Below are 114,299 nucleotides of genomic sequence, written 5' to 3'. Positions count from 1 at the left end.
CATCGCGACTTACGCGGGTTTCGTCGAACGTCACGCGCGCGATCGGCCGCGTCGCGTCGAGCGTGTCGAGCGGCGTCACCGCAGCGCCGGCTGCGCCGACGGTCATGTCGATCGCGAACAGGCCGACCGACTGCCCTTCGTTCGCGATCCGCGCCGGAACCAGCAGCAGGTCGGCGCGCGCGCCGTCGAGCACTTGTGCTGCGACGCCCGACAACGCGAAGCCAGCCGCGGTTTCTTCCGCGATGAACGGAAGCTGTCGCGCACTGGCCGGTTCGTCGAACGAGTCGCCGAACGATGCGCCGAACGCGTTGTCACCCGGCCCGCCATATGGCCGGCCGACCCGCGCGCCACTTGGCTCGCCGAACGGCCAGTCGAATGGCAGCGCCAGCGTCGCGCTGCACGCGCCTTCGGCGATCTTCGCGAGCCAGCCGGTTGCCAGCGGCGTGTCGCAGCCGGCCAGCGCGGTCGCCGCGAGGCACGCGGTCGAAAAATACGGCACGCACGCGACGCGCCGGCCGAGCTGTTCCATCAGCACCGTCTGCTCGACCGCGCCGAGCCCGAGCCCGCCCGCTGCCTCCGGCAGCGCGAGCGCGTTCCAGCCGAGCTCGCCCGCGAGCGCGGCCCACAACGCGTCGTCGCGGCCGGCCGATTGCTCGAGTGCGCGGCGCACGTCTGCGGACGCGCTGCGTTCCGCGAGCACGTCGGCCGCCGCGTCGCGGATCATCGCCTGTTCGTCGGTGAGCGCCAGATCCATCGGTCAGCTCCCGTACACGCGCTGCGCGGGGCGCGCATCGGCGAGCAACTGGGCGACCGCCGGGCCGACCTCGGCCGCCGCCCAGCGCGCGCCGCGATCGACGCGCGGGCCCGTGCGCCAGCCTTCCGCGACCGCGATCATCCCGCCCGCGACCTCGAACACCTGGCCCGTCACGTCGGCCGACAGCGCGCTGCCGAGCCACACGACCAGCGGCGCGACGTTGGCCGGATCGAAATAGTCGAAGCCGCCGTCCTCGGGCTTCTTCATCATGTCGGCGAACACGCCTTCGGTCATCGACGTGCGCGCGGCCGGCGCGAGCGCGTTCACGCGCACGCCGTAGCGCTGCAGTTCGGCCGCCTGCATCAGCGTGAGCGCGGCGATCCCGGCCTTCGCCGCGCCGTAGTTCGACTGGCCGATCGAGCCTTGCAGCCCGGCGCCCGAACTCGTGTTGACGATCCGCGCGTCGACCGCGTGGCCGGCCTTCGCGGCATCGCGCCACACGCGCGCCAGCACGCTCGACAGGCAGAAGTGGCCGCGCAGGTGCACGCGCATCACGTCGTCCCAGTCCTGCTCGGTCATGCTGGTGAACATCTTGTCGCGGCAGATGCCCGCGTTGTTGACGAGCACGTGCACGTCGCCGAACGCTTCGCGCGCTGCATCGACGATCCGCTGCGCGGTGTCGACCTGCGTGATGTCGTCCGAATTCGCGAGCGCGCGCCCGCCACGTTGTGCGATCTCGTCGCACACGGCCTGTGCGGCGTCGTGCCGGATGTCGTTGACGACGACCGCCGCGCCTTCGGCCGCGAACGCGAGCGCGTATTCGCGCCCGAGCCCGCCGCCCGCGCCGGTGATGACGACGGTGCGTCCGTTACAGATTCCCATGCTCATGCCTCGTGGATCGTGAAAGATGACGCGCTCACAGGCGCTCGATGATCGTGACGTTCGCGAGGCCGCCGCCTTCGCACATCGTCTGCAGCCCGTAGCGGCCGCCCGTGCGTTCCAGCTCGTGCAGCAGCGTCGTCATCAGCCGCGCGCCGGTTGCACCGAGCGGATGGCCGAGCGCGATGCCGCCGCCGTTCGGATTGGTCTTTTCGTGCGGGAAGCGCGTGTCGGCGAGCCAGGCCTGCGCGACCGACGCGAACGCCTCGTTCATCTCGACGACGTCGATCTGCGACCAGTCGAGCCCGCTCTTCGCGAGCGCGGCCTTCGTCGCCGGGATCGGCGCGGTCAGCATCCACAGCGGATCGTCGCCGAGCACGCTCAGGTGATGGATCCGTGCGCGCGGCGTGAGTCCGTAGCGCTTCAGCGCATCCTCCGACACGATCAGCAACGCGGCGGCCGCATCGCAGGTCTGGCTCGCGACGGCGGCCGTCAGCGAGCCGCCCGGCGTGAGCGGGTCGAGCGTCGCCATCTTCTCCAGCGACGTGTCGGGGCGCGGCGTCTCGTCGTGCATCACGCCTTCGAGCGGCACGATTTCCCGCTCGAAATGGCCGGCCTCGATCGCCGCGACCGCGCGACGGTGGCTTTCGAGCGCGTAACGCTCCATCGCGTCACGCGACAGGTTCCAGTGATCGGCGATCCGCTGCGCGGCGACGAACTGCGACACCGGCGCGTCGCCGAAGCGCGCGCGCCAGCCGGCGCTGCCCGAGAACGGATCGGTGAAGCCGAGCGGTGCCGCGCAGGTCATCGCGGACGAGATCGGGATCTGCGTCATCGTCTGCACGCCGCCCGCGACGACGACGTCCTGCACGCCGCTCATCACGGCCTGCGCGGCGAAGTGCACGGCCTGCTGCGACGAGCCGCACTGGCGGTCGACCGTCACGCCCGGCACCTGCAGCGGCAACCCGGCCGCGAGCCAGCAGGTGCGCGCGATGTTGCCCGCGAGCGGGCCGATCGTGTCGACGCAGCCGAACACCACGTCGTCGTATTCGTCGGCCGGAATCGCGTTGCGCTCGACGAGCGTCTTCAGCACGAAGCCGCCGAGGTCCGCCGCATGCACGTGCGCGAGCCCGCCCTTGCGGCGGCCGGTCGGCGTGCGCAGCGCGTCGACGATATAGGCTTGTTTCATTAGTTCGATTCCTCGAGGTCGAAGGTCTGCGCGGGGCCGATCGGCAACGCGTCGCCGAGGATCGCATCAGCCACGCGGGCCTTGTGGAACGCGCTGTCGCCCCAGCTTCCAGACAGCGCCCAGATGCGCTTCATGAAGATCTGCAGGTCGAGCTCCCACGTGTAGCCGATCGCGCCGTGCACCTGCATCGAGTGGCGCGCGGCCAGTTGTGCGGCCGAGGTCGCCGCGAGCTTCGCGTGCGACACGAACACGGCGCGCTGCGGGTGATCGTCGGCGATCGCCTGTGCGGCGCGCGCGACCACCGGCCGCGCGAACTCGTAGCGGATCGCAACATCCGCGAGCAGATGCTTGAGCGCCTGGTACGAGCCGATCGCCTTGCCGAACTGCTTGCGCTGCGCGCTGTAGTCGATCGCGACGTCGAGCACGCGCTGCGTGAGGCCGAGCAATTGCGCGGCAACCGCGAACGCGCCGTGGTCGAGCGCGCGCGCCAGCAGCGGCGCAGCCTCGGCGGCGCCCGCGATGCGCGTGGCCGGCGACGGTTCCCAGTCGAGCGCGAACAGGCGCCGCGACGGGTCGACGCTGTCGACCGCGCGCCACGCGCACTGCGCGGGATCGACGCGGTGCAACTCGCCACGGTGTTCGCACAGGAGCGTCTGCGCGACGTGCACGTCGGCCGCATACGGGTTCACCGGATGCACGAGCGCGACACGCGCGCGCCCTTCGGCGATGTCGCGCAGCAGCGCGTCGCGCCAGTCGCTCGCGGGCAGCCGCGCGAGCACGCCGGCCGACACGAGCGCCGTGTCGAGCAGCGGCTCGGGGCTGCCGAAATAGCCGTAGGTCTGGGCGAGCAGCGCCCATTCCGCTTCGGTCAGGCCGAGCCCGCCGTGCGCCTCAGGCACCGACACGGCGGTCAGCCCCTGCGACGCGAACAGCGCCCAGAGTTCGTCCGAGCGCCCGGTCGGCGTAGCCCAGAGCTCGCGGATCAGCTCGGGCGTCATCTCGGTCATCAGCAGGCGCTTCACGCTGTCCGCGAGCGCTTCCTGGTCTTCATCGAATACGAAATCCATACGATGTCCGTTCTGTGAGGGGGGCCGGCGCCGTTACGCGCGCGGCATGCCGAGCATCCGTTCGGCGACGATGTTGCGCTGGATCTCGTTGGTGCCCGCGTAGATCGTGCCGGCCTGCGCGAACAGGAAACCGTCGAGCCAGTGGCCGAGCGTCGCGTGCTGCGCGGGCGTCTGCGGGACGACCTCGCCGTGCGCGCCGAGGATATCGAGCGCGGTCTGGTGCATGCGCAGGTCGAGCTCCGACCAGAACACCTTGTTGGTGCTCGACTCCGCGCCGATGTGGCCGCCCTTCAGCAACCGGCTCGCGGTCGCGTAGGTCGACAGCGCATACGCCTGCGCGTCCATCCACGCCGATACCACGCGCTCGCGCAGCGTCGGATCGCGATCCGCGCTGTCGCGGTGCGCGAGATACAGGTCGCGCAACGCCTGCGCGGTACGCTGGAAACGCGCGGGCGAACGCAGCATCAGCCCGCGCTCGAAGCCGGCCGTCGCCATCGCGACCTGCCAGCCCGCGCCTTCGGCCGCGAGCCGGTTCTCGACCGGCACGCGCACGTCGTCGAAGAAAATCTCCGCGAAGCCCGTCTGCCCGTTGAGCTGCCGGATCGGCCGCACCGTGATGCCCGGCGCGGACAGCGGCACCATCAGGAACGTGAGCCCGTGGTGGCGCGACGATTCGGGATCGCTGCGGAACAGCCCGAACAGCCAGTCGGCCCATACCGCGCGGGTCGACCAGATCTTCTGGCCGTTCAGCACGTACTCGTCGCCGATGCGGGTCGCCGTCGTGCGGATCGCGGCCATGTCCGAGCCCGCGTTCGGCTCCGACCAGCCCTGCGCCCACACGTGCTCGCCGGCCGCCATCGCGGGCAGGAAGCGCGCCTTCTGCGCGTCGGTACCGAAATCCATCAGCGTCGGGCCGAGCAGGAAGATGCCGTTCTGGTTCACGCGCATCGGCGCGTCCGCGCGCCAGTACTCTTCCTCGAAGATCAGCCACTCGATCAGGTCGCAGCCGCGCCCGCCCAGCTCGCGCGGCCACGTGACCATGCTCCAGCGGCCCGAGTGCAGCGTGCGCTCCCATTCGCGGTGCGCGGCGAAGCCTGCCTCGGTATCGAAGCTCGGCAGCCGCTCGCGCGGCACGTGCGCGGCGAGCCATTCGCGAATTTCCGCGCGGAACGCCTGCTGTTGCGGCGTATAGGTCAGGTTCATGCGCGTGCCTCCTCGGCCGGTGCGTCGAAACGCGCGTCGCGCTTCTCGACGAACGCGGTGCGCGCCTCCGTCGAGTCGTTCGTCATGTACGCCTGCAGCGTGAAGCCCTGCTCCCAGCGGTACTTGTCCTCGAGATCGCCGTCCTCGACACCGTTCAGCGCCTCCTTCGCGAGCCGCACCATCGCCGGGCTCTTGTCCGCGATCTTGCGGGCGATCGCGAGCGCCGCGTCGCGCAGCGCGTCGCGTGCGACGACCTGCTCGACCGCGCCGAGGCGGTACGCTTCGGCCGCGTCGATCATCTCGCCGGTGAAGTACATCGTCCGCACCTTCTGCACGCCGAACAGCCGCTGCAGGTGCGCGCCGCCGCCCATCGCGCCGCGGTCGATCTCGGGCACGCCGAAGCGCGCGCAATCGGCCGCGACGACGATGTCCGCCGCGCCGCAGATACCGATCCCGCCGCCGAGCACGAAACCGTGCACGGCCGCGATCACCGGCTTCGGGTTGCGGTGCACCGCGCGGAACGTCTCGTAGTTGCCTGCGTTGACCGATACGATCCGCTCCGGATGCGCGGCCAGTTCCTTGATGTCGACGCCCGCGCAGAAGCCGCGGCCTTCGCCGCGCACGACGATCACGCGCACGTCGTCGTCCTCGCCGAGCGCGTCGAGCGCGCGGGCGAGCGCGTGCCAGCCCTGCGCGTCGAGCGCGTTCACGGGCGGATGGGCGATCACCAGTTCGGCGATGCCGCCTCCGTCTGCGCGGTCGATCCGGAACGGCATGGCGCCGGCCGGTTGATTGGATGTTGTCATCTTCCCTGCCTCCCTGTGATGTCGTTTATGCGGCCTGCGCCGCTGCCGCGCCGCGCAGCGCGGCCAGTGCGTCGAGCCGCTCGCCGGCTTCCGCGACGATCCGCGCGATCAGCACGTCGCACGATTCGATCGCGCCGATCATCGCCGCCGCCTGGCCGCTCGGCAGCACGCCCTCGTCGGGGCGGCCCTCGACGATCGCGCGCTGGATCAGGAACGGCGCGTTCGCGGCCATCAGCGTCTGGCTCGCCGTGTAGTCGTGCAAGCGCAGCGCCTTGATCGCGAGGCCGAGCATTTCGCTCGTGCGCAGCCCGTTCTGGCGCCGCCACGCTTCGGCCGTCTTCAACGCGAACAGCGTGCGGCGCAGCGGGCCGAAGCGTTCGAGCTTCAGCAGGTACGGGTTGTCGATCATCCGTTGCGGCAGCCCGTCGAGCGCGTCCGACACGCGGATACGCGCCGGGTCGCCAACCGCGACATAACGTTCGAGCGTCTCGCGCGGCACCGGCGATTCGGCACTCATCAGGAAGCGCGTGCCCATCGCGATGCCGGCCGCGCCGTACGCGAGCGCGGCAGCCAGGCCGCGCCCGTCGAAGAAGCCGCCGGCCGCGACGACCGGCACCCGCACCACGTCGAGCACCTTCGGCAGCAGCAGCGTGGTCGGCACCGAGCCCGTGTGGCCGCCGCCTTCCGCGCCCTGCACCGTCACGATGTCGGCGCCGAGTTCGACGGCCTTCGCCGCATGCTTCGGCGCGCCGACGGTCGGCATGCAGACGATGCCGGCATCCTTGAAGCGGCGGATCGTCTTCGCATCGGGCCCGCGGCCGTAGCTGACCGCGCGCAGCCGGTGCTCGATCGCCAGATCGACCACCTGCGCGGCGTTCTTCTGGAACATGTGGAAGTTGATGCCGAACGGCTGGTCCGTCAGCGACTTCACCTTCAGGATCTCGGCCTCGACCTGCTCGGGCTCGAGCGTCGCGCCGGCCAGGAAGCCGAAGCCGCCCGCGTTGGAGGTGGCCGCGACGAGCCGCGCGTCGGCCACCCAGCCCATCGCGGTCTGCACGATCGGGTAGCGGCAGCCGAGCAGGCCGCACAACGGGGTGTGGAGCGGGCTGTGGAGCGGGCCATGAAGCGTCGTGCTCATGCTGCGGCTCCGTTGACGGCGACCGGTGCCGCCGCATCGCCGCGCTCCGCGCCGTTCGGCTGGCGCTGCGAACTGGCCATGCTGCGCGCGTCGTAACCGCCGAGGCGGTCACCGCTGACGAGCTCGTTATGCGCATGCGCGAAGTGATGCCAAGCGAACGCCGCATCCATCGCCGCGCGCTTGCCCTGCAGTTCCTCGACGTGGTTCAGCGCCTGCTTGGTCAGCGTGAGCCCGAGGCGCGGCATCGTCGCGATCTTCGCGGCGATCGCGTAGGTCGCATCGCGCAGCCGCTCGCGCGGCACCACGCGGTTGACCATCCCCATCTGGTACGCGCGCTCGGCCGGCATCCGCTCGCCGAGGAACAGGAATTCCTTCGCGATGCGCGGATTCAGCTCGTACGCATGCGCGAAATACTCCACACCCGGGATCCCCATCCGCACGACCGGATCGGCGAAGAATGCATCCTCCGACGCGACGATCAGGTCGCACACCCACGCGAGCATCAGCCCGCCCGCGATGCACGCGCCCTGCACCATCGCGATCGTCGGCTTCGGCAAGTCGCGCCAGCGCCGGCACATCCCGAGGTACACCTCCTGCTCGCGCGCATAGAGGAATTCGCCGCCTTCCTTGTCGACGTGGTCGTACCACAGCGACGCGCGCTCGAACGATTCGTGGATGTCGCGGCCCGGCGTGCCGATGTCGTGGCCCGCCGAGAAATGCTTGCCGGCGCCCGCGAGCACGATCGCCTTCACCGCGTCGTCGTGCGCCGCGCGCCGGAACGCCGCGTCGAGCGCATACGTCATCTTCGAGTTCTGCGCGTTGTGATACTCGGGGCGGTTCATCGTGATCGTCGCGATGCCGTCCTCGACCGCGTAGTCGACGACACCGTCGCCGAACGTCACCTGGGTCGCTTCCATGTCGGCCTTCATCCCCGGCGCGGCGCCGGATTGTTGCGCACGATCGTCGCGCGCAGGTTGTGCGGATCGAGCGCACGCACGATGCGCAGGTCTTCCGCGTTCGGCGCGGCCGTCGTGCCGAGCTCCGGATGCGCGATCAGCGGAAAGCCCGTCGCGTCCTGCACCTCGTCGAAGCTCACGCCCGGATGCAGCGAGCGCACGCGGATCGCGTGGTCGGGTCCGCCGAAATCCATCACGCACAGGTCGGTGACGATGCTGCGCAGGTCGACGAAGGTCTTCATCCCGGGCAGCCGGCGCGCCGGGTTGTAGCCGACCGTGCACACCATGTCGACTTCGCCCGCGACGAACGTGCGCTTGCCGTGACCGCTGACGAAGAACGAATTCGCATGGTTCGTCGAATTGCCGGGGAAGCCGCGCGCGCCGAGCAGTTGGGTTTTCGGATGCGTGTAGTCGTCGCCGAGCCACGAGATGTTGGCCTGGCCGAAGCGGTCGATCTGCGTCGGCATCACCAGCGCATGGCGGCGGCCATGCCACAGGCAGTCGAACACGCGCTCGTACGTCATCCAGCCGCTCGCCTTCACGCGATAGCCGTCGGGGCGCGGGCCGAGCGGCACCGGCTCCTCGACGAGATACGCTTCGCCGTCGGTCAGCATCAGCCCGTTGTTGTACGCGAGCCGCGCGAGGCCGGCCGCGAGCCGCGGGCCCGTACCGATGCCGGTCGCCAGCACTTCGCCGTCGTCGCGCCAGAGTCGCGCGGACGCGACGATCATCAGTTCCGCGAGGGAATGGTCGAGAGATTCGCTCACAGGCGCTCCTTTACAGAATCGGCAACGGCAGCGTCGTCACATGCGACAGGCCGCCGACGCCTTCGAGGTACCGGCGTTCGTCCTGGCCGACCACGTCGCGCAGGTACGCCGCCGTTTTCGCGTCGTCTTCCGCGCTGGCGCAGTACGCGCGCAGGTGCGGCAGGTCCCAGCCGTAGGCCGGCCCGCACGACGTCGGATGCGCGCCGCCCGGCGCGTGCACGACGCCCGTGACGAGCGAGCGCTCGAACGGGTTGCGGCGCGCGGCGTCGAGGTCTTCGCTCGCGAGCGACGCGCCGGCCGCTTCGACTGTTTCGGCCGACACGTAGCAGCGCTGCGCGGCACGCGCCATCCAGGCATCGAAGAACGGATCGGGGCCGTCGATGCGCGTGTTGCCCATCCGGTCGGCAGCGTTCACGTGCAGCAGCGCGACGTCGAGTTCGATCGCCGGCATCGCCAGCAGCGTCTCGCCGTCGTCGTACGGCGAGCTCACCGTGCGCAGTTGCGGCGCGTGATCGAGCAGCGCGGTGCCGAGGCCGGCACGCGTCGGCAGGAACGGCAGGCGCGCGGCGGCCGCGCGCAGGCCGAGCTGCAGCATCCCTTCGTCGAGTTCGAGCACGTCGATACGGCCCTGTTCACGCGCACGGCGGAAATGCGGTTCGAGCGGGATCACGTCGAGCGACACGAAACCGAACACCACCTTGCGGACCTTGCCCGCCGCGCACAGCAGGCCGACATCGGCGCCGCCGTACGCGACGATCGTCAGGTCCTTCAGGTTCGAGCGCGCGATTTCGCGCACCAGCGCCATCGGCTTGCGCCGCGGCCCCCATCCGCCGATGCCGATCGTCATGCCGTCGGCGAGTTGCGCGACCACGTCGCGCGCGGACATCGTCTTGTCGAGAGGTTTCATCGTCATCGTGCTGGCTTACCGGTATCCGATGCTGAAGTCGTGGCCCCACTGGCTCACCTTGGTGGCCTCGAACACCGCGTGCTTCGACCAGTCGACCGTGAGACCGCCGAAGCCGTATTCGAGATCGAAGCCGCCGGGGGTCTTCATGTAGAAAGAGATCATCTGGTCGTTGCAGTGCCGGCCGAGCGTCGCCGACATCTTCACGTCGTGCGCGCCGACGCGATCCAGCGCGCGGCCGACTTCGTCCATCGAGTCGACTTCGGCCATCACGTGCACGCAGCCCGACGGCACGGCCATCTCGAACAGCGCAAGACTGTGATGGCGTGCGTTGCGGCAGTGCATGAAATGGATGCGTTTTTCGGGTTCGGCCGGATCGGGCGTGAATTTCACGCGATAGATGTCGGACAGCTCGAAGCCGAGCACGCCGCGCACGAATGCGTCGGTCGCGTCGAACTGCGGCGCGGGCAGCACCGCGTGGCCGAGCCCCATGTCGCCGGTGACGAAACGCGCGACGCCCAGCGGCGACACGAAGCGGCGGAAGTCGCAGCGCGCGCCCCAGTACAGCTCGTGGCGGTTACCGGACGGGTCGGTGCACCACGCCATCGCCTGCACGCGGCGCAGCGCGGCTTCGGCGGGCGTCGCGCGGATCGGCTCGGCGCCCGCACGCTGCAGCACCGCAAACGCGGTGTCGAACGCGGCGCCGTCGGGTAGTTCCCAGCCCGACGCGAAATAGCGGTCGGTCGCGCCGGGGACGATCACGTAGCGGAAATCGCGCTCGTCCATCTTCAGGTACAGCGCGCCGTTCGGCGCGTCGAGCGCCTGCATGCCCAGCACGTCTTCCGCGTAGCGGCGCCACGCATCGACGCGCGTCGCCTCGACGACGACATAGCCAAGCGCACGGACATCGATCATGTCGGCCTCCTCCTGGTTCAGAATCCGTTGTTCGTGAAAGGATTCTGGCCGGTCGGGGGTGGTGTTACATCGTCTGTTGGGACGAGAGGCGGAGAGGAAACGGACGGGGGCGGGACGGGCCGCGACGGGGGGCGGCGGGGGGCGGCGGGGGTTGGGTCAGCCGGGGGTTCGGTAGGTTTGTGTGCCGGCATGCGGGTATCGGCTGGACGCGCAACCGACGGCGGCAAAAAGGCGGCCGTCCGGTCCGGACACATCCGCTTCGCGCCACCGTTCCGGTTGAGTTCGTGCGCGGTTTTCGAACCGATTCCCTCGATTGAATCTTGCGGTGTGTATTTGAAACGATGCAAGTTTTAATTCGATTAATGTTTCCGAATTAATTCGAAAAACAACCCCCTTCGACAATCGACCCCCTGAAACCAACCGAACCGCATTCAAATTACAAAAAATAATAACGCTTATCAAATAATGTTATACTATTGAGGTGATTTACAAGATGTATATTTGACTTGCTATTTACTTCACCCAAACAAAAATTCGCATTACATCGGCCGCATTTTTATTGATTTTCACCGACTGCACCGGAGATAGCCCCAATAAATTAAATTGGCGCACGAGTTGCATTCCTACTGGCGAAAAGCATTAAACAATCAGTTAAAACAGAGCCCCACCCACTCCACCGGCTCGATTGTTCGGCAACAACAAAGAGAGTTCATTGGAAGCGCTTTCCACGCAATGTCCTCGCAATTTATTTAATTCGCCCGGCATAATTTTCATGCAAGCTGAGGGGCGCCTCAATGTTCGACAGATATTTCGAATCTCAGAAAACAACTCATAAGTTCGAAAGGAGATTCAAATGAGCAAACTGATCAGTAAAATCGCTGTTGTTGCGTTCGGTTCGTTGATCGCAACCAGCGCGCTGGCCCAGCAGATCAGAACGCAGGGAAGCGTGACGCAGATCACGTTACCCGAGCGCGGTCTCCAAGTGGCCGGAATCGATTTCAAGCACGCTCTGCCGATGCCGCTGCCAAGGCCGCTCGTTGCGCCGCCTGCCATGCTGGATTCACTGATGTACAACGCCAGGCCAGCGCTGGGCGTGCCGGGCTATGCACAAGGCGGCGCTGGAGACGGCACGCAAAGGCCGGTGCAACTGGTCGCGCCAGTCGATTTGAGTCAGTCCGGGGTCCAACCGCAGGAATACGGATCGTCGAATCAGCCGTATACCACTAGCCAGGTGAATGCAAACGGCGACAATACGCAGTATTACTATCCGTTCCGTGCAGCCGGCAAGCTGTTCTTCAACATCGGCTCCGCGACCTATCTGTGCTCTGCCTCCCTGATCAAACCGGGCGTGGTCGTCACGGCCGCGCACTGCGTCGCGAATTTCGGTCAGCGGCAGTTCTACTCGAACTGGGTATTCGTTCCGGCCTACAGTAACGGAACCGCGCCCTATGGCACGTGGAACGGAGCATCCGCCACCGTCATGACGTCCTATTACGACGGCACCGACCCATGCGCTGTCGCCGGCGTCATCTGCCAGGACGACGTGGCCGTGATCGTGCTGTCGCCGCAAGCCGGATCGTATGCGGGCAATCGTGCCGGATGGTATGGCTATGGATGGAACGGCTATAGCTACACCCCGTCAGGACTCGCGCTGATCGACCAGCTCGGCTACCCGGTGGCCTTGGATAGCGGCGTCTACATGGAGCGCAACGAATCGCAAGGTTTCGTGTCCGCCAGCAACTCGAACAACACGATCATCGGATCGCTGATGACCGGGGGTTCGAGCGGCGGCCCGTGGCTCGTCAATCTTGGCATGCCGCCGACACTCAACGGCACGGCCTTCGGCAACGCAGCCTCGCACAATGCCGTGGTCGGCGTGACGAGCTGGGGTTATACGAACTCTGCGGTGAAGCAGCAAGGCGCGTCGCCGTTCACGAGCAGCAACATCGTGACGCTCGTGAATACCGTATGCGGCAGCACGCCGGCAGCGTGTTGAGGGCAGCCTGACGTAACGCGTCGCGCGTGGCATTGCGCTCGTCGTGCCGATTCGGCACCGCCGGTTGACGCTTCACGCGACGCATCCTCTCCACTGCCCAGGGCCAACCCGCGCTCCGATCGAACGCGCGACGCTAGTCGAACGGATTCACCAGCCGGACCCCCGTCTTCGCGAAATCGCCGACGTTACGGGTGACGACCGTCAGGTCGTTGATGAGCGCCGTTGCGGCGATCAGCTTGTCCAGCGCGTGCTCCGGATGCGGGACACGCAGGTGGCCCCACAACTGGCCGACATCGATGTCGATCGGCAGGATGTTAGGCGCATAGTCGGACATGAGCGCGGCCAGCCAGGTATCGAGCGTCGACGCCTGCTGCGAATCGCCGCGGCGGCGGATCATCTCGACGCCGCGGCGCAGCTCGGAGACCGTCACGACGGACAGGTAGAGACTGCTGCCGTCGTTTCGGGCTTCACGGAAGAACGCGCGCACCCCGCCGTTTGCGCGCTTGCCCTTCCTGATTTCGCTGATAACGTTCGTATCAATCAAAAACACGCCTGACCTCGCCGGAATCCTGAACACGTTGGAAATCCGCGTCTTCGCCAACATCGGGCATGCTCATCAGCACTTGCGCAAATGTCCTTCGCTTCGGCCGGCCGAGTGCATCGGCCAGAATGGCCCGATGTTCGGCCTCGGCACTCCTGCCATTTGCCGCAGCCTGCTCGCGCAGGCTCTGAACGATACTGGCATCCACGTTACGCACCAGAAGATTTGCCATAGGTCCCTCCATCCAGGTTGCTATCAATGATAGCGCCATGACGCTGAATTGCAAGCATTGCTATCATCGTCATGAATGGACGGAAGACGGTAGTTGGCGTCGGCGAACGGTAGCGGCCAGAATGAATCCATCCAGCTTCCGTCGCTCGCCCGACACGTCGAACTGCTGTCAGCAAGGTAAGGCGGATCGGAACGACGGAAAGACGGCCGAATGGCTATTCGCCGATGGGCGGCCTGCACAGGCACGCGTAGTCCCGCACGGAGCGGCTTCATTTGCCGTCTCCGGGTCGATCATGCAACGCAGCCTCCACCCGTCCGTCGAGGAATTCGGGATCGCAGGCAACCGTTGTCAAACCCTTGTCGGCAAATATCGGCAATACCCCGGTCGGCACGCACAACAACAACCCACCCGCTCAGAACCGATACGAAACCCCGATCTGCAAGACCGGGTACCACCGATAGCGCGACATCACCCGCCGCAGTTCGTCCAGCCCGCTCGCGACCAGGATCTGGCTCTTCGCCGGTCCGGCCGCGGCCGCCAGCTCCGGCGACAGCGAGTACGAACATCTCGGTATCCCGTATGCGACGCCGACGTCGGCGACGAATCCCCACCCCTTCGACGCCGGCCGATGCCCGTAGCCGATCCCCGCATACGGCATCACGGTCGGATAGCGCGCGTCCGCGACCGCATACATCCCCGGCAACGCCGGAAAGCGTTTGCCGCCGAACACGTAAGTACCGTTGGTCGGCACCGATACGCCGTGGAGCTCGTCGTCGTTGAAGCGCAGCCCGATCGTCGCGCGGAAGCCGCTGCCCCGCCACGGAAAGATATCCGCGTACAGGCCGCCCTGGCGCAGCTTCAGGTCGTCCTGATAGCGGTTGCCGGCCACCGTGAAGTCATGCGAAAGATCGATCGCATTGAAATCCGCATGGGCACCCAGCATCGAATTGAAGCTCACGGCCGCACCGATGCCGACGCCCTGCGTGCCGCCCTGCAGGTAGATCTCCTGCGCGTGCGCACTCGCGACGAACGCGACAAACATCACCGCGACCGCTGCCCATTGGTTCACTGTCGTTTTCACGGGCGCTCCCCCGACATGTGCCGGGCGCGCCGCCCTGACGCATGCGGCCTCCGTCGCGATGCGCGGTACGAACCCCGGCACGACACCTTGCAAGCAAGCCTGCTGTTCGACGGACCGGGAACGCGTTGCCGCGTGCGCATGACCGATACGACATGCGCGGCGCATGCGCCGCAACACACGGCGCCCGCGACCCGATCCGATTCCCCGTTTCTATCGATGTCGTTGCATGCCGCCGATGCGCTCATCGTTCTGGCGAAATTCGTTTGCGCCAGCGGCACCGGGTCAACCGCAAAGCGCGTGCCATGCGGCGCAAACCGAAGCGGGAGACGCGTCACCGCCAGGCACTGGCGGTCACACGGGTCGCAATCGAGGGAAATGTTTCAGGAACGTATCCGTATTCGGCGGGCCACGCCGGAATACGCGATTTGATGGTTCGCGCATCGAGATCGCCACGCGTGCCGAACGAGGCCAGACGGCCGTCAGCGCGTGCTGGTCGTCGTTGCGGTCAATCGAGTACGGAGGAATGCGTTGAAGAAGCGTTGCAAAAGTGTCACCTTGCGCGTGGCGTACGCAATACCGATGCGCAATCGTGCGTGACGAGGCAGGGTGAATACCGATGCGTGCGCATCCATCTTGTCCGTGTCACGCGTGGAAGCGATACGCAGGCCGAGGCATATCGGCCTGCGTCGTCGACGGTCTGAAGAAGGGAGAAAGGTGGGTAATGTCTGCGCCCGGAACAACCAACACGCAAGCGCGGTCGCCCGAACGTGCTGTTCGGCACCCCGCTACAACCCGTAGCCCCCCGACACATTCAACTGCTGCCCCGTCACGTAATCCGCCCGGTCCGACGCCAAAAACACCGCCGCCCGCCCGACGTCGTGCGCCTTCCCCCAACGCTTGAGCGCGAGCATCTTCTGCGTCTCGTCGATCCACGCCTGGTCGAACTGCCCCTGTTCGAGCAGCACCGGAAACATCCCGGCCTCGATCACGCCGACCAGGATCGAATTCGCGCGAATGTTGTACCGCCCCTCCTCGCGCGCAAGCCCCTTGACCAGCGCTTCGTTCGCCGCCTTCGGCGCGACCGACAGCCCGTCGCGATCGGGCCAGCGCAGATGCCCGGCCGAACCGAGCGTCACGAACGATCCGCCGCCCGACGCACGGAAGTGCGGCAGCGCGGCTTTCGCCGCGACGAAGAAACCGATCGTCTCGACCTCGATCGCGCGGCGCCAGTCGTCGTGCGTCATGTCGCCGATATGGCGCTGGTTCACGAACGGCCCGGCCGCCCAGACGACCGTATGCACGCGGCCATGCACGTCGATCGCGGCCGAGAGCGCGGCGTCGACCTGCGCGGGATCGGTGACGTCCACGCAATGCGTGGTGGCCGCCACACCTTCGCCGCGAATGTCGCGTGCGACGCGCTCGGCCACGTCGGCCTTGCTGCGGTAGCCCACCGCGACCGGCACGCCGGCGCGCGCAAACTCGAGCGCAACGCCCTGCCCGATCCCGCCGCTGCCGCCGAACACCAGCACCGCGCCCTGCGGAAATCCGTTGTCGTTCATGTGTTCATCCCGTTCGTGTGTCGCAACGGCGCTCAGGCCGCCGCCTCGGTCCCCGCGCGAAGCCGGTACTTGAGCACCTTCCCCGCCGCGCTCGTCGGCAGTTGCTCGACGAACGTGAAATGCCGCGGCACCTTGTAGTTCGCCATGTTGCGACGCGCCCAGTCGTTCAGCTCGTCGGCGTCGGTGTGCGCGCCCGGCCGCAGCACGACATACGCGTGCCCGACCTCGCCGAGCCGCGTATCGGGCACGCCGACCAGCGCGACCTGCGCGATCGCAGGATGCGCGACGAGCAGCCGCTCGATCTCCGCCGGATAGCAGTTGAAGCCGCCGACGATGAACATGTCCTTGATGCGGTCGGTGATCTTCAGGTTGCCGTTCGCATCGACGCAGCCGAGGTCGCCCGTATGCAGCCAACCATCCGCATCGACGGTCTCGCGCGTCGCGTCCGGCTGGTTGAAATAGCCGCGCATCACGTTGTAGCCGCGCACCCAGATCTCGCCGGTCTCGTCCGGCCCGAGCGGCTCGCCGCCCGGCCCCGCGATGCGCAACTCGACGTCCGGCATCGGCCGGCCCGACGTACAGGCGACGGTCTGCGCATCGTCGCCGTGCCTGCACAGCGTCGCGAAGCCGCACGATTCGGTCAGCCCGTAGCCGGTCAGCACCGTTTCGAAGCCGAGTTCCGCGCGCATCCGCTCGATCAGGCTCGGCGCGATCGCCGCCGCGCCCGTCACCGCGATTCGCAGCGACGACAGGTCGCGCGTCGCGCGATCGGGCGCGTCGAGCAGCGCGTAGTACAACGTCGGCGGGCCGGGCAGTACCGACACGCGATCGTCGGCGATACGCCGCAGCACGTCGGCCGGCTGGAACACGAGATGCGGCAGCACGGTCGCGCCGCTCGACAGCGCGGCAAGCCAGCCGGCCTTGTAGCCGAACGTGTGGAAGAACGGATTGACGATCAGGTAGCGGTCGTCGTGGCGCACGCCCGCGATCGTCGCCCACGCCTGCGCGGCGCGCAGGTTCTGGCCGTGCGCGGTCATCACGCCCTTCGCGCGGCCCGTCGTGCCGGACGTGAACATCAGGTCCATCACGGTGTCGGGCGTGACCTGTGCCTCGCGCTCGCGCACCGCGGCCAGCGGCACCGCCGCGCCCCGTGCGAGGAAGGCATTCCAGGTCTCGTCGCGCGCGCCGGAGGGCGGCTCGCCGTCGAACACGACGACGCGCTCGAGCGTCGCCGGCCGGTGCGGCGCAAGCATTGCCGGATAGGATTCGCCGAGGAAGGTGCCGCAGCAGAACAGCAGCCGCGCGCCGCCGTCGTGCAGGATGCCGCCGACCTCCATCCCCTTCATCCGCGTATTGACCGGCACGAGGATCGCGCCGACGGTGTGGATCGCGAGCGCCGCGACGATCCATTGCGGCAGGTTCGGCGCCCAGACCGCGATGCGGTCGCCGGCCTCGATGCCGCTCGCGAGCAGTGCGCGGGCCGCGTCGACGCGTGCCGCGTCGAGTTCCGCGTAGGTCAGCCGGCCGTGCTCCGACTCGATCGCCGGATGCGCGCCGTGGCGCGCGGCAGCCCGTGCGATCAGCGCGGGTGTGGTCAGGATTTCATTGTCCATCGTCATAGGCGTCAGGGTTGCCGTGCGCGCCGCCGGCGCGGCACGGCTCAATCGGGAAACACCACGCGCAGCGCGTCGCTGGCGGGTCGCGCGCGACAGGCGAGCGTCCAGCCGGCCGCGATCTCGTCGTCGTCGAGCACATGGTTGCTGTCGAGCGCGACCTCGCCGCGCTCGATCCGGCACATGCAGGCGCCGCATTGCCCCATCCGGCAGGAATTCGGCGCCGGCACGCCCGCGCGCAGCATCGCGTCGAGCAGCGTTTCGCCGGGCGCGCTGTCGAATGCGAACGCGTCGCCGTCGAGCACCGTCTCGATCGCCGCGCCGTCGCCGGACACCGCCGTTGCCGCGGCCGACGCCGCGGTATCGGCCTGCGCCGGCGCATCGGGCAGCGACGCGAACCGCTCGACATGCACGCGTGCACGCGGCAACCCGAGGCCGAGCATCGCGGCCAGCGCGTTCTCCATGAATATCGCGGGCCCGCAGATGAACGTCTCCTGCTGGCTGAACGGCCGCGCGAGCTCTTCGAGATGGCGCTGCTGCGGGATGCCCTGCACGCTGTCGAGCCAGTGGATCACGCGCACGCGGCCCGGATGCCGTTGCGCGAGCTGCTGCAGCTCGTCGCGGAAGATCACCGAGCGTTCGTCGCGGTTCGCATAGATCAGCGTCAGCATCCCGCGCCCATGCACGAGCGCCGATTTCAGGATCGACAACACGGGCGTGATGCCGCTGCCGCCCGCGAACAGCAGCAGGTCGCCGTCGAGCGCGCGCGGCGTGAACACGCCGGCCGGCGGCAGCACGTCGAGCGCGTCGCCCGCATGCACGCGGTCGCACAGCCAGTTCGAAGCGCGGCCGTCGCGCACGCGCTTGACGGTGATCTTCGGCGCGGCGTCGATGCCCGGCGCGCTCGACAGCGAATAGCAGCGCGCGACGGTCGCGTCCGCGCACGGCACGTTCAGCGTCAGGAACTGCCCGGGCCGGTACGCGAATGCGTCACGCAATGCCGCGGGTACGTCGAATACGAACGAGCACGCGTCGTCGCTTTCGGAAATCACTTCGGCAACGGTCAGCCGGTGGAAGCGCGAATCGCTCATGGCCGGCTCCTCATGCTGTGCCGGCGGCATGGCTGGCACCCTCGCCGCGCCCGGCTTCGCGCCCGGCAACGACCAGCGCCGCGTTCGACGCCAGCGCCGGCGCGACGCACGCGAACGCGTTCAGCACATGCGATGCCGCACCGCCGAGCGCGCGCACGATCTCGCGCGCGGCCGATGCGCCGGCATCGCGCCGGGCACCGTCGACGTTCACGGTGTTGCCGTTCAGTCTGCGTGTCATGGATCGTCTCTTGCGGATGCTGGAAAACCCGTGCGGCCGTCACGCGGCCACGCGGTTCGCGGGCGCGCCGGGCGTCGTGTAGGCGCCGTCGAGATAAACGAGCGGATCGACGTCGCCGCTCATCAGCACCTCGCGGATGCGCCCGATGAACACCGTATGCGTGCCGTATTCGAAGCGGCCGTCCTGCTCGCACACGAGGCTCGCCTGCGAGTCGCGCAGATACGGCACGCCGTGCGGCGACGTGTGCCAGTCGCCGGTCGTGAAGCGCGCTTCGCCCTTCAGGCGGCCGCTGCAGTCGATCGCGATGCCTTCGTGGCGCGCCGACAGCACGTTCACGCAGAACGGCGCGCCCGCATCGAGCGGCGGATACAGCGACGCGGTGCGGTTGATGCAGATCAGCAGCGAAGGCGGATCGGTCGACAGCGAATCGACCGCCGTCGCGGACATCGAGTAGCGCCGGCCGTCGTGCGCGCTGCTGATGACCGTGACGGAGCGCGCGATGCGGCGCATCGCGAGCAGCATGTCGGTGCGCAGCGGATGGGTGGTGAGATCGCTCATGGTCGTGCTCCGTCAAGTTCAATCCTGATTGGCCGGACCGGCCGGCCGCCGTCGTCGACCGCCTGCGCGGCCAGGTGGTCGGCGGCGATGAAACCGAAAGTCATCGCCGGGCCGAGCGTCGAGCCCGCGCCGGGGTAGCTCGCGCCCATCATCGATGCGCTGGTGTTGCCGATCGCATAGAGGCCGTCGATCGGCTCGCCGTCGGCGCGCAGCACGCGGGCCAGTGCGTCGGTGACGAGCCCGCCCTTCGTGCCGATGTCGCCCGCGTCGATCCGCACCGCATAGAACGGCGCCTGGTCGACCGGCCCGAGGCACGGGTTCGGCTGGTTCTGCGGATCGCCGTAGTACGTGTCGAATGCGTTGTCGCCCTTGCCGAACGCTTCGTCGATGCCGGTGACCGCGTAACGCGCCATGTCGCGCAGCGTGTCGCGCAGGCCTGCCGCGTCGACGCCGATCCGCGCCGCGAGCGCGTCGATCGTGTCGGCCTTCACGAGCACGTCGCGAAACGCTTCCGGAATCCGCGCATCGGGCATCATCGACGCCGGCATGATCGGCCCGCACGGATACTTGCGGCGAAAGCGCGCGTCGAACACCATCCACGCCGGCACGCTCGCGCCGGTGCGCGCATGGTCGCGATACATCGCCGGCACGAATTCGGAATACGGCGCGGCCTCGTTGACGAAGCGCTTGCCGAGACGGTTGACGATCACGCAGCCCGGCAGGTTGCGTTCGACGAACAGCGCGCGCTGCTTCTCCTCGCCCGCGACGCCGACCGTCGGCGCGCCCCACACGTGCTCCATCAGCGCCAGTGCGCCGCCGAGCCGCTGGCCTTCGGCGATCCCGTCGCCGGTATTGGACGGCGGCGTCGCGCTCCACTGCGCCTGCGTCGGCTGCGGCAGGTAGCGCTCGCGCATCGGCTGGTTGCGCTCGAAGCCGCCCGCGCCGAGGATCACGCCGCGCCGCGCGGCGATCGTCACGGGCTGCCCGAAGCGCTGCGCGCGCACGCCCGTCACGCGGCCGTCCGCATCGAGCAGGTCGCGCATCGGCGTGTCGAGCCACACCGGTACGTTGCGGTCGAGCAGCGCGCGGCGCAGCCCGCCGATCAGCGCGTTGCCGAGCGTCAGGCGCCGGTCGCGCCGCGTACGGCGACGCATGCCGATATCGAGCCAGTAGCGGCCGAACTGCGCGAGCGCGAGCTTCATGAAGCCGGGCCCGCGCGAGAACAGCGTGTGCGCCTCCTTCGACGTCACCGCCACGCGCCCGCCGATCAGCGTGCCGGGCGACGGCGGCCGCAGCCGGTCGAACTCGTCGCCGAGCAGCCCGCCGTCGAACGGCAGCGGATCGAGTGCGCGATAGCCCGGCATCGCACCCGGCAGCTTCTGGAAATAGTCCGCGTACTTCGGCAGCGACTGGTAACGCACGGGCGTCTTCGATTCCAGGTAGCGCAGCATCTCCGGCGCCTGGTCGAGATACGCGTCGAGCTTGTCGGGCGTCGACGCGCCGGCCACGCACGCGTCGATGTAGCGGCGCGCGGCCTCGCGCGAATCGGTCGCGCCGAGCTCGGCGATATGGTGGTTGCACGGCACCCAGATGCCGCCGCCCGACACGGCCGACGTGCCGCCGTACAGCGCCGTCTTCTCGATCACGACGACGGACAGGCCGCGGTCGGCCGCGCGGCACGCCGCGAGCAGCGCGCCCGCGCCCGAACCGACGACCACGACGTCGAACACGTATTGCTGTGCTTGCGTGTCGTTCATCGCGGCCTCGTCAGATGAAGAAGTCGGTGTTCTCGCGGCCGAGCATCACGGCGCCGAGGTTCTGGCCGAAGCGGTCCACGTTGTTCGCGTAGTGCGCGCGGGCCGCGTGCAGGTCGAGGAAGCGGCGCACCAGCGGATTGCGGTGATAGATGCCGTTGCCGCCCGCGTAGCGCAGCAGCGCGTTCGCGGCCTGCGCGCAGCGCTCGGCGACCTGCGCGGACTGGTAACGGAAATGCACGCGGCGCTCGATCGACACGGCCGGGCCGCCGGTGACCGACGCCATCAGCTCGGCGAAATTGCGCTTGAGCAGCACCTTCATCTCGTCGATCGCGACGGCCGCGTTCGCGCATGCGTTCTGCGCGCCCGGATCGTCGGTCGTCTTCGCGCCGCTGTTCGCGGACACGCGCGTCGCCGCGTAGCCGGTGAAATCGTCGAGCGCGCCCTGCAACGCGCCGATGCACGACGTGCACACCGCGCGCACGAAGATCTGCGCGAACGGCAGCCTGAACAGCGGCGCGTCGTTGACGGCGAGGCCGGGGCTCGTGCCCATCATCCCGTCGATCGCCTTGTGCGTGCGGTACGCGGGCACGAACACGTCGTCGACGACGATGTCGTGGCTGCCCGTCGCGCGCAGGCCGAGCACGTCCCAGTCCTGCTGGATCCGGTAGTCGGATTTCGGCAGCAGGAAGGTCCGGTATTCGGGCGGCTGTCCGGCTTCGGCCGGCGGCACCAGCGCGCCGAGGAACACCCATTCGCACAGTTCGCTGCCGCTCGAGAACTTCCAGTGGCCCGACAGGCGGAAGCCGCCATCGACCGGCGTCACGCGACCGACCGGCATGTAGGTCGACGCGATCAGCGTCGCCGGGTCGTTGCCCCACACGTCCTGCTGCGCGCGTTCGTCGAACAGCGCGAGCTGCCAGTTGTGCACGCCGACGACGCCGTACACCCACGCGGTCGACATGCAGCCGCGCGCGAGCGCCATCTGGATGTCGAAGAAGGTTTGCGGATCGAGCTCGTAGCCGCCGTAGCGCTTCGGCTGCAGCACCTTGAAGAAGCCGGCCGCCTGCATGTCGGCGATCGTCTCGGCCGGGATGCGGCCCTGCGCTTCCGCCTGCGCGGCGCGGCCGGCCAGCGTCGGCGCCAGTGCCTCGGCCCGGGCGATCAGCGAGGCGGCCAGTGCGTTCGAATCGTTGTCGCGATGCACGAATGTCTCCTGTGAAACGGGGCGTGCGCCGTGGCGCCTGCCCCGCTCTCGTTCATGGTTGTTCTGCGCGGCCTGGCCGCGGGCGATGCTCGCCACCGTCGATGGTCGGCGTCGCGCGGCCGCGCCGCATCGTCCGAAGGGACGACGGGCGCGGCCCGGCCCGCCTTACGCGCAGGCGCGCTCCTTCTCCTTGTTGAAGAACGGGATCACGTGCTCGCCGATGTTGCGGATCGTCTCCATCTGCGCTTCGTGCGGCACCGTGCCCATCTGGCACAGGAACAGCACTTCGTCGACGCCCGCTTCCTGCAGGCGGCCGACATAGCCGATGCAGTCGTCCACCGTGCCGTACGCGTGATTCGGGTTCATCATCGCGAGCGCCGGGTCGGCGAAGTTCACGACGACTTCCTCCGACGCGAAGCGCGAGCGGATCACCATCTCGCCGGTATCGGCCTGCACCAGGTCGTCGCCCCACTTCGCCGGGTCCGGACGCTCGCCGCCCGTGTACCAGTACGCGAGCGATTCCATGAAGTAACGCTGGCCGCGGATGCCGATCTTGCGGGCGGCCTGGCCGTCGGCCATCACGACCGTCGGGCACAGCGCCGCGAGGTGCTGGGTCGGGCGGAAGCCGACCTGGTCTTCCGGCTTGCGGTTCGCCCACGCTTCGCGGTACACCGCGTTCTTCTTCGCGACTTCGTCCGGGCCGCCGAAACCGAGCACGAGCGCGCCCATCCCGCGCTGGCCGGCGCGCAGCAGCGCGTCGGTGTTCGTGCACGCGAGGTACATCGGCGGATGCGGATCCTGGAACGGCTTCGGGTGGATCGGGCGCTTCGGGATCTTGATGTACGTGCCGTCGTGCTCGATCTCGTCCTGCACGAACATCTTCGGCACGAGGTACATCGATTCGTCGATCATCGGCTGCAGTTCGTTGAGGTCGTAGCCGAACGCGCCGGCTTCCTGCTGGCTGCCGCCCTTGCCGACGCCGAAATGCACGCGGCCGCCCGACAGGATGTCGAGCAGCGCGACGCGCTCGGCGACCTTGATCGGGTGATTCATCGCCGGCGGCAGGCACACGACGCCATGGCCGAGGCCGATGCGCGTCGTGCGGCCGGCCAGGTACGCAAGGAAGGTTTCCGGCGCGCTCATGTGCGCATAGTTGGTCAGCGACGTGTGCTCCACGCACCAGATCGTGTCGAAGCCGACCTGCTCGGCGAGCAGCGCCTGTTCGACCGTCTCCTTGAACACCCGGTGGTCGCCCTCGCGCGACGCGTCGGTGGTCTGGGCTTCGTAGATGAGGGAAAACTTCATTGCGTGCGTCTCCATGTATGTTGGACGAGTCGGGGTCGTGCGGCCCGCCCGCACGATACGGACGAATAGCGACGGTCCACGAATGGGAGTGTCGGCGCGCTGGCGGGCGCGGACATCGTCTGTTTGGAGTAACGGGATGCCTGCGGGGACAGAGGGGTTTCACGGTCATCCGATCGGACTGCGTGAGCGCGCGAGCGGCGCGCTAGCATCGAGCGGCGGCGCGTTGCACGCCGCCCACATCAAGACAAGGGAGAACCGGGATGAAGGTATCGATGCTGCTGTATCCGGTCGACGACATCGACACGGCGCTGCCGCTGTTCGTCGACGGACTGGGCCTGAACGTGAAGTTCCGCGACGGCGACCGCTATTGCGCGCTCGACGGCGGCCCGCTGACGATCGCGCTGGTCGCCGGCGACGAGCAGATCGTCGAGCGCGCGGCGCTCACGCTGCGCGTCGACGAGGACGACGATCTGTATGCGGCGATGGCGCGCGTCGTGAAGGCCGGCGCGTCGGTGCGCGTGCCCGTGCAGGCCGGGCCGCACGAATATCGCGCGGTGCTGGAGGACAAGAACGGCGCGCTGCTCGTGATTACGCAGAAACGGGCCGCGTGACGATGCACGGCGCGCGTGCAGGATGCGGGCGCATCACGCGTGGCAGGTGCGCTACGCCGGACGGGATCGAGCATCGCGCATTGTCATCGGCATGGCCGATGACAGTCAAAGTCTTCAGGCAGCTTCCCGATGACCGCCGGAATCGGTACCATCGAGCGCTTGAAGACCGGCAGGCGCCGTGCGACCGCGCACCGGCGCCGCCTGCGCCGGGCCTTCGCACCACCATTTCGCCATGTCCCGGGAACCCACACACTCCGCGCTGCTCTGGATCGTCGCCGCTGCATTCTTCATGCAGTCGCTCGACACGACGATCGTCAACACCGCCCTGCCTTCGATCGCGCAAAGCCTGCATGCGTCGCCGCTCGCGATGCAGCCCGTCGTGGTCGCCTACACGCTGATGATGGCGATGCTCACCCCGGCGTCCGGCTGGCTCGCCGACCGGTTCGGCACGCGCCGCGTGTTCTCGGTCGCCATTCTCGTGTTCGTGCTCGCGTCGATCGGCTGCGCGGCATCGCATACGCTCGGCCAGCTCGTCGTCGCACGCGCCGTGCAGGGCATCGGCGGCTCGATGCTGCTGCCGATCGGGCGGCTCGCCGTGCTGCGCCGCGTGCCCGGCGAACAGTACGTCGCGGCGATCGCGTTCGTGTCGATCGCCGGCCAGCTCGGCCCGATCGTCGGGCCGACGCTCGGCGGCTGGCTCACGCAGGCGATTTCGTGGCACTGGGTGTTCATCGTCAACGTGCCGGTCGGCGTGGTCGGCTTCGTCGCCGTGCAGCGCTACCTGCCGCACGACCAGGCGAAACAGCCGCCGCCGTTCGACTTCGTCGGCTGTGCGCTGCTGTCGGTCGCGATGATCGCGCTGTCGCTCGCGATCGACCCGCCGATGCCCGCGCATCGCGCGGCCTGGGCGGCCGGGCTCGCCGTGCTCGGCCTGGCGAGCGCGCTCGCGTACCTGCCGCATGCGCGGTGGCGCGCGCAGCCGCTGTTCCGGCTCGGGCTGTTCCGCGAGCCGAACTTCGGTTCGGGGCTGCTCGGCAACCTGCTGTGCCGGATCGGCACGAGCGCGGTACCGTTCATGCTGCCGCTGCTGATGCAGGTACAACTCGGCTATACGCCGCTGCAATCGGGGCTGATGATGCTGCCGGCCGCGATCGCGGGTGTCATCGCAAAACGCTGGATCGCGCCGCTCGTGAAGCGCTTCGGCTACGCGACATTTCTGGTCGTGAATACGGGGATCGTCGGCTGCGCGATCGCAGGGTTCGCGCTGGTGTCGGCACGGCCCGCGCCGGTGCTGGAGATCGTGCTGCTGATCGTGTTCGGCGCCGCGAACTCGATGCAGTTCGCGGCGATGAACGGCGTGACGCTGAAGGGGCTCTCGCATGCCGACGCCGGCAGCGGCAACAGCCTGTTCACGATGATGCAGATGCTGGCGATGGGGCTCGGCGTGTCGATCGGCGGCGGGCTCGTCAACCTGTTTGCCGCGTGGTGGGGCTCGATGGGGCGCGGGTTCATGCTGTCGTTCGCGTGCATGGGCGCGGTCACGCTGCTGTCGTCCGTCGTGTTCCGGCGAATCGATACGGCCGCGCCGCCGGCCAGCGCGGCGGCGCGATCGTCCGCGTGAGCGCGCCCGTCAGTTCGCCTGGCGGCGCTCGACGACGCGCTTGAGCACCCAGCGGATCGACGAGCCGTCGGCCGGCGGCTGCGCGACGCGGTATTCGTCGACTTCGAGCGTGTACAGGTATCCGGGCTGGTACGCGAAGCCCTCGATGCCCGCATACCACAGGCTCCACGGCTCGCTCGGGCTGCTGCGCACCTGCATGCACTCCATCGGCGCGACACCCGTGCAGCGTGCGGATTGCGGCGCGACATGGACGGTCTTCGTCACGGGCCGGCCATCGGCCGGACGGGCCGCGTTCGGGGCCGTGGCGACCGCGTCGGTCTGGCATCCGGCGAGGAGCGTGCTGCCGGCAATGACGGCCGCGCCGAGCAGCGTTCTGGATTGGCGAATCATCTGATGTTCCTCTGGAAGCGTTGGAGGGGCGTTTAGACGGACAGCGCGGCGGGAAAGTTCACAAATACCTTACAGCAGGCGTTCCGCCACCCTCATTCGTGCGATGTCGCGCGCGCGCCGACACGTTACCGTGTTCCGGTTCAGCCGCGCGCATCGCCGCCGGCGGTCCGCACGTGCACGCCGGGCGCCTCGCGACCCGGCGGCCGCAACAGGAGACAACCCGAATGACCACGGCGCCCCCGGCCCTTCCGCCGCACCTTGCCCAATCGAAACTGACGCTCGAGCAGTTCGACGCGCTGCTCACGAAAATCTACGAAGGCCCGCTGGAAGACGTGCCGTGGGGCGGCGCGCTGGAGCAGATCCGCACGCACCTGCATGCGAATTACGTGACGATGATCCTGCGCTGGCCCGCCAGCGGCCATGCGGGGCTGATGATCAATGCGTCCGAGCACAGTGCGCCACTGCCGGGCGTCGCGTCTTACAACCACTACTATTACGCGCTCGATCCGTTCGTGAACCTGCCGACCGATCGCGTCGTCACCGTCGACGAGCTGCTCGGCATGGGCGCGTGGCGCAACAGCGTCATGTATCGCGAGTTCATGAAACCGCACGATGTCGGCTATCTGATGGGCGCCGACCTGCGCACGCATGACGGCATCGAGTGCCGTTTCCGCGTGTGCCGTCCGCATCGCGGCGACGCGTTCTCGGCGACCGACAAGGCCGCCTGCAACGCGCTGCTGCCGCACCTGAAGCGCGCGGTGCGGCTGCATGCGAAGTTCGGGATGGTCGAATCCGAGCGCACGCTATACGCGAGCACGATCGACCGCATGCTCGTCGGCACCGCGATTCTCGACGAGCGCGGCACGATCATGAAGACCAATTCCGTCGCGGACGAGATCTTCGCCGAATGCGACGGCCTGCGCGTGCGCGGCGGCGCGCTCGAGGCATCGTATCCGCTGGAGGACCGCAAGCTGCAGAAGCTGATCCGCCAGGTGCTCGCGGAACGCGCGGGCGGCGTGCCGTCGGTCGTGCAGGCGATCGCGGTACCGCGCCCGTCCGGCAAGCCGCGGCTCGGCGTGCTGATCCGCGCGGTCCCGTTGAGCGAGTGGTCGGAAGACAATCCGCGCCGGCCCGCATGCGCGGTGTTCATTCGCGATGCCGAGCGCAAGTCGCAGGCGTCGCACGACATCGTGCGCAAGCTGTTCGACCTCACGCCGGCCGAAACCGCGCTGGCGCTCGCGCTCGTCAACGGGCAGACGCTCGAGGAAGCGGCCGACGAGCTCGCGATCAGCAAGAACACCGCGCGCTCGCACCTGCGCGCGATTTTTTCGAAGACCGGCGTCACGCGGCAGGCGACGCTCGTCAGGACGTTGTTGAACAGCGTGCTGTCGCTGGGGTGAGGCGTTCGGTGCATTCGATGCGTTCGGTGCGTCCAGCCGTTCGTTGAGGCGACCCCGCGGTCGCAAGTGCTCAACGCGCTCCCCTATCGCAAGCTACATGAGCGATCGGGAAGCGTGCGAGACTCGCGCGTTGCGTGCACGTCGCGCCCAAACCTCGGGACGTGCTCGCGATACAGGACACGCTTCAGCATCGGGCTCGCTTTACACGACTACTTCGCGCGTTTCGCGTCGTTCGGCAACACGAATTCGACACGTCGGTTCAGCGCACGGCCGTCCGGATTGTCCGCGCCATTCCTGAGCGTATTGGGCGCGACCGGCCTGCTACCCCCGAGCCCCTTGACCGACAAGCGCGCCTTCTTCATGCCGTGCGACGTGAGCCAGTCGGCCACGGCATTCGCACGACGGAGAGACAGCGTCTTGTTGTACGCGGCAGATCCTTTCGAGTCGGTATGCCCCTCGATCACGATCGTCCCGGACGGAGCGGCCGCGGCGAGCCGCAGAATGTCGTCGAGGGTCGGTTCGGCAGACGACCGGATGCTGGCCTTGTCGAAGTCGAACAGGACGTCGCCCAGCATCGACACCCGCACCGTCGCCTTGTCCTCGCGTACGGACAGGCCGTCGTGCCGTGCCGCGAGCCCCGATGCCTTGGCCGACAGATCCGATACGGAGCTGTTCAGATCGGACGAGAGGCCCTTCACGTCCAGGATGGTTGCGTTGAGATCTCGAATGTCTCGATGCGCCGGCGGCGCTTGCGCAAAGGCACTGCCGACGGCGGTCGCCGACAGGATCAGCGCCAGGAGGGATGTGAGCGCTCCGGCCATGGTCAGCGATCGGTAATCTTGATGCCGTCGAGCGCCTCCACGCCCGGAATCGACAACGACACCTTGGTGACGTTCTTCGGCGGGGCGGGAAATCTTCCGTACCATGTGCCCGCGTTCGGCGAATCCTTCGACATGCTAAGAACCAGACGAGGGCTGGCCAGCGGCTGGTTGTTGCTGTCCGTCAGCAGCAAGTGCTTCTTGTTGCCTGCGAGCACGTAGATGCCGTTCTCGTAATCGCTCTTGCTGATCGAGCTATAGAGTACTTCCACCTTGTTTGCGACGAGCGGCTTGAACCGCAGCTTGATCGTCAGGATGTCGCCTTCGCGGATCGCCTCGATCGCCTGCGCTTCGGCTACGCCGCTCGAAACGAGTCCGACAGCCAGCGGAGTAACGGTGGAAGACGCTGCGGACGTCTGAGCCGACGCGGTATCGGCTGGTGCCGCGGTCGCCAGGAGCGCCCCGACGACGGTGCAAACGGTTGCCAAGTTTCTAATTGGTGTCACGGGAACCATCCTTTTTTAAGGTTATCGGTAGCGTGCGTCAATTACGAAACGAGTTCTCTCATTGCCATTCCGGCGCTGGAACCCTGGCTGTGTCTCGGATTTGAATTTATGAATTTGTAGGGAGAATACACGCCTTTCGTAAGGCCCGACAACCGTCGCAGGCATATTCCCGTGGCGCGATCCGTGCGTAAATATTTCCGCCAGGCCGGTGGTTCCTTGAAAAACAAGGTACTGCGCACGGCGTGGACAAGCCCGATGCAGTCTAATCTGCAATGTCGTGCGGGAAAATTGACCGCACTTCGCGCGCAATCTTGGTCAGGCAGGTTTCGAGCGCAGAGATACGCGCCAGCCCCGCGAATGAATGTTCAAAATCAACGGAACGTCAGTGATCAGCGTCAACGGACCCTGGTCCGTTTCAACGTCGAAGCACCGGCGTAGGCCGCACGACGATCGTGTACCATCGGCGCTTCCCGATACGCTTTGTCGCGCTGCCTTCGTCCGCCCGCGCGGCCCGCGCAGCGCCCCCCTTTCGCATGACTTCACCCGTTCCGTCCGGCGCCGCGCTGCGCCCGCTGCCGATCGATACGCTGACCGTGCCGGCCGCGCTCGACGGACGCGCGGGCACCAACCGCTCGGGCAGCGCGCATCCGCAGATCGCGGCGACCAACGATCTCGACGCCGTGCGCGCATGGCTCGCGCGCTTCGTCGATACGCCGACCACGTTCCAGAACTACCGCAAGGAAGCCGAGCGCCTGCTGCTGTGGGCCGTGATCGCGTGCGGCAAGCCGCTGTCGTCGCTCACGCATGAAGATCTCGTCGTCTACCGGCAATTCCTGGTCGCGCCGGCGCCGGCCGATGTGTGGTGCGCGAACGGCGGCCGCAAGCATCCGCGCGGCGACCCGCGCTGGCGGCCGTTCTACGGGCCGCTGTCGGCGGCCAGCCAGCGGCAGGCGCTGGTGATCCTGAACGTGATGTTCTCGTGGCTCGTGCAGGCCGGCTACCTGGCCGGCAATCCGCTCGCGTTGTCGCGGCAGCGGCAGCGCCGTCCCGCGCCGCGCGTCACGCGCCATCTCGGGCAACCGCTGTGGCAGTCGGTCAAGGATGCGATCGCGGCGATGCCGCGCGACGATGCGCGCGCGTGCTTCCATGCGGATCGCGCGCGCTGGCTGTTCACGCTGCTGTATCTCGGCGGGCTGCGCATCACCGAAGCGGCCGACACGACGATGGGCCAGTTCTTCTGCCGGCGCGACGCGAACGGGCATGACCGCTGGTGGCTCGACGTGACGGGCAAAGGCGGCCGGCAGCGGCTCGTACCGGCCACTGACGAGATGATGGCCGAGCTGTCGCGCTACCGGCGCGCGCACGGCCTGCCCGCGCTGCCGTCCGACGGCGAGCCCACGCCGCTCGTGCTGCCGCTCGGCCAGGCGTGCAAGCCGCTCACGCGCGCGGCGCTGCACCGGATCGTGAAGCTGGTATTCCGGCATGCGGCCGAGCGGCTGCGCGCGAACGGCGTAGCCGGCGACGAACAGGCGCGCGTGCTCGACCAGGCGTCCGCGCACTGGCTGCGCCACACCGCGGGCTCGCACATGGCCGACGGCCGCGTCGACCTGCGGCTCGTGCGCGACAACCTCGGCCACGTGTCGCTCACGACGACGAGCCAGTACCTGCACGCGGATGACGACTGGCGGCATAGCGAGACGGAAGAGAAGCACCGGATCGGGTGGTAGGTGCTCCGCGCGCGGCACGAGATGGCGTTTCGCCGATGTCTAAATCGACGCCGGCTTGCGTTTCGCATCGACGCTCAGTGATCGAGTTCGAGCCCGCCCAGGCCACCGTTGCTGCGGCACTTCGCGCGGTCGTTTTCCGCCGGCACGTCGATCTGGCCGCACAGCACGTCGATGCGCTTGCGGTAGCTGTCGATCAGGCACTGCGTCGTCGTGCAGCGGTTGCGCGCCTTGAGCCACACCTTCTGGCTCGCGACGAACCGGTGATACTCGGGTGGATCCTCGACCGGATAGTTCGCGAAATCGTCCACGACCTGCTTGTAATCCGCGTTGAGCGCATCGTCGAGACGCGACAACGCCGGATTGCCGCAGATTTCGCGCTCCACGAACGTGGACGCCTTCGCGCAGTCGAACGACGCGGCCTGCGCGCCGGTCATGCCGGCCGCGACGGCCAGTGCAACAAGCCATGCTTTCATAGGGGTGCCGTACGGAAGGAAACGGCGACCGGGCATCGGCTCGCCGTGACGAACGAACCGGGATTGTCCGCCGTCGGGATCCGGAAGCTTAGGCCAATGCGCATCGCGGTTCAATACGCGGTCCTGATTCCCGGCACCCGCGCCGCGAACCGCGCGGCACGTCACGCCCGATCAGTACACGGCCACCCAGTGCCCGGGCACCCATGCCCAGTGATTGCCGGCCCACCGGTAGTGCCCCTTCGCCCAGCGATAGCCCGGTGCCGGTGGCGGCGGCGCCACTTCGACGAGCGGCGCCGGCTGCGGCGGGCGTACGGGCTCCACCACGCAGGCGGACATCAGCACGGCACTCGCACACGCCAGCACGGCAAGCGAAACGGATCGGATCTTCATCTTCGATTCTCCCTTTTTGTGTAATCGATTGGCGTGGTCGAACGCGGAAACGCACCGCGTCACACTGCCCCGCGAATCAGGCCGGTCATCGGCCGCGTCGCGCCGCTTTCCGCGAATAGCGCGGACGCGGTGCGGCGGGGATCGAGCCGCAGGCTTTCGGCGGCCGCGCCCGAGATCAGCGCATCGAGCGATGCGGTCGGCTTCAGGTCGCGGCCTTCATACAGGTCGCCCGGCCGCAGCCCCGGCCAGTCGGCGATCACGCGGCCGCCCGCGACCGCGCCGCCCGCCAGCATCGCGACCGACGCCTGCCCGTGATCGGTGCCGCCCGTGCCGTTCACCGCGGCCGTGCGGCCGAACTCGGTCGCGACCAGCACCGTGGTCTGCTGCCATGCAGGCCCGAGGCCGTCGCGCAGCGCGGCGAGCATCGTGTCGAGCGCCTTCAGTTGATTCGCGAGTCGCGCGTTCTGCGCACTGTGCGTGTCCCAGCCGCCCGTTTCGATCATCGCGATCCGCGGGCCGTCGTCGCGCGCGAGGAACGTCGCGGCAAGCTTGCCGACGCCCGCCGGATCCTGCCGCGCATGCGCGTCGCCGGCGAGGCCGCGTGCTTCCATCGCCGACTGCCACAACGGGCCGAGCTGCGCGTCGGCCTCGTAAAGCGCCGACACGCGCGCGAGCAGGTCGTCCGGCGCGGCCGGCAAACCGGACGGCGCATACGATGCGGCCTGCACGGTGCCGCGCAACGCGAGCGGCACGGTCGGCGCGAACGCGATCGCGCTTTCGCGCGTCGCCGGCAGCAGCGCGGCGAGCCGGTTCAGCCAGCCGTCCTTCACCTGATATGGCGTGCGGCCACCCGTTTCGAGCACGTTCTGGCCGTCGAAATGCGAACGGTCGCGATACGGCGACGCAATCGCGTGGACGAACAGCGCCTGCCCGTCGCGGTACAACTGCGCGGTCTGCGCGAGCGACGGATGCAGCGCGAACGTGCCGTCGAGCCGCGTCGCGGCCGTCGTATCGATCGCGAGCGCGCCGCGCAGCGACGCATACGCGGAGTCGGCATACGGGACGACGATGTTCAGGCCGTCGGCTGCGCCGCGCTGGATCACGAACACGAAGCGCCGGTCGGTCTCGACGTTCGCGAACACGATCCGCGGCGCGACGAGGATCGCGCCCGCGCCTGCGGCGGCGATGCTGAGGAATTGTCGGCGGGACAGTGCCATGGTCATCTCCGTTGGAAATCGGGCGATACGAGCAGCAGCGCGAGCGACGTGGTCGCGCTTTCCGCGCGCGACAGCGCGGTCGCCGTCGGCGCGCTCATCGAACCGGCGAGCAGCGTGTTGCCGAGCGTGCGCGGATCGAGCCGGTCGCCCGTGCGTGCAGCCAGGCGCTGCGCGATCTCGACGCGGCGCACGAGCGCGTCGGGTGCGGCCCAGCTCGCGGCGACGTCGTCATAGCCGGCCGGCGAGCCCGGCCGCCACACCGGCTGGCCGAGCTGCGCGAGCAGCGGCGCGGCCTTCAGGTCGCCCGTGTCGCGCCAGCCGAGCCCGCGCAACGACGACACGGCCCACTCCCACGGCGTCTTGAACTTGCGGTTGGCCGGCGACCACGCATCGGGCGCATCGACGAGCGCGCGATAGACGGTCGGCAGGTCGCCGCCGCTCGCATCGAACGCGCGGGCCAGCCGGTCGGTCAGCGCGGGCGGCGGATTGTCGGCGACGAAATGACGGGCAAGCTGGAACGCGATGTGCCGGCCCGTCGCATCCGACCGCGCGAGGTCGTGCAGGATCGCGCGCGCCTGCGCCTCTCCCGGCTGGTCGTAGGTCCGCCCCATCACCGTGCGCGTGCCCGGCTCGTGCAGCTTCGGACGGAACACGAACGCGCCGGGCGCGGCATCGCCCGGCTGCGGCCCGTTCCCGCCGGCGATGCTCCAACCCGTCAGCGCGCGTGCGAATTCCGTCACATCGGCTTGCGTGTAGCCCGTGCGCACGCCGAGCGTGTGCAGCTCCATGATTTCGCGCGCGAGGTTCTCGTTGAGCCCGCGCTTCGCTGACGGATTGCGTGCTTGTGCGCGCAGCGCGGCCGGGCTGTCGGGGCCGACCGAGCGCGCCTGGTCGAGAAAGACCTGCATCGCGGGATGCTGTTCGACGGCGACGAGCATGTCCTCGAAGCGGCCGAGCACGTGCGGTCGGATCGCGTCGCGTTCGAACGCGCCCGCGTACGCGGCCACCTGCCCCTTGTCGACCGACACCGCGAAATGGTTCGCCCAGAAATGCACGAGGCGTTCGACGAACGGCGCGGGCGTGTTCAGCGCGCTGTTCAACCGTGCGGCGACGGCGCTGCGATACGCGTCGTAGCCGTCGCGCCGGATCGATTGCGCGGTCGCGCGCTTCGCGGCCACGTCGTCGCCCGTCATCGCGTTGCGCGCGTTCGCGAAGCGCGTCGCGAGCGCAACCGCGTCCGGTTCGCCGGCCCACGCGGCGGGCCGCGCGTCGTAACGGTCGAATTGCGCGACGAGCGCCGCCTTCAGGTCGGCAGGCGGCGCTTCGTCGGCCCGTGCGCCGAGACCGAAGCGGTTCAGCGCGATCGCGGCCGGCGTGGTGTCGTTCGGGTGGTCCATGACGGGCTCTCTTGCGGTGCGTACCCACGTTTAACGCGGGCACGCCGGGAAATCCGTCGCGGGGATGGCAAATATTTTTTGGGATCGGGGAAGCGAGGAACCGGACGACTGGCGGAGGTGGCGCCCAGCAACGGCGTACGACATCGACGCGCAACAGCGGTCCGATTCATCCCGCGCACGCATTGCGCGTGACCGAACGCGAGTGTCGGCGACACGCGTACCGCGTATCGCCCCGCCCGATGTTTACCGACTCGCCGGCGCGTCCTGCTTCTTCTGCAACTTCGGCGGCAAACGCCAGTTGCCGCTGCGCTGCAACCCGTCGACGAACTTCACGCGCTCTTCGGGCGTCAGCGTCGCCGCGAAATCGACGACGCTGCGCTCGACCTGCGCACGCATCGCGGTATCGGCCGCGCGCGTGCGATCCAGTGCGGCGTCGATCGCCGCGCGATCGAGTTGCGGCGCGGCGAGCAGATCCAGCACGGTGATCCGGCCGTCGCGCCCTTCCCGCGCGAAATCGCGGCCGTTCTTGCGCGCAGCCTTCAGCGCGTCGGCAAACTCGCGCTGTCGCGCATCGGGCAATTCGTCCGCCGCGAAACGCAACGCGGTGCGCTGCGCGGATGCGCCCGCCTCGTGCAGGTCGCGATGCGTCGAGAACCACTGATACGCGCCGCCGCCGATCGCGCCGAGCATGAACACGTTCAGCACGACCGAGCCGACGAGGATGAATTTCCAGCCGCGTTCGCTCATTCATCCCCCCAATCTACGCTCGGGCCACCGAAGGTCGTCGTCAGATAGCCCGGTTCGTGCGACGACGGCGGCACGCTGCCGAGCATCAGCATCGACACGGCCACAGCGCCCGCCAATGCGCCGGCCAGGCCGACGCCCGCGAACGCCGCGCCCGACCACAACACGTTGCCGCGCCGCCGCGCGCGTTGCGGCGCGGGTGCCGTCGCGACGATGCGCTCGACGAGCGCAGGCGCGGGCGGCGGGACCCGGTCGTACGCGAGCCATGCATCGAGGTCGGCGGCATCGTCCAGTGCCAGCAGCGCTTCGCGCGGGTTCGCGTGTGCCCACGCCTCGGCGGCCGCGCGCTCGCCGTCCGGCCAGCGCCGGGCGTCCGAGCCGTAAGCGGCGACGATGGTACGAAATCGTTCGGGTGTCATCGCTTGTCCTCGCTAGGTGGGTCGCCGGCCAGTTGCGCGCGCAGGTTGCGCCTCGCGCGGGCGAGCAGGCTTTCCAGCGCATCGACGGTGATGCCCATCAGGTTGGCCGCTTCCACATTCGACATTTCCTGATAGTACTGGAGCACGAGCGCTTCCCGCTGCCGCGGCGGCAACGCGGCCAACGCCTGCCGCACGCGCGCATCGCGCGAGCGCAGTTCCGCATGCGCGGCCGGCTCCGGCTGGGGGTCCGGCACGTCGGGCAACGTGTCGACGGGCTCCTCGCGCCGGCCGCGCAACCGGTCGTAGCACAGGTTCAGCACGACGCGATGCAGCCACGTATCGAAGCGCGCCTCGCCTTCGCGCCAGCACGGCGCCTGGTTCCAGATTCGCAAGAACGTCTCCTGCGCGACGTCCTCGGCTTCGTTCCGGTCGCCGAGCATGCGCGTCGCCAAGGCGAGCAGCCGCGGCAGCTTGCGCGCGACAAGCACGCGCACGGCCGACGAATCGCGCGCGCCGACGCGCGCGACGAGTTCCGCGTCCGGATCGCGGTCGCCGCGATCGTTCAACGCCGCGTGCTCCGTCGCGCGGCGCGATTGCGCCGCCCTGTGCCGGCAGGTGTGCCCGCCGCCCGGCTGAAGCTCATCGTCGTGCTCTCCTTGCATGCGTCGGGCCATCGCCGCGCGGCGCCACGCCGACCGTTCGGCGGCACCGTGCGCATCGCACGCGGCGTCGCACGCGGCATCGGCCATGTCCGTTTCATCGACATCCGTGTCGCGCGGCATATCGATCCTGTCGGCCGGTCACGCGTCGCCCGGTCGCGCGAGCGTCGGCCGCCGCGCTCAATATACGACGACCGGCGCGGGCCGGTAATACGCCGGACGCGCCGGCACCACGACGCAGCCGGCCAGCACGAAGGCCGCGGCCGCCAGTATCACGATGGTTCGAAAAGGCATGGCTTCGACTCATGACAATGCGTGAAGGATCCGCCGTGCCGGCACGATGTGCCGCACGGCGGCGCGCACATCAGGCCCAGTGCCCCGGCACCCAGCGCCAGGCCGGGCCGCGCGCGGCCCAGTGTCCGGGCACCCAGTGGTAACCGACTCGCACCACTTGCCAGTGGCCCGGAATCCAGACGTAGCGGCCCTGCCGCCAGTGCCAGTGGCCCTGGTCCCACACGTAACCCGCGCGCGGCGCCGGCATCACTTCGACGCGCGGCGGCGGCGGTGCGTAAGGCGCGACGATCACGGCCTGCGCGAATGCGGCGGACACCGCCAGCGCAGCCACGCATCCGGCGGCAAATCGCAATGGAACAGAAAGTTTCATGAAAGACTCCGAAGTAACGGGCATCGACCGGAAGCGGCCGTTCATGCGTTAAACGGAGCGGGCGAGAAAAATCCGTCGCGGCGCCGGCAAATAAATTTCGGGGCGGCCGAGTGCGCTTTGGAGCGGGCCGGACACCGTGCGATGCACTTGCCTGCGTATCGGCCACCGCACACACCGGGTTGCCGTGCTGTCACAACGCGGCAAAACTGCCCTTCGACAATGCGTGTCACCGGGATCCCGCTCGTTTCCGGCCCACGCCCCGGCCGCGCTCGCGCATGGCCGCGCGGTTCCACCCCTCGCGTCCCCATCAACGAAAACTACGACCATGTCGAACCAGGACAATCTCCCTGATCAGCCGAACGAGCCGGCCGCCTCGGTGTCGCGTCGCGGCTTCCTGAAACTGGCCGGCGTATCCGGCCTTGCCACCGCTGCCGGCGGGCTCGCGGCCGCCCGGGCCGCCGCGTCGAATCCGGACGGCACGCCCGAACAGGTCCATCTGACGTGGGGCAACGACCCGACGTCCGAAGTCGTGATCTCGTGGGCGTCGCTCGCGCCGGCCGTCAATCCGCGCGCGCGCATCGTCGCCGACGGCGAGCCGCCGCGCACGGTGCACGGCGTCCAGCGCCTGTACACCGACGGCCTGAACGGCGAAACCGTGTTCGCGTACCACGCGCGCGTGCACGGGCTGAAGCCGGATACGCGCTACCGCTACGAGATCACGGCCGACAACGACAGCAACGCCGCACAGCCGTTCGCCGCGATTTTTTCGACCGCGCCGCGCGGCCGCGCGCCGTTCCGCTTCACGAGCTACGGCGATCTCGCGACGCCGAACGGCGCATGGGTGCTGTCGTCGCCGCAGAGCCGCTTCGCGGTGCAGGCCGTCGAGCAGTTCCAGCCGCTGTTCCACCTGCTGAACGGCGACCTCTGCTACGCGAACCTGAACCCCGCGCACCAGCCCGAGGTGTGGCGCGACTTCGGCAACAACAACCAGACGTCGGCCGCGAATCGCCCGTGGATGCCGTGCCCCGGCAATCACGAGATCGAGTTCAACAACGGTCCGCAGGGGCTCAATTCGTATCTCGCGCGCTATACGCTGCCGGAGAACGGCACGCACTTCCCGGGCCGCTGGTACAGCTTCCGCGTGAGCTCGGTGCTGTTCGTGTCGCTGGACGCCGACGACGTCGTGTACCAGGATGCCGCCGCGTTCGTCGGCGGCCCCGCTCCGCTCGTGCCGGCCGCGAGCACGGGCCGCCCGCCGATCGAGCCCGGCACGTCGTTCTACGTGCGCGGCTACAGCAACGGCGAACAGACGCGCTGGCTCGAACACACGCTGCGTCATGCGGCGCATGACGACGACATCGACTGGATCGTCGTGCAGATGCACCAGGACGCGCTCAGTTCGTCGAAGACGGGCAACGGTTCCGACAAAGGCATTCGCGAGGCGTGGCTGCCGCTGTTCGACCGTTACGGCGTCGACCTCGTGCTGTGCGGCCACGATCACGACTACGAGCGCAGCTACCCGGTGCGCGGTTGCAATCACCGCGCGGGCGTCGACGCGACGACCGGCGAAGTGGTCGAGACGCTGCAGCCGCGTCCGGTCGGCTCGAACGACCCGGACCGCATGAAGTTCGACACGAGCCACGGCACGATCCACCTGATCCTCGGCGGCGGCGGCACCAGCGCACCGCTCGACGTGTACGGCGAAAACCCGTCGACCGGCTTTGCGCGGGCGAAGGTGTTCACGAAGCCGAACCGGCCGGTGCCGGGCACGGCGCCGAACACGTTCGTGCGCCAGCCGGCCGATGCGCTCGAGGATGCGATCTGGTCCGCGCGCCGCGATACGGGCACCGGTTACGGGATCGCGGTGTTCGACCACGACCCGGGCACGCCGGGCGGGCACACGACGATCACGATGCGCTACTACCATGCGCCGGGCGCCGATCAGCACCCGACCGCGCAGTACGATCTGTTCGAGACGATCGAGCTGAGCAAGAAGCGGCACGAGCGGTGATTGGGCCGGCGCCCGCTGCGGCGGGCGCCGGTTGCTTCGCCATCGGGGAACGGGCGTGCCATGGCGCGGGTTGGACTGCCTGCCTCGCACACGGCCCATGAAGATGAGTTTCGAATACCGCATCCACACGACCCCGTCGGCCGACGCATTCGATGCAATCGCGCATGCACTACGGCAAACGCACGGCGACATCGACGTCGATCCCGACAAACGACAGCTTGAAATTCGCGATCACACCGGCGGCTGGCCGATGATCGGCCTGTCGACCGACGAAGACGGGTTCTTCCTGGTTACGCGTCGGGCCGACGCGGGACGCCATGCTCGACTCGATCGGACGCGCATTGTCGGCAATCGGCGCGGCATGGCGCATCGACGACGCATGACCGGCTAACGCGTTCCGCGCACGCGCCTGAATCGCGCCGCACGCACCCGGCTGTTCCCCCGCCAACGTCCGCCGCTCGGTCGCCCCGGCTCCGCCCCTTTAAACTAAGCGTGTCCGGCGTATAGCCGCTTTGCATGGCCGGTTGCGGCCGCCGCCGTGCGTGGCGGCCGCAACCGGATTTTTTCGTTCCCAACTGCAACGCACGCGGGCGGAACCGAATCATCCGAAATTGAATTTGAATGTTGAAACAGGCAGGACGCATGAAGCGCAAGAACAAGAACAAGGCAACGCTCGTCGGGCTCGGCGCGGTGCTCTTGTGGGCCTCGGTGGTTGCCCTCGTTCGCGGGGTCAGCGAAAGTCTCGGTGCGACCGGCGGCGCCGCGATGATCTACACGGTGGCATCGGTGCTTCTGCTGTTTACGATCGGCTTCCCCGATTTGAGCAAGTTCCCTAAAAACTACCTGCTCTGGGGCGGGCTGCTGTTCGCCTCGTACGAGCTGTGCCTGGCGCTGTCGATCGGGTATGCGAGCAACGGCCGGCAGGCGATCGAAGTCGCGATGGTCAACTACCTGTGGCCGAGCCTGACGCTGGTCGCGGCCATCGCGTTCAACAAGCAGCGCGCCAACTTGCTGGTCGTGCCGGGCGTCCTGCTGTCGATGCTCGGCATCTGCTGGCTACTCGGCGGCGACCAGGGTCTCGATCCGGCCGGCATGCTGCGCAACGTCGCGGACAATCCGCCGAGCTATGGCCTCGCCTTCTTCGGCGCGCTGATCTGGGCCGCCTATTGCACGGTGACGGCGCGCATTGCCGACGGCAAGAACGGCGTCACGCCGTTCTTCATGCTGGTCGCCGCGGTGCTCTGGATCAAGTTCGCGATCGAAGGCGGCGGCGGCATGACGTTCAGCCTTCACGCGGTCGTCTATATCGTGCTGGCGGCATCGGCGCTGGGGTTCGGCTATGCGGCGTGGAACACCGGCATCATGCACGGCAACGTGACGGTCATCGTCGGCGCATCGTACTTCACACCGGTGCTCGCCGCCGCGCTCGCGGCGACGCTGCTGCACGCGCCGCTGCCGGTCGAATTCTGGCAAGGCGCATCGATGGTGTGCGGCGGGTCGATCCTGTGCTGGCTCTCGACGCGCAGCCGGCGCAGTGAAAAGCCAGCGCCGGTGCGGGTCGGGAAGGACGCCGAGGGCAATTGCCACGGGTGACGATGCCCCGTGTTTTCGGCGAGCGGCCGGATCGCTAGCGGCCATTCCTCGAACCTTCGGCCGCCGCTCTAGCGTTGCGATTCCAGCGCGATACGCACCGCCAATCCGGCCAGCACGGTGCCCATCAACCAGCGCTGGACCGACGCCCAGACCGGCCTGCCCGCCAGAAAACCCGCGATGGAACCGGCCATGCAGGCGATCAACGCATTAACGCTGACACTCACCGCGATCTGCACGCAGCCGAGCGCCAGCGATTGCGCGAGCACGCTGCCGTGCCCCGGTGAAATGAACTGCGGCAGCAGCGACAGATACATCACCGCGATCTTCGGATTCGCGAGGTTCGTGACGAAACCCATCGTGAAGAGCCTGACGCGGCTGTCGTGCGGCAACTGCCTGACCTGGAACGCGGAGCGGCCGCCCGGCTTGAGCGCCTGCCAGGCCAGGTACGCCAGATAGAGCGCGCCGGAAAAGCGCAATGCGTCGTACGCATACGGCACGGTCAGCACCAGCGCGGTGATGCCGAGCGCCGCGCAAAACATGTAGAAAACGAACCCCAGCGCGACGCCGCCGAGCGACACGAGCCCGGCGCGGCGGCCCTGGCAGATCGAGCGCGAAACCAGGTAGATCATGTTCGGTCCGGGCGTCAGCACCATGCCGAGCGACACGAGTCCGAACGCAAACAGGGTGGGCAAGGCCGGCACGGCAGTCTCCTTCGCGGCAGAGCAGTCTAGTTGATGAGGTTCGAACAATGTATTGCATCTCGACCATCTTCAACATGAATAAACTGCAAGCCGCTCATGAGCGCTTTTCATCGTGCGGGTCGCGGGTTACCTGCCCTTCTTCGCGCGTGTCCGGATCGCTTTCCCGGCCTTGACGCGTTGTGCGTCGACGAGCCTCACGAATGCGTCGGTGACCGCGTTGCCGGCCACATTCCACGACAACCGCACGGAACGATGCAATCTCGGCGACAGTTCCAGCACGCGGCCGCCGAACGGCGTATACGTGAGCGTGATGCGCGGCACGATCGACACGCCCATGCCGGCCTCCGCCATCGAAAGAATGGTGCGCATCTCGACCACGTTGAATGCGGCCCGAAGCGGCGCGCCGCCACGCGCGAAGTAATCCGCGATCAGCGGCCCGCATCCTGCCTTGGAGAAAATGAACGGCGCCGCGGACAACTGTTTTGCCGACACGCTCTTGCGGCCGTCGAACATGCCGTCCGCCGCCACCGCGACAAAGTCCTCGTCGAGCAACGGCAGATTGTGTGCGAACGTCTTCGTGCCGGCCACCACGCCGACGTCGGCGGTACCGTCGTCGATCCACCCTTCGACTTCGCTGTCCGTGCCTTCGAGCAGCACCGCCGACACGCCCTGGTGCATCTCCTTCAACGCCTCGAGCGCGGGGACGACGAACGCCAGCGAGACGCTCGGCAGCGACGCGACCACCAGCTTCCCTTCGAGCTTGCCGCGCGACAGGCTGAACTGCTGGCGCAGCATCTGCGCTTCACGCACCACGCTCTGGACGTACGGCCACAGGCGTTCGCCCGCCGCCGTCAGGACGACCGGCTGCCGGTCACGCCAGAGCAGCTTGACCTGCGTGACGTCCTCCAGCTCGGTCAATGCATGACTGATCGCGGATTGGCTGCGACTGAGTCGGTCGGCCGCGGCCGTGAGCGAACCGAGTTCGACTACGGCCGCCAGTGCCTGCAACTGGGCAAGCGTCATCGGGTCTCCTTGTTCCAGGGTATATATGCCATGCATGAGATGGCCAAACATCATGAATTATATTGAACCGAGCCGACAGTACGACAAATGGCACCGCACTACGCCGTGGACAAGCCAAACGTCCTCAGCACCGCTCGGGTAAGATGCACGCTCGATCCGCCGCGTCGATTGCATGCGCACCGGCCGGCGGTCGAAAATCCATGTGAACCACGCCACCGCGTTGCTCATGCTCGCCGGTATGACCTGCCGGCCTGAATCGGGGCCACGCGCCCGCCGGCCGCACAAAACGCGGTGCGATGCGATCCGACGACCGGTTCAAGCCACACCCAAACGAATGCGTGCAAAACGCACGCGAGCGCAACGGGTTTCATCGACCACGCTCGCTGCCGGACATGCCGCGACATGCCACTCCATGATTCATTTCAATCTGACTGAAGGTGTGCTGGTCTCCAGCCTGCAGGGGCTCACCGCGTTCGATCTGGCCGGCATCGCCGTCGCGCTGCTGCTGGGCGGCATGGCCAAGGGGATCACGGGCATCGGCGTGCCGCTGATCGCGATGCCGATACTCAGCCAGTTCCTGCCGATCCGGCATGCAGTGCTCCTGCTGTCGATGCCGATCATCCTCGGCAACATTCCGCAGGCGCTTGAAGGCGGCCAGGTGCTGGCAACGGCACGGAAGATCGCCGCACCGATCGCGGGCACCGTCATCGGCAATATCGTCGGCGTGGCGATCCTGCTCTCCCTCGATCCGAGGCACGCGCAGGCGGCGTCGGGCGCACTGCTGATCGTTGCCGCGACGCTGATGCTCGCCGCGCCGAAGCTCAACCTGCCGGGCGCGTGGCAAAAGCCCGTCGGTTTCGCGCTCGGGTTCGGCGCGGCGCTGATGGAAAGCATCGCTTCGGTGCCGGGCCCGCTGCTCGCCACCTACCTGATTTCGTCCGGCGCGACCGGGCGCGTGTTCACGAAGCAGATCGCGATCATCCTCGTGGTGTCGATCGTCACGCTGATCACGACGTTCAGCGGCACCTCGCACGCCAGCGGCGCCGACCTGGCCGTCTCGGCGGCGGCCAGCCTGCCGGCCATTGCCGGCATGTGGCTCGTTCGCCCGCTGCGGGACAAGATGTCGCCCAGGATCTTCAGGATGGTCGTCCTGCTGTTCGTGCTCGTCGCGGCATCGCAGATGATCTGGAAATCGGGCGTGTTCAGGCATGGCGGATCGCCTGTCACGCAAATGGACAGCGGGCACGCTGCCAACAAATAGCGGTCGGCGCGCCGCCATCGATCGCGCATGCGTTCTGAAAGCTGCAAAGCGTAGTATTCGCGGGCCCGGCGTATCGCTCCGCCCGACGGCGCGGACGCTACGTGACCGACTTTGCTGTTCGCACGCCGATGCCGACGTCGGCGCTGCTACGTTTTCAGAGGCACGAAATGGAAACCTATGTGTTGCTGGGCTGTGGATTCGGCCTTGGCCTGTTGATCGCCGTCTGGGGAATCTGGTCGCTCAGGTAAGCTGCTCAATTCCGTTCGCCCGCAAGGAATCCGTATGGAGACGGACGGGAAATTGTAGTTTCGGGTTGTTCCTCTTACCCGATTGCTTCGCAGTCCGATTCAACTGACCATCGTCGACACTTCCGCGACGAAAGCGCCGCGCGAACAAGGCAAAATCGGTCACCGGTATCCGTTCCCGCTCGAAAGCCATTGCGACCGTGCTTCGTCGAAGCGCGTGCACTCGGCCTTGAGCCATTCCGAAAAGGCCGCGGTCCGCGGATCGTCGGGATTGCGAGACAGCAGCATGTAGCGCGCCGGCGCGCGCACATGCCTGCCGAACACGTCGACCAGCCGTCCGCTCGCGATCTCGTCATGCACCAGCGCCGCGCGGCCCATCGCCACGCCCTGGTGGTTCAGCGCGGCCGTGATCGCAAGGCTGGAGAAATTGAACTGCGGACCGTCCAGATGCGCGATCCACGTCGGACGGACCTCCTCCAGCCACGTGTGCCACTCCACGAATTCGGGCGCGCCGACCCACGGTGCGGCGTCGTGCAGCAGCACGACGCCATCGAGCGATTCCCCGCTGGCGAACGACGGATGCTGCGCCAGATACGCAGGCGTCGCGACCGGAAACAGCGTTTCGTCGAGGATCGCGTCGGCATGCAGCCGGCTGTATTGCACCGGGTCGTAGCGCACCGCCACATCGATGTCGTCCGTCTCCATCGCCTGCCGGTCCAGCAACTGGAACTCGGCTTTCACGCGCACCGACACGTTCGGCTGTTGCCGGTGAAATTCGGTCAGGCGCGGCATCAGCCATTGCAGCGCAAGCGACGGCAGGCAGCTCACCTGCAGCGGCGCGTTCGGCATGCCGAGCGCCTGAAGCGTGCGATTGATGTCGCCGAACACGCCCGACATTGTCCCGAGCAGGATCGCGCCTTTCTCCGTCAACTTCAGCCCGCGCGCCTGACGAACGAACAGCGGATAGCCGAGCCGGTCCTCCAGGTGCCGGATCTGCTGGCTCACGGCGCTTTGCGTCAGGTTGAACGCCTGTGCCGTCTTCGTGAAGCTCAGCAGTCGGCCGGCGGTTTCAAAGCAGAGCAACGCGCCGAGAATCGAACCGTCCAGTCGCATAGATATAAGTCAGGCTAATGCTTTCATTAGAAATCGGCGCTTTCGCGCCGTCCGCCGGAATCGTAGCATTGCCCGTCATTATTCCGTCAAACGATACCAAGGCCAATCCGTGATCGCCACGCTCCAACCCGCCAATCTATTAGCCGAACTGCAATCTCGTCGCCCGCTGCTGTGGCTGAATCCCCATGCCGGCAGCCCGTTGCCGAAGGACGCGCCGTCGTTCGACGCCATTGCAATGGCGGAAGCGCGGCTGGCGCGCTGCGAGCCGCTGATGGCCGCGCTGTTTCCCGAGCTCGCGGCAACTGCGGGAAGAATCGAGTCTCCATTGATGCCGGCGGATGAATTGCAGCGCGCGCTGTCGCACCCGGCCGACGAGCACGGCGCCTGGTTCATCAAGCGCGACGATGCGTTGCCGATCGCCGGTTCGATCAAGGCGCGCGGCGGCTTTCATGAAGTGCTGGCGCTCGCGGAGTCGATCGCGATCGAACGCGGGCTGCTCGAACCGGCGGGAGATCGGAGGATCCTCGCGTCGGCCGCCGCACGCGCGCTGTTTGCCGCGCACACCGTCATCGTGGGCAGCACCGGCAATCTCGGCTTGAGCATCGGTGTGATGGCCGCCGCGCTCGGGTTCGAATCGGTCGTTCACATGTCGACCGACGCGAAACCATGGAAGAAGGCACGCCTGAGAAAACGCGGCGTTCGCGTGGTCGAGCACGACGGCGATTATGCGCAAGCCGTCGCGGCCGGGCGATCGCAGGCGCGCAATCACCCGCGCTGCCATTTCGTCGACGACGAAGGCTCGCTGATGCTGTTCCTGGGCTATGCCGCAAGCGCCCGGCATCTCGCCGCGCAGCTCGCCGCGTCGGGCCGCGTCGTGGACGCGACGCACCCGCTCTTCGTCCATATCCCGTGCGGTGTCGGCGGTGCGCCGGGCGGCATCGCCTATGGCCTCGATGCGCTGTTCGGCAAGCACGTGCATTGCTTTTTCGCCGAGCCCGTTGCTTCGCCATGCATGCTGGTCCAGCTTGCCGCCGGGGTCGACAAGCCGGTGTCCGTCTACGACGTGGGGCTCGACAACCGGACCGAGGCCGATGGCCTGGCGGTCGCGCAGGCATCGCATCTGGTCAGTCCGCTGATGGCATCCCTGCTGTCCGGCGTCTTCACCGTCAGCGACGGGCAGCTCTACGCGCAGTTGATGGCGGTTCAACGCACTACCGGCGTGGAACTGGAGCCATCGGCCGCCGCTGCCGTCGGCGGGCCCGGCTGGTTGACGCGGTCGTCCGCCGGCCGCGATTACGTGCGACGCCACGCGATCGACATGCGCCGGTCGACGCATGTCATCTGGGCGACCGGCGGCTCGCTCGTTCCGCCGGAAGAACACCGCCGCTTCCAGTCGCATGCGCAAGCGCTCGCCGGCGCCGCGCCCGACGCATGACGCATGACGCATGACGCATGACGCGTTCGGCCCCGCGCCCTGTCCGGTTCCCCAAGACGCGTTAGACTGTCCGGATGGAACAATGCCGTTATTGCCAGAGAATCCGCGATGAATGGGATTGCCACGGGGACGAATGCCGCCGGGCAATCGCAAAGGCGCTGCGCCGGCAGCGCGCGGGCCTGCCGATGGTGCCCGATCGCATCCGCAACGAACTGCCGTCCGGCGCGCCGACCCAGCAGGTGATCGCCGTCCTGTCGCGCCAGCGCCTGCGCGCGCGCCGCGGCAACGAGGAACGCCGGGAGCGCAAGGAAATCGACGACGACGGCGTCTGATCCGGCCGCACCGCGACCCGCCCGCATCATCTCGACTGCCCCCGTTGCCCCCGTCGCCACCAGGCACCCGCCCCGTGCGCGACACCCGCCCGCACCACCGCGCCCTTGCAAATCCGGCAATACCGAATGGGGACAGAAGGCATTTCTCCCGAAATTATTACCTCAGCGGCAACGATCTTTCACTGAAATCCACGTTTACCCTAGGTCAACCGACGCCTACGATGTAATCAACCGCTTACGACATGGTGTCGAACGCGGAAAGCCAAGACAAACATCGGAGGTCATCATGAAATCGCTCGTTTCCGCAGTCGTTGCCGCTGTTGCCCTGTCCGCCTCGTTCGGCGCATTCGCCCAAAGCACCGTGACCCGCGCCCAGGTGCGCGACGAACTGGTCCAGCTCGAAAACGCCGGCTACAAGCCGAGCCAGTCGAGCCCGTACTACCCGGCCGACATCCAGACCGCGCAAGCCCGCGTGCGCGCTGCCAACAATACCGGCTACGGTACGCAACCGGCCGCGACCGTCCAGGGTGGCGCGCCGGCCGCCAAGGTGCAAAGCCCGCGCGACTCGGTCTACTTCGGCCACTAAGGCTGCCGCTGCGCGCCCCGCGCGCAGTCCGCACATGCAACGAGCCCGTCCGCGACGGGCTCGTTGCGTTTGCATCGCGTGTTTTACCGGCCGGCCGTCACCGGCTGCCTCCCGATGCGACGCGGTCGGCCCCGGCATCGTCCGGCGCGGCGGCGCCGCCGACCAGGTCCTGATAGCGCACGCACGCGCACTTCGCGGACGCCTTCGCCGCGTACATCGCCGCATCGGCCTTGACCAGCAGTTCCTCGGCCGATGCGCCGTCGGCCGGATACTCGCTGACGCCGATGCTCGCACCCACGGCCATACGCCGGTCGCCGAACTCCAGTTCCTCGGCCATCACGATCTGGATGCGCGACGCGACATCGTCGATCACCGTCGGTGAACGCACATCCGCAATCAGCACGATGAACTCGTCGCCGCCGAGCCGCGCGACCATGTCGCCGCTGCGCAGCACGAGGCTCAACCGCTTCGCGACCACGACGAGCGTGCGGTCGCCGGCCGAGTGCCCGTGCTGGTCGTTGATCTGCTTGAAGCGGTCGAGATCCACGAACATCACGGCCAGCCCTTCGCGTACCGCCGCCGCATGCCGGATCGCGGCATCGAGATGCTCCATGAACAGCAGGCGGTTCGGCAGCGCGGTCAACGGATCGTGGCCGGCAAGATGCGTAAGCTCCTGCTGCTTCGCGCGCAGCATCGCGACCTGCGTGCGAATCTCGACGCACATGCTGTCGAAACAGCGCGCGAGCACGCCGATCTCGTCTGCGCGCCCGACCGGCAGCCGTTCGGCTGCCGGATCGTCGAACACGTGCGTCGCGGCGCGCGCGAGCATCTGCAGCGGCCGCGTGATCGCGCTCGCGAACAGGATCGCGAGGATCACCGCCAGCAGGCTCGACACGAACACCATCCGGACGATCCGGTCGCCCAGCACGCCGGCCGGCGCCAGCACGTCCGCCAGTGGACGCGCCATCCCGAGTACGACGAAGCGGTTGCCCTCGTCGTGCCCGAACGGCGTGCGCGCGAACGCGAACATCTGCCCCGGCGCGTCGTCGGGCTGCGCAAGGCCATTGAGCGTCACGCTCGCGCGCGCGCCGTCGAACAGCTCGCGCGTGACGGCAAAGCGGTCCTGCATCAGCACGCGCCGGCCGCGATCGAAGCCGAACGTCTGCGACGGATCGGGATGCACGAGGAAATCGCCCCACTCGTTCGCGAGATACACCTCATAGTCTTCCGGCAGGTCGCGTTCGAGCCGGTCGAACACGCGCGACAGCTCGACGTCGACGACGAGCGCACCGACCGTCTGGCCCGACGTGTCGACGACCGGCGTACCCACGCGCAGGATCGGAAGCCCTTCGGCCGCGAGCGAACCGGTCTCGTGATTGATCACGATCGGCGACAGGTAGATATGGCCAGGCGCCGTCGCGAGCGTATCGAATACATAGGAGAACTGTCCTTTCTCCTGGAACGCACTTTCCGGCAGCACGACGATGCCACGCGCGTCGCGATCGACGCGAATGTGTTCGAGCCCGAAATTCCCGCTCGCGATCAGGCGAATCTGCAGGTATTCCGGATGATTTCTCATGAAGCTGTAATACACCTGCTCGAGCCGCATGCGTCGCGCACTGTCCGGATTGTCGCTGCCCGCGACGGGCGCGGACGACGGCAACTGTGCGAGCACGAGTGCATCGTCGGCGACGTCGGACAGCACGGTCGTGAAGCGCTGCCCGAGCAGTTGCGTCGACATCAGCAGGCTGTGCTGCGCTTCCTGCACGAGCATCGCGCGGTTCGCGCGATACGAGTAATAGCCGGTCGTGCCGGACGCGATCACGCCGATGCACGCGAACAGCACCGACAGCTTCGACGTGAGCCCGAGCCGGATCATTTTTCGAACCGCTCCGGCCGGTCGCCCGACACGATGCGGCTCCACAACGATTCGCGCCGCGCGATGTCCTCGACGGGCTGGAGCCACACGAGATGCTGGTGCCCGGTATCGAGCCCGGGCGGCGGCTCGAGCGTGTTCGCGAGCCCCTGGCGCTCGGTCAGCAACGCGCCGATCGCCGGTTCGAGCATGTAGTTGATCCACGCGAACGCAAGCTCGGGACGTTGCGCGCCGCGCGTCACGGCCCAGCAGTCGAGCCATGCAAGCGCGCCTTCGTCCGGAATCACGTAGCCGACGTCCGCTCCGGCGCGACGCAGCAGCTCGACCTGCTGCGTGCCGTAGTTGCCGAACATCAGCGCCGCGTGATGCCGGACGAACAGCGCGGTCGCCTCTTCAGGAAGCGTGTAGTACGTCAGCAGGTTGCGGCGCAGGTCGATCAGCTTGCGCGCGACGTCGAGCGTCTGCGCGAGCGACAGGCGAAACGGATCGCGATAACCGAGCGCCAGCGCCGTGAACGAGAAATTGTGCTGCGCGCTGTTGAAGTCGAGCACCTTGCCGCGGTAGCGCGGATTCCACAGCTCCCGCATCGAGCGCGGCGCGGCCGGTACCTGCTTGCGGTCGTAGATCAGCCCCATCGACGAATACGTGAACGGGATCGCGTAGGTCGCGCCGTCCTGCACGAGCCCGCCGATCGTCGCAAGCTGCCGGAAGTTCGGCAACTGCCGCCGCCGGTTCGGGATGCGCGCCAGGTCGATCGGCGCGAGCAGACGTTCGTGCGCGTAGCGCTGGATCTCGGCCGTGTTCGCGGCCAGCACGTCATACAGCGGCGGCGCCGCGCTGTGCATCCGCGTCCACAGCGCTTCGTCGGAATCGACGAACGTCACTTCGACACGCACATGAAACTGCGCCTCGAATGCGCTGACGACGTCGCGGTCCGCATAGCCGGGCCATGCCAGCACGCGCAGCACGTTGTCGTAAACGGTTTCGGGAGAGTCGGCGAAAGCCGGCAGGCCGGTCGCAAGCAAGCCCAGAGTCAAGATGACGAGCAGCCTGCGCGCGGCGCCGCGGGCGCGCGTACGCGCACCGATTCCCCTGATCAATCGGACCCCGTATGAATCGCCCGGCTGCATTCGACTATCCTTTTTCGAGTCGATGCGATATCACGTAACGAGACCATAAAAAGCACGGGCGCGCAATTGGAAGTAGCCGCACGAGGCAGGCGTCGCGCATGCAGACGGCCACATGCCCGGCACGCCGTCGAGCCGAAATCGATGCGGGCGCAGGAACGCGGCAAGCCGGGCGACGAATGATCAGGAGAAAGCGCGTTGCCGAACGCTGGCCGATTCGAATTTCGATGACGATTGCGAAGACGATGTACCGCATGCGTGCCCGCCTTCGTCGACGCTGATTACGCCAGCCCGCCTCCGTCCGCGGAAACCAGCATCAGCGCCATGCCTGCGTGAACTCCGCGATCACGCGCGACAGGTGCGCGCGCATCGCGTCGCGCGCGCCACCCGCATCGCGCGCCATGATCGCCGCGAAGATCCGCTGATGATCCTCCTGCGAGGCCTCGCGCAGTGCGGTCGAGTGAAAGTGCTCCTCGATCTTGTCCCACAGCGGATCGCTGCGCGCGCAGTCCCACATCGCGGTGACCATGTGCAGCAGCACCGTGTTGCCGGTCGATTCCGCGATCCGCAGGTGGAACTGGCGATCGGCCGCGTCGTACGCGGCCTTGTCGTCCATCTGCTCGCGCATCGTCGTCAGCGAGAAAAACAGACGATCGAGATCGGCATCCTTGCGCTCGGTCGCCGCTAGCGCGGCGACTTCCGCCTCGATCAGCCCGCGCGCGCGCAGCGTCTCGATCGGCCCCGGGCCGCGCGGCACCTCGAACGTCACCGGCCGCGCGGCATCGGCCGCCGACACGTAGATGCCCGAACCGATCCGCACCTCGACGATCCCCTGCACCTCGAGCGCGATGATCGCCTCGCGCACCTGCGTGCGGCTCACGCCGAACTGGTCAGCCAGGCTGCGCTCCGACGGCAGCCGCCCGCCGGCTTCGAACGCGCCGGCGGCCACCATCGCGTGAATCTGACGCGCAAGGCCGATATAGGAGCGGTCCGCGGCATCGGTGTCGCGGCTGGCGGGCAGGCTGGAAAGATCGGTCATGAAAGGCTCGCAACGGGCTGGCCGGCGCCGTCGCGGCGCCGGATCGCCAAAATGGTACACCAATTCCGGCCAGCATCCGGTTCGGCCTGTCGGCCAGCTTGACTGGACGCTCCCGGAAGCTCGCTCCTGCCGATTCAGAACCAGATAACTGGTAAACCACTATCCCGCGTAACTGGCATACCAATCATAATCCGCACACCGACGACGGGCCGGCACGCTGCCGCCCGGTCGCCCGATGCATGAACCGTCAGCCAGGAGCCGCTCCAGTGAAGATGTCTTTCCGTTGGTACGGCGAGTCCGATCCGGTCTCGCTGCAATACATCCGCCAGATCCCGGGCGTCACGCATATCGTGTCCGCGATCTACGACGAACCGGTGGGCGAAGTCTGGCCCGCGCACAAGATCGACGCGCTGAAGGCGACGATCGAACGCGCCGGCCTGCAGTTCGAAGTCGTCGAATCGGTGCCCGTCCACGAGGACATCAAGCTCGGCAAGCCCGGCCGCGACCGCCTGATCGACAACTACCGGCAGACGGTCCGCCATCTGGGCGCGGCCGGCATCCGCGTCATCTGCTACAACTTCATGCCCGTGTTCGACTGGACCCGCACCGAGCTGTCGAAGACGCTCGCCGACGGTTCGACCTGCCTCGCGTTCAGCACCGAATCGGTCGACCGGATCGATCCGAACGACGGCATCGCGCTGCCCGGCTGGGATTCGAGCTACCGGCCCGAACAACTGCAGGCGCTGCTCGCCGACTATCGCGAAGTCGACGAAAACGCGCTGTGGGCGAACCTCGAATACTTCCTGAAGGCGATCATCCCGGTCGCCGAGGAAGCCGGCGTGAAGATGGCGATCCACCCCGACGATCCGCCGCGCCCGATCTTCGGGCTGCCGCGCATCGTGAAGAACCGCGACGATCTCGCACGGATCGTGCGCATCGTCGACACGCCCGCGAACGGGCTGACGCTGTGCTCGGGCTCGCTCGGCGCGGGCCCGCAGAACGATGTCGAAGCGCTCGTGCGCGAGTTCGGCGCGATGGGCCGCATCCACTTCGCGCACATCCGCAACGTGAAGGTCGACGCGAACGGCGATTTCGAGGAAACCGCACACCTGTCGAGCTGCGGCTCGCTCGACATCGCCGCGATCGTGAAGGCGTACCACGACACCGGCTTCACCGGCTACGTGCGCCCCGACCACGGCCGCATGATCTGGGGCGAGACGGGCAAGCCCGGCTACGGCCTCTACGATCGCGCGCTCGGCGCGGTCTACCTGAACGGCCTGTGGGAAGCGCTGGCGAAGTTCGACCGCGCGCCGCAGCACGCCTCTCTGTAACACCCCCATCGAGGCGGCCGGCGCAGCGGATCGCCGGTCGCCCGTCACGACATTCCGCGCGGAGACACCGCATGCCACGCATCCGATGGGCCATGATCCTGATGTGCTTCCTGGCCAACGTCATCAACTTCATCGACCGCGCGAACCTCGCGATCGCCGCGCCCAGCATCCGCGCCGACCTCGGCCTCGACGCGGTCGGCATGGGGCTCGTGCTGAGCGCGTTCTTCTGGACCTACGCGTTCCTGCAACTGCCGGCCGGCTGGTTCATCGACAAGGTCGGCGTGCGCGTGAGCCTCGCGCTCGCCGTCGGCTGGTGGTCGGTGTTCACCGTCGCGACGGGCGCCGCGCGCGGTCTTGCGCAACTGGTCGGCGTGCGGCTGATGCTCGGCGTCGGCGAAGCGGCCGCGATCCCGTCGTTCGCGAAGGTCGCGTTCAACTGGTTCCCGCGCAGCGAACGCGGGCTCGCGAGCAGCATCTTCGACAGCGGCTCGCGCGTCGGCTCCGCGCTGTCGCTGCCGCTCGTCGCGTGGCTGATCTCGATCGTCGGCTGGCGCGGGTCGTTCGTGATCACGGGCGGCATCGGCATCGTGTGGGCGTTGGCGTGGTGGTTCATCTATCGCGACCCGGAACGCTATCGCGCGATCGCGCCGGATGCCGTCGACGCGCTGCTCGCGCAGCGTGCCGCACCGACCGTTGCGGCCGCAACCGACGGCGCGAAGGTGTCGTGGCTCGACCTGTTCCGCTACCGCACCGTGTGGGGCATGATGATCGGACTGTTCTGCCTGAACTTCGCGATCTACTTCTTCATCACGTGGTTCCCGAGCTACCTGCTGCAGTCGCGCGGCTTCTCGCTCGCGTCGCTCGGCACGTGGGGCATGTTGCCCGCGCTGCTCGCGATTCCCGGCGGCTGGCTCGGCGGCTACGTGTCGGACAGCCTGTTCCGGCGCGGCTGGAGCGCGACCGCCGCGCGCAAGACCTGCCTCGTGCTCGGGATGCTGCTGTCGTCGTCGATCGCGTTGTCCGCGTTCGTCGAGAACACGTGGGCGTGCCTCGGGCTGTTCGCCCTCGCGTACACGAGCCTGTCGTTCGCCGGCGCCAACGTGTGGACGCTCGTCGGCGAAATCGCGCCGACGCCCGCGCACGTCGCATCGATCGGCGGCATCCAGAACTTCGCGGGCAATCTCGCGGGCATCTTCATCACGACGTTCACGGGCGTGATGCTGTCGATCACGAAGGGTTCGTTCGTCGTGCCGCTCGCGGTGGCCGGCGTGTTGTGCGTGGTCGGCGCGCTGTCGTACCTGTTCATCGTCGGCAAGGTCGAACCGTTGCCGCCGCTGCGCGGCGGCGCGAACGGGCGGAACGCGGAGCCGAACGCGGCCTGACGCATCGGGACGGCGCGGCACCTTCGCCGCGCCGCCCGCGCTTTCCTTTTCGGGCCGCGCATCGGACAATGACCCGCGCCCGCCGGCGCGGCGCCACTCCGGCCCGCGCGCGGTGACGATGCGCCCCGTCCACGCCGATGAAACGCTACGAAACCCTCGCCCACACGATCGCCGACGACATCCGCAACGGCAACCTCGCGGTCGGCACGCGCCTGCCGTCGCTGCGGCAGATCATCGCGCAGCACGGCGTGAGCCAGTCGACGGTGTTTCGCGCGTACTACCTGCTCGAACAGTGGGGGCTGATCCGTGCGCGCGAACGCTCGGGCTACTACGTCGCGCCGGGCGCAACGCCGGAGCCGAACCCGGCCGCGAAGCGCCGCGCGAGCCGCGCCGGCGCATCGCGCAAGGTCGACATCAGCGACCTCGTGTTCTCCGTCCTCGATGCCGCCACGCAGCCCGGCATCGTGCCGCTCGGTTCCGCGTTCCCGGCGCCGCAACTGTTTCCGCTGCCGCGCCTCGCGAAGTCGCTCGCGCAGGCCACGCGGCTCGTCAGCCCGTGGAGCACGGTGGTCGACCTGCCGCCCGGCAACGAGGCGCTGCGCCAGCAGATCGCGCGGCGCTATCTCGCGACGGGCGTGTCGCAGCCCATCGACGAGATCGTCGTCACGAACGGCGCGCTCGAAGCGCTGAACCTGTGCCTGATGGCCGTCACGCGGCCCGGCGACGTCGTCGCCGTCGAGGCGCCCGGCTTCTATGCGGCGCTGCAGGCGATCGAGCGGCTCGACCTGCGCGCGGTCGAGATTCCCGTCGATCCGCGCACGGGCCTCGATCTCGATGCGCTCGCAACCGCGCTCGACCGGCACGACATCCGCGCGTGCTGGTTCATGACCAATTTCCAGAATCCGACCGGCGTCACGCTGTCCGCGGAAAAAAAGCGCGCGCTCGTCGACATGCTCGCGGCGCGCGAAGTGCCGCTGATCGAGGACGACGTCTACGGCGAACTGCATTTCGGCCCCGACTATCCGCTGCCCGCGCGCGCGTTCGACCAGCACGGCCTCGTGATGCACTGCAGTTCGTTCTCGAAGACGCTCGCGCCCGGCTACCGGATCGGCTGGGCCGCTGCCGGCCGGTTCGCGGAGAAGGTGCAGCGGCTCAAGCTGATGACGACGCTGTCGGCGAGCATTCCCGCGCAGGCCGGCATCGCGAACTATCTCGAGCACGGCGGTTACGACCGCCATCTGCGCAAGCTGCGCGGCGCGCTGCACGCGCAGCTCGACCGGATGGACGACGCGCTGCGGCGCTGGCTGCCGCCCGGCGTCGAGTGGGTGCGGCCCGAAGGCGGGTATTTCCTGTGGCTCGCGTTCCCCGACGCGATCGACGCGATGGAACTGCATCGCGAGGCGATCGCGCGCGGGATCAGCTTCGCGCCGGGGCCGCTGTTTTCGGCCACGCACGGCTTCGAGCGCTGCGTGCGCGTGAACTTCGGCCATCCGTGGAGCCGCGACATCGAACGCGCGATCCGCGTGCTCGGCGAACTGGTCGCGCAGCCGTCGGTGCGCAAGGGCGGTTGAAGCGCGCGCAATGCGCATGAAGCGCACGATGTTCGCTACCGGCGCACGGGCCGCGGCCATGCAGGCAACCCGAGCACGGGTTACATTGCCGGTCTCGCCGCCTTTTTCAAGATTTCGCATGAGCCAACTGCCCTACCTCGATCACGACGCGCTGTTGAAACTGACGGCCGAAGCAGCGCACGTCACGCAGCCTTGCACGTGCACGAAGACCTCGCTCGCCGGATGGACGAGCCTGCCGCTGTCGCTGCAGGACGCGCAACTGACCGAAGTCGCCACGCTCGCGCCGCCCGGCGATGCGGAGCCGACCTATGCGGAATATCATCCGGCGGGTACGCGCTACGCGTCGGACGATGCGCCGATCGCGCTGCGTCATTTCCCGTACAACCGCTGCAACGTCAGCCGCTGCCGCGCGTGCGGCCGCCTGTTCCTGCGTTATCAGGAAGGTGGCGGCTACTTCATCGACCAGCGCATCCGCGCGCTCGATCCGGCGCTCGTGGTCGACGCCGACGCCTAAGACACATCAACCGGCCACGGGCATGCACGGATGCCCGGCCCGCGCCGGCGCCGCGTCCGCCATCTGCTGCGCCCTTTTCGTCCCGATCTGCTGCTTGTCCCGCCGCACCGCGTTCCCTACGCTGTCTTCCGTTGCCCGACATCCGTCGCAACGTCCCTCCGAGCCGTGCGCATGACGCGTCACGGCTCCTCTCGCGTATCACGTCATGTATCGATATACCGATTTCGACCGGGCGCTCGTGCACAGCCGCGCCGCCCAGTTTCGCGACCAGCTCGAACGCTGGCAGCACGGCACGCTGAGCGAGGACGCGTTCCGGCCGCTGCGCCTGCAGAACGGCTGGTATGTGCAACGCCACGCGCCGATGCTGCGCGTCGCCGTGCCGTACGGCGAGCTGTCGAGCGCGCAGCTTCGCGTGCTCGCGCGGATCGCGCGCGACTACGACGTGCCCGACGACGCCACCTACCGCGCCGCGAGCGACGCGCAGGCGCTGCTCGGCACGCTGCGCCTGCCGACTCGCAGCGCGCACTTCACGACGCGCACCAACGTGCAGTTCAACTGGATTCCGCTTGCGAAGGCGGCCGATGTGATGGACCTGCTCGCGACCGTCGACATGCACGGCATCCAGACGAGCGGCAACTGCATCCGCAATATCTCGTGCGACGAGCGCGCGGGCGTCGCGCCGGACGAGATCGCCGATCCGCGCCCGTTCGCCGAAGTGATGCGCCAGTGGACGACGCTGCATCCCGAGTTCGCGTTCCTGCCGCGCAAGTTCAAGATCGCGATCACCGGTGCCGCCGAAGACCGCGCGGCAACCGACTGGCACGACGTCGGGCTGAAGCTCGTGCGCGACGATGCGGGCGAGCTCGGCTTTCGCGTGAGCGTCGGCGGCGGGATGGGCCGCACGCCGATGATCGCAACGCTGCTGCGCGCGTTCCTGCCGTGGCGGCACGTGATGAACTACATCGAGGCGATCGTCCGCGTATACAACCGCTACGGGCGGCGCGACAACAAGTACAAGGCGCGGATCAAGATCCTCGTCAAGACCGAGGGGCAACGCTACATCGACGACGTCGAGGAAGAGTTCCGCCAGATCGTCGACCATGATGGCGGCCCGCACACGATCCCGCAGGCCGAGTTCGATCGCATCGCCGCATCGTTCGTCCCGCCGCGGCTCAAGCCGCGCACGCTCGACCTGCACGACGCGAATGCACGCGCGTCCGCGCAGGCAAGCCGCCATCCGGCGTTCGCACGCTGGCTCGCACGCAATGTCGCCTCGCACCGCGACCCGGCGCTGCGCATCGTCACGCTGTCGTTCAAGCGCCGCCTGCAGGCGCCCGGCGACGCGTCGCCGGACCAGCTCGACGCGCTCGCCGATCTCGCCGACCGCTTCTCGGCCGGCGAGGCGCGCGTCACGCACACGCAGAACGTCGTGCTGCCGTGGGTGCACGTCGACGACCTGTTCCTGCTGTGGGAGAACACGCGCGCGATCGGTCTCGCCAGCGCGAACGTCGGGCTGCTGACCGACATGATCGCGTGTCCGGGCGGCGACTTCTGCGCACTCGCGAACGCGCGCTCGATCCCGATCGCCGACGCGATCGCCGAGCGCTTCCAGGATCTCGACCTGCTGCACGACGTCGGCGACATCGACCTGCACATCAGCGGCTGCATCAACTCGTGCGGCCACCATCACAGCGGCCACCTCGGCATCCTCGGCGTCGACAAGGACGGCGCGGAGTGGTACCAGGTGACGCTCGGCGGGTCGGACGGCTCGACCGCGAGCGGCCCCGCGCGGCCGGGCAAGGTGATCGGCCCGTCGTTCTCGGCGGACGAGATCGTCGATGTCGTCGACGCGATCGTCAACGCATACCTCGATGCGCGGATCGATGCGAACGGCCGCAGCGAACGATTCATCGACACGGTGCGCCGCATCGGCGCGGATCCCTTCAAGGCCGCCGCAAACGACGCACGCCACCAGGCGGAGCACGCATGAAGCAAGCCAGCGACAACGACAGCATGAACGCACGCATCCGGCTGCTGACGCCGGCCGAACACGCCTGCGACACGCAGCAGCACGACGATGCGACGCTGACGATCGGCAACGACGAGGAACTGCCGCCGCTCGCCGCGCGAATCGCGCAGGCTGTGCGCATCGACCTGCGGTTCCCGTCGTTCACCGACGGCCGCGCGTACAGCCAGGCCTACCTGCTGCGCAAGCGCTTCGGCTTCGCCGGCGACTTGCGCGCGACCGGCGACGTATTGATCGACCAGTTGCTGCTGATGGAGCGCACGGGGTTTTCGAGCGCGGTGCTCGGCGACGACACGGACATCGCGGCCGCACGGCGGCAGCTCGACCGGTTTCCGGGCTTCTATCAGCGCGATGCGAGAACGACAACGACAACGCCGGCGCAGGACACGGCGGTGCACGCCGCAAAATGAAACGGGCGGCACGATGGCCGCCCGTACGATGAACCGGAAGCAAACCGGCCGACGCCCGCCGCGAAGCGGGCGCCGGCGTTCAGCGCGCCGCCACCGGCTTGCCGAACGCGCCGAGGATCTTCTTCTCGAGCGCGATGTAGTCGCGGCCGAAGTGGTGATCGCCCTGCGTCTTGATCACGTCGGCGCCCGTGTTCACGAGCGCCGGGCACATCGTGTCCTTCTCTTCCGCGCCATAGAAGCACTGTACGAGCTGCGGCGGCACCTTCGCCAGTTCCGGCGCGACCTTCAGCGCCTTGTCGCTCGCGGGCATGCCGAGCCAGCCCGTCACGCGGATCTGGAAATCGGCGGAAGGCGCGAAGCCGAGCAGCGACATCACCGCAACCTTGTCGCGCAGGTCGGCCGGCAGCCGGTTGTACGCGAACGGCATCACGTCGGCGCCGAACGAGTAACCGACCAGCGCGACGCGGTTCGCATGCCAGCGCGCCATGTACGTGCGCATCACGCGCGCGAGATCGCGGCTCACCTGTGCGGGCGGTTTCTCGCTCCAGAAATAGCGCAGGCTGTCGATACCAACTACCGACACGCCGTCGCGCTGCAGCGCCTCGGCGATCGTCTTGTCGAGATCGCGCCAGCCGCCGTCGCCCGAGATCACGATCGCGAGCCGGTCGCTGCCGCCCTTGGCCGGCAGCTCGACGAGCGGCAGGTCCGACACGTCGAGTTCGTCGCCGCTGCTACTGCTGTCGCGCAGGTGCGACGCGACGAGCGACACGAGCTTCGTGGTGTCGCCCGCGGCAGCCGTTTCGACGAAGCCCGGCATCGCGCGGCGCACGATCGTCGGATCGGGCGGGCACGGCTTGAAGCGCGGATCGAGCTTCGCGACCGGAGCGACCGACACGACGCCGGCGATCGTGTTCTCCGGCGCCATCGACAGGATCTGCTTCGCGATCGCACCGCCCTGACCCACGCCCGCGACGATCGGCGTGAAATAGCGCGACGACTGCGCGAGGCGTTCGAGCTGGTGGCTGACCGCCTCGGCGTCGCCGTCGAGGTGGTGGCAGGTCTCCTGCTTCGCGGCGAGATTCATCGCGTAGCGCTCGGAATCGACGCCGACCGTCATCGCACCGGCCTTCGCGAGCGCATCGGCGGCCTGCTGATCGGCGGCATTCCAGCCGGCCTCACGCGAGAACAGCACGACGAAGCCGCGCAGCGGCCCGCCCGGTTTGGTCACGGTAACGGGCCCGTAGCGGCCGCCCGACACGGTTTCGGCCTTCACCGCGGCCGGCTGGGTGGCGCACGCGGCGCCGGCCAGCATCATTCCCGCGCAGGCGGCTGCCGCCCGCGCGATTCCCTTCTTCGACATCATGAACGCCGACCTCCAGCCAGCAATGACAGATCCGCAAGCGTGACGAACACGCCGACCGAGCCCGAGGCCGCGAGGTAACGCGGCTCCCAGTGCGGTTCGAACTTGCTCTTGAAAGCGCGCAAGCCGCGGAAGTTGTAGAAGCGGCCGCCGAAGCGCCAGACCATCAGGCCGAGCCGGTGCCACGGCGACGGCATCTTCGCCGCCCCCATCCCCGAGAACGGCGCGATGCCCAGGCTCAGCTTGCGGAAGCCCGCTTCCTTCAGATGCAGCGCGAGCTGCGTAAACAGATACTCCATCGCGTACGGCGATGCGTCCGGCAGATGGCGCATCACGCCGACCGTCGCCTCGGTGTTGAGGTCGGTCGTCATGAACGTGACAAACGCGATCGGCTTGTCGGCCTGCCGCACGAGCATCACCGATTGCGTCGCCAGATAGCCGTCGTGGAACGCGGCAACCGAGAAGCTCTTCTCGCGTGCATCGCGGCTGTCGAGCCAGCCGTCGGAGATGTCGCGCAGCGCCGGCAGCGCGACCGGCACGTCGCACGGCGCGATCACCTCGACCGTCAGCGCGTCCTTGTCGCCGCGGCGCAGCGCGTAGCGCAGATGCGAGCGGTGCGAGCCCTTCAGGTCGAACTGGTCGAGCGCGATATGCGCTTCCTCGCCGAGCTTCATCAGCGTGAGCCCCGCATCGAGATACAGCGGCAGCGCGTTCGCGCGCACCTGGTAGAACGCCGCGCGGCCGCTGTGCGCGTGCGCGAGCGCAATGAACTTGCCGATCAGCGCAGGCCATTCTTCGCGCGGCCCGACCGGGTCGTGCAGCGCCGCCCACGTGCGGCCGTACTTCGCGTACATCAGGAACGCCTGGCGCGATTCCGAGAACAGGAACGACTTGTCGCCCATCAGCGCGAGGCCCGCATCGCTGCACTCCTGCGCGCGGATGATCCGTTCGGCGTCGAACAGGTCCTGCGGCGCGGGTTTCACGAAACGGCCGGGCGCCGGGCGCAGCAGTTGCCACAGCGCGAACATCGCGACGAACACGCCGGCCGCGAGCGTCGCGCGCAGCGCACGCGGTGCGCGCGCGTCGAACGAGAAATGCGACCACAGCTCGCGCGTGTACGGCACGTCGCGGAACGCGAAGAACAGCACCCACACCGCCAGCATCAGCACCATCGTCACCGACACGAACCAGCTCACCGTGAAGCGCTCGGCGAGCAGCGACGAATGGCGGTTGAAGCGGCGGCGGCTGACGAGCAGCAGCACGAGCAGCGTGCCGAGCACGCCGGCCTCGACGAACGCGAGGCCCTTGGCGAGCGACAGCGCGAGGCTCGCGAGCGTCAAGGCGAAGGTCATCCACCATGCGCCGTCGAGGCGCCGCAGCAGCCCGCGCGCGACGAACAGCAGCGCGACGCCGAGCACGCTGCAGATCACCTGCGAGCCTTCGAGCACCCACAGCGGCACGAGGTGGCGCAGGATCGCGATCCGGTGCCAGAACGCGGGCGTCGCGCTCGAGATCACCAGCATGCTGCCGACCGCGAACGTCACGAGGCTCAGGAACACCGGTGCGAGCTGCGACACGCGCACGGCCTGCCGCGTCACGAGCCGGCGCCGCAGCGCACGGCCCTCGAAACCGGCCAGCAGGCCGGCCGACAGCACGAGCGGCACGCCGAAATAGATCGCGCGATAGGCGATCAGCGCGGCAACCATCGCGTGTGCCGGCACTTCGCGGCCGAGCGTGAAGACCATCGCGGCTTCGAACACGCCGATCCCGCCCGGCGTATGGCCGATCATCCCGAGCAGCAGCGCGGCCGCGTAGACGGTGATGAAGGTCGGGAAGCCGACCGGCGCGGCCGGCAGCAATACCCACAACGTCAGGCCCGCTGCGACGACGTCGAGCACCGCGTAGACGACCTGCGCGACGAGATCGCGCCGCGCCGGCACGTCGAACGACAGCCATTTGAAGCGCGTGACGACCGGGCGCGCGGTGTTGCCGCACATTACGACCATCGCGGCCAGCACCACGAGCAGCGCCGCGCCGCTCCACGTGAGCACGCCGGGCGCGACGTGCAGCATCGCGGCGAGCGCCTCCGGCACGCAGACCATGCCGACCGCCGTCATCAGCACCATCGCGAGCGCCAGCGTGCCGCTCGTGAACACCGTCATCCGGCCGATCTGCGCGGGCGTGACGCCCGACACGCCGTACACACGCGCGCGGACCGCACCGCCCGTCAGCGCGCCGAAGCCGGTCGCGTTGCCGAGCGCGGATCCGGCGATCGCGCCGATCCACAGCGCGGCGCGCGGCACCTTCGCGGCGACATAGCGCAGGCCGACCGCGTCGCGGGCGACGAGCGCGAGATAGCTGAGCGCCGTCGCGGCCAGCGACGCGCCCCACTCGCCGGCGGACATGTGGCGCAACTGGCGGATCACCGACCGGTAGTCGACGGATTCCGACAGGTGCTGGAAAACCACGATCAGCAGCAGGCCGATGCCGAACGCGAGCAGCGGCGACAGCACGCGCTCGTTGCGAACCAGCGCCGAGACACGGGCGATCGCCGCCGCGGCACGGCCCGGCGACCCAGGGTGGCGGGAAGACATAGGTTGTTCAGTGGTGGTGCATAGCGTGTCGCGGCGCAGGGGGCCAGGCGGCGACGAATCTGGTTGTTCTGCGTGGGCGGTCGACCGAAAGAGAAGGCAGGGAGCGCCTGAATCAGAACTTACAAGTGTACGGGACTTATATTACAAAATCTTTCGGGCTCGCATTGTGCGGTTATTGTGCGGTTTTGTGGCGCGCGGGGCGCGTTAACATCGCATCAAAATCGTGCGGCCGAAAAACACAAGGTGCGCATCATACCGGGAACCTGAACGGTTTTTTCATCGGATGAATGAGCGGTGGTGGATTTGGGAGAAATTCTCCCGGCCGGGCTGCGCGGGAGAGGATGAATTCATGGGTGGGCGCGGGGTTTCGGGAATGGGGACGGATTGATATTCGCGGCCGGCCCCCTTTTCGCCCCGGTTCGGGAATATGCCGGTCCAATTACTTCCCCCGCTCATGCTCCGCCAACCCGATCGCCTTGTAGTCGTAAGTCGGATAGAACTCCGTCCGGTACGCACCCCAGGCCGTATCCTCGAGCACGCGATTGACTTCACGCAGCCGCGAAGCCGGCAACCGCAGCACGACGATCTGGCCGATCCCCATCGTCACGGTCCAGCTCACCACTTCGACGCCCGGCGGCGGAAACGCCTTGTAGAACCCCTGCTTCGCAAGTTGCGCGTTCAATTCGGCGAGCGGCCGCGACTGATCGTGCTTCAAGAAGACCGTCAGCAGCACCGCGTTGTCAGGCGTGGCAACGGCTGTGCTCGCCGGCACGGTCGACGTCTGGGCCACGGCCGGCGCGCTCCCGAGCGCGACAGCGGCAACCAGCGATCCGGCGGCACCGAGGATCGGAAGCGGAAAGCGGGCGAATACGAGCATGGCGCGACTCCGTGGCTTCGTGGATGGAGCCGCCATCATGCGCCGCCCCGCGAATCGCTGCCGGCAGCCGCGCGGCAGGATTACGCCACGTCTGAGCCGGCCCGCTCGCGCAGCACGTCGATGAACGCGCGCAGCTTCGCCGGCACGTGCTTGCGATTCACGTAGTAGAGCCACATCGGCGGCAACGTCCGGCACACGCCCGGCAGCACCTCGACGAGCGTACCGTCGCGCAGGTCCTGCTCGATGCGTTCGCGCATGAACGCAAACGCAATGCCGACGCCGGCAAGCGCCGCATCGATCACCGCGTCGGCATCGTTTGTCACGAACACGCCGTCCGGGTCGAGATCGACGTCGCGGCGCCCGTCGCGCAGCAGCCACTTGTGCAGGCGCCCGCTCTCCGAAAACCTGAAGCGGATACAGGCATGACGCTCGAGCTCCGCAATCGACACGGGCGCGCCATACCGCTCGAGATAACCGGGCGACGCAACGAGCGCACACGACAGCGCGGGCGCGATCCGCACGCCGATCATGCCCGGCTGCAGCCGGTCGGCGAGGCGGATCCCCGCATCGAACCCATCTTTCGCGATATCGACCAGCTCGTTCTCGTAGCGGATCTCGAGCCGGACTTTCGGATAGCGCTCGCGGAACGCGGCGAGGATCGGCGCGATCACGAACGAACGCGCCAGCGGCAGCGCGGTCACGCGCAGCAGCCCGCTCGGCTCGCTGCGCGCGTCCTTCAGCTCGTCGCGCGCCTGCATGACCTGCCGGTACGCGGGCTCCGTCTGCCGCCAGTAGCGCTGCCCGGCTTCCGTCAGGCTCACGCCGCGCGTACTGCGGTTGAACAGCTTCACGTTCAGCTCGCCCTCGAGCTGCCCGATCGCGAGGCTGACGGCAGCCGGCGTCAGGCCGAGCGCGGCGGCGGCCCGCGTGAAGTTGCCGGCCGTCGCGACGGTCATGAACACGTGCAGCCCGGCCATCGGATCGCGTCTGCCCATCATTAAAAAAACTTGAAACTCTTTCGAGCGGAATGTGGATTCTCCCATATACCGCAACTGCCTACACTGGCTCTGTCGTCCCACCGGAGCATCGAATGGATCCGCTCACCGCCGCGCTGCCGCTCGCAGCCGCCCGCCGCACGATTGAAGCAGCACTCGCGCATGCCGCGTCGCTGCAGGTCGCGGGCGTCGCCATCGCAGTCGTCGATGCCGGCGCGAACCTGCTCGCGTTCGTACGCACCGACGACTGTTTTCTCGGCGCGATCGATCTCGCGCAGCGCAAGGCGCTGACGGCGGTCCGCTTTCGCGCATCGACCGGCGCGCTCGGCGCGATGTCGGGCGACGGCCCGCTGCGCGGGATCGAGCACAGTCACGGCGGGCTCGTCACGTTCGGCGGCGGCGAACCGCTCGTCGACGACCGCGGCCGCTGCGTCGGCGCGATCGGCGTCTCGGGCGGCAGCGTCGACGAAGACAGCGCGATCGCCCGGCACTGCCGCGACCGCTTTCAGGCAACCCTCCACACCACAAGGTAAGCACATGGCACAGAAACGCATCCTCATTACGGGCGCAGGCACCGGCTTCGGCCGCGAAGTCGCATTGCGGCTCGCCGAACGCGGCCACGACGTGACGGCCGGCGTGCGCGTCACCGCCGGGATCGACGACCTGACGGACGCCGCCGCGCAACGCGGCACCGCGCTGCGCGCCATCAAGCTCGACGTCACGTCGGCCCACGACCGCGCCCGCGCGGCCGATCTCGACTTCGACGTGCTCGTCAACAACGCGGGCGTCGGCGAAGCCGGCGCGCTCGTCGACCTGCCGGTCGAGATCGTCCGCGAGCTGTTCGACGTCAACGTGTTCGGGCCGCTCGACCTCACGCAGCAAATCGCGCGCGGCATGCTCGCGCGCCGGCACGGCAAGATCGTGTTCGTGTCGTCGATCGCGGGCCTGATCACGGGGCCGTTCACGGGCGCCTATTGCGCATCGAAGCACGCGGTCGAATCGGTGGCCGAGGCGATGCACGCGGAACTGGCGCCGCACGGCATCCGCGTCGCGGTCGTGAACCCCGGCCCGTACAGCACGGGCTTCAACGACCGGATGATGGAGACGACGCGGCGCTGGCACGATCCGGCCGTCCACACGGTGACGCCCGAGCGGCTGACGTTTCCGCTCGAACAGCACGACCCGGAGGAAATGATCGCGAAGATGGTCGACGTGATCGAAAGCGACGGCGGCGCGTTCCGCAACCTGCTGCCGCAGTCGTCGGAAGCGCTCGTCCGTGCCGAACAGGCGCGCGCGTGGGACCGGGAGCAATAACGCAAGCCGGCGGCGGCAGGCGGGTCACCCCGCTTCCGCCGTCGACGGCCATGCCGGCAGCCCGGACCGCTGCCGGCGTGCCGGCCACCGTGCCAGGCCGGCAAGCCGGCAGGGCCGCGTCAGGCCGCTCCGCCTGCGTTCAATACACGTCCCGCATGTAGCGCCGCGCCTTCGCGAGCCGCGCGACGTAATCGTTCGCGTCGTCGTCCGACATCCCGCCGTGCTCGGCGACGACCGCCTTCAGCGTCGTATCGACATCCTTGGCCATCCGCGCCGCATCGCCGCACACGTAGAAGTGCGCGCCTTCCTCCAGCCACGCGAACAACTCGGCGCCCTGCTCGCGCATCCGGTCCTGCACGTAGATCTTGTCGGCCTGGTCGCGCGAGAACGCGAGATCGAGCCGCGTCAGGAAGCCGCTGTCGTGCATCGCGCCCAGTTCGTCGCCGTAGTAGAAGTCGGTCTGCGCGTGCTGCTCGCCGAAGAACAGCCAGTTGCGCCCGCGCGCGCCGCGCGCCTGCCGCTCGTGCAGGAAGCCGCGGAACGGTGCGACGCCCGTGCCGGGGCCGACCATCACGATCGGCACGTCGCCGTTCACCGGCGGCCGAAAATGCGCGGACTTCTGCACGAACACGGGCACGCGGCCGTCGTCCGCGCGATCGGCGAGGAACGTCGACGCGACGCCTTTGCGCGCGCGCCGGCCGTTGTGATAGCGCACGGCCGACACGGTCAGGTGGATCTCGCCCTGGTGCGCGCTCGGGCTCGACGCGATCGAATAGAGGCGCGGCTGCAGCCGCTTCAGCATCCCGACCAGCTCCGTGCCCGACATGTCGACCGGGAACTCGTGCAGCACGTCCGCAAGCTGTTGCCCCCACAACCATTGCTTCAGGTCGCCCTTGCGGTCGTCGCCGAGCAGCGACTTCAGCGCGCCGTTTGCGCTGCGCGACGCGATGAAGGCAAGCGTGTCCGGATGCGGGCGCGTGATGTCGAAGTGGCGCGCGAGCGCTTCGCCGAGACGCACGTCGCCGACGCCCGCCACCGACACGGGCGCATCGGCCTTCAGTGCGGTGACGGACAGCAGTTCGTCGACCAGCTCCGGACAGTTGGTCGGCCATACGCCGAGCGCATCGCCGGTTTCGTATTCGAGGTTCGCGCCTTCGGTCGACAACGACACATAGCGCGTGTCCTTCGCGGCGCCCGGGCGATTGAGCCGCAGGTTGGCGACGAGCTTCGACGGCGCCGGATGCGCCTTCGACGGCAGCAGCCCCGACGGGCTCATGCCGCCGGACGGCACCGCGTGCAGCGCGGCGTCCGCCTCCTTGATCCGCGCGACGACGCGTTCGAGCCACTGGTCGGCATCGTTCTGGAATTCGACGTCGCAATCGACGCGCGCGCACAGGCGTGCCGCGCCGAGTTCCGCGAGCCGCGCATCGAGCCGGCGGCCGTGGCCGCAAAACTGGTCGTAGTTGCGATCGCCGAACGCGAGCACCGCGAAGTGCACGCCGTCGAGGCGCGCGGCGCTGCCGGCCTGCAGCGCGTCCCAGAACTCGCTGCCGTTGTCGGGCGCATCGCCGTCGCCGAACGTGCTGGTCATCAGCAGCACGTATTGCGCGCCCGCGAGCGACGCGACCGGATAGTCGGACATGCACGCGGTGCGGATCTCGAAGCCCGCATTCATCAGCTTCGTCGCGTAATCCTCGGTCAGCGATTCGATGTTGCCAGTCTGCGATGCCCACAACAGCACGACCTTCGGGCGCGTACGCACGATCCGCACGCCGCCGGGCGCGGCGGCATCGGCCGGCAATGCCGATGCAACGGCAACCTGCGAACTCGCAGGCAGCGAACGGCTGAACAGGCCCGCGAGCATCCCGTCGAGCCAGAACCGCACCGGCGGCGTGAGCGGCGCGCCGGCCGGCAGGACCGGCACGCTGCCCTCGCGCCGGCCGGCGCTCGCCTTCAGCCCGCTGACGAGGCCGGCTACGTACAGCCGTTCGGTGTCGGTCAACGGCGGCGGCGCGAGGTCGGTCACGCCGAGCGCGGCCGCGAAAGCATCGATGTCTGCCATGTCGGATTCCTGTGAAGCAGTGGCCTGCACCATCGCCGAAGCGGGCCGCGCGTCGTCGGCACATGCATCGGGTTGCGCCGTCTCGTCGTCGGCGGACGCGAACGCGTCGGTCTCGACGCGCCGCAGCGCGACCGCGCAGTATTTCAGTTCGGGCTGCTGAGATTCGGCATCGATCGCGTCGTTCGTCACCGCGTTGATGCACAGGTCGTCGCCGTACACGTCGTTCCAGTGCATCGGCGCGAAGCAGTTGCCGCGCTGCACGCGCTCGGTCACGACGGCCGGCAGCACCGCGCGGCCGCGCGCCGAACGGATCTCGACGCTGTCCTTCGCCGCGATGCCGAGCGCGCTCGCATCGTCCGGGTGAAGCTCGACGAACGGGCGCGGGTTGAGCTTGTTCAGCATCGCGACCTTGCCCGTCTTCGTCATCGTGTGCCATTGATGCTGCAGCCGCCCGGTGTTCAGCACGATCGGGAACGTGTCGTCGGGCAGCTCGGCCGGATCGACGTGCGGCCGTGCGAAAAAGCGCGCCTTGCCCGACGGTGTCGGGAACGCGAGATGCGGCGCATCGCTCTCGTCGGCCGTCGTGCGCAGCGTCTGGCTCACGCCGTCGTTCAGGTAGCGGATCGGGTGCCGCTCGCGCGCGGTGCCCGGCGCGACCGGCCATTGCACCGGGCCGTCGCGCAGCGCCGCATGGCTCGCGCCGCGCAGGTCGTAGCCCGTCGCCGGATTCGAGAAACGGACGATCTCGTCGAACACGTCGGCCGCCGACGCATAGTCGAACGCCTCGCCGTAGCCCATCGCGCGCGCGACTTCCGCGACGATGCGCCAGTCGGGCAGCGCGTCGCCGGGCGGCGCGACCGCCGCGCGCATCAGCGTCATGTTGCGCTCGGAGTTGGTCATCACGCCGTCGCCCTCGGCCCACAGCGCGCCCGGCAGCAGGATGTCCGCGTAGCGGTTGGTCTCGGTATCGAGGAACGCGTCCTGTGCGATCACGAGCTCCGCGGCCTGCAGCCCGGCGATCACGTTCTGCCGGTTCGGCACGGTCGCGACCGGGTTCGTGCAGACGATCCAGCACGCCTTGATGTCGCCGGCCGCCATCCGCGAGAACAGGTCGACCGTCCCTTGCCCCGTCTCCTTGCGCAGCGTGCCGGCCGGCACGCGCCACAGGTTCTCGACGAAGCGCCGGTCGTCGTCGGACAGCACCGAGCGCTGGCCCGGCAGCCCCGGCCCCATGTAGCCCATCTCGCGCCCGCCCATCGCGTTCGGCTGGCCGGTCAGCGAGAACGGCCCGCTGCCGGGGCGGCAAATGCGGCCGGTCGCAAGGTGCAGGTTGCAGATCGCGTTGGTATTCCACACGCCGTGCGTGCTCTGGTTGAGCCCCATCGTCCAGCAACTCATCCACTCCTGCGCGTCGCCGATCCATTGCGCGGCCGTGCGCAGGTCGGCTTCCGCGAGCCCGGTGATTTCCGCGACGCGCTCGGGCGTGTAGTCGGCGAGGAACGCTGGCATCGCGTCCCAGCCTTCGGTGTACGCGTCGATGAACGCGCCGTCGGTGCGGCCGTTCGCATGCAGCAGGTGCAGCAGCCCGTTCGTCAGCGCGAGATCGGTGCCGGGCCGGATCTGCAGGAACAGGTCGGCCTTGTCGGCCGTGCCGGTGCGGCGCGGGTCGACGACGATCAGCTTCGCGCCGGCCTTCACGCGATCCATCATCCGCAGGAACAGGATCGGATGGCAGTCGGCCATGTTCGCACCGGTCACGAAGAACAGGTTCGCGCGATCGAAGTCCTGGTACGACCCGGGCGGGCCGTCCGCGCCGAGCGACTGCTTGTAGCCGGTGCTCGCGCTCGCCATGCAGAGGCGCGAGTTCGATTCGATGTTGTTGGTGCCGACGAAGCCCTTCGCGAGCTTGTTGACGAGGTATTGCGCCTCGATCGACATCTGCCCCGACACGTAGAACGACAGCGCGTCGGGACCGTACGCGTCGAGCACCGCGCGCAGGCGGCGCGCCGTTTCGGCGATCGCGTCGCGGGCCGGCAGCGGCACGAGGTCGTCCTCGCGCGCGCGGCGCACGAATGCGCGGTCGAGCCGCCCCGAGCGACGCAGCGCGACGTGCGCCGACGAACCCTTCGTGCACAGCCGCCCGAAGTTGGTCGGATGGTCGGCGTCGCCGGATACCTTGACGACTTCGCCATCCTCGACATGCAGCACCATCCCGCAGCCGACGCCGCAGTACGGGCACACGCTCTTGACGGGGGTGGCGGTCATGCGCGCTCCGGGCTCGTCAGGCCGCGATCCACACGAAGCCGTCCTCGACCCGCGACGGATACGCGCTCACCGACTGCTCGGGCGCTTCGAGGCATTCGCCGGTGCGCAGGTCGAAATGCTGCTTGTACAGCGGCGACGCGACGACGACGCGCTCGCCGAGACTGCCGATCAGCCCGCGCGACATCACGGCCGCCTGCGATACCGGATCGACGTTGTCGATCGCGAACACGCCGCCGTCGGCGTGCGCGACGTGAAACACCGCGACCTGCTCGCCGTTGACGAGCGCGCACACGCCGGTGTTCGGCACGATGTCGTCGAGCGGGCACACGCGGGTCCAGGACAGCGGAAGACGATCGTTCATGATGGGCTCCTTGGAAAAGACGCTGGTGTCGGTCAGGGTCAAACGGTTGCGGATTCGGTCACGGCCTGCGTCGCGCTTTCGGCGACGACGGGAATCGTCACGGGCTTGCCGCGCACGCGCTCGTCGGGCGTCGCGGGACGGATCTGGCCGCGCGTCTCGACGAACGCGATGTTCGCGTCCGGCGCGTCGCTGTTCACGAAGTGGCGGAAACGCTTGCGCGTGTCGGGATCGGTGACGGCCTTCTTCCATTCGCACTCGTAGGTGTCGACCACGTGCTGCATGTCGGCTTCGAGCTCGGCCGCGATCCCCAGCTTGTCGTGCACGACGACGTCGGTCAGGTAGTCGAGGCCGCCTTCGAGGTTGTCGCGCCACACGCTCGTGCGCTGCAGCCGGTCGGCGGTGCGCACGTAGAACATCAGGAAGCGGTCGATGTAGCGGACCAGCGTGTCGCGGTCGAGATCGGACGCGAGCAGTTCCGCGTGGCGCGGCTTCATCCCGCCGTTGCCGCACACGTACAGGTTCCAGCCCTTCTCGGTCGCGATGATCCCGACGTCCTTGCCCTGCGCTTCCGCGCACTCGCGCGTGCAGCCCGACACGCCGAACTTGATCTTGTGCGGCGCGCGCAGGCCCTTGTAGCGGTTCTCGAGGTCGATCGCGAGGCCGACCGAATCGTCGACGCCGTAGCGGCACCACGTCGAGCCGACGCACGACTTCACGGTGCGCAGCGCCTTGCCGTATGCATGCCCCGATTCGAAGCCGGCCGCGATCAGCTCTTCCCAGATCGACGGCAACTGCTCGACCCGCGCGCCGAACAGGTCGACGCGCTGGCCGCCCGTGATCTTCGTGTAGAGCCCGTACTTCCGCGCGACCTGGCCGACCGCGATCAGCCCTTCCGGCGTGACTTCGCCGCCCGGCATGCGCGGCACGACCGAGTACGTGCCGTCGCGCTGGATGTTCGCGAGGTAGTAGTCGTTCGAATCCTGCAGCCCCGCGTGTTCCTTCTTCAGCACGAACTCGTTGAAGCACGACGCGAGGATGCCCGCGATCGCCGGCTTGCACACGTCGCAGCCGAGCCCGTGGCCGTGCTTCGCGAGCAGTTCGTCGAACGTCGTGATGCGCTCGACGCGGATCAGGTGGAACAGCTCCTGGCGCGAATGCGGGAAGTGCTCGCACAGATGATTGTTGACCGCGAGGCCCTGCTTCTTCATCTCGGCCTTCATGATCTGCGTGACGAGCGGCACGCAGCCGCCGCACGACGTGCCGGCGCCCGTGCACGACTTCAGCGCGCCGAGGCTGGTCGCACCGTCCGCGACCGCCGTGCAGATCTGCGACTTCGACACGTTGTTGCACGAGCAGATCTGCGCGGCCGCAGGCAGCGCGTCGACGCCGATCGCCGGCTTCGCGACACCGTCCGACGACGGCAGGATCAGGAATTCCGGCGACTCGGGCAGCTCGATGCGGTTCAGCATCATTTGCAGCAGCGTGCCGTATTCGGCTGCGTCGCCGACCATCACCGCGCCGTGCAGGAACTTGCCGCAGTCGGACACCACGAGCTTCTTGTAGACCTGGCGGCGCTCGTCCGCGTACTGGTACGTGCGGCTGCCGGCCGTCGTGCCGTGCGCGTCGCCGATGCTCGCGACGTCGACGCCCATCAGCTTCAGCTTCGTGCTCATGTCGGCGCCCGCGAACGCAGCCGCGCCCGTGCCGTCAGCGCTGCCTGCGAGCTGCTTCGCGACCACGCGCGCCATGTCGTAGCCGGGTGCGACGAGGCCGTACACCATGCCGTTCCATGCCGCGCATTCGCCGATCGCGTAGATGTCGGCGTCGCTCGTGCGGCATGCGTCGTCGATCGCGACGCCGCCGCGCGGGCCGATGTCGAGCCCGCATGCGCGTGCCAGCTCGTCGCGCGCGCGGATGCCGGCCGAGAACACGATCATGTCGGCATCGAGATGCGTGCCGTCGGCGAACGCCATCCGGTGCGTGCCCGCTTCGCCGTCGACGATCTCGAGCGTGTTCTTGCCCGTATGCACGGTCACGCCGAGCGCCTCGATCTTCGCGCGCAGCATCCGGCCGCCGCCGTCGTCGACCTGCACGGCCATCAGGCGCGGCGCGAATTCGACGACGTGCGTGTCGAGCCCCATGTCGCGCAGCGCCTTCGCGCATTCGAGGCCGAGCAACCCGCCGCCGACCACGACGCCGCGCTTCGCGTGCGTGCCGCACGCCTGCATCGCTTCGAGATCCTCGATCGTCCGGTACACGAAGCAGCCCGCGCGATCGTGCCCCGGCATCGGCGGCACGAACGGGCGCGAGCCCGTCGCGAGCACCAGCTTGTCGTACACGAGCGTTTCGCCCGACGCGAGCGTGACCGTATGCGCGGCGCGGTCGATCGATGCGACGCGCGCGTTCAGGCGCAGGTCGAATTGCGGATGACGCTCGAAGAAACCGGGTTCGACGAGCGACAGGTCGTCCGCCGACTTGCCCGCGAAGAATTCGGACAGGTGCACGCGATCGTAGGCCGGGCGCGGTTCCTCGCCGAGCACGGTGACCTGCAGCGCCGCCGCCGCGCCCGCTTCCGCCGCGACGCATTCGAGCAGCTTGTGGCCGACCATCCCGTGACCGATGACGATGAGTTTCATGATGACGTTTCCTTCGCTCGATCAGTTGGCGGCGTTGGCGGCGGCGGCCAGAGCACGGTCGCGCAGCTCGGCCTCGCGTGCCTTGTGTTCTTCGGTGAAGCGCACGGCCATCGCGCACAGCGCGGTCGCGGTGACGGCGAGCCCGAGCAGGCTCAGCGTGTGCTGCACGTCGCCGACGCCCTTCAGCAGGAAGGCCGCGGCGACGGCGCCGACGTTGCCGCCCGCGCCGACGATCCCCGCCACGCCGCCGAGCGCCTTGCGGTCGATGAACGGCACCAGCGCGTAGGTCGCGCCGCAGGCCATGTGCGTGAACAGGCCGAAGGCCAGCATCGCGACGAGTGCGATGCCAACGCTTTGCGCATGCGAGAACCAGATCAGCCCGAGCCCTTCGCCGACGATCAGCGCGCACAGCAGCATCGCGCGCACGTCGAGCGTGCGGCGCGCGGCGATCCTGTCGGACAGCCAGCCGCCGAGTGCGCGGGCGAACAGCGCGAGCAGCCCGAACATGCCGGCCGCGAGGCCTGCATCCTTCAGCGACAACTGGAAGTGATCGACGTAGTACAGCGCGGCGATGTTGTGGATGAACACCTCGACGCCGAAGCACGCGCCGTACGTGACGAACAGCATCCACACGCGATAGTTGCCGCACGCGGCGACGAAGCTCGCCCAGCCGCCCTTCTTGCCGCTGTCGACCGTCACGCCTTCCTTGCGCAGCGCGACGAAGTCGCCTTGCGGGCAATCCTGCGTGAAGCGCCAGTACGCCCAGGCCATCGCGAGCATCGCGACGCCCGGCACGACCAGCGCGACGCGCCACGACGAGTCTTCGCCGAAGCCGAGCATCAGGCCGGCGGCGACGAGCAGCGGCATCAGCGCCTGCGTCGCGCCGGCACCCGCATTGCCCCAGCCGGCCGTCGTCGCGTTCGCGGTGCCGACCACGTTCGGCGCGAACATCACCGACGTGTGGTACTGCGTGATCACGAAACCCGCGCCGATCGCGCCGATGCCGAGCCGGCAGATCAGGAACGACAGGTAGTCGTGCGTGAACGACACGGCGAACACGGGGATCGCGCCGAGCAGCAGCAGGCCGACATACACGCGGCGCGGGCCGAAGCGGTCGCACAGCGGGCCGACGAGCAGCCGCACGGCGATCGTCGCGACCACCGCGGCGATGTTGATGTTGGCGACCTGTGCCGCCGTCAGATGAAATTCGCGTGCGATGAGCGGCATCAGCGGCGCGCATGCAAACCACGCGAAGAAGCACACGAAAAACGCCATCCACGTCAGGTGGAACGCGCGCATCGGCGCGGTGCGGAGGCTGAAGAGATCGATACGGGTAGCTTTGTCGGTCATGTCATCCGCCAAACGAAAAACGGCGTCCTGCGCACCCGGTCTCGTCGAGACCCGATGCGTAGGACGCCGTTGCCCATGAAGCCCGTTGCCGGGCGCGTCTGTAATCGGTACTGCGGACGAATCGCCATTGATGCGTCCGAACCAGCTAACGCAAACGCCGTGCCATGTCGGCCCGAATCGCGCCTGCGGCCCCGCCGTGCAAGGCTCGATGGGCAGTGCGCGGTGCGCCGGGACACATGGCGCACGATGCGCCGTGAAGCAGCCAGGCACAGATGTGGTGCGCTGCAGCACTGTCGCCGTGCGACATCGCGGTGCGCGCTGACGGGGCACGATGCATGCCGATGCGGCATTGCGTCTCTCCGCGCGCTGCGTCCGCATGCATGCGCGCGGCCGTCAGGCCACGCTCCCGCCGCGCTTTGCACCGGTTGGCCCGGATATTGCTGAACTTCATGCATCACACCGGCAACGGCGCCGGTGGGCTGTCCCCGCAAACCATGCCCGTCGATCACGGCGGGCCCCCCAGGACAACGACGTCCCCCGTGCGCGGCACGGCTGGATGCCGGACTGTTTCGACCGCCCGCCGCCGCCGCGCAGAAACGCGCTATCGACGGCCGCACGCACGCGGCAATGGAACACGACATGACGACTGGCAAAGTCACGCTGCTGGGCGCCGGCCCCGGCGATCCCGATCTCCTCACGCTGAAGGCCGTGAAAGCGCTGGCCGCCGCCGACGTGCTGCTGCTCGACGATCTCGTCGCGCCCGGCATCGTCGAACTCGCGCCGCAGGCACGCGTGATCCGCGTCGGCAAGCGCGGCGGCTGCCGCTCCACGCCGCAGGCGTTCATCGAGCGGCTGATGCGCCGTTACGCGCTGCGCGGCGCGCACGTGGTGCGCGTAAAGGGCGGCGACGCGCTGCTGTTCGGGCGCGCCGGCGAAGAACTCGCGACGCTGCGCGCCGCCGCGATTCCGGTCGAGATTGTCAACGGCATTTCGTCGGGATTCGCGGCCGCCGCGAGCCTCGGCATCTCGCTCACGCACCGCGAGCACTGCCAGGGCGTCACGTTCGTCACCGCGCACCGCCAGGACCACGGCGAACCCGACTGGGCGCGACTCGCGGCAGCCGGCACCACGCTCGCGATCTACATGGGGATGAGCCGCGTCGACAGCATTGCGGCGGGCCTGCTCGCCGTGCTGCCGGCCTCGACGCCGGCCGCGGCCGTACAATGGGCAGGCACGCCCGACGAACGCCGCTGGACCGGCACGCTCGGCCATCTCGCGCGCGGCATCGACGAAGCGCGGCTCGGCAGCCCGGCCGTGATTCTCGTCGGCGGAGCAATCGGCGAAGCCGCCGTGCAGTGCGCGGACACCGCCGGCGAAACGGCGCTTTCCCGGGCCGCCTAGCATGCGCGACCTCGAGCGGCTTCAGCCGCATGCCCTTCCCGTCGACGCCGGCCGCGCTTGCGGCCGGCATCCATCGTGCGCGCCCTGCGCCGAAGCTTCGCCGCCCCTGCTGCCTGCCTCATGAATTCGCCTGCCCCGCCCGCCCGCCTGCGCGTGCTGCTCGTTACCGATACCGACAAGCCGATCGGCGAGCTCGGCGACGCGCTCGCGCGGCTCGGCTACGAGATGCTGAACGACGTCGCGACGCCCGCGCGCCTGCCTGCGGCCGTCGAGGAGCAGCGCCCCGACGTCGTGATCATCGACACCGATTCGCCGTCGCGCGACACGCTCGAGCAGCTCGCAGTCATGCACGCAACTGCGCCCCGCCCCGTGCTGATGTTCAGTCACGACTCCGATCAGGCGCTGATCCGCGCGGCCGTCGGCGCGGGCGTCAGCGCATATCTCGTCGAAGGGCTGTCGGCCGAGCGCCTCGCGCCGATTCTCGAAGTCGCGCTCGCGCGCTTCTCGCACGACGATGCGCTGCGCCGCCGGCTCGCCGACGTCGAGCGCGAACTCTCCGAGCGCAAGCTGATCGACCGCGCGAAACGCGTGCTGATGGACCAGCGCAAGCTGTCCGAGCACGACGCGTATGCGGCGCTGCGCAAGCGCGCGATGGATCAGGGCCTGCGCATCGTCGACGTCGCGCGGCAATTGCTCGACGCCCCACCCCAATGAACACGCCATGAACACGTCCCCTCCCGCCGCGCCGGAACGCGCGCATCTTCGCCTCGGGTTCGTCGCGCTGAGCGACGCGGCTCCGCTGATCGTCGCGCAGCGCCTGAACCTCGGCGCGCGGCACGGCCTCACGCTCGAACCGAGCCGCCAGCCGTCGTGGGCCGCCGTGCGCGACAAGCTGCTGAGCGGCGAACTCGACGCCGCGCACGCGCTGTACGGGCTCGTCTGCGGGCTGCAGCTCGGCATCGGCGGCCCGCAGGCCGATATGGCCGCGCTGATGGTGCTGAACCGCAATGGCCAGGCGATCTCGTTCTCGCGCGGCCTCGCCGACGCGTACCGCGCGAGCGGCAGCGTGCGCGACGCGCTCGCGACGCTCGGCCGCAAGCCGCTGCTCGCGCAGACGTTCCCGACCGGCACGCACGCGATGTGGCTGAACCACTGGCTCGCATCGCACGGCGTCGATCCGCTGCGCGACGTGCGCAGCGTCGTGATCCCGCCGCCCGAGATGGTTGCCGCGCTCGCGAACGGCGAGCTCGACGGCTTCTGCGCGGGCGAACCGTGGCACGCGGTGGCCGAGGCCTGCGGCGCGGGCCGCACCGTTGCGGTCACGAGCGAGATCTGGCCCGATCATCCGGAAAAGGTGCTCGCGGCCCGGCGCGACTTCGTCTCGCTGTATCCGGCCACCGCGCGCGCACTGATCCGCACGCTCGTCGATGCGTGCGCGTGGCTCGACAGCGCCGCGCACCGCCGCGAGGCGGCCGACTGGCTCGCGTCGCCCGACGCGCTCGGCGTACCGGCCCGGCTGATCGCGCCGCGCCTGCTCGGCGACTACGGCGCGGGGCCGTTCGCCGAGCCGCCGCTGCCGATCCGCTTCCACGACGGCGGCGCCGTGAACCGGCCCGATCCGCTCGAAGGCCGGTGGTTCCTGTTGCAATACCGGCGCTGGGGCATGCTCGACGGTCCGCACGACGACGCGGCGATCGCCGCGGCGATCGCGCAAACCGCGTTGTATGATGCTGCGGTCGCCGAAGGCGACGCAGCGGGCCCGTCGCAGGCGTGATACGCACCGCGTGATCCAGTCGGCGCGCGCGCGCCGGCGCCGCGCCACGCCGATCCGGGCCACCCGGCGGCTTCGGGCATGCGCGGCACGGACGACACCGCATGGCCACTCCGTCCCCGATCCGAATCGATGCCGAAACGAACGCGCGCGCCGCTCGACGTGCTGCTCACCGAAATCCGCGCGTGCCGTGCATGCGAAGCCGAGTTGCCGCTCGGCCCGCGGCCGGTCGTGCGCGCCCATCGCGACGCGCGCATCCTGATCGTCGGGCAGGCGCCGGGCGCGCGTGTCCATGCGAGCGGCATCCCGTGGGACGACGCGAGCGGCAAGCGGTTGCGCGACTGGCTCGATGTCGATGCCGAACCCTTCTACGACGAGACGCGCTTCGCGATCGTGCCGATGGGCTTCTGCTACCCGGGCCGCGGCGCAAGCGGCGACAACCCGCCGCGCCCCGAATGCGCGCAACTGTGGATCGACCGGCTGGTTGCCGAGTTGCCGTCGATCCGGCTGACGCTGCTGATCGGCCAGTATGCGCAGCGGCATTTCCTGCGCGAGTCGCGCAAGGCAACGCTGACCGACACCGTGCGCGCATGGCGCGACTACGGCCCCAATGTGCTGCCGCTGCCGCATCCTTCGCCGCGCAACCAGGCGTGGTTCAAGCACCATCCGTGGTTCGACGCCGAAGTCGTGCCCGAGCTGCGCCGCCGGGTGGCGCCGCTGGTTGCCGGTTGATCGCGCGGCCCCGCGCATTCCGGCCGCGCCCGGTTCGCTGTACCATCGCGGCTCAACCGCGTCACGAACCGCAGAATCCTTCATGCCATCCACCGCCCCGCCGCGCCTGTACGGGATGCCCGAACGCAGCGACCGGCTCGATTTCTACATCCGCGACCAGGCGTCGCGCCAGGCGATCACCGAGCCGCACCGGCACGCGTATTTCCAGATCCAGTTCAATCTCGGCGGCGACACCGAGCAGCGGATCGGCGGCGTCACGCGGCCGTTTCCGCGTGGCGCGCTCGCGTTCGTGCTGCCGCACCGCGAGCACCTGATCCCGCATCCGGAAGGCGCGCACTTCATCGTCATCAACTTCAGCCAGGCGTTCCTGCGCGCCGATCTCGACGTCGATCCGCTCGATCTCGAGGACGTGCCCGCGCACCGCTTTCCCGAGCTGACGCCGTTCCGCTTCCAGGAGCATCTCGACTTCATCCTGACCGGCGACTCGTACGACGAAGCGCGCCGCCTCGCGCTGTGCATGCTCGACACCGATCGCGTGCGCACGTTCGGCTCGACCACGTTGCTGCGCGGCTACCTGCTGCAACTGATCGGGCTCGTCTGCACGCAGTACGCGGGCGCGCTCGACAAGCTCGCGCAGCGCGGCGCCCAGCGCGCGGGCCGGCGCGACGCGCTCGCGCGCGTGCTGCGTCACGTGCGGGCGAACCTGACCCGCGAGGACCTGACGCTCGCCGCGACCGCCGAGGCCGCGTTCCTGTCGCCGAACTACCTCGCGCACCTGGTCCGCAAGGAAACCGGCAGCACGTTCACCGATCTCGTGACCGAGCGCCGGATCGCGCTCGCGCAATCGCTGCTGGCCCACACGAGCCGGCGCATCGCGGACATCGCGCGCTCGGTCGGCTTTCGCGACGAAGGGTATTTCGCGCGGCGCTTCCGCGCGCGGGTCGGCGTGTCGCCGAAGGCGTATCGCGACGCGAACGCCGCCTTGCCGGCCGGCGACGACGCACCCACAATCGCCGACGCGTAGTTTTGTCCCGGTAAAACGCATTTGCGTCGCATCCGGCCGCACGCGCGTCCGGTATCGTTGCACGCATGCCGGCCCGTGCGCCGCCCGGGCGCCGGCATCCGTCTTCCCACCGAACGAGGCTATCCGATGTCCGCCTATGTCATCGACGCTTCCGAGCGTCCTTCCGTCGAAGTCGAACAGTCGTCCGCGCGCTTTCCGGTGCGCCGCGTGTTCTGCGTCGGCCGCAACTATGCCGACCATGCACGCGAAATGGGCGCCGATCCCGACCGCGAGCCGCCGTTCTTCTTCACGAAGCCGGCCGACGCGATCGTCCCGGCAAGCGGCACCGTCCCGTATCCGCCGCTGACGAGCGATCTCCATCATGAAATCGAGCTGGTCGTCGCGATCGGCAAGGACGGCCGGTCGATCGACCCGGCCGACGCGCTGTCGCACGTATGGGGCTATGGCGTCGGCGTCGACCTCACGCGCCGCGACCTGCAGGCCGAAGCGAAGAAGCTGAGCCGTCCATGGGACTGGGCGAAAGGCTTCGACGCGTCGGGCCCCGTGACCGCGCTGCGCGCGGCGACGGCCACCGGCCACCCGGCCGCCGGCCGCATCTGGCTCGCGGTCAACGGCGAAACGCGCCAGCAAGGCGATCTGGCCGACATGATCTGGGCCGTGCCCGACGTCATCGCGTACGTGTCGCGTTCGGTCGAACTGAAGGCCGGCGACCTGATCTTCACCGGCACGCCGGCCGGCGTCGGCGCGCTGCAGCCGCGCGACCGCGTGACGGGCGGCGTCGATGGCGTCGCGACCTTCGAGTTCGTCGTGGGCGCGAAGCCGTAACGGATCAAAGGGGCACGCACGCGGGCGGATGCAGCGCCCGCCGTGCGTTGCACGTTGCAACGCTGGCCCGCCGCGACGGCATTCCGGTTGCTTAGTCGTACCGACGCAGGAATTTGTCGACGACGGCCGGCGGATTCAGCGCTTTCGCCGATTCGTTTTCCAGTGCCTCGGCTGCGTCGTCGTCGCTGATCGACACGAACAGCGTGATGGCCGCCCTTGCGTCGCCCGTGCCGAACACACCGTCGCGATCGAGCAGCCGCAACGCCTCGATCATGTCGGTGTGAAGCTGCCGGGAAAATTCCGCGAACCTCGACCGCACAAACTGCGGGCTCAGCACTTCATCGGCCAGCTTGCCGCAGATCGCGTTGAACGGCGACGCCTCCGCCGCCGCGTACGCCCATTCGGAACAGCCCCACGCAAACCACGGATCATCGTCCGCGACCGCCTGTTGCGCGCGGACCCGGCTCAGCCCTTCGACCGAATTGGCCGCCGGCACCACCGTCATCGCGCCGCTGTCCGTATAAAGCGCGAACGCGTAGAAATGCTCGTCCGGGTGCAATGCCCGCAACGCGTTGAATGTCGCCCTTGCGGCGTCGGCAATGTCCCGCTGGAAATCAGAAAAGTCGGTCATCGCATCCTCGTCCTGTCGCCCTTCGCGCTCGTCGGGGAATACGGCGCGCGCAGGGTTCGTCTCCCGGCATTCGATGGATTGTCCGCCAATCGCACGCGACACGGTAGCGGGCCGCACCCGCATTCACCGCCCGGCGTCCCGCGCATCGAACACCCGCACGCAGACGGCGGCCACCAGCGCGATCGCCGCCGACAGCAGCATCATCGCGAGCGGCGCATAACCCGCGTTGCCGGCGGTCAGCACCGCGCCCGTCAGCGACGACAGCGCGGCGCCGCCGGCGATCGTCATCGCACCGGCCAGCCCCGACGCGCTGCCCGCCAGCCCCGGGCGCACCGATACTGCACCGGCATGCGCGCCGGGATTGGTCAGCCCGTTGCCGATGCCGACCAGCACGCACGGCCCGAACCACGCGATCGCATGCGTCGCGCCGCCGAACATCAGCGCGAGGCCGACCAGCGGCCCCGCGCACGCGACGACGCGCCCGCACAGGATCGTCGTCGCCAGCGCGTAGCGGCGCGCGTAACGCGCGGCCAGAAAGCTGCCGCATACGAAACCGGCGGTGATCGTCCCCATGTAGAAGCCGATCTCCGCCGGCGCGATGCCGAACAGCGTTTTCGCGGCGAGCGGCGCGCCGGCCAGGAACGCGTAGAACGAGCCCGTCGAAAACGCCATGCAAAGCGCATAGGCCCAGAAACGGCGTGCGCGGAGCAGCGCCGGATACGCGCGAAGCTGCCGCCCGAGACTAGACGACCGGTTCATGTGCGTTTCGACGAAATCGAACGCGCACCAGCCGAACAGCGCGACGCCGGCCGCGCCGAGCAACCAGAAGCTCGCGCGCCAGCCCACCGTCTGGTCGAGCCCACCGCCGAGCGTCGGGCCGAGCATCGGCGCGAACGCAGCCGCCATCGCCGCATAGCCGATCCGGCTCGCCGCGCGGCTGCCGCCGCCGGCGTCGCGAATCGTCGCCATCGACACCGGATAGACCGACGTGATCGCCGCCTGCATCAGACGGCACGCGAGAAACACGCGGATATCCGTCGCCATCGCGCAACCAAGCGAGCCGAGCGCGAACACGCCGACACTCGTCAGCACGATCGGCCGCCGCCCGAACCGGTCCGACAGCGGCCCCATCACGAACTCGAGCGACGCGGCCACCGCCGCGTAACCGCCGAGCGACAGCGCGACGAGCGCATAGTCGGCGCGCAGGTCGCGCGCGATCGCCGGCAGCGACGGCAGGAACAGGCTCAGCGGCAGCACCGAGAACGCGCACAGCAGGATCGGCGTCGCGTGTCGCGGCGATGCCGCAGCGGAATCGATCGGCAGGTTCGGTTGCAAGCGGGTGCCCTCCGCGCACGCGCTGCATGCCCGTGCGCAATGCAAAAAAAAACCCCGAACGAGTCGGGGGCGCATGGGTGCCGGCGCGGTGCCGCTACCGGACCCTGCGCCTGTGTACGACTACTGCGATGAAGAATGCCGCTTTCATGCGTGACGCCTCCTGAATGCGTGGCTGACCGCCAGCGATATCGGACGATGGTAGGCGGACGACGCCGGCCGCGTCAACGCCCTAACGCACGCGCACCGACACGAACTTCCGCGCGTTGTTGCGCTGGATCAGCACGGCGATCACGCTGCCGCCGTTCGCTTCGAGCGACTGCACGTCGTCCGGCGTCTCAAGCAGCGTGTCGTTGAGTTCCAGCACGACGTCGCCCGGCTGGATGCCCGCATTCGCGGCCGGGCCGTGCACCGCGTCCACCATCATCCCGACCGCGAGCCCCGTCGAACGGCGCTCGTCGTCGCTCAGTGCATGCATCGTCAGCCCGAGACGGTCGCCGCCGTCACCCGCCGCCGGCTCCGGCCCCGGTCGTGCAGCGGCCTTCGGCGTGGCCATGCCGACCGTCGTGCCGGCGTTGCCGGCCGCCTCGTCGGCACCCGTGATCGTCAGCGTCACCGGTGCGCGTTTGCGGATCAGCCGCAGCGGCGCCTTCTGGCCGGGCGGCAGCGCGGCGGCCAGGTCGTTCAGTTCGGCCGAACGGCCGATCGTCTTGTCGCCCAGCTTCACGATCACGTCGCCGGGCTTCACGCCGGCCGCGGCGGCCGGCGAGCCGGGCGCGACGCCGTTGACGAGCGCGCCCGCCGGACGCGGCAGCCCGAACGCCGCGGCCAGCCCGATGCCGACATCCTGCACGTCGATGCCGAACGCGTTGCCGGCAGGCGCGCCCTGCGCCGGCGCCTGCTGCGTCTGCAGCTGCGCGCGCACCTTTGCCGCGAACGCGATCGGGATCGCGAACGTCGTGCTCGCGTAGCGGTCCGCACCCGTATAGACCTGCACCGCGATGCCGATCACGTCGCCCGCCCGATTGAACACGGGGCCGCCCGAGTTGTCGGGATTCGGCGCGATGTCGGTTTCGAAGAACGGAAACGCGCTGCCGTCCGGCAGCCGGTGCGACGTCGCGCTGACGATGCCGGCCGTGACCGTGTTGCCCGATCCGTCCGGCGCGCCGATCGTCATCACCGGTTCGCCCGCACGCACCTTCGCCGAGTCGCCAACGCGCACGAACGGGAGCTTCGTTGCATTGACACGCAACACGGCGACGTCGCTTTGCGGATCGACGGCCAGCACCGTCGCCTTGAATTCGCGGCGGTCGGTGAGCCGCACCGTCACGTCGGTCGCATCGTCGACCACGTGCGCGGACGTCAGGATCAGGCCGTCGGCGCTGACGATGAAGCCCGAGCCACTGCCCGACACCGCGCGCAGCACCGGGTCGGGCGTCGGCGCCTGCGAACCCTGCGCGGGCGTCGGCGCGCCGCGCCGGAAGAACGCGGCGAGCGGATCGTCGGTATCGAGGATCGCGAAGGACGGCCCGCCGGTTTGCTGATCGAGCGCGGTCATGATCGTCACGACCGCGGGTCCGTAACGATCGACGATGGCCGGAAAGTCGACCGGCATCGCGTAAGGCGCGGCGGGCGGCCGAGCCTTCGTGGCGGGCGGCGCGAGGGTCGCCGCAATGGCGGCTGGCGGCGGTTGCAGAAAACCGGCGAACACGCCCCCGATCAACGCGGTGCGAAGCACGGCGCGAGCAAGCGTCTGGCGAACCACGGTGCACCTCCCCCGGCAGTCGCGGCATCGACTTGCGCGAGACGCGCAGGCACCCGACAAGCACCGGTACACGCATCCATTTATAGTCCACGCGGCTGTTCGAACATACGAATCGAAACCCGCATGCCGGGTGGTGCTGCGGCCGCGGAGCCGCGACGGCGTTCGTTTCGAACAAAGTGCGCGATTCGTCAATCCGCACAAGTCCGGCGACCGTTCAATCCCCGCCGACCCGCTCCGCGAGCGCCGACAACGTCCGCAACATCGGCTCGAACGCATCGGCCGACGTATTGCCGAAGCCGAGCACGAGCCCGTTGGCCGCCGATGCCGGATCGATCGAGAAACCCGACAGCGGAAACGGCCCGATGCCATGCGCGCGCGCCGCGTCGACGATCGCGCGGTCGCGATAGCGCGCCGGCAGCCGCAGCGCGAGATGCAATCCGCATGGCCCGCCCTCGACCTGGTGCGGCACGCTCAGGCTGCCGTCGAGCGCGGCGAGCAGCAACCGCCGCCGGTCGCGATACAACCGGCGCATCCGCCCGAGATGCCGGCCGTATTCGCCCGTTTCGATGAAATCGGCCAGCGCGAGCTGCACGTGGCGCGTGCCGCCGCGCAGCATCTCCGGCAGCACCGTCCGCACGGCGGCCAGCAGCGCCTCGGGCAGCACGAGAAAGCCGATTCGCAGCGCCGGAAACATCGTCTTGCTGAACGAGCCGAGATAGACGACCGGAGAATCGGGCGCGAGCCCGTGCATCGCGCCGATCGGCTCGCCGGTGTGACGGAATTCGCTGTCGTAGTCGTCCTCGATGATCCATGCGCGATGCCGGCGCGCGGCATCGATCAGCGCGAGCCGGCGCGAGATCGACAGCACGGCGCCGGTCGGAAACTGGTTCGACGGCGTCGTATAGACGAGGCGCGGCGTCCGCTCGCGCCAGTCGCTCTCTTCCGCACGCAGCCCTTCCGCATCGACCGGCATCGGCACGACATCGAGGTCGGCCGCCTGCATCGCGGTGCGTGCGCCGCGATAGCCGGGCTCCTCGACCCATACCGTCTCGCCCGGGTTCGTCAGCAACTGCGCGCACAGCGCAATCGCGCCCTGCGCGCCTTCCGTGATCACAATCTGCTCGGGATCGCAGCGCACACCGCGCGTCACGGCCAGGTGGCGCGCGATCGATTCGCGCAGCGCGCGCTCGCCGAGCGGATCGCCATAGGCGAGCAGGTCGCGGGCGGCGCGACGCAGCGCGCGGTCGATCGCGTGCCGCCACGCGTCCACCGGAAAATGCGACAGCGCGGGCACGCCCGGCCGAAAACCCTCCGATTCGCCGCTGCCGACGAGGCTCGGGCGAATCCGGCCGAGCCGCTGCGCGACGGCCGGCGGCGCTGCGCGCCGGCGCGGCGGCGCCGGCCGCGACAGCCCGACGACGCGCGTGCCGCGGCGGTCCGACTGCAGGAAGCCTTCGGCGACGAGCTGCTCGTAGACCGCGGCCGTCGTGTTGCGCGACACGCCTAGCGTCTCGGCCAGCGCGCGCGTGCCGGGCAGCCGCGTGCCGGCCGGCATCGCGCCGCCGAGAATCGCGTCGCGCACGCGGCGCAGCAACTGGCGCTGCAGCGAAGGCGCGCCCGGCGTGCGCGCCAGCGGCGCGTCGAGTGGCAACAGCGGCGCACCGCCGGAAGGAAAGGCAGTCGTCATCGGAACATCGCAACGTGAAAGTGTCGGAACACGGCGCCCGGCGCGTGGCACCATAAATTTGCCGATCTCTGGCGCTTCTCATGGTACCTCGCCAGGACTAGGATCGTCTGCATGCCGGCATGTCGCCGGCCGCCAACCGAAGCGAGATCGACCTTGTCCACGCTCACCAACGCCTTCCAGCAACCCATCGGCCACCCCGTTCCCGACTGGTCCGCGCGCCCGCGCCCCGAGCGCATCGTGCTCGAAGGCCGCTACTGCCGGCTCGAACCGCTCGACGCCGAGCGCCACGCGGCCGACCTGCATGCCGCCTACGCGCAGGCGCCCGACGGCAGCGACTGGACCTATCTCGCGCACGGTCCGTACACCGACGAATCGGGCTACCGCGACTACGCGCGCGGCGCGCAGGCGAGCGCCGACCCGCTGCACTACACGGTGATCGACGTTGCCACGGGACGCGCGGTCGGCACGCTCGCGCTGATGCGCATCGATCCGGCCAACGGCGTGATCGAGGTCGGCTCCGTCACGTTCTCGCCGCTGCTCAAGCGCACGCCCGTCTCGACCGAAGCGCAGTACCTGCTGATGAAGTACGCGTTCGACACGCTCGGCTACCGGCGCTACGAATGGAAGTGCGACGACCTGAACGCGCCGTCGCGCAAGACGGCCGCGCGGCTGGGCTTCCGCTACGAAGGCACGTTCCGGCAGGCGATCGTCTACAAGGGCCGCAGTCGCGACACCGCGTGGTATTCGATCATCGACGGCGAATGGCCGGCCGTGCGCGCCGCGTTCGACGCGTGGCTCGCGCCGGAGAACTTCGACGCGCAGGGCGGGCAGCGCCGGTCGCTCACCGCGATCCGCCACGCGCAGGCGAGCACGCGCGACGCGGCCGCCCGCGCGAACGACGCGACGCGCGTCACGGTGCGTCCGCTCGCCGCCGCCGACGAAGCCGCATGGCGCCCGCTGTGGCAGGGTTATCAGAAGTTCTACGACGCCGCGCTGAGCGACGCCGTGTTCGCGACGACGTGGGCGCGCCTGATGGATCCTGCCGAGCCGATGTTCGTGCTCGGCGCATTCGACGCGTCGGGCACGCTGGTCGGGATCGTGCATTCGATCTACCACCGCTCGTGCTGGACCGAAGGGCCGTACTGCTACCTGCAGGATCTGTACACGGCGCCCGACGCACGCGGGCAAGGCGCGGGCGGCGCACTGATCGAGGCCGTGTACGAACGGGCCCGCGAAGCCGGCGCGAGCCGCGTGTACTGGCTCACGCACGAAACCAACACGACCGCCCGCGCGCTGTACGACAGGCTCGCGAACAACGCGGGGTTCATCCAGTACCGGAACGATCTGAAGAAGTAACGCGGCTCCGCGGCCGGCCGGCGTCTAGTCCAGCACGTCGGCCGAATCCCGCGCAGTGTCGTTCCCGGACGCAACGTCCGCCCGCGCCGCGCCAGCCGCACACGGCACCGACGCCGGGCAGATCATCTCGTCGCCATTCGCGGGCACGGGCCGCCGCACCGGCCGGAACACCGGCTCGCCGGGCTCGATCGGCCGCCCCGAGATCGCGCAGCGGCCCGGCTGCAACGCGACGCGCAGGCGCCAGCGCTGCTCGCCGTAATGGCAACGACCGCTCTCGACCCATCGAATCAGCAACCCGTCGTCGCCGGCCTCCAGCACCGTGACGAACAGTTGCGGGCGCAACGGCGACGCCGCGGCCGACGCGTGCTCCGGAACCGGCGCGCGGCCGATCGTCACGAGCGGATGCGCGACGCCGCCGCCGTGCAATGGCATCGCATCGTGTTCGCCAAATGACGGCGCTTCGCTCGACAGGTCTTCTTCGCAGATCAGGCTTTCCATGGTGTTCGGCATGCTTGACGGATTGACGTGCAGGTTGAACGGCACCGGCGCCGCGCTCAGCGCCGGCCCATCGGCTCGCGCAGCAGCGACAGGCCGATCGCCGCACCGGCGACGGCGGCCGCGAGCATCAACCCGATACCGCCCGACCAGCCGAACGCGCCGACGATCCCGCCGATCGCCAGCGGCCCGATCACCTGTCCGAGATAGTTGCCCTGCACGACCCAGCCGATGCTGAGCGGCGCCAGCGACGGCGACGGCGCGGAGCCCGGCGCGCACGCGAGGATCGTCGCGGGCAGCATCCCTGCCATTGCCGAGAATGCGAAACCGAGTGCGACCGCGATCGGCGCGGGCGTCGCCGCGCTGAAGAGCCCTGCGCCGGCCGCGCCGATCGCGACCGCCGTCGCGGCCATCACGATCCCGGGCCGCGCGCCGCGCGACAGCAGCCAGCCGGCCGTCAGGTTGCCGATCACGCACGAAGCGACGATCGCCGCGCTGATCAGCCCCGCCGCGCCGACCGCGACGCCGAGGCGCTGCATCAGGAAAACCGGCAGGAACGTCATCACCGCGAAGAACTGCACGTTATAGGTCGCGAAGCCCAGCGCGAGCAGCGTCGTCGAGCGCGACGCGAGCACATCGCGCAGCGCGGGCCCGATGCGCGTCGCAGCCGCCTGCCGCAACGGCGAGTCGGCGGACGTCGTGACAGGCACCGCGGCGGCCGCGACGAGCGTCAGCACCGCGGCCGCGAGCCAGCCGTTGCGCCGGCCGCCGAGCAGCGGCCCGACGAGCATCGACAGCGCCATGCCGGCCGGCATGAAGGTGCTCCACAGGCCGAACACGAGGTTGCGACGCCCGGGCGGCGTCACGCGATTCAGCACGGCCGGCGCGGCGACGACCACGATCACGAAACCGAGCCCCTCGGCGAAGCGCGTCGCCAGCAGCAGCGCGAAGCTGCCCGCCCACGCGCCGGCGACACTCGACACGCCGAGGATCACGAGGCCCGTCATCAGCAGCAGCCGGTCGCCCCAGCGGCGCACCAGCAGGCCGGCCGCGATCCCGCCGAACACGCCGACGAACGGAAACACCGACATGATCCCGCTCAGCGACGCGAGCGAGCCGCCGAACTCGTGCTGGAGCGACGGCAATGCGATCGTCGCCTTGCCGACGTGCAACGCCGATACGATGCTCGCCAGCACGACGTTCGCGACGGCGGCCCGGTAGCTGCGCGCCGGCAGCGTGGCGGCATTGGCCGCGACAGGCGATTCGGTCATCTCCACCTCCGTTGGGGCCGCCGCGTGCAACGGGATGTCTCACGCGGCCGCGATCGGACTGGCGCACATGATACAAATTGAAGTTAACTTCAAGTAAAGGGAAAGTTGCGCAACGCTGCGTTTCGCCGATCGCTGCAATGGGCCGGCACGACAGCGACGGCATCCTGATCTAAGCTGTCGGCTTCGCCCCGACAACGTTGCGCACCTACGCATGCCGACCGCCTCCCCCGCTCCCGACGTCACGCTTCCGCTCGACTTGGCCTGGTCGACCTTCCCCCACCGCAAGGCCGCCGTGAACACCTTCATCGCCGGATACTGCGCCGCGCGCGACCGCCGCGACGCGCCGGTCCTCGACCGCCCGGACGGCCACGTCGTGCAGTTCGACGCCGGCATGGGCCGGCCTTTCGAGCATTTCATGATCGAGGGCGCGCCCGCGTGCAGCGACGGCCCATTCGCCGCCGGCGCATGGATCACGCGCTATGGCGCCGCGCCGCTGCCACCTGCGCTGCAAGGCAGGACGCGCCGGCTGTCGGACGAGCATTTCATGGCCGCCGATATCGGCGTGCTGTCCGGCGACGAAGCACTCGCACAAGCACTCGCCTGTCACATGCCGGGCGACATCGACGCGTTCAATGCGAGCGCCCCATTCCCGCCGTTCCAGCCGAATCCGGCCGCGTTCCTGTTCGCGCACCGGCTGGACGGGCAGATTGCGGCCACCGCGCGCTACGGCTTCGCGTCGGCGCGCGACATCGTCGTCGACCGGGTCGCGACGGCGGACGCATACCGGCGCCGCGGCCTCGCGATGCAACTGCTCGCCGCAATCGTCGCGCACGCGCGCCAACGTGGCGCTCAGCGCGTATGGCTCGTGTCGACCGAGGCCGGTCAGCCGCTGTACCGCGCCGCCGGATTCACGCCGCTCGCGCCGGTCGCGGTGGACGAAGTCATCGCCTGAGCGCGCTTCGAACCGCGCCGGCCATCGCCGTTCGTCTCGCGATTTGTCTCATTGCGCTGAGACGAACGTCCCAGCGTCTCACCCGGCCCGCGACCTCGCAATCGCAGCAAACGCCACGCACGCTTCCCGCCAGATCGTTTTCTGTCGCAAGACAGCGAAATGGTGCATTGCACACCGGCCACCCTCTCCGATCGCCGCACGCCACACCGATTCACGCTGGCCCCGTTCCTGCATACCGGTCGATCGCGCAATCGCGCGACGGGCGCACCGGCAGCGACGCCTCGCGCCCGACGACAACCTGACGGAGACAGCAACGTGAGTACACCGGCACCGACCACCGCCCGCAGCATGAAAGCCGCCGTCTGGCGCGGCCGCCACGACATCAGCGTCGAAGAGGTTCCCGTTCCGGAGCGCCCGCCGGCCGGCTGGGTGACGATACGCGTGCACTGGTGCGGCATCTGCGGCTCCGACCTGCACGAATACGTCGCGGGCCCCGTGTTCATCCCGGTCGATGCGCCGCATCCGCTGACGGGCCTGAAAGGCCAGTGCATCCTCGGCCACGAATTCAGCGGCGAGATCGCCGAACTCGGCGCGGGCGTGACGGGCTTCGCGGTCGGCGACCGCGTGACGGCCGACGCATGCCAGCATTGCGGCACATGCTGGTATTGCAGGCACGGGCTGTACAACATCTGCGAGAACCTCGCGTTCACCGGGCTGATGAACAACGGCGCGTTCGCCGAATACGTGAACGTGCCGGCCGAACTGCTGTACAAGCTGCCCGACAACTTCCCGACCGAAGCCGGCGCGCTGATCGAACCGCTCGCGGTCGGGCTGCATGCGGTGAAGAAGGCCGGCAACATCGTCGGGCAGACCGTCGTCGTGGTCGGCGCGGGCACGATCGGCCTGTGCACGATCATGTGCGCGAAGGCCGCGGGTGCCGGACGCGTGATCGCGCTGGAAATGTCGGCCGCGCGCAAGCAGAAGGCGCTGGAAGTCGGTGCGAGCGTCGTCATCGATTCGAAGACGTCCGACGCGATCGCGGAAGTCAAGGCGCTGACCGGCGGCTACGGCGCCGACGTGTCGTTCGAGTGCATCGGGCACACGGCCACCGCGAAGCTCGCGATCGACGTGATCCGCAAGGCCGGCAAGTCGGTGATGGTCGGCATCTTCGAGGAGCCGACGTCGTTCAATTTCTTCGACATCGTGTCGACCGAGAAGGAAGTGATCGGCTCGCTCGCGTACAACGGCGAATTCGCGGACGTGATCCGCTTCATCGCGGACGGCCGCATCGACGTGCAGCCGCTCATCACCGGACGCATCGCGCTCGGCGACATCGTCGCGCACGGCTTCGAGGAACTGGTCAACCACAAGGACCGGAACGTGAAGATCATCGTCCGGCCCGCCGTCGCCTGACGGCGCACGCGGCCGCGGCAGCGATTCGGGCCGCGGCACGCGTGCGGTTGCCCAGCCTGTCGGCGTCGCCCGTTCGCCGGGCGAAGCGACCGCCTGCCGACGACTCCCTCCAGCGCCCCTTCCCCCTCGTCGCTGCCGACGTCCGAAGCCGATGCGTGACGAATGCGCCGGAGCAAGCAGCCGTTGCGATGCCGCAGCCCGGCGCGATTCTTCGATATACTGGACCGAACCCTTTTCGGGGCAACCCGGGGCAACCACGCCCGCCGCGCGTTCGCCCCAACCTGCGTGGAATTGCGTACCGTGAAACCGCGAGCCGGCCTGATTCTCGAACTCTTCGTCAACCTGCTGCTGCCCTGGGTTGCGTACCGGGTCGCGCATCCTTATTTCGGCGAAACCGGCGCGCTGTACGCGTCGGCGGTTCCCCCCATCATCTGGTCGATCGTCGAATTCGTCCGCTCGCGCCGCGTCGACGCGGTGGCGGCCATCGTGCTGCTCGGGATCGCGCTGTCGATCGTCGGCATGGCGCTCGGCGGCAGCCCGCGCACGCTGCTGATGCGCGAATCGCTCGCATCGGGCACGATCGGCGTCGTGTTCCTGCTGTCGCTGTTCCGCGAACGCCCGCTGATCTTCTATCTCGCTCGCGCCACAGTGGCCCGCGAGATGGACGGCGGCGCCGCGCACTTCGAATCGGTCTGGGCCGCACAGCCGGGGCTTCGGCAGATGCTGCGGCTGATGACGTTCGTGTGGGGCGCCGTCATGACGCTGGAGATGCTGCTGCGCTGCTGGATGGTCATGACCTGGCCCGTCGAGCGCGTGCTGGTCGTGTCGCCGATCATCGGCTACACGGTGTTCGGCTGTCTGCTGACGTGGACGTTCTGGTACCGGCGGCGGATGCGCGTGCGCAACAGCGTCGACATCCCGTCCCGCGACGGCGTGACCGAGGTCGCCGGCCGCTGACGGCCGCCTGGCCGGCGCCGGCCCGGCGGCGTGTCGCCGAGCCTGCTGTATGATGCGCGGCGTCTTGTCCGACCAACGCCTCTCCTGTCATGTCCCTTTCGCTCCTTCCGTGCGCCACGATCTGGCTCGCCCTGTTCGCGGCCGCCGCACTCGCGTGGCATCGCCCGCAGCACGGCCTGAGCCTCATCCTGGCCGTGCTCGGCTATGCCGGCGCGCTGGCGTTCGGCAAGCTCGAGCCGGTCGCGCTGGCGCCGCTCGCACTGCTGGCCGTGGCCGCCTGGGGCGTGTCGCCCGCGCGCCCGCTCGCGGTGCGGATCGCCGCGCATGCCGTGTTTGCCGCGCTCGCGATCGCGCTGAGCCTGCACCTGATCCCCGGTTTCCATAATCCGCTCGTGATCGCCCCGACGCGCTTCACGCCGGACGCCGTGCCGTTCACGATGTACCTGAATCTCGACAAGCCGCTGGTCGGCCTGTGGCTGCTGTGGGTGCTGCCGTGGGTCGCACCCGACGTCGCGCTGTCGCGCGTGTTACGCACGGGCGCGGCGGCGGCCGTCGCGACGGCGGCTGCATGCCTGGCCGGCGCGCTCGCGTTCGGGATGGTCGGCTGGGCACCCAAATGGCCCGCGTCGGGCTGGCTGTGGCTCGTGAACAACCTGCTGCTCGTCACGCTCGCCGAGGAAGCGCTGTTCCGCGGCTACGTGCAAGGCGGGCTGACCCGCGCGCTCCGCGCGTTCGCATGGGGCCCGTGGGCCGCGCTGGCAATCGGCGCGGTGCTGTTCGGCGCCGCGCACGCGGCCGGCGGCTGGCAATGGATCGTGCTCGGCACGGTGGCCGGCATCGGCTACGGCCTCGCGTGGCGGCGCGGCGGACTGCTCGCCGCCGCGCTCGCGCATGCGGGGCTGAACGTCGTCCACTTCGGTCTGTTCACCTACCCGATGCTCGACGCCGCGCGCTGACCCCGGCGCGCAGCGCCGCCCGGCGGGATACCGCGCTCAATTGAACCCGGCGACCGCGTGCGGCACGTACGGGCCTTCGAGCGTGGCGATTTCGTCGTCGGTCAGCTTCAACGCGAGCGCGCCGAGCGCATCGTCCAGTTGCTGCGGCTTCGAGATGCCGACGATCGGCGCGGTAACACCGCGCTTTTGCGCGACCCACGCGAGCGCGACCTGCGCGCGCGGCACGTTGCGCGCGGCGGCGATCGCCGCGACGGCGTCGACGACCGCCTTGTCCGCATCGGCCGTCGCGTCGTACAGCCGCTGGCCGACGTCGTCCTTCTGCTGCCGTTCCGATGATTCGTCCCAGTTGCGCGTCAGGCGGCCGCGCGCGAGCGGGCTCCACGGAATCACCGCGATGCCCTCGTCTTCGCACAGCGGCAGCATTTCCCGCTCTTCCTCGCGATACAGCAGGTTCAGGTGGTTCTGCATGCTGACGAAGCGGGTCCAGCCGTTCTGCTTCGACGTGTGCAGCGCCTTCGCGAACTGCCACGCGAACATCGACGATGCACCGATATAGCGTGCCTTGCCGGCCTTCACGACGTCGTGCAGCGCCTCGAGCGTCTCCTCGATCGGCGTGCCGTCATCCCAGCGGTGGATCTGGTACAGGTCGACGTAATCGGTGCCGAGCCGCTTCAGGCTCTGGTCGATGTCGGTCATGATCGCCTTGCGCGACAGGCCCGCGCCGTTCGGCCCCGACCGCATCCGGTAGAACACCTTGGTCGCGATCACGACGTCGTCGCGCTGCGTGAAATCGCGCAGCGCGCGGCCGACGATCTCCTCCGACGTGCCGTCCGAATACATGTTCGCGGTATCGAAGAAGTTGATGCCGGCTTCGACCGCCCGCTGGATGATCGGGCGGCTCTCCGCTTCCGGCAGCGTCCACGGGTGCGTGCCGCGCGACGGCTCGCCGAACGTCATGCAACCCAGCACCAGTTTCGACACCTCCAGCCCCGTCGACCCGAATTTCACGTATTCCATCGCACGCCTCGTCATTGAAGTTGAGCTTGCGGCCGGATGCGCGCCGCCGTTCGGCACGCAGCGCGCGAACGGTGCACCGCACATCCGCCGGACGTCGCATGTTATCCCGCGCCGCGCAAACGCGTATGACGCGCACGCCAGCACGCCGCGCGCATCGGGCGCACGAGCGCCCGGTCGCATGCGGGAAAGGACGGGCCGGTTACTTGACCTGGTCGGCGATCGGCTGCAGGAACGCGGAGAAGCCGGTCAGCATGATCTGCACGCCGATGCACAGCAGCAGGAACGCCGACACGCGCATCGCGACCTTGGTGCCTTCGGTGCCGAGGTAGCGCGACAGCAGCGCGGCGCGGCTGTAGGTTTGCCAGATCACGACCGCGACCAGCACGGAGACGGCAATCGATACGATGCTCGACAGCATGAATTCCGACAGCTTGTGCGTGCGGTTCGCATTCAGCGCGATCGCGGTCGAGATCGAGCCGGGGCCGACCGTCAGCGGCACGGTCAGCGGGAAGAACGCGCGCGTCATGATCGCGTTCGCGTCGATCGGCTTGACCGGCGTGTCGCCGCCGCCCGGCACGTCGGGCTCGTTCAGCATCTGCCAGCCCGCCACCGCGACCGCCAGGCCGCCGCCGATCCGCAGCGCCTCCATCGAGATCCCGAAGAAATGCAGCACGGGCGTACCGGCGAAGAACGCGACCATCAGCACGATGAACGCGTTGAACGCAACCTTCCTCGCGAGCAGGTCGCGCTCGTGCTCGGTGAGCGCCTCGGTCCGCTCGAGAAACAGGAACGCGATGCCGATCGGATTGATGATGCCGATCAGGCCGGTGAAGCCGAACAGGATCTCGGAGATAAGGCGGTTGACGATCATCGGGCGAGGAATCGGTCGGGGCTGGGCCGGCAGCGCGCCGGGGGTCACGCATTGTAGAGCAAGCGCCCGCGCCCGAGACGCAAAATGCGGCCGGGCGCGCTTCGCCGTCGATCGTCGCGATTTGCCCTTACTCGGCGCCCGCTTCCCACGCCGGCGGCCGCTTCGCGAAGAACGCGGCGAAGCCCTCCTTCGCTTCCGGCGTCGCCCGCACGCGGGAGATCGTCTGCGCGGTGAATGCCGCGCGCTCGTCCGACGGCGGATACTCGCCGATCGCGTCGAAGAAGCGCTTGATCTCCATCAGCGCGTTCGGGCCGTTGCGGCCGAGCTCGGCGAGCGTCCGGTCGAGCGCTTCGTCGAGCGCGTCGAGCGGCACGGCCTGGTGGATCAGGCCGATCGCGACGGCTTCGCCGGCGGCGAGCTGCGTCGCGGTCAGCGCGAGCCGGCGCGCCTGGCGCTGGCCGACCGCCTCGACCAGATACGGGCCGATCACGGCAGGCAGGATTCCGAAACGCGCCTCGCTGACCGAAAAGCGCGCGTGGTCGCTCGCGATCACGATGTCGCAGGCCGCGCACAGGCCCACGCCACCGCCGAACGCGTGGCCCTGCACGCGTGCCACCGTCGGCTTCGGGCATTGGCGGATCGCGCGCATCATCGCGGCGAACCGCTCCGCGTCGCGCAGGTTCGCAGCCGCGTCGTTCGCGCTCGCGCGCTGCATCCACTGCAGGTCGGCGCCCGCGCAGAACGCGCGGCCGTCCGAGCGCAGCACGATCGCGCGCACGTCGTCGCGCTGGCCAAGCGCCGTGAATGCGTCGGTCAGCTCGGCGATCATCGTCTCGTCGAACGCGTTGAGCACGTCGCCGCGCTGCAGCGCGACGGTCGCGATGCCGCGCGCATCGACCGCGACGGCCAGGGTCTTCAATCCATCCATCGAACAGGTTTCCTCGGGTAGAACGGCAAACATCGGAATCAGGCGGCCTGGCGGCGATCGATCACGCGCCGGGCCTTGCCGGTCGCGGTCGCGGGAATGCCGCCCGCCGCGAGCACCGTCACGCCGGACGACACGCCGACCATCGTCTTGATCCGGTGCTGCAGCTCGCGTGCGAGCGCCGCGCGATCGCTTTCGGTGACGGACGCCTCCGCCTCGGAGCGCAACTCGACCGCGAGGTCGAGCCGGTCCATGTGACCGTCGCGCGACAGCGTGATCTGGAACTGGCCCGACAGCGCCGGCAGCGCGACGACGATCTCCTCGATCTGGCTCGGGAACACGTTCACGCCGCGCACGATCAGCATGTCGTCGGAACGGCCCGTGATTTTCGCGAGACGGCGCATCGTGCGCGCGGTCGGCGGCAGCAGCGCGGTAAGGTCGCGCGTGCGGTAGCGGATCATCGGCATCGCTTCCTTCGTCAGCGACGTGAACACGAGCTCGCCCTGGCTGCCGTCGGGCAACACTTCGCCCGTGACGGGATCGATGATCTCCGGGTAGAAATGGTCTTCCCAGATCACCGGGCCGTCCTTCGTCTCGACGCATTCGCACGCGACGCCCGGGCCCATCACTTCAGACAGCCCGTAGATGTCGAGCGCGTCGATGCCCACGCGCGTCTCCACTTCCTCGCGCAACGCCTGGGTCCACGGCTCGGCGCCGAAGATGCCGATCTTCAGCGACGACTCGGCCGGGTCCATCCCCTGCCGCACCATCTCGTCGATCAGGTTCAGCATGTACGACGGCGTGACGAGGATGATCTTCGGCTCGAAATCGCGGATCAGTTGCACCTGCTTCTCGGTCTGCCCGCCCGACATCGGCACGACCATGCAGCCGAGCCGCTCCGCGCCGTAGTGAATCCCGAGGCCGCCCGTGAAGAGGCCATAGCCGAACGCGTTGTGCAGCGTGTCGCCCGGGCGGCCGCCGGCCGCGCGGATCGAGCGCGCGGTCACGTTCGCCCACGTGTCGATGTCGCGCGCCGTGTAGCCGACCACGGTCGGCTTGCCCGTCGTGCCGCTCGACGCGTGCACGCGCACCACCTGCTCGCGCGGCACCGCGAACAGCCCGAACGGATAGTTGTCGCGCAGGTCGTGCTTCGTCGAGAACGGAAATCGGGCGAGATCGGCGAGCGTCTTCAGGTCGTCCGGATGCACGCCCGCCGCATCGAACGTGCGCCGATAGTGCGGGACGTTGTCGTACGCGTGGCGCAGCGACCACTTGAGGCGTTCGAGCTGCAGCGCGTGCAGTTCGTCGCGGCTGGCGGTCTCGATCGGCTCGAGGGCGGCGGCGGGATGCGTCGGGTGAGTCATCGGGGTGCTCCTCCAATGGAGTGATGTCGTTATCGTGTTCGGGGTTACCGGGCCGGCGGCTACGACCGGAACGTGCGGCCGGCCGCGTGCAGCGCGGCGATGCGCGGCGACACGCGATAGCGGTCCTCGCCGTAGCTCGCCGCCAGGTTCGACAGCACGCGAAACACGCGGCCGATGCCGATCGCATCGGCCCACGCGAGCGGGCCGCACGGGTAGTTCACGCCCTTCTCCATCGCGAGATCGAGATCGGCGGGCGAACACACGCCCTGGTTCACCGTGTCGGCCGCCTCGTTCGCGAGCATCGCGACGGTGCGCATCGCAACCATCCCCGGCACGTCGGCGACGCCGACGACGCGCAAGCCCGCCTGCTGGAGCAGCCCGACCGCGTCCGCATAGGCCGCGTCGCTGCACTGGAGCGCGCGCGTCAGCGCGACGAGCCCGGCCTGCGCGTAATCGCGCGCGAGGTCGACGAGCACGAGATCGGCCACGCCCGTTTGCGCGGCGCGCGCGGTCGCCGTACGGCCGTCGGTCAGTGCGATCGATGCGCGGCCGGCCATCGCGAGCAGGTCGTCCGGATGCGCGCCAGCCTGCCGGGCGAGCGCGACGCGTTCCGCGAAGCGCGCGTGCAGCGCGGCGGCCGGGCCGTCCTGCGCGTACAGCGTGACATCCGCCGGTGCATCGCGCGGCGGTTCGAGATCGGGTGCGGGCGGCGTCGCGCCGTCCGCATACGAATAGAAGCCGCGCCCCGACTTGCGCCCGAGAAAGCCCGCGTTCACGAGTTCCTGCTGGATCAGCGACGGCGTGTAGCGCGGGTCGTTGAAGTACGCGCGGAACACCGACTCGGTCACCGCGAAGTTCACGTCCTGGCCGATCAGGTCCATCAGCTCGAACGGCCCCATCCGGAACCCGCCGGCCTCGCGCATCACCGCGTCGATCGATGCCGGCGTGCCGCCCTGCTCGTTCAGCACGCGCAGCGCCTCCGCGTAATACGGCCGCGCGACGCGGTTCACGATGAAGCCCGGCGTCGATTTCGCCATCACGGGCTTTTTGCCCCACGCTGCGGCGGTCGCATACAGGACCTGCGCGACCTCGGGCGCGGTCGCGAGCCCGCTGACCACCTCGACGAGTGCCATCAGCGGCGCCGGGTTGAAGAAATGCAGGCCGGCGACGCGCTGCGGCACGCGCAGCCCGGCGGCGATCGACGTGATCGAGATCGACGACGTATTGGTCGCCAGCAGGCATGCGTCGTCGACATGGCGTTCGAGCGTCGCGAAGATCTCGCGCTTCACGTCGAGCCGCTCGGCCGCCGCCTCGACGATCAGCGCAGCGCCCGCGAGATCGGCCAGCGCACGCACCGCGCGGATCCGGTTGCCGACCGCGTCGGCCTGTGCCGGTTCGAGCCGGCCTTTCTCCGCGAGCCGCGCGAACTGTGCGCGGATGCCGGTCAGCGCCTTGTCGCAGGCCGCTTCGTTCAGGTCGTACAGCAGCACCGTATGGCCGGCCGCCGCCGCGACCTGCGCAATGCCCGCACCCATCGCGCCGGCGCCGATCACGCCGACGACGGCCGACGGCGCCAGCGCGCCCGAGTTCACCGAATGTGCAGAGGAAACAGCCATCGCTTGCGATCCGTCATGAAGTGGAGGTGCGAGCGATTATAAACCGACCGGTCGGTAGCTTTATGTCAGGGCGAGCCCGAATTTGTCGTGCAAGAGACCGTTACGGAAACTGCAAAGACAAAAAAACGAAGGATTGGGGCACTTTTTGCAAACCGAAAGGTCAATGAAAGCGTTCGAATATGAGATAGTGGCCCCCGAACGCCTGATAAAATTCGACAACTCGCCGGATTTCAGGGGGAAACCGCGTGTCACGCCGCCACCGATGTCCGTCGCCCGCCACCCTTCCGGGGTCGGAACCGAGCCTCCGGCCGGCGCGTCTCACGATTGTTCGTCCCGCCATCGGCGGCCAGCCGCATCGAACCGTTTCACCCAGCGACGGGCTCCGGCCCGCCCGCGCCCCTCGCCGCCTCATGGCGGCGAACCCAAGGCAGCGCTGTTGCGCGCGGCCACCCTTCGGTTTCATCGTCCTCGTTCGGCGGATCGTACGGCCGGGCTTCGTCACCCCGTGACGGCGCGTCGCGCGCCGCCACTCGCATAAGGAAACCCTCCATGCCGCTCTCGTCCAACCAGCTCCCGCGCTGGACCCTCTGGGCCCCGCTTGCCGCATGGCTGGTACTCGCGCTGTCGCGCGTCGTGCCGGCCGAAGGCCTCGTCATCGCGCTGTTCGCCGCCGCACTGGCCGGCGCCGTGTTCGCCGCCGTCCACCATGCGGAAGTCGTCGCGCACCGCGTCGGCGAACCGTTCGGCACGCTCGTGCTCGCGGTCGCCGTGACCGTCATCGAAGTCGCGCTGATCGTGTCGGTGATGCTCGGTGCGGGCCCCGAGAAATCGGGCCTCGCGCGCGACACCGTGTTCGCCGCCGTGATGATCATCTGCAACGGCATCGTCGGCATCTGCCTGCTGGTCGGCGCGTGGAAGCACGGCGAACAGGACTTCCAGGGGCGCGGCGCGAGCAAGGCGCTCGCGGTGCTGGCTTCGCTGTCCGTGCTGTCGCTCGTGATGCCGAATTACCTGAGCGCGGTGCCGGGCCCGCAGTTCTCGAAATCGCAGCTCGCGTTCGCCGGCGTGTCGTCGCTCGTGCTGTACGGCGTGTTCGTGTTCGTGCAGACCGTGCGTCACCGCGACTACTTCCTCGCCGATCACGACAGCGCGAACGAAACGGTGCACGCGGCGCCGCCGAGCAACCGCACTGCGGTGATCAGCATGGTGCTGCTGTTCGCGAGCCTCGTCGCGGTCGTGCTGCTCGCGAAGCTGCTGTCGCCGGCCGTCGAGCATGCGGTGCTGAAGCTCGGCGCGCCCGAAGCCGCGGTCGGCATCGTGATCGCCGCGCTCGTGCTGCTGCCGGAAGGGCTCGCGGCCGTCACCGCCGCGCGCGCGAACCGCCTGCAGACCAGCATGAACCTCGCGCTCGGTTCGGCGCTCGCGAGCATCGGGCTCACGATCCCGACCGTCGCGGCCGTGTTCATCTGGGTCGGCCAGCCGCTCACGCTTGGCATCGGCGCGATGGAAACCGTGCTGCTGGCGCTCACCTTGCTGGTCAGCACGCTGACGCTCAGCCAGGGGCGCACGACGGTGCTGCACGGCGTCGTGCACCTGTCGCTGTTCGCCGCGTACCTGTTCCTGTCGGTCACCCACTGACGCCGATATGCACGCAGCCCGGCGGATCGCCTCCGCCGGGCCGCACGCAGTCTTTCACGTCCCTTCCCCCCCTTCATTCGCGTCACGCCGCCGCTACCGGACCGGAATCACGAGATGCTGGCCGGCCAGGATCAGGTTCGGATTGGCAAGGTTGTTGCGGCGCTGGATCTCGCGATAACGCTGGCCGCTGCCGAGCTTGCTCGCCGCGATCATGTTCAGCGTGTCGCCCGCCTTCACCACGTACGTGTGTTCGCCCGACGCGGCCGCGGTCGTCACCGCCTGGTCGCTGACGAAGTACTTGCGCAGCAGGTCGAGATACTGCGGCGACTGCTTGAGCTTCGCGATCGCGGCGTTCAGGTAGATCAGCAGATCCTGGTCGTCGGCGCGCACGCCGATCTTGTACGCGATGCTCGAACCGTCGAGCTTGGTCACCGCGAACTTCAGGTCGGTACTCTTGATCGAGCTGACCGCGAACGGATAGTCGTAGATGAACGCGTCGACCGTATGCCCGTCGATGCTCTTCGCGATGAACGCCGGATCGGAATCGTCGACCTCGACGAACCGGACGTTCGGATACTGGCGCGTGACGAACGCGCGCACGTCGGGGTCGCCCTTCAGGATGCCGACCGTCTTGCCCGCGAGATCGTCGGTCGAGCGGATCGCGGACCCTTGCCGCACGATCAGCGAATAGCCGAAATCGTCGACGTACGGCACCGAATAGACGACGCCGGCCGGCGTGTTGTCCGGGAACGTCAGCCCGTCCATTGCCACGTCGACGACGTGGTTCCCCTTCGCGTCCGTGTCGAGCAGTTGCTTCGGCACGCCCGGGTACGTGTCGACCTCGTGACGCGTATCGACGACGACCGGCTTGCCGCCGTGCGAGAACGACGGATCCGCGAACAGCAGCCGCGCGAGTTCGACGTTGAAGCCGTGCGGTGCACCCTTGTCCTCGCCGAAGAACGGCTCGCTCGGGTTCTGCACCGAGATCCGCACGATGCCGTTTTCGGCAATCGATTTCAGCGCGCTGGCCTGCGGCGTGAAGCCGGCCGGCAGCACGTTGGCCGACGGCGACGGCTGCGCGGGCTGGCCGGTGTCGCCGTTTTGCGCGGACGTCGAGGCCGGGGCCGTGTCGTGCGCGGGAATCAGCGACGACAGGCCGCCCTGATGCACGATCCATACGCCGACGAGCACCACCAGAAACGCGATTGCGCCGAGAAGTTTTTTCATGGTTGCGTGCCTGCAGGAAGTTATTGTTGTTTCGACGGCAACTGGGCGGGGTTCGCCGCATCGGGGCCGGGAACGGGCACGTGGCCGCCGTTCATCGCCTGCTGCTGCGCCTGCTTGACCTCGGGGTTGTCCATCAGCGACGTCTCCATCTCGGAGAACGCCTTGTTGACCGAGCGCATCACCGAATCGACGGCCACGTCGGTCTTGATCTGCTCGAACGTGTCGGCCGTCTGCCGGCCCGCGAGCTTGTTCATCTGCTGCGCCGCCTGCGACATGTCCCACATCGCCTTCGCGCGGTCGATCGCCAACGCGAAATTCTTCAGTTCGGCCTGCACCTGCTTGTAGCGGCCCTCGCGAAACGCGAGAAGCTGCTTCATCGTGTCGAGCTGCGACCGGAAGCGCGGTGCGTCGTCCGGATACTGCTTCTCGAACAACTCGGTCTTGTTCTCGAAGTTCTTCACCTCGGTGCGGAACGCGGTGATGCTGTCCGCGAATTTCTGGGCCGCCTGGCGCTTTTCCGCGAGCTGGTTGATCAGCGTCTCGATCGGATTCGACTGCGCCTCCTCGACGATCATCTTCACCTTCTGGTTCGCGAACTTCATCGCGACGACCGGCGCGAAATAGATCGCGCCGAGGCCGATGACGCCCGCCGTGATCAGCGCGATCATCCCCTTCAGGATGAACAGCGCGGCCGGTGCCGCAATGGCGACCCCGGCGATGATGATCGCCCACTTGATCAGCTTGACCTTGCCACTCCCCGAACTGCCGTTTGCTTCATTCGAAAGCTGCGACATGAGTTTTTCTCCTTGAACCTCGAACCGAACTGCGTGCGTTTGCTTCTTCAAGCTCACTCGAAATGCTTCGGACTCCGGTGCCGCCGGACGGTCGGGAAAGCCGGCGGCGCAATGCAAGGACGGGCGCCGGCGGGCGTCACGAGACGCCGGTGTAGGTGCCGTTCAGGATGCAGTGATCAGGGGCGGCAGGCTGCGGCCCGATGCAGCGGGCCGGGCCGGCGCCGTTCATCGGCGCGGCCGGCGCGCGGACGGGGAAGTGTACCGAGGCACGGTACGAAACGGGATGACGGATACGTGACGCGACGGGCGTCGGGAGAATCGCTGCTCCGGCGGGCCGACCGATGCGGCGCCGGGATTCCGGTACGAGTGCGTAAAGGCTCATCGTTGTTCTTTTGCGTGTCGCGGGTGCAGGAACCGCGCGGCCGGCGCGTCCCGCTCCAAATGCACGGACGTATCCTGCGCCGACCGGCATGCAGCGTCAAGCGGTTGTCGCGGTGCAGCGAACCGCCGCGTTGCGTCCTTGAAACGCACTCATCCAGACAGCTTTCAATGCGGTAAGGATTCGTGAGACGCCCGCCTGCCGCGCTCGCTCAGGATTGCTTGTCATCGCCGCACCGCGAGCTTCCGGATTGAAAGCTTGTGACGCGCGACGAATGCGCTACGCCGCCGCGCCGCCCTGCTCCTGCGCGAGAAACCGCTCGACCATCGCGTTGAACACCGGCAGCGCCGGATTGTCGTTGTCCGCGCGCCACGCGAGATACAGCTCGGCCGCGACGTTGACACCCGCCAGCGGCCGGAACACCACGCCGTCGACATGCAGCTCGCGCGCCGACGCCGGCACGAGCGCCGCGCCGAGCCCCGCGCGCACGAGGCCGAGGATCGTATGCGTCTGCCCGACGTAGTGCAGGTAGTTCGGCAGCCGCCCGGCGCCCGCGAACATCCCCGAGATCATGTCGTGAAAGTACTTCCCCTCGTTCGGCGAATACGCGATGAACGGCTGCCGGTCGAGCTCGTCGGGGCCGATCTGCTCGTACGCGGCAAGCGGCGCGCCTTGCGCGACCGCGACGAGCATCGGCTCGCGCTGCACGAGCCGGTATTCGAGCGGCTGGCGCGCGGCGCGCTGGCGCACGAAACCCGCGTCGAGCATCCGCGATGCGAGCGCGTCGATCTGCACGGTCGACACCATCTCGCGCAATTCGACGTCGACGTCCGGCAGCGCGTGCGCCGCGTGTGCGAGCAGCACCGGAATCATCCGGTATGCACTGACGGCCGTGAAGCCGAGCGTGATGCGGCCGGCCCCGCCGTGCGCGACGCGCTGCGCGGCTTGCTCGGCCCGCGCGGAGAATTCGAGGATGTGCCGCGCGTCGCGCAGGAAACGCTCGCCGGCCGCGGTCAGGCCGACCTGCCGGCTGCTGCGTTCGAGCAGCGCGATGCCGAGCGCGTGCTCGAGCAACTGAATCTGCCGGCTGAGCGGCGGCTGGGTCATGAAGAGCCGCCTGGCCGCGCGGCCGAAATGCAGTTCCTCGGCGACCGCGACGAAGCAGCGAAGCTGGTGCAGTTCAATCATCCAGATTTTGTATCGATCGATGGTCGTTCGAGGTTAGACCGATAGCGATACGATTTCCATGCTCGGTTGCACCTGATATGTGGCTCGCGGGCCGCTTCGAACGGATTCGCATCATGCCGGGCGCATGAACATCGCCGCGGCGCGCGCGGTTCGGGCGGCGCGCGGCCGCGCCCGCACGCGCCGTCAAGCGCGCTTGCGGCCGCCCGGCGTCTGCTCGATCGTCAACCGGTCGAGTTCGCGCAGGTCGTTCTCCAGCGCGGGCGTGAGCGTCGTGCGCAGATGGTCGAGGAACGTGCGGATCTTCGCGTCGAGATAGCGGCGCGTCGCGTAGACGGCATACACGCTCACCGTCTGCAACCGGTAATCGGGAAGCACGCGGATCAGCCGCCGCGCGCGGATATCGTCGAGCACCGTATACAGCGCGACGCACGCGATCCCGCGCCCGGCGCGCACCGCGACGCACAGCGCGTCCGGCACGTTGACCTGGAACGGCGCAGGCTGCAGTTCGTAGACAGCCTCGTCGCCGTCATTGCGCTCGAGCCGCCATTCGCCGGCCGGCGATGCGGGCGTATCGAGACGCAGGCACACGTGGTTCGGCAAATCGCCGGGCGTCTGCGGCGTGCCGTGCCGCGCGAGGTATTCGCGCGACGCGACGAGCACGCTGCAGCTCGTGCCGCAGGTTTGCGCGACATAGCCCGAATCGGGCAATTGCGACGCCGTCACGATCGACACGTCGTAGCCTTCCTCGACGAGATTCGGCATCCGCTGCGCGAGCGTCAGCTCGACCGCCACGTCGGGGTTGTCCTCCTGGTAGCGGACGATCGACGACACGACATGACTCTGCCCGAGCCCCGTCATCGCATGGATGCGCATCTTGCCGCTCGGCCGCAACAGCGCGTTGCGCGCCTCCGCGTTCGCGTAGTCGATTTCCGCGAGGATCGATTTCGCGCGCTCGAAATAGCGTTCGCCGCTTTCGGTGAGGCCGAGATGGCGCGTCGTGCGATGCAGCAGGCGCGTCTGTACGTGCGCTTCGAGGTTCGATACCGCGCGCGACACCTGCGCGGTGGTCGCGTCGATTTCCTTCGCGACCGCGGTAAAACTGCCGGCTTCGACAACGCGCACGAACAGGCGCATGTTTTCGAGCATGTCCATTGGATTGGCTTGGGGAGAGTCGGTGGGGAGACGTCGGCGGCGCTCGCGTCAGATGGTGAACGGAACGCAACCGCGAACCACGTCGAATCGATCACCGTGCCGGGGGAAAGGCGGGAGAGCGGGCATCGCGTACGTGGTTCTGGCATATCGGGGATTCAGTGGCCGGAATTGTACGCCGCCGCAGACAAATTTGCGCTATTACGCGCCGCCCGAACTTTCATCGGATGAAAGTCTTTTGCAAGACACGCGCGTCGTGCGCGTGCAACGGCTTGATGCAGCGCGACAATTTGTATCACAACACGATATAATTCCGTGCTTGTCGCCGCGCGTATCCGCGCTGTCATGTTTACCGATTACCGTCCATGTCGTCAGGCTCCTCCTCGTCGCGCCGCACGCTGCGCCAATGGCTGCACAGCTTCCTTCCCCATCCGATGTCGCTCGGCTGGCGCGAGCGCCTGCGTTCGTGCACGGGCGCGCTCGTCGGCATCGCGACGGTCGGCGTCACGATGCGGTGGCTGCCCGGCGTGCCGGGCCTCGTGCCGCTGCTCGTCGCGCCGATGGGCGCGTCGGCCGTGCTGCTGTTCGCGGTGCCGGCAAGTCCGCTCGCGCAACCGTGGTCGATCATCGGCGGCAATCTCGTCGCGGCGACGGTCGGCGTCGCGTGCGCGCAATGGATCGCCGATCCGATTACGGCCGCCGCGGTCGCGATCGCATGCGCGATCGGCGGCATGTTCGCGCTGCGCTGCGTGCACCCGCCGTCGGGCGCCGTCGCGCTCACGGCCGTGGTCGGCGGCCCGGCAATTCATTCGCTCGGGTTCGGCTTCGTGCTGGAGCCGATCGCGCTGCAATCGGCGATCCTGCTGTCGGCCGCGCTCGCGTATCACGCACTGACCGGGCACCGCTACCCGCATGGCGGCGTGCGTCCCGAAGCGAAACCGCAGGCAGGCAGCGCCGCTCCGGCACGCGGCGGCTTCACGCGCGACGATCTCGACGCAGTGCTGAAGCGCCGCAGCGAATGGCTCGACGTCGATCCGGACGATCTCGAAACGCTGCTGCGCGAAACCGAGATGCAGGCCTATACGCGCACGTTCGGCCAGCTCACGTGCGCCGACCTGATGACGAAGCATGCGATCGAGGCGGCGCCGTCGACGTCGGTAACGGCCGCGCTCACGCTTCTCGACCGCTACCGCGTGAAGGCACTGCCCGTCGTCGACGGCGACGGCCGCCTGGCCGGCATCGTCACGCGCGCCGACCTCACGCGCCAGTTGCGCCGCCCGACCCCGCTGTGGCAACGCCTGTCCGCGCGGCTGCCGCAATCGTTCGGCGGCCAGCCTGCGAGCGTCGCCTCGGTGATGACACGCGACGTCGCGTTCGTGCCGGAAACGATGCCGATCACGGCGCTCGTGCCGCTGTTCACGCATTCGGGCCACCACCACATTCCGGTTGTCGATGCATCGCGCCGGCTCGTCGGGATCATTACGCAGACGGATCTCGTCACGGGCCTTTATCGGCAAACGCAAATGCTTGAGGCCGCGTAACCCGGGCGCAACGACCGACGCAACGCGGAATGCTTTCACCCCGCTTTAATTCGGCCATTTATATCATATTGTGATATATTTATCGCTACCGAAACCAACTACCCGACCGACCGCGATGAACGATACCCGACGCGCGCTGGACAAAAGCGATTTCCAGCAACTGTCCGAATTCCGCTACCACATGCGCCGCTTCGAGCGCTTCTCCGAACGCGCCGCGCAAAGCGAAGGCGTGACGCCGCTGCAATACCTGCTGCTGCTGCACATCAAGGGCTATCCGCATCGCGAATGGGCAACCATCGGCGAACTCGCGGAACGCCTGCAGGCGCAGCATCACGGCGTCGTCGCGCTGGTGACGCGCTGCGAAGCGCTCGGGCTCGTGAAGCGCAAGACGAGCGAAGCCGACCGCCGGCAGGTCGAGGTTCACCTCGAGCAAGCCGGCGAAACGCTGCTTGCACGCCTCGCGGCGATGCATCGCGCCGAGCTGAAGTCGCTCAAGGGCACGTTCCAGGTCCCGCAGATCGATTACTGACCCTTGCTTTTACCACACCGATGAGCGCACCGCACAAACGCGATTTCTCGACCAACGAACGCCTGCCCAGAATCGCGTTGCTTGCCGCCGGGATCGGCCTGCTCAGCACGCTTGCCGCGTTCGTGCTGTCGAGCCTGATCCACCTGTTCACGAACCTGTTCTTCTTCCAGCAGTTCTCGTTCGCCGACCGCTCTCCGGCGAACAACACGCTCGGCGCATGGGTGATCGTCATACCGGTGATCGGCGGGCTGATCGTCGGGATGATGGCGCGCTTCGGTTCGGAAAAGATTCGCGGTCACGGCATTCCCGAAGCGATCGAGGCGATCCTGTTCGGCAAGAGCCGCATGTCGCCGAAGGTCGCGATCCTGAAGCCGCTGTCGTCCGGCGTCGTGATCGGCAGCGGCGGCCCGTTCGGCGCGGAAGGCCCGATCATCATGACGGGCGGCGCGCTCGGCTCGCTGATCGCGCAGTGCGTGCACGTGACCGCCGCCGAGCGCAAGACGCTGCTCGTCGCCGGTGCGGCCGCCGGCATGACGGCCGTGTTCGGCACGCCGGTCGCCGCGGTGCTGCTCGCGGTCGAACTGCTGCTGTTCGAATGGCGTCCGCGCAGTTTCCTGCCGGTCGCGCTCGCATGCGCGGTGGCCGGTTTCGCACGCGCGCTGTTCTTCGGCGTCGATCCGCTGTTTCCGCTCGCCACGGTCGCGCCGACGCCCGTCGCGCTGCTGTCGTGCATCGTCGCGGGCCTGCTGTCGGGCATGCTCGCCTGCGGCCTGTCGGCTGCGCTGTACCGCGTCGAGGACACCTTCGCGAAGCTGCCCGTGCACTGGATGTGGTGGCCCGCGCTCGGCGCGATCGTGATCGGCATCGGCGGCTGGCTCGAACCGCGCGCACTCGGCGTCGGCTACGACGTGATCGGCGACCTGCTGCACCAGCACATGGCGCTGAAGATCGCGCTCGCTCTGCTGATCGTGAAGGCCGTGATGTGGGTGATCGCGCTCGGCTCGGGTACGTCGGGCGGTGTGCTCGCCCCGCTGCTGATGCTCGGCGCCGGTCTCGGCACCGTGCTGTCGCCGGTGCTGCCAGGCGGCGATCCGGCGCTGTGGCCGCTCGTGTGCATGGCCGCGACGCTCGGCGCGACGCTCGGTGCCCCGCTGACCGCGATCGTGTTCGCGTTCGGCCTCACGCACGACGCCAACGCGCTGCTGCCGCTGCTCGCGGCGACGCTCGTCGCGCACGGCTTCGCGACCATCGTGATGAAGCGCTCGATCATGACGGAAAAGATCGCGCGCCGCGGCTATCACATCTACCGCGAATACGGTGTCGATCCGCTCGAGCGGCATGACATCGGCGAAGTGATGACGTCCGCCGACCGGCTCGTCGCGATCGACGGCGCGTCGACGCTCGATATTGTCGAGACGCAGTACTTCGGCGCGAAGCAGACGCACCGCGCGTACCCGGTCGTGCAGAACGGCCGCCTGCTCGGCCTCGTCGATCGCGCGACGCTCGACGCGCAGCGCGCACACGCCGCGCCCGACACGCCGGTCTCGGGCGCGTTCGCCAACTGCGCGCCCGCCGTCGCGCTTGCGCACGAGACGTGCCGCGTCGTCGCATCGCGACTCGCGATGCTCGGCCTCGAACGCCTGCCGGTCGTCGACGACGAGCAATCGCTGCGCATCACGGGCATCGTGTCGCGCAGCGACCTGATCAAGCCCGCGCTCCAGCACTTCGACGACGAACAGAAGCGCGAGCGCTTCCGCCCGATCGTCCCGGCCAACCTGCGCGACATCGGCACGCGCAAGGCCGGCTGACGCATCCAGCGTGCGCGGCACCGCGGCCGCGCACCGCTTCATCACCCCGCCTCACGTCGCTGCACGATGCGGCGCGCGCCTCGCGCACCGCATCGTTTTCCGCTGCTTCCCGCGTTTAAAGTTGGTTGACAATCCAACCGACGAAAGTTTGTCATCATGGTACCCATGCGACGGGGCCACCCAATTCAGCCATTCCAATTCGCGATCAGATAAAGAGTCGCGGCACGGCATGCACACACATGCCGCTCGCCGCGACCGTCACGTCACCACACGACCGGGCAGCGCGCCGACCGGGCAACGCACGACGTCGTTGCCGCGTCACCCGTCCACCGACGGGCCGCACACGATGCATGCCGCGCCGCAGCAGAGCCGCACAGCACCGGAGCCACCGTTTGGCAAGCGCGTTAACAACTTGTTTCGGAATAGCCGGAACCGTGCTTGTCCGACGCGATCTCATTAGCACGCAGTACTGCTGCGCATCCCACTCAATCAATCACGACTCGAGGGAGATAACGTGAACGTGAAATACTTACCGCTCATCGCATTGACCGTGGCATTTTCTGCTCATGCGGCCGATTCCGCCCTGCAGAACGTGGGACAAAGCCAGAAGCCCGCCGACCAGGTCGCGCAGTGCATCGCCAAGACCTGGGCCGACAAGTCGCAGCAACAGGTGACGTCGCAGTATGAACTCGCGAACGGCCTCGCGATGGCCGTTTATGCGCCGGGCCAGCAGCCGCCGAACGGCGCCGCCGCCGTGGTGCGCCCGGCCAATGCCGCGAATGCGAAGACCTGGGTCGGTTTCCGCGGCGGCGATGCATCGTCGGCCGGCGACATCAACGCCTGCCTGTAACGAGAGCAAGCGCTTCGGATGGCCTTGCGCCATCCGCTTGCGACAAGCCCCGCTTCGGCGGGGCTTTTCTTTTGCTGCTGCCCGCGCTTACAGGTAGCTGCACACGTAGTCGAGCGTCTCGAGCACTTCGATGTCGAAGCGGCTCTTGCCCGGCACCGAGAACGATTCGCCGGCGCCGTAGGTCTGCCATTCGCTGCTGCCGTCGAGCTTCACACGGCACTTGCCGGCCTGCACTTCCATCAATTCGGGCGCGTCCGTGCCGAAGTTGAGCGCGCACGGCAGGATCACGCCGAGCGTCTTGCGCGTGCCGTCCGGGAAGAGCACGGTATGCGACACGCACTTGCCGTCGAAATAGACGTTCGCGCGCTTGACGACCGATACGTTGTCGAATTGGGTTGCACTGGTCATGTGATGCCTCTGATTGCTGGATGCCGGATGGCGATGTTGTTGGAGGCCGGCCGGAGCGGCGAGCCGGTCGCTATGATACCGGCTCGCGCGGCGCACGCCCGAACTGCGTGCTCGCCGGGCAAGCGTCGTGCCCGTCAAACGACGGCAGCGCTGCGCGCCCGATCTTCAGGATGACTATGCGATGACGGACGCTGCCCGCAGGATCCGATTCACCGCAGCCCCTTTCGTCGCGCGGAATCGCGCAGGCAATCGAGCAGCATCGCCGCGGCCGGCGTCAGCGGGCTGTCGCGGCGCGTCACGACCTGCACCGACACGGCCGGCAAACGCTCGCGAATCGGCAGCACCGTCAACTGCTCGCGTGCCCACGCGCCCTGGAGCAGTTGCTCGGGCATCGATGCGATCAGGTCGCAACCCGTCATCAGGCTGTGCGCGAGCCCGAAGCTCGGGCATTCGACGACACGCGCCGGCACCGGCAACCCGTACGCGACGAACGAATTGAACAGCGCCTGCGTCGAGCTTTCCGGCGACGGATTCATCAGCCAGTCGGCCTCGACGAGATCGGCGAGCGACGTGGCCGACGCGAGCGGATGCTCCTTGCGCGCGACGATCAGCGAACGGCTCGCATAGAGCTCCGCATGATCGAACTCGGCCGCCAGTAGCTCAGGCACGACGACGGCCACCGCGAAATCGAGCGAGCCGTCGTGCAGGCGCGGCAGCGCGACGCCCGGAAACCCTTCGACCAGGTTGACGCGCGCCACCGGAAAGCGGCGCCGGAACGCGCGAAACGCATCGGGCAGGATCGTCACCGCGGCGGCCGGCGTGATCGCCGCCGCGACGGAGCCCGTCATCGCGCCCTGCGCCTGCTCGATATCGTCGCGGGCGCGCTGCATTTCGGCGACGATCAGCCGCGCGCGCACCTGCAGTTGCTGGCCGAACGCGGTGAGCTGCACGCCGCGCGCGGTGCGCACGACGAGCGACACGCCGAGCGCGATCTCCAGTTCCTTGACCGCCTTCGTCAGCGCCGCCGGCGACACGTTCAGGCGCCGCGCGGCCGCGCGGATGCTGCCCTCTTCCGCAACGGTGACGAACGCTTTCAGCTGATGGTATTTCATGGCGGCGATGCGTGATCCGTGGAAACCCTGTACCCGGCCGTGCACGCCGGTTCAGGGTATTCCCGAGCGGCAACCGGTGGTGTGCACCAAAGCAATTTATCAGCTTCTGGTAAGCAAAAGAAATTTATATGCTTTCTCGTCATATGCGCGTCAAACGCCCCATCCGCCCCACAGGAGAGACCATGCTGCAAGCCGTGAACCCCGTCATCCCCGGCATCGCCGCGATTGCGCCCGAACTGGTCGAGGTGCGCCGCCGCATCCACGCGCATCCCGAACTCGCGTTCGAAGAGACGCTCACGAGCGATCTCGTTGCCGAGCTGCTCGCCGGCTGGGGTTATGAAGTGCATCGCGGCATCGGCAAGACGGGCGTCGTCGGCGTGCTGCGCGAAGGGCAAGGCACGCGCACGGTCGGCCTGCGCGCCGATATGGACGCGCTGCCGCTCGCGGAAGCCACCGGCCTGCCGTATGCAAGCCGCCATGCAAACAAGATGCATGCATGCGGCCACGACGGCCACACCGCGATGTTGCTGTGCGCGGCGCGCCACCTCGCGGCGACGCGCCAGTTCTCCGGCACGCTGAACCTGATCTTCCAGCCGGCCGAGGAAAACTTCGGCGGCGCGAAGGCGATGATGGACGACGGCCTGTTCGACCGCTTCCCGTGCGACGCGATCTTCGCGATCCACAACATGCCGGGCCGCGCGGCCGGCGACATGGCGTTCCGCACCGGTGCCGCGATGGCGTCGGCCGACCGCGTGACGATCACGCTGCGCGGTGTCGGCGGCCACGGCGCGATGCCGCATTTCGCGCGCGATCCGATGTCGGCCGCGGGCAGCATCATGGTCGCGCTGCAGACGATCGTCGCGCGCGAGGTCGACGCGCAGCATGCGGCGGTGATCACGGTCGGCAGCGTGCAGGCCGGCGAGACGTTCAACATCATTCCCGAAACCGTCGTGATGAAGCTGTCGGTGCGCGCGCTGAACGCCGACGTGCGCGCGCTGCTCGCGCGCCGCATCGACGCGCTCGTGAAAGGCCAGGCGGAAAGCTTCGGCGTCACCGCGGAAGTCGACTACGACTACGGCTACCCGGTGCTCGTCAATCACGCGGAACCGACCGCGTTCGCGGCCGATATCGCGCGCCGGATGCTCGGCGCCGAGCGCGTCGAAACCGACGCCGCGCCGCTGATGGGCAGCGAGGATTTCGCGTTCATGCTCGAGGCGCGCCCCGGCTGCTATGCGTTCATCGGCAACGGGATCGGCAGCAAGGGCGGCTGCATGGTGCACAACCCCGGCTACGACTTCAACGACGACATTCTCGCGATCGGCGCGAGCTACTGGGTTCGCGTCGCCGAAGCCTGGCTCGCGGCCTGACGGCCCTTCACCACGCAGTTTCGCGCTTACCGGGGGAACCCCATGGAAACGTCCGCCCTTCCGTTCGCCGGCACGCCGGTCGATGCCCGCGCCGCCGCGAAGAAACGCCGGCTGATCGCGGCCGCCGCCGTCGGCAACGCGCTCGAGTTCTACGACTTCACGGTCTACAGCTTCTTCGCGATCCTGATCGGCAAGCTGTTCTTTCCGGTGCATTCGTCGTTCGGGCAGTTGATGCTCGCGGTCGCGAGCTTCGGCGTCGGCTTCGTCACGCGACCGCTCGGCGGGCTCGTGATCGGCATGTACGCCGACCGCGTCGGCCGCAAGAAGGCGATGATCCTCACGCTGCTGCTGATGGCGCTCGGCACCGCGACGATCGCGGTCGCGCCGACCTTCGCGCAGGTCGGCCTCGCCGCGCCGCTGCTGCTCGTGCTCGCGCGCCTGCTGCAGGGGTTCGCGTCGGGCGGCGAAGTCGGCGCGTCGACGACGCTGCTGCTCGAACAGGCGCCGCAGCACCGCCGCGGCTTCTACGCATCGTTCCAGTTCTCGAGCCAGGGGCTCGCCGCGCTCGCGGGTGCGCTCACCGGCGTCGCGTTGACGTCGACGCTGAATGCCGCGCAGCTCGAAAGCTGGGGCTGGCGCGTACCGTTCATCATCGGCACGCTGTTCGTGCCGCTCGGCTACTGGCTGCGCCGCACCGTCGAGGAAGTGCCGGCCGCTACGCCTGCCGCCGCGCACGACGAGCCGGTCGCGTCGCTGCCGCTCGCCGACGTGCTGCGCCATCACGGCAAGGCCGTGTTCGCAGGGCTCGGCGTGACGATCGGCGGCACGTCGATCCACTACATCATCGTGTTCTACATGGCGATCTACGGCGTGCAGGTGCTGCACCTGCCGACCTGGCTGTCGATGACGGCCGGCTGCGTCGCCGGTGCAATCCTGATGCTCGTGACGCCGATCGGCGGCCACCTGTCCGACGTCTACGGGCGCAACCGGATCGTCTGGTGGACACGCATCGTGCTGATGGCCGCGGTGTACCCGGCGTTCATCGCGCTGAACCGCTGGCCGGGCGCCGCGTCGCTGCTGTCGATCATCGCCGCGCTGTCGATCGTGCATGCGATCAACATCGGCGCGACCGGAGCGATGCTCGGCGAACTGTTCCCGCGTGCGGTGCGCGCGACCGGCGGCGCGCTCGTGTACAGCGTCGGCGTCGCGATCTTCGGCGGCTTCGCGCAGTTCTTCGTCACGTGGCTGATCGCGGCGACAGGCAATCCGAACGCGCCCGCGTGGTATGCGATCGGGTGCGGCGTGCTGACGCTGCTCGCCATTCGCTGCATGGACGAGAAGGCCGGGAAGTCGCTCGATTGAGCGGCGTTCGATGCGCGGCACGCGATTGACGTGGTGCGCACGCATCGGGCATGATCGATCCATGCGCCACGCCACGACCACTCATTCGATCACCACGCGCACGACCGCCTTCGGCGGACTCGTGCGGCGAGTGCGCGCAAGGTCGTAGCGCACCGATTCCTCACAGGCCCCGCCGGTTCCGGACGGGGTCTTGTCGTTTCTCCGTCCGTATCGGTCACTCAGGAGAAACGCGATGTCCGAAGTCCCTTCCCCGAAACGCGCGCTGCTCGTCGTCGACATGCAGGTCGGGCTGTTTCATGGTCCCGATCGTCCGCATGACGGCGCACGCGTGCTCGCCAACATCAACCGGCTGATCGGCCGCGCGCACGAAGGCGGTGCGCCGGTGTTCGCCGTGCGTCACACCGGGC

The 114,299-nt window shown here is 68.5% G+C and carries 104 protein-coding genes (2 of these 104 running past the window's edge); 40 read left to right on the top strand and 64 right to left on the bottom strand.

The genetic code is table 11. From position 1 onward, the window contains the following. The 11 genes in view from JYG32_RS19640 to JYG32_RS19590 are tightly spaced (at most 34 nt apart) and all read right to left on the bottom strand, a layout consistent with a single transcriptional unit that may run on beyond the window. Positions 1-754: the 5' portion of an acyl-CoA dehydrogenase family protein gene (locus tag JYG32_RS19640; RefSeq protein WP_213266618.1), read on the bottom strand. The gene continues 581 nt to the left of window position 1, outside the view; the window shows 754 of its 1,335 coding nt (coding positions 1-754); the start codon lies at positions 752-754; its stop codon lies off the left edge, out of view. A 3-nt stretch (positions 755-757) separates the two neighbouring features. Then, positions 758-1,636, bottom strand: coding sequence for an SDR family oxidoreductase (locus JYG32_RS19635; protein ID WP_213266617.1), 879 nt, complete (start codon positions 1,634-1,636; stop codon positions 758-760). A 34-nt stretch (positions 1,637-1,670) separates the two neighbouring features. Next, a complete protein-coding gene (locus JYG32_RS19630) occupies positions 1,671-2,822 on the bottom strand; it encodes an acetyl-CoA C-acetyltransferase (protein ID WP_213266616.1) in 1,152 nt (383 codons plus the stop codon). Then, positions 2,822-3,889 (bottom strand): acyl-CoA dehydrogenase family protein, encoded by a 1,068-nt coding sequence (locus JYG32_RS19625; RefSeq protein ID WP_213266615.1) that lies wholly within the window; start codon positions 3,887-3,889, stop codon positions 2,822-2,824. Before JYG32_RS19625 ends, JYG32_RS19630 begins: the two co-directional genes overlap by 1 nt. Positions 3,890-3,922: 33 nt before the next feature. Next, positions 3,923-5,092 (bottom strand): acyl-CoA dehydrogenase family protein, encoded by a 1,170-nt coding sequence (locus JYG32_RS19620; RefSeq protein WP_174382071.1) that lies wholly within the window; start codon positions 5,090-5,092, stop codon positions 3,923-3,925. Further along, positions 5,089-5,898, bottom strand: a complete 810-nt coding sequence (locus JYG32_RS19615) for an enoyl-CoA hydratase family protein (RefSeq protein WP_174382072.1) — start codon at positions 5,896-5,898, stop codon at positions 5,089-5,091. The genes JYG32_RS19620 and JYG32_RS19615 overlap by 4 nt, the downstream gene beginning before the upstream one ends. 25 nt (positions 5,899-5,923) lie before the next feature. Further along, positions 5,924-7,036, bottom strand: coding sequence for an NAD(P)H-dependent flavin oxidoreductase (locus JYG32_RS19610; protein ID WP_213266614.1), 1,113 nt, complete (start codon positions 7,034-7,036; stop codon positions 5,924-5,926). Next, a complete protein-coding gene (locus tag JYG32_RS19605; RefSeq protein WP_213266613.1) occupies positions 7,033-7,953 on the bottom strand; it encodes an enoyl-CoA hydratase in 921 nt (306 codons plus the stop codon). Before JYG32_RS19605 ends, JYG32_RS19610 begins: the two co-directional genes overlap by 4 nt. An 8-nt stretch (positions 7,954-7,961) precedes the next feature. Further along, positions 7,962-8,759 carry a CoA-transferase subunit beta gene (locus tag JYG32_RS19600; protein ID WP_174382075.1) on the bottom strand — a complete coding sequence of 266 codons (798 nt, stop codon included), beginning with the start codon at positions 8,757-8,759 and terminating at the stop codon, positions 7,962-7,964. A gap of 10 nt (positions 8,760-8,769) precedes the next feature. Next, entirely contained in the window at positions 8,770-9,672 is a 903-nt protein-coding gene (locus JYG32_RS19595; RefSeq protein ID WP_174382076.1) for a CoA transferase subunit A, read from the bottom strand. A gap of 9 nt (positions 9,673-9,681) precedes the next feature. Continuing rightward, positions 9,682-10,578, bottom strand: coding sequence for a VOC family protein (locus tag JYG32_RS19590; protein ID WP_213266612.1), 897 nt, complete (start codon positions 10,576-10,578; stop codon positions 9,682-9,684). An 853-nt stretch (positions 10,579-11,431) separates the two neighbouring features. Here JYG32_RS19590 and JYG32_RS19585 point away from each other — a divergent pair. Further along, positions 11,432-12,574 carry a trypsin-like serine peptidase gene (locus JYG32_RS19585; protein WP_249744821.1) on the top strand — a complete coding sequence of 381 codons (1,143 nt, stop codon included), beginning with the start codon at positions 11,432-11,434 and terminating at the stop codon, positions 12,572-12,574. A gap of 133 nt (positions 12,575-12,707) precedes the next feature. On the opposite strand, the gene JYG32_RS19580 is transcribed toward JYG32_RS19585, so the two are convergent. From JYG32_RS19580 to JYG32_RS19530, 11 genes are all read right to left on the bottom strand, one after another. Next, entirely contained in the window at positions 12,708-13,124 is a 417-nt protein-coding gene (locus JYG32_RS19580; protein WP_249744894.1) for a type II toxin-antitoxin system VapC family toxin, read from the bottom strand. Beyond that, entirely contained in the window at positions 13,111-13,347 is a 237-nt protein-coding gene (locus JYG32_RS19575; protein WP_213266610.1) for a FitA-like ribbon-helix-helix domain-containing protein, read from the bottom strand. Before JYG32_RS19575 ends, JYG32_RS19580 begins: the two co-directional genes overlap by 14 nt. Before the next feature lie 412 nt (positions 13,348-13,759). Then, on the bottom strand, positions 13,760-14,389 hold the full coding sequence (locus JYG32_RS19570) for a hypothetical protein (protein ID WP_174382095.1): 630 nt from the start codon (positions 14,387-14,389) through the stop codon (positions 13,760-13,762). An 824-nt stretch (positions 14,390-15,213) separates the two neighbouring features. Then, a complete protein-coding gene (locus tag JYG32_RS19565; protein WP_213266609.1) occupies positions 15,214-15,987 on the bottom strand; it encodes an SDR family NAD(P)-dependent oxidoreductase in 774 nt (257 codons plus the stop codon). A gap of 32 nt (positions 15,988-16,019) precedes the next feature. After that, positions 16,020-17,606, bottom strand: coding sequence for a FadD3 family acyl-CoA ligase (locus JYG32_RS19560; RefSeq protein WP_283842736.1), 1,587 nt, complete (start codon positions 17,604-17,606; stop codon positions 16,020-16,022). A 41-nt stretch (positions 17,607-17,647) separates the two neighbouring features. Continuing rightward, positions 17,648-18,691 carry a ferredoxin--NADP reductase gene (locus tag JYG32_RS19555; protein WP_174382081.1) on the bottom strand — a complete coding sequence of 348 codons (1,044 nt, stop codon included), beginning with the start codon at positions 18,689-18,691 and terminating at the stop codon, positions 17,648-17,650. Positions 18,692-18,701: 10 nt separating this feature from the next. Beyond that, positions 18,702-18,929 (bottom strand): hypothetical protein, encoded by a 228-nt coding sequence (locus tag JYG32_RS19550; RefSeq protein WP_213266608.1) that lies wholly within the window; start codon positions 18,927-18,929, stop codon positions 18,702-18,704. 39 nt (positions 18,930-18,968) lie between these two features. Next, on the bottom strand, positions 18,969-19,487 hold the full coding sequence (locus tag JYG32_RS19545) for a flavin reductase family protein (RefSeq protein WP_213266607.1): 519 nt from the start codon (positions 19,485-19,487) through the stop codon (positions 18,969-18,971). Next, on the bottom strand, positions 19,484-21,244 hold the full coding sequence (locus JYG32_RS19540; protein WP_213266606.1) for an FAD-dependent oxidoreductase: 1,761 nt from the start codon (positions 21,242-21,244) through the stop codon (positions 19,484-19,486). The genes JYG32_RS19545 and JYG32_RS19540 overlap by 4 nt, the downstream gene beginning before the upstream one ends. Positions 21,245-21,254: 10 nt before the next feature. Beyond that, positions 21,255-22,448, bottom strand: a complete 1,194-nt coding sequence (locus JYG32_RS19535) for an acyl-CoA dehydrogenase family protein (protein ID WP_174382084.1) — start codon at positions 22,446-22,448, stop codon at positions 21,255-21,257. Positions 22,449-22,613: 165 nt separating this feature from the next. Further along, positions 22,614-23,753: an LLM class flavin-dependent oxidoreductase gene (locus JYG32_RS19530; RefSeq protein ID WP_059600601.1), complete on the bottom strand. Its 1,140-nt coding sequence runs from the start codon at positions 23,751-23,753 to the stop codon at positions 22,614-22,616. 260 nt (positions 23,754-24,013) lie between these two features. Here JYG32_RS19530 and JYG32_RS19525 point away from each other — a divergent pair, with 260 nt between their 5' ends. Next, entirely contained in the window at positions 24,014-24,364 is a 351-nt protein-coding gene (locus tag JYG32_RS19525; RefSeq protein ID WP_174382085.1) for a VOC family protein, read from the top strand. A gap of 232 nt (positions 24,365-24,596) precedes the next feature. Beyond that, positions 24,597-25,985, top strand: a complete 1,389-nt coding sequence (locus JYG32_RS19520; protein WP_213266605.1) for a DHA2 family efflux MFS transporter permease subunit — start codon at positions 24,597-24,599, stop codon at positions 25,983-25,985. A gap of 9 nt (positions 25,986-25,994) precedes the next feature. Here JYG32_RS19520 and JYG32_RS19515 read toward each other — a convergent pair whose 3' ends face one another. Beyond that, on the bottom strand, positions 25,995-26,375 hold the full coding sequence (locus tag JYG32_RS19515) for a DUF4377 domain-containing protein (RefSeq protein ID WP_213266604.1): 381 nt from the start codon (positions 26,373-26,375) through the stop codon (positions 25,995-25,997). Positions 26,376-26,599: 224 nt separating this feature from the next. Here JYG32_RS19515 and JYG32_RS19510 point away from each other — a divergent pair, with 224 nt between their 5' ends. Then, positions 26,600-27,775, top strand: coding sequence for a helix-turn-helix transcriptional regulator (locus JYG32_RS19510; RefSeq protein ID WP_213266603.1), 1,176 nt, complete (start codon positions 26,600-26,602; stop codon positions 27,773-27,775). Positions 27,776-27,984: 209 nt separating this feature from the next. Here JYG32_RS19510 and JYG32_RS19505 read toward each other — a convergent pair whose 3' ends face one another. Both JYG32_RS19505 and JYG32_RS19500 read right to left on the bottom strand, forming a co-directional pair. After that, positions 27,985-28,596 (bottom strand): OmpA family protein, encoded by a 612-nt coding sequence (locus tag JYG32_RS19505; protein WP_213267424.1) that lies wholly within the window; start codon positions 28,594-28,596, stop codon positions 27,985-27,987. Between the two features lie 2 nt (positions 28,597-28,598). Further along, positions 28,599-29,081 (bottom strand): hypothetical protein, encoded by a 483-nt coding sequence (locus JYG32_RS19500; RefSeq protein ID WP_249744820.1) that lies wholly within the window; start codon positions 29,079-29,081, stop codon positions 28,599-28,601. Positions 29,082-29,632: 551 nt separating this feature from the next. On the opposite strand from JYG32_RS19500, the gene JYG32_RS19495 reads away from it, so the two are divergent. Further along, on the top strand, positions 29,633-30,826 hold the full coding sequence (locus JYG32_RS19495) for a tyrosine-type recombinase/integrase (protein ID WP_213266602.1): 1,194 nt from the start codon (positions 29,633-29,635) through the stop codon (positions 30,824-30,826). Between the two features lie 74 nt (positions 30,827-30,900). Here JYG32_RS19495 and JYG32_RS19490 read toward each other — a convergent pair whose 3' ends face one another. The 8 genes from JYG32_RS19490 to JYG32_RS19455 form a co-directional block, all read right to left on the bottom strand. Next, positions 30,901-31,299 carry a lysozyme inhibitor LprI family protein gene (locus tag JYG32_RS19490; protein ID WP_213266601.1) on the bottom strand — a complete coding sequence of 133 codons (399 nt, stop codon included), beginning with the start codon at positions 31,297-31,299 and terminating at the stop codon, positions 30,901-30,903. Between the two features lie 171 nt (positions 31,300-31,470). Next, on the bottom strand, positions 31,471-31,689 hold the full coding sequence (locus JYG32_RS19485) for a YXWGXW repeat-containing protein (protein ID WP_174382091.1): 219 nt from the start codon (positions 31,687-31,689) through the stop codon (positions 31,471-31,473). 59 nt (positions 31,690-31,748) lie between these two features. Beyond that, positions 31,749-32,906, bottom strand: a complete 1,158-nt coding sequence (locus JYG32_RS19480; RefSeq protein WP_407062113.1) for a DUF1501 domain-containing protein — start codon at positions 32,904-32,906, stop codon at positions 31,749-31,751. A gap of 2 nt (positions 32,907-32,908) precedes the next feature. Next, positions 32,909-34,303, bottom strand: coding sequence for a DUF1800 domain-containing protein (locus JYG32_RS19475; protein ID WP_213266600.1), 1,395 nt, complete (start codon positions 34,301-34,303; stop codon positions 32,909-32,911). 243 nt (positions 34,304-34,546) lie between these two features. Then, positions 34,547-35,050, bottom strand: coding sequence for a periplasmic heavy metal sensor (locus tag JYG32_RS19470; RefSeq protein ID WP_174382094.1), 504 nt, complete (start codon positions 35,048-35,050; stop codon positions 34,547-34,549). Then, positions 35,047-35,466: a hypothetical protein gene (locus tag JYG32_RS19465; RefSeq protein ID WP_213266599.1), complete on the bottom strand. Its 420-nt coding sequence runs from the start codon at positions 35,464-35,466 to the stop codon at positions 35,047-35,049. The genes JYG32_RS19470 and JYG32_RS19465 overlap by 4 nt, the downstream gene beginning before the upstream one ends. Then, positions 35,463-36,248, bottom strand: a complete 786-nt coding sequence (locus JYG32_RS19460) for an RNA polymerase sigma factor (protein ID WP_213266598.1) — start codon at positions 36,246-36,248, stop codon at positions 35,463-35,465. Before JYG32_RS19460 ends, JYG32_RS19465 begins: the two co-directional genes overlap by 4 nt. A gap of 241 nt (positions 36,249-36,489) precedes the next feature. Then, positions 36,490-36,789: a YXWGXW repeat-containing protein gene (locus JYG32_RS19455; RefSeq protein ID WP_174380925.1), complete on the bottom strand. Its 300-nt coding sequence runs from the start codon at positions 36,787-36,789 to the stop codon at positions 36,490-36,492. Between the two features lie 325 nt (positions 36,790-37,114). On the opposite strand from JYG32_RS19455, the gene JYG32_RS19450 reads away from it, so the two are divergent. From JYG32_RS19450 to yddG, 3 genes are all read left to right on the top strand, one after another. After that, complete coding sequence (locus JYG32_RS19450; RefSeq protein WP_213266597.1) at positions 37,115-38,800, top strand: purple acid phosphatase family protein; 1,686 nt, start codon at positions 37,115-37,117, stop codon at positions 38,798-38,800. Between the two features lie 31 nt (positions 38,801-38,831). After that, positions 38,832-39,191, top strand: a complete 360-nt coding sequence (locus JYG32_RS19445; protein ID WP_249744819.1) for a hypothetical protein — start codon at positions 38,832-38,834, stop codon at positions 39,189-39,191. 251 nt (positions 39,192-39,442) lie between these two features. Continuing rightward, positions 39,443-40,393: an aromatic amino acid DMT transporter YddG gene (yddG, locus tag JYG32_RS19440; protein ID WP_213266596.1), complete on the top strand. Its 951-nt coding sequence runs from the start codon at positions 39,443-39,445 to the stop codon at positions 40,391-40,393. 68 nt (positions 40,394-40,461) lie between these two features. On the opposite strand, the gene JYG32_RS19435 is transcribed toward yddG, so the two are convergent. Further along, entirely contained in the window at positions 40,462-41,094 is a 633-nt protein-coding gene (locus tag JYG32_RS19435; protein WP_174380922.1) for a LysE family translocator, read from the bottom strand. Positions 41,095-41,220: 126 nt separating this feature from the next. Then, positions 41,221-42,117: a LysR family transcriptional regulator gene (locus tag JYG32_RS19430; RefSeq protein WP_213266595.1), complete on the bottom strand. Its 897-nt coding sequence runs from the start codon at positions 42,115-42,117 to the stop codon at positions 41,221-41,223. 412 nt (positions 42,118-42,529) lie between these two features. Here JYG32_RS19430 and JYG32_RS19425 point away from each other — a divergent pair, with 412 nt between their 5' ends. Further along, positions 42,530-43,378: a sulfite exporter TauE/SafE family protein gene (locus JYG32_RS19425; RefSeq protein WP_213267422.1), complete on the top strand. Its 849-nt coding sequence runs from the start codon at positions 42,530-42,532 to the stop codon at positions 43,376-43,378. A 101-nt stretch (positions 43,379-43,479) separates the two neighbouring features. Next, positions 43,480-43,626, top strand: coding sequence for a hypothetical protein (locus JYG32_RS19420; RefSeq protein ID WP_213267538.1), 147 nt, complete (start codon positions 43,480-43,482; stop codon positions 43,624-43,626). A gap of 159 nt (positions 43,627-43,785) precedes the next feature. Here the strand turns inward: JYG32_RS19420 and JYG32_RS19415 are convergent, their stop codons facing one another. Then, positions 43,786-44,742, bottom strand: a complete 957-nt coding sequence (locus tag JYG32_RS19415) for a LysR substrate-binding domain-containing protein (protein WP_213267421.1) — start codon at positions 44,740-44,742, stop codon at positions 43,786-43,788. Positions 44,743-44,845: 103 nt separating this feature from the next. Here JYG32_RS19415 and JYG32_RS19410 point away from each other — a divergent pair, with 103 nt between their 5' ends. The 3 genes from JYG32_RS19410 (at position 44,846) to JYG32_RS19400 (ending at position 47,089) form a co-directional block, all read left to right on the top strand. Further along, positions 44,846-46,171: a D-serine ammonia-lyase gene (locus JYG32_RS19410; RefSeq protein ID WP_433960878.1), complete on the top strand. Its 1,326-nt coding sequence runs from the start codon at positions 44,846-44,848 to the stop codon at positions 46,169-46,171. A gap of 74 nt (positions 46,172-46,245) precedes the next feature. Further along, positions 46,246-46,503: a hypothetical protein gene (locus JYG32_RS19405; RefSeq protein WP_006478949.1), complete on the top strand. Its 258-nt coding sequence runs from the start codon at positions 46,246-46,248 to the stop codon at positions 46,501-46,503. 286 nt (positions 46,504-46,789) lie between these two features. After that, positions 46,790-47,089 carry a DUF4148 domain-containing protein gene (locus JYG32_RS19400; RefSeq protein ID WP_213266594.1) on the top strand — a complete coding sequence of 100 codons (300 nt, stop codon included), beginning with the start codon at positions 46,790-46,792 and terminating at the stop codon, positions 47,087-47,089. 97 nt (positions 47,090-47,186) lie between these two features. Here JYG32_RS19400 and JYG32_RS19395 read toward each other — a convergent pair whose 3' ends face one another. The 3 genes from JYG32_RS19395 to JYG32_RS19385 all read right to left on the bottom strand — a co-directional run bounded on the left by JYG32_RS19395 (position 47,187) and on the right by JYG32_RS19385 (position 51,131). Further along, positions 47,187-48,968, bottom strand: a complete 1,782-nt coding sequence (locus JYG32_RS19395; RefSeq protein WP_213266593.1) for a diguanylate cyclase domain-containing protein — start codon at positions 48,966-48,968, stop codon at positions 47,187-47,189. Beyond that, positions 48,965-50,095, bottom strand: a complete 1,131-nt coding sequence (locus JYG32_RS19390; RefSeq protein WP_213266592.1) for an extracellular solute-binding protein — start codon at positions 50,093-50,095, stop codon at positions 48,965-48,967. The genes JYG32_RS19395 and JYG32_RS19390 overlap by 4 nt, the downstream gene beginning before the upstream one ends. Positions 50,096-50,408: 313 nt before the next feature. Beyond that, positions 50,409-51,131 (bottom strand): FadR/GntR family transcriptional regulator, encoded by a 723-nt coding sequence (locus JYG32_RS19385; RefSeq protein ID WP_174380915.1) that lies wholly within the window; start codon positions 51,129-51,131, stop codon positions 50,409-50,411. Between the two features lie 266 nt (positions 51,132-51,397). Here JYG32_RS19385 and uxuA point away from each other — a divergent pair, with 266 nt between their 5' ends. From uxuA to JYG32_RS19355, 6 genes are all read left to right on the top strand, one after another. Further along, positions 51,398-52,462, top strand: a complete 1,065-nt coding sequence (gene uxuA / locus JYG32_RS19380; RefSeq protein WP_213266591.1) for a mannonate dehydratase — start codon at positions 51,398-51,400, stop codon at positions 52,460-52,462. A 71-nt stretch (positions 52,463-52,533) separates the two neighbouring features. Further along, positions 52,534-53,844 (top strand): MFS transporter, encoded by a 1,311-nt coding sequence (locus tag JYG32_RS19375; RefSeq protein WP_213266590.1) that lies wholly within the window; start codon positions 52,534-52,536, stop codon positions 53,842-53,844. A 137-nt stretch (positions 53,845-53,981) separates the two neighbouring features. Further along, positions 53,982-55,415 carry a PLP-dependent aminotransferase family protein gene (locus JYG32_RS19370; protein ID WP_213266589.1) on the top strand — a complete coding sequence of 478 codons (1,434 nt, stop codon included), beginning with the start codon at positions 53,982-53,984 and terminating at the stop codon, positions 55,413-55,415. A 118-nt stretch (positions 55,416-55,533) separates the two neighbouring features. Continuing rightward, entirely contained in the window at positions 55,534-55,929 is a 396-nt protein-coding gene (locus JYG32_RS19365; protein ID WP_213266588.1) for a hypothetical protein, read from the top strand. A 205-nt stretch (positions 55,930-56,134) separates the two neighbouring features. Further along, a complete protein-coding gene (locus tag JYG32_RS19360; protein WP_213266587.1) occupies positions 56,135-57,919 on the top strand; it encodes a nitrite/sulfite reductase in 1,785 nt (594 codons plus the stop codon). Continuing rightward, on the top strand, positions 57,916-58,365 hold the full coding sequence (locus JYG32_RS19355) for a DUF934 domain-containing protein (protein WP_213266586.1): 450 nt from the start codon (positions 57,916-57,918) through the stop codon (positions 58,363-58,365). Before JYG32_RS19360 ends, JYG32_RS19355 begins: the two co-directional genes overlap by 4 nt. A 79-nt stretch (positions 58,366-58,444) precedes the next feature. Here JYG32_RS19355 and JYG32_RS19350 read toward each other — a convergent pair whose 3' ends face one another. The 4 genes from JYG32_RS19350 to JYG32_RS19335 all read right to left on the bottom strand — a co-directional run bounded on the left by JYG32_RS19350 (position 58,445) and on the right by JYG32_RS19335 (position 64,191). Continuing rightward, positions 58,445-59,728: a virulence factor family protein gene (locus tag JYG32_RS19350; RefSeq protein ID WP_174380908.1), complete on the bottom strand. Its 1,284-nt coding sequence runs from the start codon at positions 59,726-59,728 to the stop codon at positions 58,445-58,447. Then, positions 59,725-62,319 carry a bifunctional lysylphosphatidylglycerol flippase/synthetase MprF gene (mprF, locus tag JYG32_RS19345; RefSeq protein ID WP_213266585.1) on the bottom strand — a complete coding sequence of 865 codons (2,595 nt, stop codon included), beginning with the start codon at positions 62,317-62,319 and terminating at the stop codon, positions 59,725-59,727. Before mprF ends, JYG32_RS19350 begins: the two co-directional genes overlap by 4 nt. Positions 62,320-62,758: 439 nt before the next feature. After that, positions 62,759-63,196, bottom strand: coding sequence for a hypothetical protein (locus JYG32_RS19340; protein WP_072438697.1), 438 nt, complete (start codon positions 63,194-63,196; stop codon positions 62,759-62,761). A gap of 80 nt (positions 63,197-63,276) precedes the next feature. Next, the gene (locus JYG32_RS19335) at positions 63,277-64,191 is read right to left on the bottom strand and encodes a LysR family transcriptional regulator (RefSeq protein WP_213267419.1); all 915 of its coding nucleotides are present in this window, start codon (positions 64,189-64,191) and stop codon (positions 63,277-63,279) included. 95 nt (positions 64,192-64,286) lie between these two features. Between JYG32_RS19335 and JYG32_RS19330 the strand changes: the two genes are divergently transcribed. Both JYG32_RS19330 and JYG32_RS19325 read left to right on the top strand, forming a co-directional pair. Beyond that, positions 64,287-64,724: a GlcG/HbpS family heme-binding protein gene (locus JYG32_RS19330; protein ID WP_213266584.1), complete on the top strand. Its 438-nt coding sequence runs from the start codon at positions 64,287-64,289 to the stop codon at positions 64,722-64,724. A 4-nt stretch (positions 64,725-64,728) separates the two neighbouring features. Next, positions 64,729-65,505 carry an SDR family oxidoreductase gene (locus tag JYG32_RS19325; RefSeq protein WP_213266583.1) on the top strand — a complete coding sequence of 259 codons (777 nt, stop codon included), beginning with the start codon at positions 64,729-64,731 and terminating at the stop codon, positions 65,503-65,505. A gap of 139 nt (positions 65,506-65,644) precedes the next feature. Here the strand turns inward: JYG32_RS19325 and JYG32_RS19320 are convergent, their stop codons facing one another. The 4 genes from JYG32_RS19320 to JYG32_RS19305 are packed head-to-tail and all read right to left on the bottom strand — an operon-like array spanning position 65,645 to position 74,179. Continuing rightward, complete coding sequence (locus tag JYG32_RS19320; protein WP_213266582.1) at positions 65,645-69,832, bottom strand: bifunctional nitrate reductase/sulfite reductase flavoprotein subunit alpha; 4,188 nt, start codon at positions 69,830-69,832, stop codon at positions 65,645-65,647. A gap of 16 nt (positions 69,833-69,848) precedes the next feature. After that, positions 69,849-70,193: a nitrite reductase small subunit NirD gene (gene nirD / locus JYG32_RS19315; protein ID WP_047903106.1), complete on the bottom strand. Its 345-nt coding sequence runs from the start codon at positions 70,191-70,193 to the stop codon at positions 69,849-69,851. A 38-nt stretch (positions 70,194-70,231) separates the two neighbouring features. Continuing rightward, positions 70,232-72,829 carry a nitrite reductase large subunit NirB gene (gene nirB, locus JYG32_RS19310; RefSeq protein ID WP_213266581.1) on the bottom strand — a complete coding sequence of 866 codons (2,598 nt, stop codon included), beginning with the start codon at positions 72,827-72,829 and terminating at the stop codon, positions 70,232-70,234. Between the two features lie 21 nt (positions 72,830-72,850). Continuing rightward, positions 72,851-74,179: an MFS transporter gene (locus JYG32_RS19305; RefSeq protein ID WP_174380902.1), complete on the bottom strand. Its 1,329-nt coding sequence runs from the start codon at positions 74,177-74,179 to the stop codon at positions 72,851-72,853. Between the two features lie 639 nt (positions 74,180-74,818). Here JYG32_RS19305 and cobA point away from each other — a divergent pair. The 6 genes from cobA to JYG32_RS19275 all read left to right on the top strand — a co-directional run bounded on the left by cobA (position 74,819) and on the right by JYG32_RS19275 (position 79,932). Next, positions 74,819-75,580, top strand: a complete 762-nt coding sequence (gene cobA / locus JYG32_RS19300) for a uroporphyrinogen-III C-methyltransferase (RefSeq protein WP_213266580.1) — start codon at positions 74,819-74,821, stop codon at positions 75,578-75,580. A gap of 120 nt (positions 75,581-75,700) precedes the next feature. Then, positions 75,701-76,294, top strand: coding sequence for an ANTAR domain-containing response regulator (locus JYG32_RS19295; protein WP_174380900.1), 594 nt, complete (start codon positions 75,701-75,703; stop codon positions 76,292-76,294). 7 nt (positions 76,295-76,301) lie between these two features. Further along, a complete protein-coding gene (locus JYG32_RS19290; RefSeq protein ID WP_213266579.1) occupies positions 76,302-77,354 on the top strand; it encodes a CmpA/NrtA family ABC transporter substrate-binding protein in 1,053 nt (350 codons plus the stop codon). A 129-nt stretch (positions 77,355-77,483) separates the two neighbouring features. Next, entirely contained in the window at positions 77,484-78,083 is a 600-nt protein-coding gene (locus JYG32_RS19285; RefSeq protein WP_213266578.1) for a uracil-DNA glycosylase family protein, read from the top strand. 82 nt (positions 78,084-78,165) lie between these two features. Further along, complete coding sequence (locus tag JYG32_RS19280; RefSeq protein ID WP_174380897.1) at positions 78,166-79,107, top strand: helix-turn-helix transcriptional regulator; 942 nt, start codon at positions 78,166-78,168, stop codon at positions 79,105-79,107. Between the two features lie 126 nt (positions 79,108-79,233). Continuing rightward, positions 79,234-79,932, top strand: coding sequence for a fumarylacetoacetate hydrolase family protein (locus tag JYG32_RS19275; RefSeq protein WP_213266577.1), 699 nt, complete (start codon positions 79,234-79,236; stop codon positions 79,930-79,932). A 91-nt stretch (positions 79,933-80,023) separates the two neighbouring features. Here the strand turns inward: JYG32_RS19275 and JYG32_RS19270 are convergent, their stop codons facing one another. The 4 genes from JYG32_RS19270 to JYG32_RS19255 form a co-directional block, all read right to left on the bottom strand. After that, positions 80,024-80,563, bottom strand: coding sequence for a DUF4303 domain-containing protein (locus tag JYG32_RS19270; protein WP_213266576.1), 540 nt, complete (start codon positions 80,561-80,563; stop codon positions 80,024-80,026). Positions 80,564-80,686: 123 nt separating this feature from the next. Next, the gene (locus tag JYG32_RS19265; protein ID WP_249744818.1) at positions 80,687-81,973 is read right to left on the bottom strand and encodes an MFS transporter; all 1,287 of its coding nucleotides are present in this window, start codon (positions 81,971-81,973) and stop codon (positions 80,687-80,689) included. A 154-nt stretch (positions 81,974-82,127) separates the two neighbouring features. Continuing rightward, positions 82,128-83,660, bottom strand: coding sequence for a trypsin-like peptidase domain-containing protein (locus JYG32_RS19260; protein ID WP_213266574.1), 1,533 nt, complete (start codon positions 83,658-83,660; stop codon positions 82,128-82,130). Positions 83,661-83,874: 214 nt separating this feature from the next. Next, positions 83,875-85,347 (bottom strand): PLP-dependent aminotransferase family protein, encoded by a 1,473-nt coding sequence (locus JYG32_RS19255; RefSeq protein ID WP_213266573.1) that lies wholly within the window; start codon positions 85,345-85,347, stop codon positions 83,875-83,877. Positions 85,348-85,500: 153 nt separating this feature from the next. On the opposite strand from JYG32_RS19255, the gene JYG32_RS19250 reads away from it, so the two are divergent. Continuing rightward, positions 85,501-86,703, top strand: a complete 1,203-nt coding sequence (locus JYG32_RS19250; RefSeq protein WP_213266572.1) for a GNAT family N-acetyltransferase — start codon at positions 85,501-85,503, stop codon at positions 86,701-86,703. Between the two features lie 24 nt (positions 86,704-86,727). Here the strand turns inward: JYG32_RS19250 and JYG32_RS19245 are convergent, their stop codons facing one another. Further along, positions 86,728-87,213, bottom strand: a complete 486-nt coding sequence (locus tag JYG32_RS19245; RefSeq protein ID WP_213266571.1) for a DUF3331 domain-containing protein — start codon at positions 87,211-87,213, stop codon at positions 86,728-86,730. 44 nt (positions 87,214-87,257) lie between these two features. Beyond that, the gene (locus tag JYG32_RS19240) at positions 87,258-88,469 is read right to left on the bottom strand and encodes an MFS transporter (RefSeq protein WP_213266570.1); all 1,212 of its coding nucleotides are present in this window, start codon (positions 88,467-88,469) and stop codon (positions 87,258-87,260) included. Between the two features lie 211 nt (positions 88,470-88,680). Between JYG32_RS19240 and JYG32_RS19235 the strand changes: the two genes are divergently transcribed. The 4 genes from JYG32_RS19235 to JYG32_RS19220 all read left to right on the top strand — a co-directional run bounded on the left by JYG32_RS19235 (position 88,681) and on the right by JYG32_RS19220 (position 92,747). After that, positions 88,681-89,421, top strand: coding sequence for a GNAT family N-acetyltransferase (locus tag JYG32_RS19235; protein ID WP_213266569.1), 741 nt, complete (start codon positions 88,681-88,683; stop codon positions 89,419-89,421). A 348-nt stretch (positions 89,422-89,769) separates the two neighbouring features. Beyond that, positions 89,770-90,834: a 2,3-butanediol dehydrogenase gene (locus JYG32_RS19230; RefSeq protein ID WP_213267418.1), complete on the top strand. Its 1,065-nt coding sequence runs from the start codon at positions 89,770-89,772 to the stop codon at positions 90,832-90,834. A 300-nt stretch (positions 90,835-91,134) separates the two neighbouring features. Further along, positions 91,135-91,791 (top strand): VC0807 family protein, encoded by a 657-nt coding sequence (locus JYG32_RS19225; protein WP_174380888.1) that lies wholly within the window; start codon positions 91,135-91,137, stop codon positions 91,789-91,791. Positions 91,792-91,880: 89 nt separating this feature from the next. Continuing rightward, positions 91,881-92,747 carry a CPBP family intramembrane glutamic endopeptidase gene (locus JYG32_RS19220; protein ID WP_213266568.1) on the top strand — a complete coding sequence of 289 codons (867 nt, stop codon included), beginning with the start codon at positions 91,881-91,883 and terminating at the stop codon, positions 92,745-92,747. A 36-nt stretch (positions 92,748-92,783) separates the two neighbouring features. Here JYG32_RS19220 and JYG32_RS19215 read toward each other — a convergent pair whose 3' ends face one another. From JYG32_RS19215 to JYG32_RS19195, 5 genes are all read right to left on the bottom strand, one after another. Beyond that, the gene (locus tag JYG32_RS19215) at positions 92,784-93,764 is read right to left on the bottom strand and encodes an aldo/keto reductase (protein ID WP_213266567.1); all 981 of its coding nucleotides are present in this window, start codon (positions 93,762-93,764) and stop codon (positions 92,784-92,786) included. A gap of 199 nt (positions 93,765-93,963) precedes the next feature. Next, positions 93,964-94,635, bottom strand: coding sequence for a MarC family protein (locus JYG32_RS19210; RefSeq protein WP_034180232.1), 672 nt, complete (start codon positions 94,633-94,635; stop codon positions 93,964-93,966). A 127-nt stretch (positions 94,636-94,762) separates the two neighbouring features. After that, entirely contained in the window at positions 94,763-95,563 is an 801-nt protein-coding gene (locus JYG32_RS19205) for an enoyl-CoA hydratase-related protein (protein ID WP_213266566.1), read from the bottom strand. Positions 95,564-95,601: 38 nt separating this feature from the next. Further along, positions 95,602-96,924 carry a phenylacetate--CoA ligase PaaK gene (gene paaK, locus JYG32_RS19200; protein WP_213266565.1) on the bottom strand — a complete coding sequence of 441 codons (1,323 nt, stop codon included), beginning with the start codon at positions 96,922-96,924 and terminating at the stop codon, positions 95,602-95,604. 59 nt (positions 96,925-96,983) lie between these two features. Continuing rightward, on the bottom strand, positions 96,984-98,540 hold the full coding sequence (locus JYG32_RS19195) for a 3-hydroxyacyl-CoA dehydrogenase (protein ID WP_213266564.1): 1,557 nt from the start codon (positions 98,538-98,540) through the stop codon (positions 96,984-96,986). Between the two features lie 549 nt (positions 98,541-99,089). On the opposite strand from JYG32_RS19195, the gene JYG32_RS19190 reads away from it, so the two are divergent. Further along, positions 99,090-100,178 (top strand): calcium:proton antiporter, encoded by a 1,089-nt coding sequence (locus JYG32_RS19190; RefSeq protein ID WP_174382063.1) that lies wholly within the window; start codon positions 99,090-99,092, stop codon positions 100,176-100,178. A 93-nt stretch (positions 100,179-100,271) separates the two neighbouring features. Here the strand turns inward: JYG32_RS19190 and JYG32_RS19185 are convergent, their stop codons facing one another. From JYG32_RS19185 to JYG32_RS19170, 4 genes are all read right to left on the bottom strand, one after another. Beyond that, positions 100,272-101,405, bottom strand: coding sequence for a transporter substrate-binding and LysM peptidoglycan-binding domain-containing protein (locus tag JYG32_RS19185; RefSeq protein ID WP_213266563.1), 1,134 nt, complete (start codon positions 101,403-101,405; stop codon positions 100,272-100,274). A 20-nt stretch (positions 101,406-101,425) separates the two neighbouring features. Beyond that, positions 101,426-102,199, bottom strand: a complete 774-nt coding sequence (locus JYG32_RS19180; RefSeq protein WP_213266562.1) for a hypothetical protein — start codon at positions 102,197-102,199, stop codon at positions 101,426-101,428. A gap of 658 nt (positions 102,200-102,857) precedes the next feature. Next, entirely contained in the window at positions 102,858-103,766 is a 909-nt protein-coding gene (locus JYG32_RS19175) for a LysR substrate-binding domain-containing protein (RefSeq protein WP_213266561.1), read from the bottom strand. 183 nt (positions 103,767-103,949) lie between these two features. After that, positions 103,950-104,918, bottom strand: coding sequence for a LysR family transcriptional regulator (locus tag JYG32_RS19170; RefSeq protein ID WP_213266560.1), 969 nt, complete (start codon positions 104,916-104,918; stop codon positions 103,950-103,952). Positions 104,919-105,280: 362 nt separating this feature from the next. Between JYG32_RS19170 and JYG32_RS19165 the strand changes: the two genes are divergently transcribed. The 4 genes from JYG32_RS19165 (at position 105,281) to JYG32_RS19150 (ending at position 109,643) form a co-directional block, all read left to right on the top strand. After that, positions 105,281-106,456, top strand: coding sequence for an HPP family protein (locus tag JYG32_RS19165; protein ID WP_213266559.1), 1,176 nt, complete (start codon positions 105,281-105,283; stop codon positions 106,454-106,456). A gap of 115 nt (positions 106,457-106,571) precedes the next feature. After that, on the top strand, positions 106,572-106,985 hold the full coding sequence (locus JYG32_RS19160) for a MarR family winged helix-turn-helix transcriptional regulator (protein WP_213266558.1): 414 nt from the start codon (positions 106,572-106,574) through the stop codon (positions 106,983-106,985). A 20-nt stretch (positions 106,986-107,005) separates the two neighbouring features. After that, entirely contained in the window at positions 107,006-108,793 is a 1,788-nt protein-coding gene (locus JYG32_RS19155) for a chloride channel protein (protein ID WP_213266557.1), read from the top strand. 514 nt (positions 108,794-109,307) lie between these two features. Beyond that, the gene (locus JYG32_RS19150; protein WP_174418674.1) at positions 109,308-109,643 is read left to right on the top strand and encodes a hypothetical protein; all 336 of its coding nucleotides are present in this window, start codon (positions 109,308-109,310) and stop codon (positions 109,641-109,643) included. A gap of 87 nt (positions 109,644-109,730) precedes the next feature. Here the strand turns inward: JYG32_RS19150 and JYG32_RS19145 are convergent, their stop codons facing one another. Both JYG32_RS19145 and JYG32_RS19140 read right to left on the bottom strand, forming a co-directional pair. Continuing rightward, entirely contained in the window at positions 109,731-110,051 is a 321-nt protein-coding gene (locus tag JYG32_RS19145; protein ID WP_006478890.1) for a pyrimidine/purine nucleoside phosphorylase, read from the bottom strand. 209 nt (positions 110,052-110,260) lie between these two features. Then, on the bottom strand, positions 110,261-111,163 hold the full coding sequence (locus tag JYG32_RS19140) for a LysR substrate-binding domain-containing protein (protein ID WP_213266556.1): 903 nt from the start codon (positions 111,161-111,163) through the stop codon (positions 110,261-110,263). A gap of 182 nt (positions 111,164-111,345) precedes the next feature. On the opposite strand from JYG32_RS19140, the gene JYG32_RS19135 reads away from it, so the two are divergent. From JYG32_RS19135 to JYG32_RS19125, 3 genes are all read left to right on the top strand, one after another. Continuing rightward, positions 111,346-112,530, top strand: a complete 1,185-nt coding sequence (locus JYG32_RS19135; RefSeq protein ID WP_174382054.1) for a M20 aminoacylase family protein — start codon at positions 111,346-111,348, stop codon at positions 112,528-112,530. 42 nt (positions 112,531-112,572) lie between these two features. Next, positions 112,573-113,892, top strand: a complete 1,320-nt coding sequence (locus tag JYG32_RS19130; protein ID WP_213266555.1) for an MFS transporter — start codon at positions 112,573-112,575, stop codon at positions 113,890-113,892. A 232-nt stretch (positions 113,893-114,124) separates the two neighbouring features. After that, a protein-coding gene (locus JYG32_RS19125) for a cysteine hydrolase family protein (RefSeq protein WP_213266554.1) crosses the window boundary here: on the top strand, positions 114,125-114,299 show its 5' portion. The gene runs 368 nt beyond the window's last position; 175 of the gene's 543 nt are visible here — the first part of the coding sequence; it begins with the start codon at positions 114,125-114,127; its stop codon lies off the right edge, out of view.

Origin of the sequence: Burkholderia pyrrocinia (assembly GCF_018417535.1) — a bacterium.
Lineage (GTDB): Bacteria > Pseudomonadota > Gammaproteobacteria > Burkholderiales > Burkholderiaceae > Burkholderia > Burkholderia pyrrocinia_E.
This window is presented reverse-complemented; position numbering and strand designations above follow the sequence as displayed.

Excerpts from the sequence above, each read along its gene's own strand:
- JYG32_RS19635 (WP_213266617.1), bottom strand. The coding sequence starts at position 1,636 with ATGGGAATCTGTAACGGACGCACCGTCGTCATCACCGGCGCGGGCGGC.
- JYG32_RS19630 (WP_213266616.1), bottom strand. The coding sequence starts at position 2,822 with ATGAAACAAGCCTATATCGTCGACGCGCTGCGCACGCCGACCGGCCGC.
- JYG32_RS19625 (WP_213266615.1), bottom strand. The coding sequence starts at position 3,889 with ATGGATTTCGTATTCGATGAAGACCAGGAAGCGCTCGCGGACAGCGTG.
- JYG32_RS19620 (WP_174382071.1), bottom strand. The coding sequence starts at position 5,092 with ATGAACCTGACCTATACGCCGCAACAGCAGGCGTTCCGCGCGGAAATT.
- JYG32_RS19615 (WP_174382072.1), bottom strand. The coding sequence starts at position 5,898 with ATGACAACATCCAATCAACCGGCCGGCGCCATGCCGTTCCGGATCGAC.
- JYG32_RS19610 (WP_213266614.1), bottom strand. The coding sequence starts at position 7,036 with ATGAGCACGACGCTTCATGGCCCGCTCCACAGCCCGCTCCACACCCCG.
- JYG32_RS19605 (WP_213266613.1), bottom strand. The coding sequence starts at position 7,953 with ATGGAAGCGACCCAGGTGACGTTCGGCGACGGTGTCGTCGACTACGCG.
- JYG32_RS19595 (WP_174382076.1), bottom strand. The coding sequence starts at position 9,672 with ATGACGATGAAACCTCTCGACAAGACGATGTCCGCGCGCGACGTGGTC.
- JYG32_RS19590 (WP_213266612.1), bottom strand. The coding sequence starts at position 10,578 with ATGATCGATGTCCGTGCGCTTGGCTATGTCGTCGTCGAGGCGACGCGC.
- JYG32_RS19585 (WP_249744821.1), top strand. The coding sequence starts at position 11,432 with ATGAGCAAACTGATCAGTAAAATCGCTGTTGTTGCGTTCGGTTCGTTG.
- JYG32_RS19575 (WP_213266610.1), bottom strand. The coding sequence starts at position 13,347 with ATGGCAAATCTTCTGGTGCGTAACGTGGATGCCAGTATCGTTCAGAGC.
- JYG32_RS19570 (WP_174382095.1), bottom strand. The coding sequence starts at position 14,389 with ATGTTTGTCGCGTTCGTCGCGAGTGCGCACGCGCAGGAGATCTACCTG.
- JYG32_RS19565 (WP_213266609.1), bottom strand. The coding sequence starts at position 15,987 with ATGAACGACAACGGATTTCCGCAGGGCGCGGTGCTGGTGTTCGGCGGC.
- JYG32_RS19560 (WP_283842736.1), bottom strand. The coding sequence starts at position 17,606 with ATGACGATGGACAATGAAATCCTGACCACACCCGCGCTGATCGCACGG.
- JYG32_RS19555 (WP_174382081.1), bottom strand. The coding sequence starts at position 18,691 with ATGAGCGATTCGCGCTTCCACCGGCTGACCGTTGCCGAAGTGATTTCC.
- JYG32_RS19550 (WP_213266608.1), bottom strand. The coding sequence starts at position 18,929 with ATGACACGCAGACTGAACGGCAACACCGTGAACGTCGACGGTGCCCGG.
- JYG32_RS19545 (WP_213266607.1), bottom strand. The coding sequence starts at position 19,487 with ATGAGCGATCTCACCACCCATCCGCTGCGCACCGACATGCTGCTCGCG.
- JYG32_RS19540 (WP_213266606.1), bottom strand. The coding sequence starts at position 21,244 with ATGAACGACACGCAAGCACAGCAATACGTGTTCGACGTCGTGGTCGTC.
- JYG32_RS19530 (WP_059600601.1), bottom strand. The coding sequence starts at position 23,753 with ATGAAGTTTTCCCTCATCTACGAAGCCCAGACCACCGACGCGTCGCGC.
- JYG32_RS19525 (WP_174382085.1), top strand. The coding sequence starts at position 24,014 with ATGAAGGTATCGATGCTGCTGTATCCGGTCGACGACATCGACACGGCG.
- JYG32_RS19520 (WP_213266605.1), top strand. The coding sequence starts at position 24,597 with ATGTCCCGGGAACCCACACACTCCGCGCTGCTCTGGATCGTCGCCGCT.
- JYG32_RS19515 (WP_213266604.1), bottom strand. The coding sequence starts at position 26,375 with ATGATTCGCCAATCCAGAACGCTGCTCGGCGCGGCCGTCATTGCCGGC.
- JYG32_RS19510 (WP_213266603.1), top strand. The coding sequence starts at position 26,600 with ATGACCACGGCGCCCCCGGCCCTTCCGCCGCACCTTGCCCAATCGAAA.
- JYG32_RS19505 (WP_213267424.1), bottom strand. The coding sequence starts at position 28,596 with ATGGCCGGAGCGCTCACATCCCTCCTGGCGCTGATCCTGTCGGCGACC.
- JYG32_RS19495 (WP_213266602.1), top strand. The coding sequence starts at position 29,633 with ATGACTTCACCCGTTCCGTCCGGCGCCGCGCTGCGCCCGCTGCCGATC.
- JYG32_RS19490 (WP_213266601.1), bottom strand. The coding sequence starts at position 31,299 with ATGAAAGCATGGCTTGTTGCACTGGCCGTCGCGGCCGGCATGACCGGC.
- JYG32_RS19485 (WP_174382091.1), bottom strand. The coding sequence starts at position 31,689 with ATGAAGATCCGATCCGTTTCGCTTGCCGTGCTGGCGTGTGCGAGTGCC.
- JYG32_RS19480 (WP_407062113.1), bottom strand. The coding sequence starts at position 32,906 with ATGGCACTGTCCCGCCGACAATTCCTCAGCATCGCCGCCGCAGGCGCG.
- JYG32_RS19475 (WP_213266600.1), bottom strand. The coding sequence starts at position 34,303 with ATGGACCACCCGAACGACACCACGCCGGCCGCGATCGCGCTGAACCGC.
- JYG32_RS19470 (WP_174382094.1), bottom strand. The coding sequence starts at position 35,050 with ATGAGCGAACGCGGCTGGAAATTCATCCTCGTCGGCTCGGTCGTGCTG.
- JYG32_RS19465 (WP_213266599.1), bottom strand. The coding sequence starts at position 35,466 with ATGACACCCGAACGATTTCGTACCATCGTCGCCGCTTACGGCTCGGAC.
- JYG32_RS19460 (WP_213266598.1), bottom strand. The coding sequence starts at position 36,248 with ATGCCGCGCGACACGGATGTCGATGAAACGGACATGGCCGATGCCGCG.
- JYG32_RS19455 (WP_174380925.1), bottom strand. The coding sequence starts at position 36,789 with ATGAAACTTTCTGTTCCATTGCGATTTGCCGCCGGATGCGTGGCTGCG.
- JYG32_RS19450 (WP_213266597.1), top strand. The coding sequence starts at position 37,115 with ATGTCGAACCAGGACAATCTCCCTGATCAGCCGAACGAGCCGGCCGCC.
- yddG (WP_213266596.1), top strand. The coding sequence starts at position 39,443 with ATGAAGCGCAAGAACAAGAACAAGGCAACGCTCGTCGGGCTCGGCGCG.
- JYG32_RS19430 (WP_213266595.1), bottom strand. The coding sequence starts at position 42,117 with ATGACGCTTGCCCAGTTGCAGGCACTGGCGGCCGTAGTCGAACTCGGT.
- JYG32_RS19425 (WP_213267422.1), top strand. The coding sequence starts at position 42,530 with ATGATTCATTTCAATCTGACTGAAGGTGTGCTGGTCTCCAGCCTGCAG.
- JYG32_RS19405 (WP_006478949.1), top strand. The coding sequence starts at position 46,246 with ATGGAACAATGCCGTTATTGCCAGAGAATCCGCGATGAATGGGATTGC.
- JYG32_RS19400 (WP_213266594.1), top strand. The coding sequence starts at position 46,790 with ATGAAATCGCTCGTTTCCGCAGTCGTTGCCGCTGTTGCCCTGTCCGCC.
- JYG32_RS19395 (WP_213266593.1), bottom strand. The coding sequence starts at position 48,968 with ATGATCCGGCTCGGGCTCACGTCGAAGCTGTCGGTGCTGTTCGCGTGC.
- JYG32_RS19390 (WP_213266592.1), bottom strand. The coding sequence starts at position 50,095 with ATGCAGCCGGGCGATTCATACGGGGTCCGATTGATCAGGGGAATCGGT.
- JYG32_RS19385 (WP_174380915.1), bottom strand. The coding sequence starts at position 51,131 with ATGACCGATCTTTCCAGCCTGCCCGCCAGCCGCGACACCGATGCCGCG.
- JYG32_RS19375 (WP_213266590.1), top strand. The coding sequence starts at position 52,534 with ATGCCACGCATCCGATGGGCCATGATCCTGATGTGCTTCCTGGCCAAC.
- JYG32_RS19370 (WP_213266589.1), top strand. The coding sequence starts at position 53,982 with ATGAAACGCTACGAAACCCTCGCCCACACGATCGCCGACGACATCCGC.
- JYG32_RS19365 (WP_213266588.1), top strand. The coding sequence starts at position 55,534 with ATGAGCCAACTGCCCTACCTCGATCACGACGCGCTGTTGAAACTGACG.
- JYG32_RS19360 (WP_213266587.1), top strand. The coding sequence starts at position 56,135 with ATGTATCGATATACCGATTTCGACCGGGCGCTCGTGCACAGCCGCGCC.
- JYG32_RS19355 (WP_213266586.1), top strand. The coding sequence starts at position 57,916 with ATGAAGCAAGCCAGCGACAACGACAGCATGAACGCACGCATCCGGCTG.
- JYG32_RS19350 (WP_174380908.1), bottom strand. The coding sequence starts at position 59,728 with ATGATGTCGAAGAAGGGAATCGCGCGGGCGGCAGCCGCCTGCGCGGGA.
- mprF (WP_213266585.1), bottom strand. The coding sequence starts at position 62,319 with ATGTCTTCCCGCCACCCTGGGTCGCCGGGCCGTGCCGCGGCGGCGATC.
- JYG32_RS19340 (WP_072438697.1), bottom strand. The coding sequence starts at position 63,196 with ATGCTCGTATTCGCCCGCTTTCCGCTTCCGATCCTCGGTGCCGCCGGA.
- JYG32_RS19335 (WP_213267419.1), bottom strand. The coding sequence starts at position 64,191 with ATGGGCAGACGCGATCCGATGGCCGGGCTGCACGTGTTCATGACCGTC.
- JYG32_RS19330 (WP_213266584.1), top strand. The coding sequence starts at position 64,287 with ATGGATCCGCTCACCGCCGCGCTGCCGCTCGCAGCCGCCCGCCGCACG.
- JYG32_RS19325 (WP_213266583.1), top strand. The coding sequence starts at position 64,729 with ATGGCACAGAAACGCATCCTCATTACGGGCGCAGGCACCGGCTTCGGC.
- JYG32_RS19320 (WP_213266582.1), bottom strand. The coding sequence starts at position 69,832 with ATGACCGCCACCCCCGTCAAGAGCGTGTGCCCGTACTGCGGCGTCGGC.
- nirD (WP_047903106.1), bottom strand. The coding sequence starts at position 70,193 with ATGAACGATCGTCTTCCGCTGTCCTGGACCCGCGTGTGCCCGCTCGAC.
- nirB (WP_213266581.1), bottom strand. The coding sequence starts at position 72,829 with ATGAAACTCATCGTCATCGGTCACGGGATGGTCGGCCACAAGCTGCTC.
- JYG32_RS19305 (WP_174380902.1), bottom strand. The coding sequence starts at position 74,179 with ATGACCGACAAAGCTACCCGTATCGATCTCTTCAGCCTCCGCACCGCG.
- cobA (WP_213266580.1), top strand. The coding sequence starts at position 74,819 with ATGACGACTGGCAAAGTCACGCTGCTGGGCGCCGGCCCCGGCGATCCC.
- JYG32_RS19295 (WP_174380900.1), top strand. The coding sequence starts at position 75,701 with ATGAATTCGCCTGCCCCGCCCGCCCGCCTGCGCGTGCTGCTCGTTACC.
- JYG32_RS19290 (WP_213266579.1), top strand. The coding sequence starts at position 76,302 with ATGAACACGTCCCCTCCCGCCGCGCCGGAACGCGCGCATCTTCGCCTC.
- JYG32_RS19285 (WP_213266578.1), top strand. The coding sequence starts at position 77,484 with ATGCCGAAACGAACGCGCGCGCCGCTCGACGTGCTGCTCACCGAAATC.
- JYG32_RS19280 (WP_174380897.1), top strand. The coding sequence starts at position 78,166 with ATGCCATCCACCGCCCCGCCGCGCCTGTACGGGATGCCCGAACGCAGC.
- JYG32_RS19275 (WP_213266577.1), top strand. The coding sequence starts at position 79,234 with ATGTCCGCCTATGTCATCGACGCTTCCGAGCGTCCTTCCGTCGAAGTC.
- JYG32_RS19270 (WP_213266576.1), bottom strand. The coding sequence starts at position 80,563 with ATGACCGACTTTTCTGATTTCCAGCGGGACATTGCCGACGCCGCAAGG.
- JYG32_RS19265 (WP_249744818.1), bottom strand. The coding sequence starts at position 81,973 with ATGCGCCCCCGACTCGTTCGGGGTTTTTTTTTGCATTGCGCACGGGCA.
- JYG32_RS19255 (WP_213266573.1), bottom strand. The coding sequence starts at position 85,347 with ATGACGACTGCCTTTCCTTCCGGCGGTGCGCCGCTGTTGCCACTCGAC.
- JYG32_RS19245 (WP_213266571.1), bottom strand. The coding sequence starts at position 87,213 with ATGCCGAACACCATGGAAAGCCTGATCTGCGAAGAAGACCTGTCGAGC.
- JYG32_RS19240 (WP_213266570.1), bottom strand. The coding sequence starts at position 88,469 with ATGACCGAATCGCCTGTCGCGGCCAATGCCGCCACGCTGCCGGCGCGC.
- JYG32_RS19235 (WP_213266569.1), top strand. The coding sequence starts at position 88,681 with ATGCCGACCGCCTCCCCCGCTCCCGACGTCACGCTTCCGCTCGACTTG.
- JYG32_RS19230 (WP_213267418.1), top strand. The coding sequence starts at position 89,770 with ATGAAAGCCGCCGTCTGGCGCGGCCGCCACGACATCAGCGTCGAAGAG.
- JYG32_RS19220 (WP_213266568.1), top strand. The coding sequence starts at position 91,881 with ATGTCCCTTTCGCTCCTTCCGTGCGCCACGATCTGGCTCGCCCTGTTC.
- JYG32_RS19215 (WP_213266567.1), bottom strand. The coding sequence starts at position 93,764 with ATGGAATACGTGAAATTCGGGTCGACGGGGCTGGAGGTGTCGAAACTG.
- JYG32_RS19210 (WP_034180232.1), bottom strand. The coding sequence starts at position 94,635 with ATGATCGTCAACCGCCTTATCTCCGAGATCCTGTTCGGCTTCACCGGC.
- JYG32_RS19205 (WP_213266566.1), bottom strand. The coding sequence starts at position 95,563 with ATGGATGGATTGAAGACCCTGGCCGTCGCGGTCGATGCGCGCGGCATC.
- paaK (WP_213266565.1), bottom strand. The coding sequence starts at position 96,924 with ATGACTCACCCGACGCATCCCGCCGCCGCCCTCGAGCCGATCGAGACC.
- JYG32_RS19195 (WP_213266564.1), bottom strand. The coding sequence starts at position 98,540 with ATGGCTGTTTCCTCTGCACATTCGGTGAACTCGGGCGCGCTGGCGCCG.
- JYG32_RS19190 (WP_174382063.1), top strand. The coding sequence starts at position 99,090 with ATGCCGCTCTCGTCCAACCAGCTCCCGCGCTGGACCCTCTGGGCCCCG.
- JYG32_RS19185 (WP_213266563.1), bottom strand. The coding sequence starts at position 101,405 with ATGAAAAAACTTCTCGGCGCAATCGCGTTTCTGGTGGTGCTCGTCGGC.
- JYG32_RS19180 (WP_213266562.1), bottom strand. The coding sequence starts at position 102,199 with ATGTCGCAGCTTTCGAATGAAGCAAACGGCAGTTCGGGGAGTGGCAAG.
- JYG32_RS19175 (WP_213266561.1), bottom strand. The coding sequence starts at position 103,766 with ATGATTGAACTGCACCAGCTTCGCTGCTTCGTCGCGGTCGCCGAGGAA.
- JYG32_RS19170 (WP_213266560.1), bottom strand. The coding sequence starts at position 104,918 with ATGGACATGCTCGAAAACATGCGCCTGTTCGTGCGCGTTGTCGAAGCC.
- JYG32_RS19165 (WP_213266559.1), top strand. The coding sequence starts at position 105,281 with ATGTCGTCAGGCTCCTCCTCGTCGCGCCGCACGCTGCGCCAATGGCTG.
- JYG32_RS19160 (WP_213266558.1), top strand. The coding sequence starts at position 106,572 with ATGAACGATACCCGACGCGCGCTGGACAAAAGCGATTTCCAGCAACTG.
- JYG32_RS19155 (WP_213266557.1), top strand. The coding sequence starts at position 107,006 with ATGAGCGCACCGCACAAACGCGATTTCTCGACCAACGAACGCCTGCCC.
- JYG32_RS19145 (WP_006478890.1), bottom strand. The coding sequence starts at position 110,051 with ATGACCAGTGCAACCCAATTCGACAACGTATCGGTCGTCAAGCGCGCG.
- JYG32_RS19140 (WP_213266556.1), bottom strand. The coding sequence starts at position 111,163 with ATGAAATACCATCAGCTGAAAGCGTTCGTCACCGTTGCGGAAGAGGGC.
- JYG32_RS19135 (WP_174382054.1), top strand. The coding sequence starts at position 111,346 with ATGCTGCAAGCCGTGAACCCCGTCATCCCCGGCATCGCCGCGATTGCG.
- JYG32_RS19130 (WP_213266555.1), top strand. The coding sequence starts at position 112,573 with ATGGAAACGTCCGCCCTTCCGTTCGCCGGCACGCCGGTCGATGCCCGC.